The 115,343-nt window shown below is 64.3% G+C and carries 100 protein-coding genes and 2 pseudogenes (2 of these 102 cut by a window edge); 72 read left to right on the forward strand and 30 right to left on the reverse strand.

The genetic code is table 11. From position 1 onward, the window contains the following. Window positions 1-421 carry the 5' end (the start) of an acetyl-CoA C-acyltransferase gene (locus tag QX034_RS26530; protein WP_316168246.1) on the reverse strand. The gene continues 776 nt to the left of window position 1, outside the view, so only the first 421 of its 1,197 coding nucleotides appear in the window; the start codon lies at window positions 419-421; its stop codon lies off the left edge, out of view. Between the two features lie 161 nt (window positions 422-582). After that, a complete protein-coding gene (locus QX034_RS26535) occupies window positions 583-1,353 on the reverse strand; it encodes an enoyl-CoA hydratase (RefSeq protein ID WP_315768092.1) in 771 nt (256 codons plus the stop codon). Window positions 1,354-1,517: 164 nt separating this feature from the next. Between QX034_RS26535 and QX034_RS26540 the strand changes: the two genes are divergently transcribed. From QX034_RS26540 to QX034_RS26580, 9 genes are all read left to right on the forward strand, one after another. Beyond that, entirely contained in the window at window positions 1,518-2,171 is a 654-nt protein-coding gene (locus tag QX034_RS26540; RefSeq protein ID WP_315705292.1) for a TetR/AcrR family transcriptional regulator, read from the forward strand. A 156-nt stretch (window positions 2,172-2,327) separates the two neighbouring features. Further along, a complete protein-coding gene (locus QX034_RS26545; RefSeq protein WP_315705293.1) occupies window positions 2,328-3,824 on the forward strand; it encodes a CoA-acylating methylmalonate-semialdehyde dehydrogenase in 1,497 nt (498 codons plus the stop codon). A 188-nt stretch (window positions 3,825-4,012) separates the two neighbouring features. Continuing rightward, window positions 4,013-5,158: an isobutyryl-CoA dehydrogenase gene (locus tag QX034_RS26550; protein WP_315768091.1), complete on the forward strand. Its 1,146-nt coding sequence runs from the start codon at window positions 4,013-4,015 to the stop codon at window positions 5,156-5,158. Continuing rightward, window positions 5,155-6,231 (forward strand): enoyl-CoA hydratase/isomerase family protein, encoded by a 1,077-nt coding sequence (locus QX034_RS26555; RefSeq protein WP_316184841.1) that lies wholly within the window; start codon window positions 5,155-5,157, stop codon window positions 6,229-6,231. The genes QX034_RS26550 and QX034_RS26555 overlap by 4 nt, the downstream gene beginning before the upstream one ends. A 28-nt stretch (window positions 6,232-6,259) precedes the next feature. Continuing rightward, a complete protein-coding gene (gene mmsB, locus QX034_RS26560) occupies window positions 6,260-7,147 on the forward strand; it encodes a 3-hydroxyisobutyrate dehydrogenase (protein ID WP_315705296.1) in 888 nt (295 codons plus the stop codon). Further along, entirely contained in the window at window positions 7,144-8,877 is a 1,734-nt protein-coding gene (locus tag QX034_RS26565; RefSeq protein ID WP_316184842.1) for an AMP-binding protein, read from the forward strand. The genes mmsB and QX034_RS26565 overlap by 4 nt, the downstream gene beginning before the upstream one ends. A gap of 8 nt (window positions 8,878-8,885) precedes the next feature. After that, window positions 8,886-9,362 carry a MaoC family dehydratase gene (locus tag QX034_RS26570; RefSeq protein WP_315705298.1) on the forward strand — a complete coding sequence of 159 codons (477 nt, stop codon included), beginning with the start codon at window positions 8,886-8,888 and terminating at the stop codon, window positions 9,360-9,362. 178 nt (window positions 9,363-9,540) lie between these two features. Next, window positions 9,541-10,458: an SDR family NAD(P)-dependent oxidoreductase gene (locus tag QX034_RS26575; RefSeq protein WP_316196018.1), complete on the forward strand. Its 918-nt coding sequence runs from the start codon at window positions 9,541-9,543 to the stop codon at window positions 10,456-10,458. 150 nt (window positions 10,459-10,608) lie between these two features. Further along, entirely contained in the window at window positions 10,609-11,838 is a 1,230-nt protein-coding gene (locus QX034_RS26580; RefSeq protein WP_315705300.1) for a TIGR03862 family flavoprotein, read from the forward strand. Window positions 11,839-12,020: 182 nt separating this feature from the next. Here the strand turns inward: QX034_RS26580 and QX034_RS26585 are convergent, their stop codons facing one another. From QX034_RS26585 to QX034_RS26595, 3 genes are all read right to left on the reverse strand, one after another. Then, the gene (locus QX034_RS26585; RefSeq protein WP_315705301.1) at window positions 12,021-13,100 is read right to left on the reverse strand and encodes a D-TA family PLP-dependent enzyme; all 1,080 of its coding nucleotides are present in this window, start codon (window positions 13,098-13,100) and stop codon (window positions 12,021-12,023) included. Between the two features lie 163 nt (window positions 13,101-13,263). Further along, window positions 13,264-15,078: an ABC-F family ATP-binding cassette domain-containing protein gene (locus tag QX034_RS26590; RefSeq protein WP_316196020.1), complete on the reverse strand. Its 1,815-nt coding sequence runs from the start codon at window positions 15,076-15,078 to the stop codon at window positions 13,264-13,266. An 18-nt stretch (window positions 15,079-15,096) separates the two neighbouring features. Continuing rightward, window positions 15,097-15,582, reverse strand: a complete 486-nt coding sequence (locus tag QX034_RS26595; protein ID WP_316196022.1) for a YaiI/YqxD family protein — start codon at window positions 15,580-15,582, stop codon at window positions 15,097-15,099. Window positions 15,583-15,723: 141 nt separating this feature from the next. On the opposite strand from QX034_RS26595, the gene QX034_RS26600 reads away from it, so the two are divergent. Continuing rightward, window positions 15,724-16,524 (forward strand): hypothetical protein, encoded by an 801-nt coding sequence (locus QX034_RS26600; protein ID WP_315705304.1) that lies wholly within the window; start codon window positions 15,724-15,726, stop codon window positions 16,522-16,524. 184 nt (window positions 16,525-16,708) lie between these two features. On the opposite strand, the gene QX034_RS26605 is transcribed toward QX034_RS26600, so the two are convergent. After that, window positions 16,709-19,084 carry a xanthine dehydrogenase family protein molybdopterin-binding subunit gene (locus QX034_RS26605; RefSeq protein WP_316191099.1) on the reverse strand — a complete coding sequence of 792 codons (2,376 nt, stop codon included), beginning with the start codon at window positions 19,082-19,084 and terminating at the stop codon, window positions 16,709-16,711. Between the two features lie 210 nt (window positions 19,085-19,294). Between QX034_RS26605 and QX034_RS26610 the strand changes: the two genes are divergently transcribed. The 4 genes from QX034_RS26610 to QX034_RS26625 all read left to right on the forward strand — a co-directional run bounded on the left by QX034_RS26610 (window position 19,295) and on the right by QX034_RS26625 (window position 22,427). Further along, window positions 19,295-20,374, forward strand: coding sequence for a Ppx/GppA phosphatase family protein (locus QX034_RS26610; protein ID WP_315705306.1), 1,080 nt, complete (start codon window positions 19,295-19,297; stop codon window positions 20,372-20,374). Window positions 20,375-20,609: 235 nt separating this feature from the next. After that, on the forward strand, window positions 20,610-21,305 hold the full coding sequence (locus tag QX034_RS26615) for an RlmE family RNA methyltransferase (RefSeq protein WP_315705307.1): 696 nt from the start codon (window positions 20,610-20,612) through the stop codon (window positions 21,303-21,305). Window positions 21,306-21,632: 327 nt separating this feature from the next. Further along, window positions 21,633-21,905, forward strand: coding sequence for a DUF3551 domain-containing protein (locus QX034_RS26620; protein WP_315705308.1), 273 nt, complete (start codon window positions 21,633-21,635; stop codon window positions 21,903-21,905). Between the two features lie 165 nt (window positions 21,906-22,070). Further along, on the forward strand, window positions 22,071-22,427 hold the full coding sequence (locus QX034_RS26625) for a hypothetical protein (RefSeq protein ID WP_315705309.1): 357 nt from the start codon (window positions 22,071-22,073) through the stop codon (window positions 22,425-22,427). A gap of 69 nt (window positions 22,428-22,496) precedes the next feature. On the opposite strand, the gene QX034_RS26630 is transcribed toward QX034_RS26625, so the two are convergent. Genes QX034_RS26630 through QX034_RS26640 form a run of 3 tightly spaced genes read right to left on the reverse strand, consistent with a single transcriptional unit; the run spans window position 22,497 to window position 25,998 of the window. After that, on the reverse strand, window positions 22,497-24,716 hold the full coding sequence (locus tag QX034_RS26630; RefSeq protein WP_316196024.1) for a xanthine dehydrogenase family protein molybdopterin-binding subunit: 2,220 nt from the start codon (window positions 24,714-24,716) through the stop codon (window positions 22,497-22,499). Continuing rightward, window positions 24,713-25,204, reverse strand: coding sequence for a (2Fe-2S)-binding protein (locus QX034_RS26635; RefSeq protein ID WP_316175662.1), 492 nt, complete (start codon window positions 25,202-25,204; stop codon window positions 24,713-24,715). The genes QX034_RS26630 and QX034_RS26635 overlap by 4 nt, the downstream gene beginning before the upstream one ends. Beyond that, window positions 25,201-25,998, reverse strand: coding sequence for a cytochrome c (locus QX034_RS26640; RefSeq protein WP_316196026.1), 798 nt, complete (start codon window positions 25,996-25,998; stop codon window positions 25,201-25,203). Before QX034_RS26640 ends, QX034_RS26635 begins: the two co-directional genes overlap by 4 nt. Before the next feature lie 106 nt (window positions 25,999-26,104). On the opposite strand from QX034_RS26640, the gene QX034_RS26645 reads away from it, so the two are divergent. Continuing rightward, window positions 26,105-26,959, forward strand: a complete 855-nt coding sequence (locus QX034_RS26645) for a hypothetical protein (RefSeq protein ID WP_315705313.1) — start codon at window positions 26,105-26,107, stop codon at window positions 26,957-26,959. 221 nt (window positions 26,960-27,180) lie between these two features. Then, window positions 27,181-28,245 (forward strand): linear amide C-N hydrolase, encoded by a 1,065-nt coding sequence (locus QX034_RS26650; protein WP_315705314.1) that lies wholly within the window; start codon window positions 27,181-27,183, stop codon window positions 28,243-28,245. A 12-nt stretch (window positions 28,246-28,257) separates the two neighbouring features. Here QX034_RS26650 and QX034_RS26655 read toward each other — a convergent pair whose 3' ends face one another. Beyond that, window positions 28,258-29,466: an FAD-dependent oxidoreductase gene (locus tag QX034_RS26655; protein ID WP_315705315.1), complete on the reverse strand. Its 1,209-nt coding sequence runs from the start codon at window positions 29,464-29,466 to the stop codon at window positions 28,258-28,260. Between the two features lie 218 nt (window positions 29,467-29,684). Here QX034_RS26655 and QX034_RS26660 point away from each other — a divergent pair, with 218 nt between their 5' ends. Then, window positions 29,685-30,788 carry a serine hydrolase gene (locus tag QX034_RS26660; protein WP_315705316.1) on the forward strand — a complete coding sequence of 368 codons (1,104 nt, stop codon included), beginning with the start codon at window positions 29,685-29,687 and terminating at the stop codon, window positions 30,786-30,788. A gap of 23 nt (window positions 30,789-30,811) precedes the next feature. On the opposite strand, the gene QX034_RS26665 is transcribed toward QX034_RS26660, so the two are convergent. Then, window positions 30,812-32,194 carry an O-antigen ligase domain-containing protein gene (locus QX034_RS26665; RefSeq protein WP_316196028.1) on the reverse strand — a complete coding sequence of 461 codons (1,383 nt, stop codon included), beginning with the start codon at window positions 32,192-32,194 and terminating at the stop codon, window positions 30,812-30,814. A 264-nt stretch (window positions 32,195-32,458) separates the two neighbouring features. Beyond that, window positions 32,459-32,989, reverse strand: a complete 531-nt coding sequence (locus tag QX034_RS26670) for an Lrp/AsnC family transcriptional regulator (protein WP_315745534.1) — start codon at window positions 32,987-32,989, stop codon at window positions 32,459-32,461. Between the two features lie 130 nt (window positions 32,990-33,119). Here QX034_RS26670 and ald point away from each other — a divergent pair, with 130 nt between their 5' ends. Both ald and QX034_RS26680 read left to right on the forward strand, forming a co-directional pair. Next, complete coding sequence (gene ald / locus QX034_RS26675) at window positions 33,120-34,232, forward strand: alanine dehydrogenase (RefSeq protein ID WP_315705318.1); 1,113 nt, start codon at window positions 33,120-33,122, stop codon at window positions 34,230-34,232. A gap of 740 nt (window positions 34,233-34,972) precedes the next feature. Further along, entirely contained in the window at window positions 34,973-36,352 is a 1,380-nt protein-coding gene (locus QX034_RS26680) for an amino acid permease (RefSeq protein WP_315705319.1), read from the forward strand. Window positions 36,353-36,503: 151 nt separating this feature from the next. On the opposite strand, the gene QX034_RS26685 is transcribed toward QX034_RS26680, so the two are convergent. Next, window positions 36,504-37,991, reverse strand: coding sequence for a DHA2 family efflux MFS transporter permease subunit (locus QX034_RS26685; protein ID WP_315705320.1), 1,488 nt, complete (start codon window positions 37,989-37,991; stop codon window positions 36,504-36,506). Between the two features lie 445 nt (window positions 37,992-38,436). On the opposite strand from QX034_RS26685, the gene guaB reads away from it, so the two are divergent. The 6 genes from guaB to QX034_RS26715 all read left to right on the forward strand — a co-directional run bounded on the left by guaB (window position 38,437) and on the right by QX034_RS26715 (window position 45,225). Beyond that, the gene (guaB, locus tag QX034_RS26690; RefSeq protein ID WP_315705321.1) at window positions 38,437-39,924 is read left to right on the forward strand and encodes an IMP dehydrogenase; all 1,488 of its coding nucleotides are present in this window, start codon (window positions 38,437-38,439) and stop codon (window positions 39,922-39,924) included. A gap of 135 nt (window positions 39,925-40,059) precedes the next feature. Then, entirely contained in the window at window positions 40,060-41,082 is a 1,023-nt protein-coding gene (locus tag QX034_RS26695) for an NADP-dependent oxidoreductase (protein WP_316175594.1), read from the forward strand. A 45-nt stretch (window positions 41,083-41,127) separates the two neighbouring features. Then, complete coding sequence (locus QX034_RS26700; protein ID WP_316168256.1) at window positions 41,128-41,472, forward strand: MAPEG family protein; 345 nt, start codon at window positions 41,128-41,130, stop codon at window positions 41,470-41,472. A gap of 19 nt (window positions 41,473-41,491) precedes the next feature. Further along, complete coding sequence (locus QX034_RS26705) at window positions 41,492-42,790, forward strand: RsmB/NOP family class I SAM-dependent RNA methyltransferase (protein WP_316196030.1); 1,299 nt, start codon at window positions 41,492-41,494, stop codon at window positions 42,788-42,790. Window positions 42,791-43,099: 309 nt separating this feature from the next. Next, window positions 43,100-44,704, forward strand: coding sequence for a glutamine-hydrolyzing GMP synthase (gene guaA, locus QX034_RS26710; protein ID WP_316196032.1), 1,605 nt, complete (start codon window positions 43,100-43,102; stop codon window positions 44,702-44,704). Between the two features lie 11 nt (window positions 44,705-44,715). Further along, complete coding sequence (locus QX034_RS26715) at window positions 44,716-45,225, forward strand: hypothetical protein (RefSeq protein WP_315705340.1); 510 nt, start codon at window positions 44,716-44,718, stop codon at window positions 45,223-45,225. 260 nt (window positions 45,226-45,485) lie between these two features. On the opposite strand, the gene QX034_RS26720 is transcribed toward QX034_RS26715, so the two are convergent. Continuing rightward, window positions 45,486-47,228 (reverse strand): hypothetical protein, encoded by a 1,743-nt coding sequence (locus tag QX034_RS26720; protein ID WP_315705341.1) that lies wholly within the window; start codon window positions 47,226-47,228, stop codon window positions 45,486-45,488. 2 nt (window positions 47,229-47,230) lie between these two features. Continuing rightward, entirely contained in the window at window positions 47,231-47,764 is a 534-nt protein-coding gene (locus QX034_RS26725; RefSeq protein WP_315705342.1) for a hypothetical protein, read from the reverse strand. Window positions 47,765-48,173: 409 nt separating this feature from the next. On the opposite strand from QX034_RS26725, the gene QX034_RS26730 reads away from it, so the two are divergent. Then, a complete protein-coding gene (locus QX034_RS26730) occupies window positions 48,174-48,524 on the forward strand; it encodes a helix-turn-helix domain-containing protein (RefSeq protein ID WP_315705343.1) in 351 nt (116 codons plus the stop codon). On the opposite strand, the gene QX034_RS26735 is transcribed toward QX034_RS26730, so the two are convergent. Continuing rightward, window positions 48,500-48,994 carry an Rrf2 family transcriptional regulator gene (locus QX034_RS26735; protein ID WP_315705344.1) on the reverse strand — a complete coding sequence of 165 codons (495 nt, stop codon included), beginning with the start codon at window positions 48,992-48,994 and terminating at the stop codon, window positions 48,500-48,502. The genes QX034_RS26730 and QX034_RS26735 overlap by 25 nt on opposite strands. A gap of 93 nt (window positions 48,995-49,087) precedes the next feature. On the opposite strand from QX034_RS26735, the gene QX034_RS26740 reads away from it, so the two are divergent. Together QX034_RS26740 and QX034_RS34080 are read left to right on the forward strand one after the other, a co-directional pair. Next, complete coding sequence (locus tag QX034_RS26740) at window positions 49,088-49,555, forward strand: carboxymuconolactone decarboxylase family protein (protein ID WP_315705345.1); 468 nt, start codon at window positions 49,088-49,090, stop codon at window positions 49,553-49,555. 60 nt (window positions 49,556-49,615) lie between these two features. Next, on the forward strand, window positions 49,616-49,693 hold the full coding sequence (locus QX034_RS34080; protein ID WP_409977522.1) for a MerR family DNA-binding transcriptional regulator: 78 nt from the start codon (window positions 49,616-49,618) through the stop codon (window positions 49,691-49,693). Window positions 49,694-50,518: 825 nt separating this feature from the next. On the opposite strand, the gene QX034_RS26745 is transcribed toward QX034_RS34080, so the two are convergent. Both QX034_RS26745 and QX034_RS26750 read right to left on the reverse strand, forming a co-directional pair. Next, the gene (locus QX034_RS26745; RefSeq protein ID WP_315705346.1) at window positions 50,519-50,959 is read right to left on the reverse strand and encodes an SseB family protein; all 441 of its coding nucleotides are present in this window, start codon (window positions 50,957-50,959) and stop codon (window positions 50,519-50,521) included. Window positions 50,960-51,002: 43 nt separating this feature from the next. Beyond that, window positions 51,003-52,883: a sigma-54-dependent Fis family transcriptional regulator gene (locus QX034_RS26750; protein ID WP_315705347.1), complete on the reverse strand. Its 1,881-nt coding sequence runs from the start codon at window positions 52,881-52,883 to the stop codon at window positions 51,003-51,005. A gap of 330 nt (window positions 52,884-53,213) precedes the next feature. Here QX034_RS26750 and QX034_RS26755 point away from each other — a divergent pair, with 330 nt between their 5' ends. From QX034_RS26755 to QX034_RS26800, 10 genes are all read left to right on the forward strand, one after another. Beyond that, window positions 53,214-54,257, forward strand: coding sequence for an NAD(P)-dependent alcohol dehydrogenase (locus tag QX034_RS26755; RefSeq protein ID WP_315705348.1), 1,044 nt, complete (start codon window positions 53,214-53,216; stop codon window positions 54,255-54,257). Between the two features lie 57 nt (window positions 54,258-54,314). Further along, on the forward strand, window positions 54,315-54,683 hold the full coding sequence (locus QX034_RS26760; protein ID WP_315705349.1) for a hypothetical protein: 369 nt from the start codon (window positions 54,315-54,317) through the stop codon (window positions 54,681-54,683). Next, on the forward strand, window positions 54,683-54,955 hold the full coding sequence (locus QX034_RS26765; RefSeq protein WP_315705350.1) for a hypothetical protein: 273 nt from the start codon (window positions 54,683-54,685) through the stop codon (window positions 54,953-54,955). Before QX034_RS26760 ends, QX034_RS26765 begins: the two co-directional genes overlap by 1 nt. Window positions 54,956-55,123: 168 nt before the next feature. Beyond that, window positions 55,124-56,794 (forward strand): aromatic/alkene/methane monooxygenase hydroxylase/oxygenase subunit alpha, encoded by a 1,671-nt coding sequence (locus QX034_RS26770; protein ID WP_315705351.1) that lies wholly within the window; start codon window positions 55,124-55,126, stop codon window positions 56,792-56,794. A gap of 72 nt (window positions 56,795-56,866) precedes the next feature. After that, window positions 56,867-57,931: a 2Fe-2S iron-sulfur cluster-binding protein gene (locus tag QX034_RS26775; RefSeq protein WP_315705352.1), complete on the forward strand. Its 1,065-nt coding sequence runs from the start codon at window positions 56,867-56,869 to the stop codon at window positions 57,929-57,931. 48 nt (window positions 57,932-57,979) lie between these two features. Beyond that, on the forward strand, window positions 57,980-59,077 hold the full coding sequence (locus QX034_RS26780; protein ID WP_315705353.1) for an aromatic/alkene monooxygenase hydroxylase subunit beta: 1,098 nt from the start codon (window positions 57,980-57,982) through the stop codon (window positions 59,075-59,077). A gap of 42 nt (window positions 59,078-59,119) precedes the next feature. After that, window positions 59,120-59,476, forward strand: coding sequence for an MmoB/DmpM family protein (locus QX034_RS26785; protein ID WP_315705354.1), 357 nt, complete (start codon window positions 59,120-59,122; stop codon window positions 59,474-59,476). Between the two features lie 103 nt (window positions 59,477-59,579). Beyond that, entirely contained in the window at window positions 59,580-60,617 is a 1,038-nt protein-coding gene (locus QX034_RS26790) for an amidohydrolase family protein (protein ID WP_315705355.1), read from the forward strand. A gap of 5 nt (window positions 60,618-60,622) precedes the next feature. Beyond that, the gene (locus tag QX034_RS26795) at window positions 60,623-61,411 is read left to right on the forward strand and encodes a metal-sulfur cluster assembly factor (protein WP_315705356.1); all 789 of its coding nucleotides are present in this window, start codon (window positions 60,623-60,625) and stop codon (window positions 61,409-61,411) included. Window positions 61,412-61,487: 76 nt separating this feature from the next. After that, window positions 61,488-63,116: a molecular chaperone GroEL gene (locus QX034_RS26800; RefSeq protein ID WP_315705357.1), complete on the forward strand. Its 1,629-nt coding sequence runs from the start codon at window positions 61,488-61,490 to the stop codon at window positions 63,114-63,116. 87 nt (window positions 63,117-63,203) lie between these two features. Here QX034_RS26800 and QX034_RS26805 read toward each other — a convergent pair whose 3' ends face one another. The 5 genes from QX034_RS26805 to QX034_RS26825 all read right to left on the reverse strand — a co-directional run bounded on the left by QX034_RS26805 (window position 63,204) and on the right by QX034_RS26825 (window position 71,762). Continuing rightward, window positions 63,204-65,135 carry a sigma-54-dependent Fis family transcriptional regulator gene (locus tag QX034_RS26805; RefSeq protein WP_315705358.1) on the reverse strand — a complete coding sequence of 644 codons (1,932 nt, stop codon included), beginning with the start codon at window positions 65,133-65,135 and terminating at the stop codon, window positions 63,204-63,206. 958 nt (window positions 65,136-66,093) lie between these two features. Next, the gene (locus QX034_RS26810) at window positions 66,094-67,290 is read right to left on the reverse strand and encodes a 2Fe-2S iron-sulfur cluster-binding protein (RefSeq protein WP_315705359.1); all 1,197 of its coding nucleotides are present in this window, start codon (window positions 67,288-67,290) and stop codon (window positions 66,094-66,096) included. After that, on the reverse strand, window positions 67,287-68,114 hold the full coding sequence (locus QX034_RS26815) for an FAD binding domain-containing protein (RefSeq protein ID WP_315705360.1): 828 nt from the start codon (window positions 68,112-68,114) through the stop codon (window positions 67,287-67,289). The genes QX034_RS26810 and QX034_RS26815 overlap by 4 nt, the downstream gene beginning before the upstream one ends. After that, the gene (locus QX034_RS26820) at window positions 68,111-70,483 is read right to left on the reverse strand and encodes a xanthine dehydrogenase family protein molybdopterin-binding subunit (RefSeq protein WP_315705361.1); all 2,373 of its coding nucleotides are present in this window, start codon (window positions 70,481-70,483) and stop codon (window positions 68,111-68,113) included. Before QX034_RS26820 ends, QX034_RS26815 begins: the two co-directional genes overlap by 4 nt. A gap of 1 nt (window position 70,484) precedes the next feature. Continuing rightward, the gene (locus QX034_RS26825; protein WP_315705363.1) at window positions 70,485-71,762 is read right to left on the reverse strand and encodes an amidohydrolase/deacetylase family metallohydrolase; all 1,278 of its coding nucleotides are present in this window, start codon (window positions 71,760-71,762) and stop codon (window positions 70,485-70,487) included. A gap of 176 nt (window positions 71,763-71,938) precedes the next feature. On the opposite strand from QX034_RS26825, the gene QX034_RS26830 reads away from it, so the two are divergent. From QX034_RS26830 to QX034_RS26875, 10 genes are all read left to right on the forward strand, one after another. After that, window positions 71,939-72,424, forward strand: a complete 486-nt coding sequence (locus QX034_RS26830) for a MarR family winged helix-turn-helix transcriptional regulator (protein ID WP_315705364.1) — start codon at window positions 71,939-71,941, stop codon at window positions 72,422-72,424. Between the two features lie 429 nt (window positions 72,425-72,853). Continuing rightward, complete coding sequence (locus QX034_RS26835; protein ID WP_315705365.1) at window positions 72,854-73,687, forward strand: nitroreductase family protein; 834 nt, start codon at window positions 72,854-72,856, stop codon at window positions 73,685-73,687. Between the two features lie 24 nt (window positions 73,688-73,711). After that, the gene (locus tag QX034_RS26840; RefSeq protein ID WP_315705366.1) at window positions 73,712-74,566 is read left to right on the forward strand and encodes a transporter substrate-binding domain-containing protein; all 855 of its coding nucleotides are present in this window, start codon (window positions 73,712-73,714) and stop codon (window positions 74,564-74,566) included. Between the two features lie 117 nt (window positions 74,567-74,683). Further along, the gene (locus tag QX034_RS26845; protein WP_315705367.1) at window positions 74,684-75,328 is read left to right on the forward strand and encodes an amino acid ABC transporter permease; all 645 of its coding nucleotides are present in this window, start codon (window positions 74,684-74,686) and stop codon (window positions 75,326-75,328) included. Next, window positions 75,325-75,981 (forward strand): amino acid ABC transporter permease, encoded by a 657-nt coding sequence (locus QX034_RS26850; RefSeq protein ID WP_315705368.1) that lies wholly within the window; start codon window positions 75,325-75,327, stop codon window positions 75,979-75,981. Before QX034_RS26845 ends, QX034_RS26850 begins: the two co-directional genes overlap by 4 nt. Window positions 75,982-75,994: 13 nt before the next feature. Further along, window positions 75,995-76,762, forward strand: a complete 768-nt coding sequence (locus QX034_RS26855) for an amino acid ABC transporter ATP-binding protein (protein ID WP_315705369.1) — start codon at window positions 75,995-75,997, stop codon at window positions 76,760-76,762. 27 nt (window positions 76,763-76,789) lie between these two features. Continuing rightward, on the forward strand, window positions 76,790-77,182 hold the full coding sequence (locus QX034_RS26860) for a RidA family protein (protein ID WP_315705370.1): 393 nt from the start codon (window positions 76,790-76,792) through the stop codon (window positions 77,180-77,182). Between the two features lie 11 nt (window positions 77,183-77,193). Further along, entirely contained in the window at window positions 77,194-77,796 is a 603-nt protein-coding gene (locus QX034_RS26865; protein ID WP_315705371.1) for an urea carboxylase-associated family protein, read from the forward strand. Further along, window positions 77,793-78,602, forward strand: a complete 810-nt coding sequence (locus tag QX034_RS26870) for an urea amidolyase associated protein UAAP1 (RefSeq protein WP_315705372.1) — start codon at window positions 77,793-77,795, stop codon at window positions 78,600-78,602. Before QX034_RS26865 ends, QX034_RS26870 begins: the two co-directional genes overlap by 4 nt. A 12-nt stretch (window positions 78,603-78,614) precedes the next feature. Next, on the forward strand, window positions 78,615-79,244 hold the full coding sequence (locus tag QX034_RS26875) for an urea amidolyase associated protein UAAP2 (protein ID WP_315705373.1): 630 nt from the start codon (window positions 78,615-78,617) through the stop codon (window positions 79,242-79,244). Window positions 79,245-79,301: 57 nt separating this feature from the next. Here QX034_RS26875 and QX034_RS26880 read toward each other — a convergent pair whose 3' ends face one another. Together QX034_RS26880 and QX034_RS26885 are read right to left on the reverse strand one after the other, a co-directional pair. Further along, entirely contained in the window at window positions 79,302-80,690 is a 1,389-nt protein-coding gene (locus QX034_RS26880) for an FAD-binding oxidoreductase (protein ID WP_315705374.1), read from the reverse strand. Further along, entirely contained in the window at window positions 80,687-81,100 is a 414-nt protein-coding gene (locus QX034_RS26885; protein ID WP_315705375.1) for a nuclear transport factor 2 family protein, read from the reverse strand. Before QX034_RS26885 ends, QX034_RS26880 begins: the two co-directional genes overlap by 4 nt. Before the next feature lie 187 nt (window positions 81,101-81,287). Between QX034_RS26885 and QX034_RS26890 the strand changes: the two genes are divergently transcribed. Then, window positions 81,288-82,106, forward strand: coding sequence for a sulfite exporter TauE/SafE family protein (locus QX034_RS26890; protein WP_315705376.1), 819 nt, complete (start codon window positions 81,288-81,290; stop codon window positions 82,104-82,106). Here the strand turns inward: QX034_RS26890 and QX034_RS26895 are convergent. Then, window positions 82,081-83,652 (reverse strand): PLP-dependent aminotransferase family protein, encoded by a 1,572-nt coding sequence (locus QX034_RS26895; protein ID WP_315705377.1) that lies wholly within the window; start codon window positions 83,650-83,652, stop codon window positions 82,081-82,083. The two genes, QX034_RS26890 and QX034_RS26895, sit on opposite strands and share 26 nt — an antisense overlap. A gap of 187 nt (window positions 83,653-83,839) precedes the next feature. Between QX034_RS26895 and QX034_RS26900 the strand changes: the two genes are divergently transcribed. The 7 genes from QX034_RS26900 (at window position 83,840) to QX034_RS26930 (ending at window position 92,036) form a co-directional block, all read left to right on the forward strand. After that, window positions 83,840-85,486 carry an amidohydrolase gene (locus QX034_RS26900; RefSeq protein WP_315705378.1) on the forward strand — a complete coding sequence of 549 codons (1,647 nt, stop codon included), beginning with the start codon at window positions 83,840-83,842 and terminating at the stop codon, window positions 85,484-85,486. Next, on the forward strand, window positions 85,483-86,424 hold the full coding sequence (locus QX034_RS26905; protein WP_315728660.1) for a GTP-binding protein: 942 nt from the start codon (window positions 85,483-85,485) through the stop codon (window positions 86,422-86,424). The genes QX034_RS26900 and QX034_RS26905 overlap by 4 nt, the downstream gene beginning before the upstream one ends. A gap of 76 nt (window positions 86,425-86,500) precedes the next feature. Further along, window positions 86,501-88,096: an ABC transporter substrate-binding protein gene (locus QX034_RS26910; RefSeq protein WP_315705380.1), complete on the forward strand. Its 1,596-nt coding sequence runs from the start codon at window positions 86,501-86,503 to the stop codon at window positions 88,094-88,096. A gap of 55 nt (window positions 88,097-88,151) precedes the next feature. Beyond that, window positions 88,152-89,132 carry an ABC transporter permease gene (locus tag QX034_RS26915; protein ID WP_315705381.1) on the forward strand — a complete coding sequence of 327 codons (981 nt, stop codon included), beginning with the start codon at window positions 88,152-88,154 and terminating at the stop codon, window positions 89,130-89,132. Further along, window positions 89,129-90,034 (forward strand): ABC transporter permease, encoded by a 906-nt coding sequence (locus tag QX034_RS26920; protein ID WP_315705382.1) that lies wholly within the window; start codon window positions 89,129-89,131, stop codon window positions 90,032-90,034. The genes QX034_RS26915 and QX034_RS26920 overlap by 4 nt, the downstream gene beginning before the upstream one ends. Continuing rightward, the gene (locus QX034_RS26925) at window positions 90,034-91,029 is read left to right on the forward strand and encodes an ABC transporter ATP-binding protein (protein ID WP_315705383.1); all 996 of its coding nucleotides are present in this window, start codon (window positions 90,034-90,036) and stop codon (window positions 91,027-91,029) included. Before QX034_RS26920 ends, QX034_RS26925 begins: the two co-directional genes overlap by 1 nt. Continuing rightward, entirely contained in the window at window positions 91,026-92,036 is a 1,011-nt protein-coding gene (locus QX034_RS26930; RefSeq protein WP_315705384.1) for an ABC transporter ATP-binding protein, read from the forward strand. Before QX034_RS26925 ends, QX034_RS26930 begins: the two co-directional genes overlap by 4 nt. A gap of 220 nt (window positions 92,037-92,256) precedes the next feature. Here QX034_RS26930 and QX034_RS26935 read toward each other — a convergent pair whose 3' ends face one another. Further along, window positions 92,257-93,192: a LysR family transcriptional regulator gene (locus QX034_RS26935; protein ID WP_315705385.1), complete on the reverse strand. Its 936-nt coding sequence runs from the start codon at window positions 93,190-93,192 to the stop codon at window positions 92,257-92,259. A gap of 105 nt (window positions 93,193-93,297) precedes the next feature. On the opposite strand from QX034_RS26935, the gene QX034_RS26940 reads away from it, so the two are divergent. The 13 genes and pseudogenes from QX034_RS26940 to QX034_RS27000 form a co-directional block, all read left to right on the forward strand. Then, window positions 93,298-93,930 carry a glutathione S-transferase family protein gene (locus QX034_RS26940; RefSeq protein WP_315705386.1) on the forward strand — a complete coding sequence of 211 codons (633 nt, stop codon included), beginning with the start codon at window positions 93,298-93,300 and terminating at the stop codon, window positions 93,928-93,930. 45 nt (window positions 93,931-93,975) lie between these two features. Continuing rightward, window positions 93,976-94,746, forward strand: coding sequence for an enoyl-CoA hydratase/isomerase family protein (locus tag QX034_RS26945; protein WP_315705387.1), 771 nt, complete (start codon window positions 93,976-93,978; stop codon window positions 94,744-94,746). Between the two features lie 48 nt (window positions 94,747-94,794). Then, a complete protein-coding gene (locus tag QX034_RS26950) occupies window positions 94,795-95,469 on the forward strand; it encodes a peroxiredoxin-like family protein (RefSeq protein WP_315705388.1) in 675 nt (224 codons plus the stop codon). 53 nt (window positions 95,470-95,522) lie between these two features. Continuing rightward, on the forward strand, window positions 95,523-96,236 hold the full coding sequence (locus QX034_RS26955) for an SDR family oxidoreductase (protein ID WP_315705389.1): 714 nt from the start codon (window positions 95,523-95,525) through the stop codon (window positions 96,234-96,236). Between the two features lie 267 nt (window positions 96,237-96,503). Continuing rightward, entirely contained in the window at window positions 96,504-96,905 is a 402-nt protein-coding gene (locus QX034_RS26960; protein ID WP_315705390.1) for a helix-turn-helix domain-containing protein, read from the forward strand. After that, the gene (locus QX034_RS26965) at window positions 96,902-97,291 is read left to right on the forward strand and encodes an IS3 family transposase (protein WP_315705391.1); all 390 of its coding nucleotides are present in this window, start codon (window positions 96,902-96,904) and stop codon (window positions 97,289-97,291) included. Before QX034_RS26960 ends, QX034_RS26965 begins: the two co-directional genes overlap by 4 nt. Before the next feature lie 27 nt (window positions 97,292-97,318). After that, window positions 97,319-97,609 (forward strand): annotated as a pseudogene (locus tag QX034_RS26970) (DDE-type integrase/transposase/recombinase); the annotation flags it as partial. 112 nt (window positions 97,610-97,721) lie between these two features. Then, complete coding sequence (locus QX034_RS26975) at window positions 97,722-98,897, forward strand: IS30 family transposase (protein ID WP_315767476.1); 1,176 nt, start codon at window positions 97,722-97,724, stop codon at window positions 98,895-98,897. A gap of 13 nt (window positions 98,898-98,910) precedes the next feature. After that, window positions 98,911-99,222, forward strand: coding sequence for a transposase (locus QX034_RS26980; RefSeq protein WP_410050933.1), 312 nt, complete (start codon window positions 98,911-98,913; stop codon window positions 99,220-99,222). A 223-nt stretch (window positions 99,223-99,445) separates the two neighbouring features. Then, window positions 99,446-99,688 carry an AI-2E family transporter gene (locus QX034_RS26985; protein WP_315705392.1) on the forward strand — a complete coding sequence of 81 codons (243 nt, stop codon included), beginning with the start codon at window positions 99,446-99,448 and terminating at the stop codon, window positions 99,686-99,688. Between the two features lie 365 nt (window positions 99,689-100,053). Then, window positions 100,054-100,953, forward strand: coding sequence for an HNH endonuclease (locus QX034_RS26990; RefSeq protein WP_315705393.1), 900 nt, complete (start codon window positions 100,054-100,056; stop codon window positions 100,951-100,953). 136 nt (window positions 100,954-101,089) lie between these two features. Further along, the gene (locus tag QX034_RS26995) at window positions 101,090-101,425 is read left to right on the forward strand and encodes a hypothetical protein (RefSeq protein ID WP_315705480.1); all 336 of its coding nucleotides are present in this window, start codon (window positions 101,090-101,092) and stop codon (window positions 101,423-101,425) included. 91 nt (window positions 101,426-101,516) lie between these two features. Further along, window positions 101,517-101,693: pseudogene (locus QX034_RS27000) on the forward strand (GMP synthase (glutamine-hydrolyzing)); the annotation flags it as partial. Between the two features lie 154 nt (window positions 101,694-101,847). On the opposite strand, the gene QX034_RS27005 reads toward QX034_RS27000, so the two are convergent. The 3 genes from QX034_RS27005 to QX034_RS27015 all read right to left on the reverse strand — a co-directional run bounded on the left by QX034_RS27005 (window position 101,848) and on the right by QX034_RS27015 (window position 103,470). Then, window positions 101,848-102,258 (reverse strand): hypothetical protein, encoded by a 411-nt coding sequence (locus tag QX034_RS27005; RefSeq protein WP_315705394.1) that lies wholly within the window; start codon window positions 102,256-102,258, stop codon window positions 101,848-101,850. Window positions 102,259-102,641: 383 nt separating this feature from the next. Continuing rightward, window positions 102,642-102,956, reverse strand: a complete 315-nt coding sequence (locus QX034_RS27010) for a hypothetical protein (RefSeq protein ID WP_315705395.1) — start codon at window positions 102,954-102,956, stop codon at window positions 102,642-102,644. A 295-nt stretch (window positions 102,957-103,251) separates the two neighbouring features. Beyond that, window positions 103,252-103,470: an MbtH family protein gene (locus tag QX034_RS27015; protein ID WP_315705396.1), complete on the reverse strand. Its 219-nt coding sequence runs from the start codon at window positions 103,468-103,470 to the stop codon at window positions 103,252-103,254. A 2-nt stretch (window positions 103,471-103,472) separates the two neighbouring features. Here QX034_RS27015 and QX034_RS27020 point away from each other — a divergent pair, with 2 nt between their 5' ends. The 3 genes from QX034_RS27020 to QX034_RS27030 form a co-directional block, all read left to right on the forward strand. After that, window positions 103,473-105,971, forward strand: coding sequence for a penicillin acylase family protein (locus QX034_RS27020; RefSeq protein WP_315752403.1), 2,499 nt, complete (start codon window positions 103,473-103,475; stop codon window positions 105,969-105,971). Between the two features lie 330 nt (window positions 105,972-106,301). After that, window positions 106,302-108,440: an AMP-binding protein gene (locus QX034_RS27025; RefSeq protein WP_316196034.1), complete on the forward strand. Its 2,139-nt coding sequence runs from the start codon at window positions 106,302-106,304 to the stop codon at window positions 108,438-108,440. Beyond that, a protein-coding gene (locus QX034_RS27030) for a non-ribosomal peptide synthetase (RefSeq protein ID WP_315705399.1) crosses the window boundary here: on the forward strand, window positions 108,433-115,343 show its 5' portion. Its footprint extends 1,441 nt past the window's final position; 6,911 of the gene's 8,352 nt are visible here — the first part of the coding sequence; the start codon lies at window positions 108,433-108,435; the stop codon falls past the right edge of the window. Before QX034_RS27025 ends, QX034_RS27030 begins: the two co-directional genes overlap by 8 nt.

The following is a 115,343-nucleotide window of genomic DNA, read 5'->3' on the forward strand; positions in this document are numbered from 1 at the left end:
CATGGCCCGCGCGGTAGCCGCCGCGGGCCTTCGCCAGCAAATAGGGCGCGTTGGTCATGCTCTCCATGCCGCCGGAGACGACGATTTCGGCCGATCCCGCATGGATGATGTCGTGCGCGAGCATGGTCGCCTTCATGCCGGAGCCGCAGACCTTGTTGACGGTCGTCGCTCCGGTGGCATCCGGGAGACCTGCGCCGCGCGCGGCCTGCCGGGCCGGCGCCTGGCCTTGGCCGGCCGGCAGCACATTGCCCATGAAAACCTCGTCGACCTTTTCCGGTGCGAGCGTCGCGCGCTCCAAGGCCGCCTTGATCACATGCGCGCCGAGTTTGTTGGCGCTGAACGGCGACAATTCGCCCATGAAACGGCCGAGCGGCGTGCGTGCGGCTGAGACGATGACGATGGGATCGGACGAGGCGGCCATGGCGAAGCTCCTGGATAGATTAAATTATGATCATAATATAATTCGCCGCCAAAAAGGCAATGCGACGGAGAGGCTAAACTTGACGTGAGGCGCGGCCGGTCTGCCCAGCGCGTCCATAAGGGGAAGGTGATTTCGAGCAGATCCGGGCCAGCGGGGCCGGCCTATCGCTTCCTCTCGATGAACGCGCGCATCAGCCGCTTTGGCTCGTCGGTCAGGAACGATCGCCCGAAAGCGCCGATCGAAACCTCGATCGACTCTTTCAGGGGCAGTTCCTCCCATTGTCGCAGCAAGGCCTTCTGTGCGCGCAGCGCCTCTGTTCCGCAGGCGAGCAGGGACTGCACCGTACGCTCGACCTCGGCGTCGAGATCTTCTTCCGGCGCGACGGCGTCGACCAGGCCCCAGGCGAGTGCGGTCGGCGCATCGATCAGTTCGGCGGTCAACAGCAGCCGGCGGGCGCGGCCCCAGCCGATCAGCCGCGGCAGCAGCGCCGCATGAATCACCGAGGGAATGCCGACGCGCACCTCGGGCATGCCGAACTTCGCTGTATCCGCGGCGATGCGAAGATCGCAGGCGGCCGCGACCTCCAGCCCGCCGCCGAGGCACCAGCCCGGTATCCGCGCGATGACGGGAGCAGGAAACGCGCGGGCTGCCTCGCACAGACCGGCAAGTCGCGCGATGAATATTTCCGCGGATGTCTGATCGAGGCCAGCCATTTCCCGGATGTCGGCACCGCCGATCAGGCTTCTTTCGCTTGCGCCGCAAAGAACGAGCACGCGGATGCCTGAATCGGCCGCGAGCGTCTCGATTCCCGCGCGTACGCCTTCGATCACGGCAGAGTTCAGGATGTTCAGGGCGCCGGCGTTGCAGATCGTGAGCCGAACGACGCCGCGGTCATCGCGGCTCACGCCACAGTGGGAATTGAACATGTCCATCGCCGTTCCCGTAATCCTATGGTCATCAACGCGACAGAAATTCCGCACCTGATCGCACAAATGTCAATGATCTTGATCCAGATCAACGTCGGCCAAAGAAATAGCTGCAGCGCTTCAGCCTCGCGGCTGTTATTATATGATCTGGAACATTTCTTGGGACGACCATGCGCTATTCTCCGGAACACAAGGCTGAGACTCACGCCCGTATCGTACGCAAGGCGTCGATGCGGCTGCGCGAGAAGGGAGCACACGGCGTCGGCGTCGCCGACCTGATGAAGGAGGCCGGGCTGACCCATGGCGGGTTCTATGCGCATTTCACCTCGCGCGAGGCGCTGGTCGTCGAAGCCTTTACCTATGCCATGGACCGCTCGATGGAGGGATGGCACAAGATGCTGGCTGATCTCGCGCCGGAGAAGCGGGTCGCGGCGATCGTGGATGGCTATCTGAATGCGCAGCACCGCGATGACGCGAGCCACGGTTGTGCAGTGCCGGCACTCGGTGCGGAGATCGCCCGTGAGGGCCCCAAGGCACGCAAGGCATTTGCGGCCAAGCTCGAGCAGATGGTCGAGCTGTTTGCCGACCAGGTGCCGGGCGTCTCGCGCAAGGCCGCGCGCAAGCGGGCCTCTGCGATGCTGGCGACGTTGATCGGGGCCTTGGTGATGGCGCGCATCGCCGGCAATAGCGAATTCTCCGACGAAGTCCTGGCTGCCGGGCGCGAGGCGGCGCTGGCCAACGCGACAGCTGGCGGCGATACCGCCAAGGCGGCGCCTGCCAAGAAGCGCACGACTGGAAAGGCGACGACCGCGCGGAAGCGCTGAAGTCGGCCGACATGGCAGCTCAGCGGGCGAACTTTCTCGGCCCCCAGCCAAGGGGCGGCATTTTCGCAGCTCCGTCCAGCGCTTAGGCCCTTCCCAAACGCCTCAAAGACTGCAAGATGCCGGCCAACTGGCACTGCTCATTTTCGGAGGAAACGCATGCGTTCGATCGGTCATTTCATTGGCGGCCGCGAGGTCAAGGGCACGTCTGGTCGGACGGCCGATGTCTTCGAGCCCATGACCGGCGACGTGCAGGCCAAGGTGGCGCTGGCCTCTCGCGCCGAGTTGCGTGCGGCAGTGGAAAACGCCAAGGCCGCGCAGCCGGCCTGGGCCGCCACCAACCCGCAGCGCCGCGCCCGCGTGATGATGAAGTTCCTGGAGCTTGCCCAGCGCGACTACGACAAGCTCGCCGAACTCTTGGCGCGCGAGCACGGCAAGACGATTCCGGACGCCAAGGGCGACATCCAGCGCGGCCTCGAGGTGGTGGAATTCGCTTGCGGCATTCCGCACCTGATGAAGGGTGAATATACCGAGGGTGCCGGTCCTGGCATCGACATCTATTCGATGCGCCAGCCGCTCGGCGTCGTTGCCGGGATCACGCCGTTCAATTTCCCGGCGATGATTCCGCTGTGGAAGTTCGCGCCCGCGATCGCCTGCGGCAATGCCTTCATCCTGAAGCCGTCGGAGCGCGATCCGGGCGTGCCGATGAAGCTCGCGGAATTGATGATCGAGGCCGGCCTGCCGCCGGGAATCCTCAACGTCGTCAACGGCGACAAGGAGGCGGTCGACGCCATCCTGGAAGACCCGGATATCATGGCGATCGGCTTCGTTGGCTCCTCGCCGATCGCGCAATACATCTATGAGCGCGCCGCGGCGCACGGCAAGCGCTGCCAGTGCTTCGGCGGCGCCAAGAACCACGCCATCGTGATGCCCGACGCCGACATGGACCAGGCGGTGGATGCGCTGATCGGCGCCGGCTACGGCTCGGCCGGCGAGCGCTGCATGGCCGTTTCGGTGGCGGTGCCCGTCGGCAAGACCACCGCCGACCGGCTGATGGAAAAGCTGATCCCGCGGGTCGAAGCATTGAAGATCGGTACCTCGGTTGATCCGTCCGCGGATTTCGGACCGCTGGTGACGCGGGAGGCCGTCGAGCGCGTCAAGAACTATGTCGAGATCGGCATCAAGGAAGGCGCGACCTTGGCGGTCGACGGCCGCGGCTTCAAGATGCAGGGCTATGAGAACGGCTTCTACATGGGTGGCTGTCTGTTCGACAACGTCACCAAGGACATGCGCATCTACAAGGAAGAGATCTTCGGCCCCGTGCTGTCGGTGGTGCGTGCCAAGGATTATGCCGAGGCGCTGGCGCTGCCCTCCGAGCACGATTACGGCAACGGCGTTGCGATCTTCACGCGCGACGGCGACGCCGCGCGCGATTTCGCCGCCAAGGTGAATGTCGGTATGGTCGGCATCAACGTGCCGATCCCGGTGCCGATCGCCTACTACACCTTCGGTGGCTGGAAGCGGTCCGGCTTCGGTGACCTCAACCAGCATGGGCCGGATTCGATCCGCTTCTACACCAAGACCAAGACCGTGACCTCGCGCTGGCCGTCCGGCGTCAAGGAGGGCGCGGAGTTCTCGATCCCGACGATGCGTTGACGACGATGGGAGCCCGTGAGGGCTCCCATTTTCGTCAAGATGCTCTGTCCGTCATTGCGAGCGAAGCGAAGCAATCCAGAGGTTTCCGCAGAGACAGCCTGGATTGTTTCGTCGCTTCGCTCCTCGCAATGACGGTGTGCGCGTCATAGACTGAGGCAAGCAACAAAGCAGGGAAACGCGGAGAACGAATGCATTTCGCTCTCGACGAGGATCAAATCGCACTGCGCGATATGGCGCGCTCCTTTGCCGCAGAGAAGATCGCGCCGCATGCCTTGCGCTGGGATGAAGAGAAGCATTTCCCGGTCGATGTGATGCGAGAGGCCGCCAGCCTCGGCATGGGCGGCATCTACATCCGCGACGATGTGGGCGGCTCGGGCCTCGGCCGGCTGGACGCGGCACTGATCTTCGAGGCGCTCGCCACGGGCTGCCCGACCGTGTCGGCATTCATCTCGATCCACAACATGGCCTCGTGGATGATCGACACGTTCGGCACCGAGGCGCAGCGGCAGCGTTATCTGCCGAAGCTCTGCACCATGGAGTTGATCGCCAGCTACTGCCTGACCGAGCCGGGCGCCGGCTCGGACGCTGCGGCTTTGCGCACGCGCGCGGTCCGCGACGGCGAGGACTATGTGCTCAACGGCCAGAAGCAGTTCATCTCCGGGGCAGGGGCAACCGACATCCTGGTCGCGATGGTGCGGACCGGCGGCGATGGGCCGGGCGGCATTTCGACGCTGGTCATCGATTCGAAGACGCCAGGCGTTTCGTTCGGCGCCAACGAGCGCAAGATGGGCTGGAATGCGCAGCCGACCCGCGCGGTGATGTTCGAGAATGCGCGCGTGCCCGTGGCCAACCGGCTGGGTGAAGAGGGCGTCGGCTTCAAGATCGCGATGGCCGGTCTCGACGGCGGCCGCCTGAATATTGCGGCCTGTTCGCTCGGCGGCGCGCAGAGCGCGCTCGACAAGACGCTGGCTTATACGAAAGAACGCAAGGCCTTCGGCAAGCGGCTCGACGAATTCCAGGCCTTGCAGTTCCGCATCGCCGACATGGCCATCGAGCTCGAGGCCGCGCGGACGTTCGTGTGGCGCGCGGCGGCAGCGCTCGACCGAAAGGATCATGACGCCACCATGCTGTGCGCGATGGCCAAGCGCTTCGGCACCGACGTCGGCTTCGAGGTCGCCAACCAGGCGCTGCAACTACATGGCGGCTACGGCTATTTGAGCGAATACGGTATCGAGAAGATCGTCCGCGACCTGCGGGTGCATCAGATATTGGAAGGGACCAACGAGATCATGCGCCTGATCGTGTCGCGCAAGCTGATCGAGGGTGCGCGGTGAGCGAGGCGGCGGAAGGCGATCTGATCGTGCGCCGCGAGGGCTCGGCCGGTATCATCCGGCTCAACCGGCCCAAGGCGATCAACGCGATGACATTGGAGATGTCGCTCGGCATCGATGCCGCGCTCGACTTGTTCGAGGCCGATCCGGAAGTCGCGGCGGTGATCCTCGAAGGCGCCGGTGAGCGCGGGCTCTGCGCCGGTGGCGACATCCGTGGGCTCTATGAAAGCTCCAGGGCCGGCGGCGATCTCGGCAAGCGGTTCTGGCGCCAGGAATACGTCATGAACGCGCGCATTGCCGCGTTTCCGAAGCCCTATGTCGCCTACATGGATGGGCTGGTGATGGGCGGCGGCGTTGGACTGTCGGCCCATGGCCGGCACCGCATCGTGACCGAGAAGACCAAGCTCGCGATGCCGGAGGTGGGCCTGGGCTTCTTCCCCGACGTCGGCGGCACCTGGCTGTTGTCGCGCGCGCCCGGCGAGCTCGGCACCTATTTCGCCCTGACCGGTCAGACCATGAACGGACCGGATGCCATTCATGCCCGCTTTGCCGACGCGGTGGTGCCGTCGGAAAAATGGCCGGCGCTGCGCGAGGTGCTGACCAAGGTAAAGCCCGGTACCCAGTCCAGCGACATTGAACGGCTGATCGACGGGTTCGCCACAGGCGAGGCATCGGGGCCGGTCGCGGCGCTGCAGGACCGGATCGACCGCTGGTTTGCGTACGACAGCATGCATGACATCGTCGTCGCGCTGGAGCAGGACGGGTCGGAGCTCGCGCTGGCGACATTGAAGACGCTGCGCGAGAAGTCCCCGCGTGGCATGGTGGTGACCTTGAAGCTCCTGCGGCTGGCGCGCAAAGCAGGCTCGCTGCAGGACTGTCTGGTGCGGGAATATCGTGCCGCGCTGGAAGTGTTCCGCAGCGATGACTTCCGCGAGGGCGTGCGCGCCGCGATCATCGACAAGGACCGTAATCCGCGCTGGTCGCCGCCCGACATCAGTCAGGTGACGCCGGAGATGCTGGCGCCGTATCTGGCCGAGATCGGCGCCGACGAGCTGATATTCCCGCAAGGCAAATAAGACTGATATCCGAGGGGAGGAAACAACAATGACGACGATCGCATTCATCGGCCTCGGCAATATGGGCGGTCCGATGGCAGCCAATCTGGTCAAGGCCGGCCACAAGGTGCTCGCGTTTGATCTGGCTGAAGCCTCGCGGGCGCAGGCAAAGCGCGACGGCGCCGAGATTGCCGAGAGCGCGACAGCTGCGGTGAAGGGCGCCGAGGTCGTGGTGACGATGCTGCCGGCGGGCAAGCACGTTCTGGCCGTGTGGAACGATGTGGTGCCGGCGATGTCGAACGGCGCGCTGATCATCGATTCCTCCACCATCGACGTCGAAAGCGCGCGCGCTGCGCATGCGCTCGCGGCCAAGCACGGCATCGCCTCGGTCGATGCGCCGGTGTCCGGGGGCACCGGTGGCGCCAAGGCCGGGACGCTGACTTTCATGTGCGGCGGCGAGGAGGGTGCCTTCGCCAAGGCCAAGCCGATCCTCGAAAAGATGGGCAAGAAGATCGTCCATTGCGGCGGCGCTGGCGCGGGGCAGGCGGCCAAGATCTGCAACAACATGATCCTCGGCATTTCCATGATCGCCGTGAGCGAGGCCTTTGCGCTCGGCGAAAAGCTCGGGCTGTCGCATCAGGCACTGTTCGACGTCGCCTCGACCTCTTCGGGGCAGTGCTGGTCGCTGACCAGCTATTGCCCGGTGCCGGGGCCGGTGCCGGCCTCGCCCGCGAATAACGACTACAAGCCGGGTTTCGCCACCGCGTTGATGCTGAAGGATCTGACGCTGTCGCAGGATGCGGCGAAGGCGGCCGGCGCGGCGACGCCGCTCGGGCAGCACGCCCAGGAGATCTACAAGGCCTTCGATGCCGCCGGGAATGGTGGCGTCGACTTTTCGGGCGTCATCCAGCACGTTCGCAAATTGGCCGAACCATGACGACCTTCAAGGAAGCGCGCGCATTTCTGCTCCGGCATCGCACCGATTATGAGGGGGCGGTGAAAGGATTCCACTGGCCGGATCCGGTGCCGTTCAACTGGGCGCTGGATTGGTTCGATGCGGAGCTTGCGCATGATCCCGAAAGCCGCGACCGCACGGCGCTGTGGATCGTGGACGCCGCGCACGACCGCCAGACCAAGCTCTCCTTTGCCGCTCTGTCGCGCCGCTCCAATCAGGTCGCCAACTTCCTACGCGCGCAAGGCTTGAAGCGCGGCGATCACCTGCTGCTCCTGCTCGGCAATGTCGTGCCGCTGTGGGAGACCATGCTGGCTGCGATGAAACTTGGCGTCGTCGTGATCCCCGCCACCACGCTGTTGACCACCGATGAACTGCGTGACCGGCTCGAGCGCGGCCGCGCCAAGGCGGTGGTCGCGGCACAGGACCAGGTTGGGAAATTTGCGGCGCTTGGCGCCGACGATCTCGTCCGCATCGTGGTCGGCGACGGCGTCGCGCCCGAGGGCTGGCTGCCATTCACGCAGGCGGCCGATGCTGCAGAGGATTTCGCGCCCGATGCTCCGACGCAGCCCGATGACCCGATGCTGCTCTATTTCACCTCCGGCACGACCGCGAAGCCGAAGCTGGTGCGCCACAGCCATCGCAGCTATCCGGTCGGGCATCTCTCGACGATGTATTGGCTCGGCCTGCAGCCGGGCGACATCCACTTGAACATCTCCTCGCCGGGCTGGGCCAAGCATGCCTGGAGCTGCTTCTTCGCACCCTGGAATGCCGGTGCCACCATCTTCGTGGTCAACCAGCCGCGCTTCGACGCCAAGGCCTTGCTCGCCACCGTCGGCCGCTGTGGCGTGACCACCTTGTGCGCGCCGCCGACGGTGTGGCGTCTGTTCATCCAGGAGCATCTGTCCGACTTCAAGGTCTCGTTGCGCGAGGCCTGCGGCGCCGGCGAGCCGCTCAATCCGGAAGTCATCGACCAGGTGCGCGCGGCCTGGGGCCTCACCATCCGCGATGGCTACGGCCAGACCGAGACCGCGGCGATCGTCGGCAATTCGCCGGGACAGCAGGTGAAGATCGGCTCGATGGGCCGGCCGCTGCCGGGCTATCGTGTCGAGGTCACCGACATCGACGGCAACCTCGCGAAGGAGGGTGAGATCACGCTGGCCCTTGGTGCCGATCGGCCCGCGGGATTGATGCAGGGCTATCAAACCGAGGACGGCAAGCTCTCCGGCACCGAGGGAGTCCGGTACCGGACCGGCGACGTCGTGTTTCAGGACGACGACGGTTATCTGACCTTCGTCGGCCGCTCCGACGACGTGTTCAAATCGTCGGACTACCGCATCTCTCCCTTTGAACTCGAGAGCGTGCTGCTGGAGCATGACGCCGTGGCCGAAGCGGCCGTCGTGCCGAGCCCGGATCCGATCCGGCTGGCGATTCCGAAAGCCTATGTACTCCTGGTCGCCGGCGCCGAGCGCTCGCGTGCCACGGCACTGTCGATCTTCGAGCATCTGCAGGCGCGGCTGGCGCCGTTCAAGCGCATTCGCCGGCTCGAGCTCGTCACCGAGTTGCCGAAGACGATCTCCGGCAAGATTCGCCGCGTGCAACTGCGCCGGCTTGAGCATGATGACGACCGCACCGACCATCTGCGCGGCGTCGAATTTCGCGAAGAGGATTTCCCGGAACTGCAGCGTGCGCGGCCGGCCGGGCATGAGGGGTAGGAAGAAGAATGAATCAAATCTGGAAGAAGCCGCCGATTTCTCTCGAATCGTATCAAGCCCTGGTCGGGCGGGAGATCGGCGTGTCGTCCTGGCACCTGATCGATCAGAAGCGCATCGACGCTTATGCCGACGTGTGCGAGGACCATCAGTTCATCCATGTCGATCCCGAGAAGGCCAAGGCGACGCCGTTCGGCACCACCATCGCACACGGCTTTCTCACCATGTCGCTGCTCAGCGTGATGTCCTACGAGGTGATGCCGGCGGTCGAGGGCACGGCGATGGGCGTCAATTACGGCTTCGACAAGCTGCGCTTCATCTCGCCGGTCAAGTCGGGCAAGCGCGTGCGGGGTCGCTTCACGCTGGCGAAGGCCGAGCTGCGTCGGCCGAAGGAATTGCAGTCGCTGACCAATGTGTCGGTCGAGATCGAGGGCGAGGATAAGCCGGCGTTGGTCGCCGACTGGATCGGCCTGATCTATCTGACCTAAACCCCTCTGCCATTGCCGGGCTAAAGCGCGAAGCGCGTCTGCTAAACGCTTGACCTGGCAATTCATCACTGATGAAAGACTGATCAGTTTTCTGATGGACGCCCAGGGCATTTCGCACGAAGACGCGCTTCGCGCATTTGCCCAGGCGTGACCTGACAACAAGATGTAGGAAGCGAACATGGCAATCAGATTCGACGGACGCGTCGCCATCGTCACCGGCGCCGGCAATGGTCTCGGCCGCGCCCATGCGCTGGGGCTCGCCAGCCGCGGCGCCAAGGTCGTGGTCAACGATTTCGGCGGCGCGCGCGACGGGACCGGTGGCTCGCTGAGCCCGGCGGAGACCGTGGTCGAGGAGATCCGCAAAGCCGGCGGCGCGGCGATGGCCGACGGCGCCGACGTCTCCAACTTCGAGCAGGTCACCGCGATGGTCGAGCGCGCCACCAAGGAGTGGGGCAGCGTCGACCTGCTCTGCGCCAATGCCGGCATCCTGCGCGACAAGTCGTTCGGCAAGATGGAGGTTGCCGATTTTGCCAAGGTGCTCGATGTGCATCTGGTCGGCTCGTTCTACTGCTGTAAGGCGGTCTGGGCCGGCATGCGCGACCGCAACTACGGCCGCATCGTGCTGACGACATCGTCGTCCGGTCTGTTCGGCAATTTCGGCCAGGCCAATTACGGGGCCGCCAAGGCCGGCATGGTCGGGCTGATGAACGTGCTGGCGGAAGAGGGCCGCAAGAACAACATTCGCGTCAACACGATCTCGCCGACCGCGGCGACGCGCATGACCGAAGAGCTGCTGCCGCCGCAGGCGCTGGCGCTGATGAAGCCGGAGTCGATCACGCCGGCGGTAGAATATCTCCTCAGCGAGGACGCACCGACCAGGACCATCATGGGGGCGGGCGCCGGCTCCTTCGCAGTGATCAAGATCCTCGAAACTGAGGGCATCAACTTGCCGCAGTCGGAATGGACGCCGGACGCGATCGCGGCGCATTTTGCCGAAATCAGCGACATGTCGAAGGCGAGGGCGCTGCAGGGCGCATTCGAGCAGACGCAGAAATATGTGGCGCAGGCCGCGGCAAGGGCTGGGATCAAGCTCTAAGTTGAGCTGTCATTTCGGGGCGCGTCGAAGACGCGAGCCTGGAATCCATAACGACGATCGGGCGTATGGATTCCGGGCTCAGCCCTGCGGGCTGCCCCGGAATGACGACCTCTTTTGCGGATACGGCTTCGTCGGATCGCTGCTCGCGCGATGTCCTCGCTGACAAAACACATCGCCATCATCGGGGCCGGCCCGGCCGGGCTGATGGCCGCCGAGGTGCTGGCCGAGAGCGGTGCCGCCGTCACCGTCTACGACGCCATGCCGTCAGTCGCGCGCAAATTCCTGATGGCCGGCCGCGGTGGGCTCAATCTCACGCATAGCGAAGAGCTGACGACATTCTTGTCGCGTTACCGCGAGGCGGCGCCGTTTCTCGAAGCGGCGATCCGCGCCTTTCCGCCGGAGCGGCTGCGTCACTGGTGCGAGGCGCTCGGCGAGCCGACCTTCGTCGGCTCCTCGGGTCGGGTGTTTCCGCAGAGTTTCAAAGCCTCGCCGCTGCTGCGCGCCTGGCTGCGCCGGCTCGCCGCGCAGGGCGTGCGCTTTGAATTGCGGAACCGTTGGACCGGCTGGGACGGCGAGGGACGGCTCACGTTCCAAACGCCGGCCGGGACGCGCGCGATTGCGGCCGAGGCCACGGTGCTCGCGCTCGGCGGTGCGAGCTGGCCACGGCTCGGCTCGGATGGCGGCTGGGTGTCGATCCTCGCGGCAAAGGGCGTCGCCATCACGCCGTTGCGCCCGGCCAATTGCGGCTTCACCGTCGGCTGGTCGGATATCTTCCGCGACCGCTTCGAGGGCCAGCCGCTGAAGGGCATCGCCTTGAGCCTCGGCTCGCGCACGGTGCGCGGCGAGGCGGTCGTCACCCGCGACGGAATCGAGGGCGGCGCGGTCTATGCGCTCTCGGCCGAACTGCGCGAAGCCATCGCCTCTGAAGGCGAAGCAAGATTGCTGATCGCGCTGCGGCCAGATCTTGCGGCCGGGAACTTGATGGAACGGCTGAAGGCACCACGCGGCAAGCAATCCTTCTCCAACTTCCTGCGCAAGGCGCTGCAACTCTCGCCGCTCGCGATCAGTTTGGTGCAGGAGGTGGCGAAGACCTCTGGCCTCGCTCTGTCGTCCGCGTCGCCGGAGCAACTCGCGACCTTGATCAATGGCCTGCCGCTCAAGCTCACCGGCACGGCCGGGCTAGCCCGCGCAATCTCGACGGCTGGCGGCATCGCGCGCGACGAGTTCGACGCCGACTACATGATCAAGCGATTGCCCGGCGTGTTCGCTTGCGGCGAGATGCTGGATTGGGAGGCGCCGACCGGCGGCTATTTGTTGCAGGCCTCGTTTGCGACCGGCGTGGCCGCGGGGAAGGGCGTGATGAGGTGGCTGGGCCTGTAGCCACAAACTCAGTGTCATTCCGGGGCGACGCGCAAGCGTCGAGCCCGGAATCTATAACCCCGGACCTTGGTTATGGATTCCTGGTTCAGCCCTACGGGCTGCCCCGGAATGATAATTGAGATCGTAGGGGCGCGCAAAGCGCAGCGTGCGCACCCTTCAATGACGATGGCGAGAGTTTCGCCCTACCGCAACTTCCCGCGCGCCGCGACCGGCAGCGTGCCCAGGATCTCCTCGCCCCGCACCATCACCACCTCGTCCATCATGTTGACGACCACGCAAACATGGTTGGGCACGATGCGGACGACGTCGCCGACATTCGGCCTGGTGTTGCTGCGGGACAGATCGAGGAAGCCGTGCTCCTCGGCGAAGCGGGCGATCTTCGCTTCCGGATGCTCCAGGATCAGGCCGTGGCCGTCGAGCCCGCCGGTATCCGTGGTCAGCGTCTTGGAGCCGGCATCGAGGATGCCGCGCTCGGGAGCGGCGCGGCTGACCACGGTGGAATAGATGTGCAGCGCGCAGTCATCCCAGCTCGCGACGCCGGCTGCGACCTGCATGCGATCGTTGTAGATGTAGGTGCCGGGCCGGTGCTCGGTCGCGCCATTGAGCTTGCCGAGGTTCTTCAGGTTGGGCGAGCCGCCAGTCGAGACGATCGCAGCATCCAGGCCTTCGGCGCGCACGCCGGCGAGCGCCTCGTTGTAGAATTTTTGCGCCTCGTCCCAGCCGCTCTCGGTCGGATACAGCATGAAGCCGGCGAAGCGCAGGCCTTCCGAGGCGGCGATCTGCCTGGCAAGTGCAATCGCTTCTGCGGGCGTCTCGACGCCGGCGCGCTTGCGGCCGGTGTCGCATTCGACCACGACCGAGAGCGTGCGTCCCGATTGCTTCGCGGCCTGCGGCAGGCCTTCGATCACGGTCGCATTGTCGGCGGCGACGGTCATGTCGGCCTTGGCCTGCAACGCCGCCAGCCGCGCCATTTTCTCCTCGCCGATCAGGTTGTAGCTGATCAGGATGTTGTCGATACCGGCGCCTGCCATGATCTCGGCCTCGCCGATCTTCTGGCAGGTAATGCCTTGCGCGCCGGCCGCGATCTGCAGCTTCGCCAGCACAGGACTCTTGTGCGTCTTGATGTGCGGGCGATTGGCAACTCCGGCCGCCTCGCATTGCGCCTGCACGCGGGCGATGTTGCGCTCGACCCTGTCCATGTCGATGACGGCGCAGGGGGTGCCGTATTCACGTGCGATCTTGGCGGCGAGCGGCGTAGTCATGTGTTTACTCCGTTGTTATTTGTTCGTCATTGCGAGGAGCGATAGCGACGAAGCAGTCCAGAGTGTTGGGGGTAGCTCTGGATTGCTTCCGCCGTCGCCCTTTGGGCTATGGCGGACAAGGAGCTTCGCTCGCAAATGACGGCTAAGAGTGGCACTGTCGCCCTCACGCGCCCTCGATCTCCTCGCGCAGCATTTCCAGCTCAAGCCAGCGGTCTTCGGCGGCGGTGAGCTCGGCCTGGGCGGCGGCGGCGGCGACAGACGCTGCTTCGAATTTCTTGCGGTCCTTGGTGTAGAGTTCGGGGTCGGCAAGGATCGTCTGCTGCTTCGCGATCTCGGCTTGCAGCTTGGCGATCGTCTTCGGCAGTGTCTCCAGCGCGTGCTTCTCGTTGAAGGAGAGCTTGCGTTTCGGTGCGCTGGACGGCGCCGTGGAAGCTTTGGCTTCCTTCTTGTCGTCCTGCACTGCGGCCTTCGGCGTCTCCCGCTTCAGATCGGCGCCGCGCTGCGCCAGCATGTCGCTGTAGCCGCCGGCATATTCGATCCATTTGCCGTCGCCCTCCGGCACGATCACCGAGGTGACGACGCGATCGAGGAAATCGCGGTCATGGCTGATCAGGATCACCGTGCCTTCGTAATCGCCGAGCATGTCCTCGAGCACGTCGAGGGTTTCGAGATCGAGATCGTTGGTCGGCTCGTCCAGCACCAGCAGGTTCGAGGGTTTGGCCAGCGCGCGCGCCAGCATCAGCCGGCCGCGCTCGCCGCCCGAGAGCACCTCCAGCGGGGTGCGCATCTGCTCGCGCGCGAACAGGAAGTCTTCCATGTAGCCGACGACATGCTTGGGCTTGCCGCCCACCATGACATGGTCGCCGCGCCCGCCGGTCAACGCCTCCGCAAGGGTGGTTTTCGGATCGAGGCTTTCTCGATGCTGATCGAGCGTCGCCGTTTCGAGATTGACGCCGAGCCGCACGCTGCCGCTGTCCGGCGTGTCGCCGCCGGTCAGCAGATTGACCAGCGTGGTCTTGCCGGCGCCGTTCGGGCCGATGATGCCGACGCGATCGCCGCGCTGGATGCGGATGGAGAAATTGTCGACGATCTTGCGCTCGCCAAAGGCCTTGCTGACGCCTTTGGCTTCGATCACCAGCTTGCCGGACTTGTCGGCTTCCGCTGCCGCGAGGTTGGCGGCACCAGCGGTGCCGCGATAGTCGCGGCGCTGCTGGCGCAGCGCATGCAGATTGGCGAGCCGCTTGACGTTGCGCTTGCGCCGGCCGGAGACGCCATGGCGCAGCCAGTGCTCCTCGTTGACGATCTTGCGGTCGAGCTTGTGCTGTTCGCGCTCTTCTTCGGCCAGCACCTCGTCGCGCCAGGCTTCGAACGCGGCGAAGCCACGGTCGATCTGCTTGATCTGGCCGCGGTCGAGCCAGGCGGTCGCGCGCGACAGGTTGGTCAGGAACCGGCGGTCATGGCTGATCAGGACCAGCGCGCAGCGCCGGCCGTCGAGCTCGTTCTCCAGCCATTCGATGACCGGCAGATCGAGATGGTTGGTCGGCTCGTCCAGCAGCAGGATGTCGGGCGAGGGCGCCAGCACCCGTGCGATCGCCGCGCGCCGCGCCTCGCCGCCCGACAGATGCGCCGGATCTTCCTGCCCGGTCAGCCCGAGCTGTTCGACCAGATAGCGCGCCTGGTAGGAATCGTCGCCGGGCCCGAGGCCGGCTTCGACATAGGCGAGCGTGGTGGCATGGCCGGAAAAATCCGGCTCCTGGGGCAGGTAGCGCACCGTGGCTCCCGGTTGAACAAAACGCGTGCCGCTGTCCGCCTCGACCAGGCCGGCCGCAATCTTCAGCAAGGTCGACTTGCCGGAGCCGTTGCGGCCGATCAGGCAGACGCGCTCGCCAGGCGAGACCGAGAGCTCGACACCCGAGAGCAGCGACGTGCCGCCGAAGGTCAGCTTGATGTCCTTGAGTTGAATTAGTGGGGGCGCCATGAACGTCGCTCTAAAATTCTACTTCTGCTGCAGTGTGGACTGCTCTGCGCGCTGGCGCTGGAGACGGCGGATGGTCTGATCGAGCGCCGACAGGAACGCGGAGCGATCGCGCGGCGTGAACGATTTCGGGCCGCCGGTCACCTCGCCTGACGAGCGCAGATCGGTCATCAGGTTGCGCATGGCGAGTGCCATGCCGATCGAGTCCTCGCTGAACGGCTTGCCGTTCGGCGCAATCACCTCGGCTCCGGTTTTGACGCAGCGGCTTGCCAACGGAATGTCCCAGGTGACGACGATGTCGCCTCGGCCCGACCGTTCCGCAATCCAATCGTCGGCCGCATCCATCCCGGAACCCGCGGCGATGCGCTCGATCAGGGAGTCCTGCGGCACCCGGATGAAGACGCCGGCCACCACGCTGACGGGTACGCCATGCCTGATCGCGACGCGATAGATTTCGTCCTTCACAGGGCAGGCGTCAGCGTCGACATAGATGCGGGTCGGGTTCAATTTGGCCGTCTTCCGGTGGCGTGGGGCGCCACGGGTGGTACCCCATCGCATGGGGAATTGCGAGCCAAAGGAGCGGCTTGGCCGGCGCATTTCGAGCCGCTACGATCGCGCGCAGACAACGACAAAACAGGGGAAACGCGGATGGGGAGCCGGCTCGAGACCTATCGTATCGAGGCCTACAACACGGCCAAGCAGTCCGAGAACAAGATGCACGACGATACCGTGGCGCGACGCTTCGGCTTCACCGGCGGACTGGTCCCGGGCGTCGAGGTGATGGCCTATATGGTGCACATGCCGGTTGCGCGATGGGGGCGCGAGTTTCTGGAGCGGGGGCTGATCGAGGCGCGCTTCGTCAAGCCGGTCTATGACGGCGAAATCGCCGAGGTCCGGGCGAGCGAGAGCGATGGTGCGCTCGCGCTCGAGGTTCGCAGCCGTGGCGAGGTTTGCGCCACCGGCGCGGCTTCGCTGCCGTCCACGGCGCCCCTGGTGGCCCTGGCCGACTACAAAGATGTCGGTGCGGTGGCCAGGCGCAAGCCGGTCGGCGCTGATACTTTCGCGGAAGGAAGCTGGCTCGGCACGGCGGCGCGGGCGTGGCCTGGACCTGCGGCCGCGGCTTATCTTCGGGAGATCCGTGAGCGTGAGCCGATCTATGCCGAAAGCCGTCTCGGCCATCCCGGCATGCTGCAGCGGGTGATGAATCGCCTATTGGTCGATAATGTGATCCTCGGGCCCTGGATTCACGTCGGCAGCCGCATGCAGCTGCTGTCGGCCTTCTTCGAAGACGATGAGATCACGGCGCGCGCGAAAGTGACCGCGAATTACGAGAAGAAGGGCCACCGCTTCGTCGAGCTCGATGCGTTGGTGATCGCGAACGGCACGACGCCGCTCGCTCATTGCCACCATGTCGCGATCTACCGGCCGCGCGAGCAGGCCGCGGCGTAATTGAAGCGGCTACGCACGCCGGCTCTACACAAAAATTCGTCATGCCCGCGTAGGCGGGCGTCCAGTACGCCGTGGCTTCTCGGTGAATCACGATCGTCTCTGGAATACTGGATCGCCCGCCTTCGCGGGCGATGACACTTGATGATGGGCGGCCGCGGCGCGCCTTTCATCTCGCGCCGAACAGTCAAGCCGCCTTGCTCGCCTTGCCGTCCTGGATCGCGCGCCAGACCTTCTCGGCCGTCAAGGGCATGTCGAGATGCTTGACGCCATGCTCGGACAGCGCATCGATCACGGCATTGACCACGGTCGAGAGTGAGCCGGCGCAGCCGGCTTCGCCGCACCCCTTGGTGCCCAGCGGATTGGTCTTGGCCGGCACCGGATGATCGCCGACGGCCATCATCGGAATGTCGGAGGCGCGCGGCAGGGCGTAGTCCATCAGCGAGCCCGTGATCGGCTGGCCGCTCTCGTCATAGCGCACATGCTCCATCAGCGCCTGGCCGATGCCTTGCGCGACCCCGCCATGGAGCTGGCCGGCGACGATCATCGGATTCACGACCGTGCCGAAGTCGTTGACGCCGGTATAGGCGACCACCTGCACCACGCCGGTGTCAGGATCAACCTCAACCTCGGCGACATGACAGCCGTTCGGGAACGCCGATTCCGTGCTGTTGGTGGCGTGATCGACGTCGAGCGAGGCCGGCACGCCCTCCGGCAGCTTGCCTTCGCGCATCCGCTGCGCCAGCTCCATGATGTCGATGGTACGGTCGGTGCCGGCGATGGTGAAGCGGCCGTCGGCGAATTCGATGTCGGCCTCGGACGCCTCGAGCAGATGCGCGGCCGCCTGCTTGCCCTTGGCGATCACGAGCTGCGAAGCCTCGACGATCGCCTGTCCGGTGGCGGTGATCGAGCGTGAGCCGCCAGTGCCGTTGCCGAAGCGGACCAGATCGGAGTCGCTCTGCTCCAGCCGGATCTTCTCGAAGGGGACGCCGAGCTGGGCCGAGAGCACCTGGGCGAAGGGCGTCGCATGGCCCTGGCCGTAATCCAGCGTGCCGGTGGTGAGCGTCACGCCACCATCGGCATCGAAGGTGATCTTGCCGAGCTCGCCGGATGGCGGCGCGGTGACCTCGAGATAAGAGCCGACGGCGATGCCGCGCAGCTTGCCGTTCTTGCGGCTCTCGCGCTTGCGCTTGTTGAAGTTGTCGAAATCGGACAGCTGGATCGCCTTCTGGAACACCGCGGCGAAATCGCCGGAGTCGTAGGTCACGCCGGAAGCGGCCGGAAACGGCATCTGGTTCGGCTTGATGAAGTTGCGCTTGCGCAGGGCCAGCCGGTCGATGCCCATCTCGTCCGCGGCAGTATCGATCAGCCGCTCCATGAAATAGTTCGCCTCGGGCCGGCCGGCGCCGCGATAGGCGCCCATCAGGGTCATGTTGGTCAGCACGGTCTTGATGTCGACCGACAACAGCGGCGTGCGATAGACGCTGGCGAGGTTCTTGCCGGTGTTCAGCGACAGCGGGCTCGGGGCGACCCCCATGATATAGGCGCCGAGATTGCCGTAGCCGGACAGCCGCACCGCCAGGAAATGGCCCTCGGCGTCGAGCGCGAGCTCGCCATGGATGATCTGGTCGCGGCCGTGGCTGTCGGACAGGAAGCTGCCGGAGCGCTCGTCGCGCCATTTCACGGGACGGCCGAGTTCCTTGGCCGCATGCAGGATGCAGACATATTCGGGATAGCCGACGTTCTTCATCCCGAAGGAGCCGCCGACATTGCCGGTGAGAATGCGCACCTTCTCCGGGGCGACATTCAGGATCTTGGCCAGCATCAGTTTGTTGCCGGAGACGCCCTGCGTCGGGACCTGGAGCGTGTAACGCTCGTTTTCCTTGTCGAACGAGGCGAGTGCAACCCGCGGCTCCATCGGCACCACCGCGACGCGGGTGTTGACGATGTCGAGCTTGGTGACATGGGCGGCCTTGGCGAAGGCCTCCTCGATCTTGGCGGTGTCGCCATAATGATAATCCAACGCCACATTGTTCGGGATGTGGTCGTAGAGTTGGGGCGCGCCGGGTCGGGTTGCCTCCTCGGCATTGGTGACCGCGGGCAGGGGCTCGATGTCGACCTCGACCGCCTCGGCGGCATCGCGGGCCTGGTTCATGGTCTCGGCGACCACGAAAGCCACGGGATCGCCGACGAAGCGGACCTTGTCGGTCGGCAGCGCCGTGCGGTTGGTCTGCTTGAGCGGGGTGCCGTCCCGGTTTTTGAGCGGCAGGCCGCAGGTGAAGGGCCCGTAATTGGCGGCCGCGAGGTCAGCGCCGGTCCAGATCCCGAGCACGCCCGGCATGGCCCTGGCCGTCGTGCTGTCGATCCCCTTGATCAGGCCATGGGCGTGGCTCGAACGGACGATCCAGGCGTAGACTTGGCCGGGCAGGTTGACATCGTCGGTATATTTGCCCTGGCCGCGAACCAGTGTGTCGTCCTCTTTGCGGCGCACCGGCTGCCCGACGCCGAATTTCTGCAGCGCCATGGCGTTTTCGAGGGCGGCCGGGGAGGTGAAATCTTGCATGGAATTGAACCCAAAAGGCTGGACGATCGCGAAGACTGCGTGCTGTCCCAGATAGTCCGCCCCCTTTCCCCCGACAACGCCCGATTAGGAATGGTTCGTAACGTCCAGGCGATGGGCTCGTTCGGGACTGTTGCACAGGGGCTATGCACTGCTAATGTTTCAGGAAAGCGAAATTCCATGTCGGCCGTCTGGCCGGCGGAAAGACAATGAATGATCAATGACACGCGGCTGCAGGAAAGCCTCGCGCCGCGCGGGAACATCGAGCCTGAGTTTGCTCCGGGACTGGACCCGGCCGCGGTAGGTTGCGCCTCCACCCATGGTGCGGGAAGCGTCTACGCGGCCCTGGATCTCGGAACCAACAATTGCAGGCTCCTGATCGCCTGCCCGTCGGGCGATAGTTTTCGCGTGGTCGACTCGTTTTCACGCATTGTCCGGTTGGGCGAGGGAATCTCGACCACCGGCTGTATCAGCGAACCGGCGATGGAGCGCGCCATCGCTGCGCTCAGCATCTGTCGGGACAAGATCCAGTCGCGCAAGGCGAGGCGCCTGCGGCTGATCGCGACCGAAGCCTGCCGCGCGGCCGCCAACGCCGACCGGTTCCGCGACCGGGTTGCGGCCGAGACGGGTATCCAGCTCGAGGTGATCGACCGGCAGACCGAGGCGGCCCTGGCCGTGAAAGGCTGCGCACCGCTGCTGGACCCGACCGGGCGTGGCGCCATCCTGTTCGACATCGGCGGCGGTTCCAGCGAGCTGGTGCGGATCCAGCGTGATCCGGCGGACCGGGATGCGGAACCCGAGATCAAGGCCTGGATGTCGATCCCGCTCGGCGTTGTGACCCTGGCCGAGCGGTTCGGCGGCAAGGACGTGACACCCGAGATCTACGCGGCGATGGTGGAGGCGGTCGAGCAGCACATCGCGCCCTTTGCCGCCGAGCACGGTTCAGATCTCGCCGGCATGCATCTGCTCGGCACCTCCGGCACCGTGACCACGCTTGCCGGCATCCACCTCAATCTGCCGCGCTACGACCGCCGACGTGTCGATGGCATCTGGATCAACGACGCCGAGATCACGACGACGATCGCGCGGCTGCTATCCATGACCTACCAGCAGCGCGCCGACAACAACTGCATCAGCGTCGACCGCGCCGATCTCGTGCTCGCGGGCTGTGCGATCCTGGACGCGATCCGGCAGGCGTTCCCGCTGCCGCGGCTGCGGGTCGCCGATCGCGGTCTGCGCGAGGGCATGCTGGTCGAAATGATGCGCGAGGACGGCGCGTTGCGGACGGCGTAGGCGTCATTCCGGGGCGCATGCGCCTCGGCAAATTGCGAACCGATTTGCGCGTGAGCCAGCGGAAGCTCTGTTCGTTGTGCGAGCTCTCCGCTGCCGACCTATCTAGATGTATCGTTTCACGGTGCTTCTCAGGATAAGGGCTGAACGCGCGGCAGGATTTTTTGACCCTCATGGTGAGGGCGCGGCAAGGCCGCGCGTCTCGAACCATGAGGCCCATACATCGGACTTTTGGACCATGGCAAAAGACACCACCGGCCGCATGCATGTGCAGGTCAAGACCGGGGGCAAGCGCAAGCTGTCCTCAAAGCTCTGGCTGGAACGCCAGCTCAACGATCCCTATGTCGCACAGGCCAAGCGCGAGGGGTATCGCTCACGCGCGGCCTATAAGCTGATCGAGATTGACGACAAATATCATCTGCTCAAGTCCGGCATGACCGTGGTCGACCTCGGCGCGGCGCCCGGTGGCTGGAGCCAGATCGCAGCAAAGCGTGTCGGCGCCGACGCAGGCAAGGGCAGGGTGATCGCCATCGATCTGTTGGAGATGGGCGAAATCCCCGGCGTCACCTTCACCCAGCTCGACTTCCACGCCAACGATGCGCCGGAGAAGCTCGTCGCGATGCTCGGGGGCCGCGCCGATGTCGTGATGTCGGACATGGCCGCCAATACCACCGGCCATCGCAAGACCGATCAGCTCCGCATCGTTGGTCTCGTCGAACTCGCGGCGCATTTCGCCGGCGAGGTGCTGAAGCCCGGCGGTACCTTCCTCGCCAAGACTTTCCAGAGTGGCGCCGATGCCGACCTTCTCGCGCAGCTCAAGCGCGATTTTTCAAATGTGCGCCACATCAAGCCGGCGGCGAGCCGCCAGGATTCCTCCGAGCGCTACGTGCTGGCGATGGGCTTCAGGGGCGATCGGACCGCGGACGCCGAATAGCAGTGCGATTGCGACCACGTCGGCCATGCAATCGGACCGGCAAAGTCCGCAAGGGATGCTCCGGAGCATGCAGCGACAGCAGGAGAAGTCCCATCAGCACCATCATCAATACAATCTTCGGTTCGATCATGGCGACAATCCTGATTTGATCACGATTAATTAGATTCTGCCTTCCTGCTCTCGCCGTGTATTGATACAGCTCAACAATCGCTTCGGCGGTTCTCAGGCAAGAACACCGAGCGTTTCATGATATTTCTTGATTCAAAGCAAAGTGCCGAGCCGATCTTGCCGGCTTATCCGGCGACGACCGCTAATTCGGAGAATCCAATGCGTGTTCTGGTTTGGAGCCTTCTCGTGTGTGCCGCCGCCCTGTCCATTCCGGCCAAAGCCCAGACCTACGATCCTCGCGTGCCCGTGTGCATGAAGGTCTATGACGGGCCGTTCGGCGGCGGCGAATGGATCGATTGCAGCTACGCCTCGCTGCCGCAGTGCCAGGCTTCGGCGTCCGGACGGGCGGCGATGTGCGTGCTCAATCCCTATTTCACCCCGCCTCCGGTCAGGCCGCTGCGGGCTCACCGGCGCCACCGGCACGCCTACTGAACAATTCTCCTGCTTGCGTAGCTCTTGCTTGTCTGGGCGGACACATAGCGACAACTTGGCAACAACTTCCGTCGTCGCTGCCAATTTCATTTCGATTTGTTTCTCCGGTCGAAGCGCTTTTCGATTTGAATCGCTTTCGAGCCGCTGCCTGTCTATGATGCGCGCATGTCGCGCATCCTGTCGGTCTCCACTGGACTCCTCGTTCTCTTGCTGCCGGCGCTTGCCTTCGCCGCGCCTGCGCATAAGCGCGCGCAACGCTGGCACGGCTATGGCTTCCTGCCCGGCTACCATCAGCCGGTGAACAACAGCCTTCCGCTCTATGCGCAAAAGGAGGCGATGCGCCAGCCGCCTAATTCCAAACGCCGCCATTGGTACATCGACCCGACGCCGCGCTATTACCTCTATAATGGCGAGTGGCACTATTTCGGTCGCCCTGGCTTCTACCGCGGGCACTACAACGGCGGCAGTTTCGGCCCTTGCTGGACACGTACGCCAATCGGCGCCGTCTGGACCTGCGGCTGACGGCCGGACCGTCGCCGCAAACGGCAACGGCGTCTGCCGATAACTGTTCCGGCGCGGCGCTTTGCAAGCTCAGGCCTCGATGGCCGCCCGGATGCGCTGCCGGGTCAGCGGCAGATCGCGCGAACGCTTGCCGATGGCGTTGGCAATGCCATTCGCGATCGAGGCGGCCGCGGGACCTTGTGCGGTTTCGCCGGCGCCGAGGAACGGCAGACCCGGCCTGTCGATGAGATGAACCTCGATGCTCTCAGGCACCGCGTTGAAGCGCAGAATGGGATAGGTCTGCCAATCGATGCTGGTGATCCTGGTCTCGTCGAAGGTGACACTCTCATACAGGGTCCAGCTCGAGGATTGCACGATCGCGCCTTCGATCTGGTTGATCAGCCCGTTGGGATTGACGATCTGGCCGGCATCGACGGCGGCAACCGCGCGCACCAGGCGCGCGCGGCCCGTGTCCCGATTGACCTCGACCTCGGAGGCGATCGCGCAATAGGCGGCGACGTTCTTGTAGCGGGCGAAGGCAAAGCCATAGCCGCGGCCGGACGGTGGTTTTTGATCTTTGGCCCAGCCGAATCCCTCCGCGGCCTTCTGCACCACGTCGCGTGCCCGCTGATCCTGCAAATGCGCCAGCCGAAATTCGATCGGATCCTTGTCCGTAATGACAGCCAGCTCGTCCATGAAGCTCTCGATCGAGAAGACGTTGTGATAGGCCCCGAGCGAGCGCATCGCCGAGATCCGCAGCGGCATCTGGCTGATGAAGTGGTGCACCACCTTGGCATTCGGAAACGCATAGATCGGGATCGCGTTGCGATCGCCGCCGCCCTCCGGCAAGGGCAGGGGCTTTGGCGCGGGCTCTGCGAACGGGTGCTCCTTGTGGCGCGCGGCGAGGAGCGTGCCGGCGGTGCCCGGACGCGTCGAATGCGTGTTGCTCCACACCTCGAAATGCCAGTCCGCAACACGTCCGTCGGCATCGAGCGATGCCTTCACCTGTGTGAGCATGGCTGGTCCGAACGGCTCCCACGCATGCTCCTGTTCGCGCATCCATTGTACCCGGATCGGGCGTCCCGGCAGCAGGCTCGCGATCAGAGCGGCGTCAGCCGCAGCATCATCCGCGCCATTATGGCCGTAACAGCCGGAGCCCTCGACATGGATCACGCGAAGGCTGTCGGGTCCGAGGTTCAGCATCTCCGCGATGGCCCGGCGGTCGGGATAGACCCCTTGCGTATGGGTCCATATCGTCATCGCGCCGTCGCTGAATTGCGCCACCGCGCATGACGGGCCGATCGATCCATGGGATTGGTACGGCCGTGTGTAGCTCGCTTCGATCGAGCGCCGGCCGATGGCCTGGGGATCGCTGACATCGAGGATGGTCGAATCCTGCGACGGCAGGCTGGTCAGCAACTCCCGCACGCCGCGGTCGGTCGGCAGTTGCGCGTGCTCCTGCCATTTGGCCGCGGCGGCGAGCGCCAGCATCGCCTTGATCGCCTGGAATTCCTTCTCTGCGATCACGGCCAGGAAATTGCCGTTGCGGATCACCGTGACGACGCCGGCCAGTTTCTCGACCGACGCCGTGTCCACGTCCCTCAGCTCTGCGCCGTAGCTCGGCGGCCGCACGATGCGCGCATGCAGCATCCCGGGCAGTCGCATGTCCTGCACATAGGCCGCGCCACCGGTCACCTTGGCGGGGATGTCCACGCGCGGGACCGGCTGACCCATCACTTTGAAGCTTGCGGGGTCCTTGAGTTTCGAAGTCGTCTGCGCCTCGACGTGCAGCATCTCGGGCGCGACCAGTTCGCCATAGCCGAGCCGCGTGCCGTCGGTGGCGACCACGGCGCCGTTCTCGGCGCGCAGACCGTCGGCCGGCCGGTTCAGACGTTCTGCCGCCTGCGCGATCAGGAGTTCGCGGACTTGTGCTGCCGCATTGCGAATGGCGGTGCCGCTATCCTGCATCGAATGGCTGCCCGCGGTGTAACCCTCGTTGGCAGTCAGCTTGGTATCGGCGGTGACGAGATTGATGCTTTCGAACGGCACATCCAGCTCTTCGGCCGCGATCTGTTGCAGCGCGGTCTTGATGCCCTGGCCGAGTTCGGCCTTGCCGGTGAATACGGTGATGTGGCCGTCAGCATCGATCCTGATCCAGGAATCGAGATAGGGGGCGGTCGCGAGGCTGCCCGGGCGCTTCGGCGTCGCGGCTCCTTCCTGCGCTGCGGCGCCGCGCAGCGAGAAGCTGACGAGCAGCGCGCCGCCGCCCAGCAGCACTTGCCGGCGATCGACGGTGAAGGCGGCGGTCATAGCGTGCCTCCATGATCCGTGGTTTCGGCCCGGGTCATCATCTCCGCGGCGCGAAGCACTGCGCGCAGGATCCGCATGTGGGTGCCGCAGCGGCACAGAGGCGGGGCCAGCTCGGCGCGGATCTCCTGATCGCTCGGATTTGGATGACGCTGCAGCAGCGCCTGCGCCCGCATCATCATGCCGGCGATGCAGTAGCCGCATTGTGCCGCCTGCTCCTCCATGAAGGCGCGCTGGATCGGCGACGGCTTTTCGACCGTGCCCAATCCTTCCAGCGTGGTCACCTCTTTGTCTTTCAGGAGCAGGATCGGGGTGACGCAGGAGAACACCGCGTTGCCGTCGACCATCACGGTGCAGGCGCCGCATTGGCCGAGCCCGCAGCCATATTTGGCGGCGTTGAGCTCGAGGTCGTCGCGCAAGACGTAGAGCAGCGGCGTGTCCGGCTCGGCGTCGATCCGGTGATCCCGGCCGTTGATCTTCAATGTCATCATGGCTGGCCTCGCGGCGGCACGTGGATTGTGATGTTCGGCGGCTCTGCCGCAGTTTGCAGAAATGCGGCCTGCGCCTGCCGCGCCACGGCAATGGTTTGATCGACATTGCTCCAGGCGGGCTGCTGGCTGAAGCGTGCGCGCAGATAGGCGAGCAGTGAGCCGACCTGTGTATCGGTCATGCTCGCTGCGAAGCCGGGCATGATCGGACTGCGTTCGCCGTCCCGCGCCGGCAAGCCATAGAGGATGGTGTTGGCGACGTTGCGCGGATCGGGGGCGCTGATCCCGGTCGACAGGTGCAGGTCGACGCCGGCGTAGGGCAGGGCGCGGGCGGTCTCGTGGCAACTCGCGCAGGCCGCGGCGTAGATGGCAGCGCCATCCTTATCGTCCGGGGCGGTCGCATTCGGCGCGGAGGTCGAGCTTGACGTTTGCGGCTGGCCGGATCGCGGCTGCGCGGCATCCGCGCGCGCAACCTCGGCATTTTGGATGCGCGAGGGCGAAGGCGGTCCGAAGACCCCGGCCATGTAGATCGCAATGGCCCGGACATCGTCGGCGTCGACCGAGGACAGATTGTTGATGACCTGTGCCATCGGTCCGCGCGCAACGCCGTGATCTTTCTGCCAGCCGTTGCGCAAGTAGTCGAACAGCGCGTCCGCGGTCCAGGGCACCGGCGCAGGCGACTGCGCATTGAGGGCATAGGCGACCCAGTTCTCGGCTTCGCCCCCGGCAAACGTGGCGGCGGTGCGCTCGGCGCCGAGCGCATTGCGCGGGGTATGGCAGGCGCCACAATGGGCCAATCCTTCGACCAGGTAGGCGCCGCGGTTCCAGGTCGCGCTTCTGCGCTCGGGTCCACTGCTCGGGCACGGTTACAACTTCACCCAGCGCTGGCAATTCCTCCACGGCGTGCTCAACTGGTTCTGCAAGCCGTTCATGGTGCTGCTGCTGATCGCGCCGCCGATCTATTGGTTCGCCGGCCTGCCGGCGTTCGAGGCGGACTATCTGTCGTTCCTGCGCTACGGCGTGCCGGCGCTGCTGGCGCAGATCATCTATATGGGCTGGGTATCCCGGTCGCGGACACTGCCGCTGTTCATGGAGGCGACCCATGCCGTCACCTGCTTTGCGATCACCGCGACCTTGCTCAGCTCGATCGTCAAGCAGTTCGGCCGGCCGTTCAAGATCACTGACAAAGGCGGCGACCGCTCCAGGCCGCGCGTGCACGGCAGGCTCGCCGCGACCTTCGGGCTGATCGCGGCGAGCTCTGCGGCCAGCATCGTCTGGGCCTTCGTCTCGCCCTATGCGGCGAGCGAGATTTCGGCGATCGATTTCTTCAACCTGCCGTGGGCCGCCATCGCCATGCTCGTCGCCTTCGTCGCGTTTCTGGTCTGCTTCGAGCTGCCGCGTGGCGAGGAGATGTTTCCGGCCGGCGATGACGGCTGGCTCGCGGCCGATGACGAACTGCGCCCATGCCGCGTTGCGGCGCTGTCGCTGTCCTCGGCGCAACTCGTCTGTTCGCGCGGCTATCCGACCGACCGGCCGGGGTCGCGAGTCCACCTCCATCTGGAGTGGCTGGGGTGGACCAGCGTCACGATCGTCTCGCGTGCGGACGCGCTGCTGCTCGTGCGCCTGGAGCCGGATTTCGAACAGCGCCGCCGACTGGTGGTGCAGCTGTTCAGCTCCTCCTGCGGTGCCATCACGAGCGAGGCGAGCCTTCGCGGCGCCCTGGCCGGCCTGGCGCGACGCGGGCTTGTCGGGCGGTGAGTTGCCGCACCGTCACGCCCTTCGATCTGACTCAGCCGAGACCATCCCTTCAAGGGGGCCGGCCGTCCTGGCCCGGCGCACGTTTTTACGGGATCTTGACTGCTCCGCAATCGCTTCTGCGAAGCGCTTACCACCTTTGCTTGTACGAGGCGGTCTGGGTAGAATTGTTCCGGACAGCTTGAAGTGCCGTGATTGAAGCGGCGCGCGCAAGAGGGCAAGCCATGATCGCTTCTAGGCACCATGTCGTCGCAGCAGCTGCGGCCATCGTCCTCGCCGCCAACCTCCTTGCCGTTGCCGCAGATGCGTGCACGCGGCTGGTCTATCTCGGAGCTGACGATCAGGTGATTACCGCGCGCTCCATGGACTGGAAGCGCGATATCGGGACTAATCTGTGGATCTTTCCGCGCGGCATGAAGCGCTCGGGCGAAGCGGGACCCAATTCGCTGCAATGGACCTCGCGCTATGGAAGCGTCATCGCCTCGGCCTACGACATTTCGACCACTGACGGGATGAACGAGGCCGGCCTGGTCGCCAACGTACTCTGGCTGGTGGAGTCGTCCTATCCGAAATACGATGGCGCGAAGCCGGGGCTCTCGATCGCCGCGTGGACACAATATGTCCTCGACAATTTTGCGACGGTCGAAGAAGCGGTGGACGCGCTCGCAAAGGAGCCGTTCACCATCGTGACCGACATGGTCCCGGGTGAGGACCGGCTGGCGACGCTGCATCTGTCGATGTCGGACGCCCGCGGCGACAGCGCCATCGTCGAATATATCGGCGGCCGTCAGGTCATCCATCACGGCCGTCAATATCAGGTGATGACCAACTCGCCGACCTTCGACGAGCAGCTCGCGCTCAATGAATATTGGAAGCAGATCGGCGGCACCGTGATGCTGCCGGGCACGAACCGGGCTGCCGATCGCTTCGCGCGGGCCTCGTTCTATGTGAACGCCATTCCCAAGACGGAGAATCCCGTCGAGGCGATCGCCAGCGTCTTCAGCGTGATCCGAAACGCATCGGTGCCGTACGGCATCACCACCCCTAACGAGCCCAACATCTCGTCGACCCGCTGGCGCACGGTGGCCGATCACAAGCGCAAGCTCTATTTCTTCGAATCCGCCCTGACGCCGAATGTCTTCTGGGTCGATCTGAGCAGGATCGATTTCTCGGAAGCCTCCGGCAAGGTGAAGATGCTCGACCTCGGGCCCAATCAGACCAATACGTTTTCCGGCGTCGCGAACGATCAGTTCAAGGAGAGCAAGCCTTTCAAGTTTCTGGGGTTGTGATCCCCAGGCGCGTCAGCTCTCCTGGACCCGCTCCCTGCGATAGCCGAGGCCGATCAGGCGCGCCGGAATTCGGGCGAGCACCGGAAAATGCGCGACCAGGCGCAGCAGCAACGGCGGCTCGGGTTGCCGGGCGCTGCCAAGCACGCCGGAGATGACGCGCTTTTGGATCTGCACCTGCAGCGCCTGCACGAGCTGTGTCGGGCGCAGCCGCCGTGCCTGCACGGCGGCAAGATCGGCCTCGCTCACCTGCCTCTCCCGGAGCGGTCGCGCCAGCAGGTTGGCCGCCGCCACCGCGTCCTGGATCGCGAGATTGATGCCGACGCCGCCGACCGGCGACATCGTATGCGCGGAGTCGCCGATGCAGAGCACACCGGGACGATGCCATGTCGTCAAGCGGTCGACGCCGACCGTCAGCAGGCGGAAATCGTCGAAGCTCGTGATCTCATGGGTGCGATCGGCCAGGAACGGCACGAGGTTGGTGATGGCGCGGCGGATGGTGTCGAGCCCGCGCGTCTTGATCTGCTCGAGCGTGCCCTTGGCGATGACCAGGCCGCATTGCCAATATTCGGTGCGGTTGATGCCCACCAGGATATGGCCGGCGCCGAAGCTGCCGACCAGATCGTCCGGATCGCCGGGCTTGCGCGACAGCCGGAACCACAGCACGTCCATCGGCGCGCCGATATCCTTGACCGGCAATCGGGTTTCCCGCCGCACCATGGAATGACGCCCATCGCAGCCGAGCACGAGATCGCTCGTGACCTGCAGCGGTCCCGCTGCCGTCTTTGCCTCGACCCCGATCACCTTGCCGTCGGCGCTGCGCAGCGCGGTCGCGTCGGCCTGCATCAGCAGCTCGAAGCCTGGGTACTTGCGCGCATGCGCGGCGAGGAAATCGAGGAAATCCCATTGCGGCATCAGCGCGACGAATTTGGCGCGCGTCGGCAGATGGGTGAAGTCGGCGAAGGTTGCCTCGATATCGCCGAAGCGGCCGCGCAGCCGCGTCACCTCGGTATGCGGCCGCTGGCGGAATGCGTCGTAGAGGCCGAGCTGGTCGAGGATCTCCAAGGTCGACGGGTGCACCGTGTCGCCGCGAAAATCGCGCAGGAAATCGGCATGCTTCTCCAACACCAGCGTGGAGACGCCGGCGCGCGCGAGCAGCAGCCCGGCCATCATGCCGGCCGGACCTCCGCCGACGATGCAACATGCGACGCGGCGTTCAGTCATCAGGGCTCTCCTCGCAGGGGGCTGATTGATCGGTCCTGTAAGCGATTTGGAACGTTGCGGTTCCAAGTTGCGCGCAAGGAGTCCTGAAACGAGGGCGTCCCTCAGGTCTCCCGGAGGCGGGTTCCTAACAGGCTAATATCATCAATTTGTCGCCGCATTGCGCCAAAAGACGATATGGTTCGGGCCGGATGCAGCCGGCTCGCCGGAGGAAAATCGTCATGGTCAGTCTCAATCGCCGTCGTCTTCTGATCGCGCTTGGTGGCGGCCTCATCGCAGCGCGTTCCGTCCACGCACAACCAGTATCGGCGGATATCGCGCAACGCCTCGCCGAGGCCGAGCAGGGTGGCCGCGTGTTCGGCCTGCATGCGTTGCTGGTGAACCAGGGCGGCAAGCTCGTCTTCGCGCATTATGAAAAGGGCAATGACGAAGCCCGCGGCCGGCCGCTTGGTGAGGTCGCCTTTGCGCCCGACGTGCTGCACGACCTTCGCTCGGTGTCCAAGAGCATCGTCGGCCTCGCCTATGGGATCGCGCTCGCGGACGGCAAGGTGCCGCCGCCGGAGGCCAAGCTCTATGAGCAGTTCCCGGAATATGCCGATCTCGCCGGTCAGCCGGGCCGCGACCGGCTGACGATCCACAACGTGCTCAGCATGACGCTCGGGCTGCAATGGGACGAGCTCTCAATTCCCTATGGCACACCGGGCAACAGCGAGGATGCGATGGATGCGGCGCCCGATCGCTTCCGCTACATCCTCGAGCAGCCGATCGTCACCGAGCCCGGGACGAAATGGACCTATTGCGGCGGCGCAACTGCATTGCTGGGGCGACTGATCGCCAAGGGCACCGGCGATGATCTGCCAACCTATTGCCGGCGCGTCCTGTTCGATCCGCTGCAATTCGGCGCGTTCGAGTGGCATCGCGACCGGCATGGCGATCCCATCGCCGCCTCGGGATTGCGCTTGCTGCCACCGGATCTTTTGAAGATCGGGCAACTGATGCTCGCGAGCGGCGAATGGAACGGGCGCCGGGTCGTGCCGGCAGACTGGATCAAGCGCGTGACGACGCCTGTGGTGAAAATCGATGCCGGGCGTTCCTACGGCTATCAGTGGTACATGGGCGATATGAGCGTCGGCACACCGCCGCAACCGGATCATTGGTTCGGTGGGATTGGCTGGGGTGGCCAGCGCCTCTATGTGGTTCCGGCGCGTGACGTCGTCACCGTGATCCACTGCGGCAACTACAACCGCTCCGGTATGGAGCAGGCGCGCGTCATCAGGACGATCATGTCCGAGGCTGTGCTGCCGAATTTGGCTTCGCGCACATAGGCGCGGCGCGTCGTAGCGGCGGATTAGGCGCCGGTCGGTTGTTGTTCCGCAACGATGGTCGGCGGTGCGCCGGCGATCTGATCGATCGGGCAGGCCATGGCGACCAGCATCCAGAACAGTGCCGAGATCTCGCCCGATGCCACGCCGCTCAGCGGCATCTGGATCAGCAGCGCGCTGAGGGCGAGCGCGCCGAGAACAACGCCCTCGCGCGTCGGCATTCGCCAGGCCGCGCCAGTGCCCCAGAGCGCAACCCAGACATAGGCGGCGAGACAGATCAGGCCGACCGGGATGCCCATCGTGATCCAACTCGCGATGATCTGTCCATCGATCGGCATCGCGCCGGCGACCCCGACGTCGGTGATCGTGAAGCCCGCGCCCAGCACCATGCTGTAGGGCGCATTCCACAAGGTGATGAACTCGTCCAGCCGTTCGTTGCCGCTCGAATCCTGCGACACGCTCCCCAGCGTTTCCAGGCGCGTGGTGATGACCTCGCCGAACGGCGTCAGCACGACGGCCGCGACGACCGCGCCAACCAGCACCACCGTGATCGACAGCGCGCGGCTTCGCGTCGCCGGGAAAATCATGCAGAACAGCACGCTTACGGCCAGCGTGACCCAGCTCGTCCGATAGAGCGACAGCAGCAGGCCAAGGGCTGCGGGCGCCATCACGGCGATCGACTGCCAGCCCGGTCGCAGGAAGCCCACCAGCAAGAGGCCTGTTGCGGTGAAGGTGGCGTAACTCGCGGGCCCGTTCATGGTGCTGAACACGCGCACCATATAGGGCAGGGGATAGCCGGCCGAGGTGATGGTGGCATTTTCCATCCAGTACCGATCCCACGCTTGCGGATCGACATATTGCCAGACGCCGTAGAGGCCTGTGAGCGGCAGAACCAGCAGGAAGATCTGTGTCGTGGCCTCCAGCAGCGCGCCGTCGGAGCGCGCGCGCTGCTGGAGCGCCACCGCGTAGAGCACGGGGGCGCTCCATTTGATCGCGCCGTAGGCCGCGTTGAACCAGTCGTTCTGGAACATCGAGAGCGCCGCGCCATAGACGATGCAGCCGAGGATGATCATCGGCGGCACGAGCCATGGGTTGCTCGGCCGGTCCTTGTCCGACAGCGAGGAGATGAGGCTCGGCGCGGGGGCCAGGATGAACAGCAGCGGGCCGCTCAGCAGGATGCCCGAGGTGTCAAAGCCTGCAGCCAGATCGACGAGACGGCGCACCAACGGGGCGAAAGCGAACAGCAGGATCGCCGATTGGACGTGAGCCTCGGCGCTGCGCCGCCATGCGAACCAGCCGGCAGCTGCGCAGCCAAGTATGAAAACCGGTCTGACCAGGCCGCCCAGTGCCGCGGCCGCCAGCACCGTTGCCACCAGCAGCAGCGCCGTCGGCCAACAGTTCAATGCCATGGATGTCAAAGCCTTGGACGCCAAAGCCTTGGAGGTCAAAGCCGAGGCGGCGGGCGGCGGGGCTTCGATTCGGTCCTGTTCCATACGGCGCGACTATAACGGAAGTCGTCCGCTGCGAGCCGGCCTTGAGCGGAGAAGCGATCAGCCGAGCCGCTGGTCCCGCGCGTCCTGCGTCGTCTCGGACGCCGATTTGGTCGCGGCTTTCTCCGCGCCCTTTTCGAACCAGTTCGCAGGCGGCGGGCGCTTTCGCGTCCTCAATATATCTTATCGCTCTGCTTTCATGCGACCAGCGTGCTCTGCAGATTGTCTGCGCACGGAACGCCCCGCTACGCGAAAGATGGTCGGCGGGATTGCACGATTGACGATCTCCCGCAATGCGAAATTTGACTGGATTCGTGAAACACCTGGCAGGCGTGACAGTTCAGTCCGGTGGATTCGTTCAAAGTCTTCAATATCGCGAGCCAGGACGATGAGAAGATAGTCATCGGTCCCCGACATCAGAAAGCAGCGGATCACTGATGGGCATTTGACGACCCCAGTTTCAAATAGATTCAGCGCCTCGTCACTTTGACCGTCGAGCGTGACCCTGACCAGCACCGTGGTGCTGAGACCAAATCGAGTCAGGTCAAGTATCGCCTGATATCCAGTGATGTATCCTTCCTCCTCCAGCGCGCGCTGCCGACGCGCGATCGCAGTGCTGGACAATCCCATTCGGTTCGAGAGTTCAGTCTGACTGATCCGCGCATTGGTGCTTAGTTCGGCTAGGATTGTCATATCAATCTTATCGGTGTCCATCTGTTTGGAATCCTGCGCGTCGCTGTCGGAATCATTGAAATTCTGCACCAATTGACCTTCGGTGCGCAAGTTTGCAGGAAAACGAACCGCTCTTTCGACTACAAACGGTTTGCCAATTAGGGAGATGCAAATGAAGGTCGGTGTTCCCAAGGAAATCAAGACACACGAATATCGCGTGGGCCTTACGCCCGGAGCAGTCCGCGAATACGTGTCGGCCGGCCACGACGTGGCAGTCGAAACCAATGCCGGCGCCGGCATTGGCGCAACGGACGACAATTATCGGAAGGCCGGTGCAACGATTCTGGGGTCGGGTCGCGAGGTATTTGCATCGAGCGAAATGATCGTAAAGGTCAAGGAACCCCAGCCGTCCGAATGGGAGCAGTTGCGAGAGAGCCAGATCCTCTTCACTTATCTGCATCTGGCGCCGGACCCGGAGCAGGCTAAGGGGCTCTTAAGGTCGGGGTGCACCGCAATCGCTTACGAGACCGTAACTGATGCGCAGGGCGGACTTCCGTTGCTTGCGCCGATGAGCGAGGTCGCGGGCAGGCTTGCGATCGAGGCGGCAGGTGCGGCCCTGAAGCGGGATGCTGGCGGGCGGGGAATATTGATTGGCGGGGTGCCCGGTGTTCCGCCTGCCCAAATTGTTGTGATTGGAGGCGGCGTTGTCGGTACGCATGCGGCACGCATGGCGGTCGGTCTGGGGGCTTCGGTCACAATCGTTGATCGCTCGATACCGAGGCTGCGCGAGCTGGATGAACTGTTTGGCGGGCGCGTTCATACCAGGTTCTCGACGATCGACACAGTTGAGGAAGAGGTATTTGCCGCAGACGTCGTAGTCGGGGCGGTCCTTGTTCCCGGAGCAGGCGCGCCGAAACTCGTCAGCCGTGGCATGTTGAGCGGGATGCGCAAAGGCTCGGTAATTGTTGACGTCGCCATTGATCAAGGTGGCTGCTTTGAGACCTCGCACGCGACCACCCATGCTGATCCAACTTATGAAGTGGACGGCGTCATTCATTATTGTGTGGCCAATATGCCGGGAGCTGTCCCACTGACTTCAAGCCATGCACTCAATAACGCCACGCTGCCATTTGGTTTGGCTCTCGCCAAAAAGGGATTTTCAGCTGTGCTTGAAAATCCGCATCTGCGCGCCGGCCTCAATGTCTATCGGGGCCGGCTCACTCATAGGGCGGTGGCCGAGAGTCTCGGCCTGCCATTCTCAGCGATCGAACAGGCCGGGATCTGATCCCTGAGGTCGCCGGTGACCCGTCCCTCGACCGTCCTGATGGGCGAGGTTGCGGGGAGCACCGCAGCAATGTTTGGCAATCATCGACATGAGCCGGGATTGACCCCGACTCCTTTCATTCGCGCATTCGTAGATCGTCCAGCGACTGGCGTGCGGCAATCAGGATGGAAGGGCCGGCAGCTCGGATGAAAATTGCCGTTCTGCCGAACTCTCTCGTCTTAGAGCAGGCAGACGCAGGAATCCTGCGCCAGCAGACGATCCTCGATTGAGGTTTGCTGAGAAATAAACCGCAGGTCGATGGTAGATCCCTGAGGAAATCAAGAACCAGGATTATCCAATGAGCCCTTACGCCCGCCATTCGAGAATACGTCAAGGCAGGACCAAGCGTCATTGTCGGAACAGGGAGGGGAAGGCATTGGAGCCTCTGATGAAACATGTTGTCAGATCGGCACGACCGTCATCGACCCTGCGGGAGGGGTGTTTGCAGCTGCACAGATGATTGAGAAAGCGGTAGCTGCCCAGCCAAGCGAACGGCGGCGGCTGCGCAATAATCAAGCGGCTTCGTCACTGTTAAAGGGGCGCGGGAAGTAAGGCTGATTGGGCTGACGACCTCGCGCGGGATCACATCTACGTCAATGTTGCTGCGGTCAGAACTTTCGGGCGGTTCACGTGCTCAGCCGTCGCGCAACCAAACATCCAAACATAAAGGGAGGCGACAAATGTCTGGGAGGAAAGAGGGATTGCAACGCGACTTGGGTCAGCGTCAGATGCGACTCATGGCGCTTGGCGCAGCCATCGGCGTCGGCCTATTTCTTGGTTCGGCCAATGCGATCAAGATGGCAGGTCCGGGCATCATTCTGTCCTACATCATCGGCGGCGCCGTCATCTTCATCATCATGCGGGCACTGGGCGAGATGGCGGTGCATAATCCCGTCGCAGGGTCGTTTAGTCGTTATGCAAGAGACCTTCTGGGGCCGCTCGCAGGCTACTTGACCGGCTGGAACTACTGGTTCCTGTGGGTCGTGACGTGCATTGCGGAAATTACCGCGGTCGGCATCTATATGGAGATGTGGTTTCCGGAAGCGCCACGCTGGATCTGGGCACTAGCTGCACTGAGCGCGATGGGGGCAGTCAACCTCGTGACAGTCAAAGCCTACGGTGAATTCGAGTTCTGGTTTGCCTTGATCAAGGTCGTGACCATTGTACTCATGATCTGCGCCGGGTTGACCATGATGGTATTCGGGCTGGGAAACAACGGCGTTGCCACCGGCATTTCCAATTTATGGACGCAGGGTGGGTTTCTTCCGAATGGTGCACTCGGCCTGCTCATGTCACTGCAAATGGTGATGTTTGCTTATCTCGGCGTGGAAATGATCGGTCTGACTGCCGGTGAGGCAGTAGATCCAACGAACTCGATTCCGAAGGCCATCAACTCTGTCTTTTGGCGCATTGTGGTTTTCTACGGCGGCGCGCTGTTCGTGATCCTGTCGATCTACCCATGGAACGAAATCGGCACGCAGGGCAGCCCATTCGTCATGATCTTCGAACGGCTGGGCATCAAGACGGCGGCCGGTATCATCAACTTTGTGGTCCTCACTGCCGCACTTTCGTCATGCAACACCGGTCTCTTCAGTACAGGCCGCATGCTCTATGATCTGGCGCAACAGGGGCAGGCGCCGCGCACGTTTGCAACAACGACATCCAGAGGCGTGCCTGTCCCGGCCATCGTGGTCTCGGCGATAGCCCTGCTTCTTGGCGTACTGCTCAACTACTCTGTCCCGGAGAAGATATTCATCTGGGTAACCGCGATCTCGACCTTCGGAGCGATCTGGACGTGGGGAATAATTCTTCTGACGCAGTTGAAGTTCCGTTCGACGCTGTCTGCTATCGAGCGCCAGAACCTGACATTCCGTATGCCGCTTTGGCCGTACGGGTCGTGGTTCGCTCTGGCCTTTCTGGCGTTGGTGATCGGCGTGATGGCCTATTTCCCCGACACCCGCGTCGCGCTGGTTGTCGGTCCTGTCTGGCTGGGAATGCTGACGGTGCTCTACTACATGCGCCGCCCCGCGCTCGCTCAAGCCGGGCACGGAGAGGTCGCGATCGACCAGGAGCCCGGTTGAAAGGAGGCGTTGAGCTGGCGCGTTCCTAGCGGTGGCCCGGCCCGACAGCGAGGCTGTTTCGCGGGGCCACAGGGTAGGCTCGTGCCTTGATCGTCTCAGATCGTATCTTTTCGAGAGCGGGCGATACTTTCCTTAGTTGTGGTAGCGGAGCTTATCCCAGCCTTTGGTCCCGCGCGTCCTGTGTGGTCTCGGATGCTGATTTGGTCGCGGCTTTCTCCGCGCCCTTTTCGGCGCCCTTGCGGCTCGCGATCGCAGTGACCTTGCGGCCGGAGATTTCGCTGCCGGCGTCATCGGGCATCTGCCAGAACAGGATGGATGACAGCGCGGAGGTGATGGCGACCACGATGAAGGCCGGCGCAAAGGAGTCGGCGCTGAGCTCGGCGGCGTGATGCAGCCACATCGTGGTTTCCACCGAGAAGGCGCCGACGGCGACGCCGGCCGAAATCGCAAGCTGCTGGCCGACGCTGGTCAGCGTGGTGGCGCGGCTCATCTGCGCGGTCTCGACCTCGGCATAGGCCACAGTGTTGATGGCGGTGAACTGCAGCGAGCGGAAGAAGCCGCCGACCGCCAGGATGATCAGGATCAGAAGCAGCGGCGTATGCGGGGTGAACAGCGCGCACGCCGCCAGGAAGACCGAACTGACGAGCGCATTGATCGTCATCAGGTAGCGGAAGCCGAAGGTCCGGATGATGCGCGCTGCCAGCGTCTTCATCCCCATCGCGCCGGCCGAGGAGCCGAAGGTGACGAGGCCCGACTGGAACGGCGACAGGCCGAAGCCGATCTGCATCAGGAGCGGCAGCAGGAACGGCATCGCGCCGATGCCGAGCCGGAACAGGAAGCCGCCGATCAGGCTGGCGCGCAGCGTGTTCAGCCGCAGCATCGAGAAGTCGAGCACCGGCGAGTTGGTGCGGCGGGAGTGGATGACATAGAGCGTCATCGACACGGCGCCGATGCCGATCAGCGCGATCACGATCGACCACGGCAACAGGTTGAGACCCGCCACGGAGAGCCCGAACGCCATGCCGGCGAGCCCGATGCCCGCCAGCACCATGCCGGTGAGATCGAACGGCTCGGGATTGTCGCTCTTGATCGGAGCGATCACGCGCAGCGCCAGCACGATCCCGGCAAGGCCGATCGGGATGTTGATCAGGAAGATCCAATGCCAGGAAAAATAGGTGGTGATGAAACCGCCGAGCGGCGGTCCAATCACGGGGCCGACCAGCGCCGGGACCGTGACCCAGGCCATGGCGCCGACCAGCGCACTCTTGTCGACCGAGCGCAGCAGCACCAGCCGTCCGACCGGCGTCATCATCGCCCCGCCGATGCCCTGCAGGATGCGGGCGAACACGAAATGGGCCACCGATTGCGACAGCGCGCAGCCGATCGAGCCGAGGATGAATACGACGACCGCCAGGCTGAACACCTTGCGCGCCCCGAAGCGATCGGCCGTCCAGCCGCTCGCCGGAATGAAGACGGCAAGCGAGAGCAGATAGGAGGTGATGGCGAGTTTCAGCGTCAGCGGACTGGTGCCGATATCGGCCGCGATCGCCGGCAGCGACGTCGCGATCACGGTGGAGTCCATGTTCTCCATGAACAGGGCGGCGGCGACGATCAGCGGAATGACGCGTTGTTTGTTCATCGAAAGTCGGGCTTGACGGGAGGGGAGGCGGGCCGGGCGGCTTTATCATCCTGCCATCGCCGGAACCATTGTCCGGGCCGCATGGCCCCCTGGACCCAGCGGGACTCGGGTCAGATTTCGGGGATCGGACAGGCGCGATGACGAGCCTGTGAGGCGAGCGCCAGGCTGGATGGCGACCGGCGGGGCCGGGCGGGGAACTTTCCGTTCCGGAATCCCGCGCTGCGCGATCTTTTATTCCGTCGCATATCCCGCTGATGTCGACCACGTCGTTCGCATTTGCGGGATTTCCCGCCGCTGGCCCTTTGATTCGTCACAGGGCCATGCTATCGACCCGCGTCAACCCCACCGATGGGCATCGATTCGACTGCGGATCACGAGGTCTGCTGACGGCGCCGCTCATCCGTAACCGCATCGCGGCCGCACCGCCGCAGACAAGGAGTTGACGATGGCGACCGTGCAGGGACTTCGCGAAGCTTTTACGTTCGATGACGTGCTGCTGAAGCCGGGTCTATCGGACGTCCTTCCCTCCGATGTGGATATCCGCTCGCAGGTGACGCGGGCGATCCCACTCAATATCCCGATCATGGCCTCCGCCATGGACACCGTCACCGAGGCCAAGATGGCGATCGCCATGGCGCAGGCCGGCGGTATCGGCGTCATCCACCGCAATTTCGATCCCGAAGGCCAGGCCGCCCAGGTGCGGCAGGTGAAGAAGTTCGAATCCGGCATGGTGGTGAACCCGCTCACCATCGGTCCTGACGCGACGCTCGCCGATGCGCTGGCGCTGATGAACGATCACGGCTTCTCCGGCATTCCGGTCGTGGTCGGCGGCGGCAAGGGCATTCCGGGCAAGCTGGTCGGCATCCTCACCAACCGCGACGTGCGCTTCGCCACCGATCCGCGGCAGAAGATCTCCGAACTGATGACGCATCAGAACCTCGTCACGGTGCGCGAGGGCGTCGGCCAGGACGAAGCCAAGAAGATCCTGCACCAGCATCGCATTGAAAAGCTGCTCGTGGTCGACGATCAGTATCGCTGCGTCGGCCTGATCACCGTGAAGGACATGGAGAAGGCAGTCGCACATCCACTCGCTTGCAAGGATGCGCAGGGCCGCCTCCGCGTGGCCGCGGCGACGACGGTGGGCGAGGGCGGTTTCGAGCGCACCGAGCGGCTGATCGACGCCGGCGTGGATCTGATCGTGGTCGACACCGCTCACGGCCATTCCTCGCGCGTGCTCGATGCGGTCAACCGCATCAAGCGGCTGTCGAACGGGGTGCAGGTGATTGCCGGCAACATCGCGACCCGTGACGGCGCGCAGGCGCTGATCGACGCCGGCGCCGATGCGGTCAAGGTCGGCATCGGCCCGGGCTCGATCTGCACCACCCGCATCGTGGCCGGCGTCGGCGTGCCGCAGCTCACCGCGATCATGGACGCGGTGGAGGCGACCAAGAAGGCCGGCGTCTCCGTGATCGCCGACGGCGGCATCAAATATTCCGGCGACCTCGCCAAGGCGCTCGCCGCCGGCGCCGACGTCGCCATGGTCGGCTCGCTGCTCGCCGGCACCGACGAGACCCCCGGCGAAGTGTTCCTGTGGCAGGGCCGCTCCTACAAGGCCTATCGCGGCATGGGTTCGGTCGGCGCGATGGCGCGCGGCTCGGCCGACCGCTATTTCCAGCAGGACATCAAGGATACGCTCAAGCTGGTGCCGGAGGGCATCGAGGGCCAGGTGCCGTACAAGGGCCCGGTCGGCAACGTCATGCACCAGCTCGCTGGCGGCCTGCGCGCCGCGATGGGCTATGTCGGCGCCAAGGACCTCGCCGAGTTCCACGACAAGGCCCAGTTCGTCCGCATCACCGGCGCGGGCCTGCGCGAAAGCCACGTCCACGATGTGACCATCACCCGCGAGAGCCCGAACTATCCGGGCGGGGTGTGACCTTGCTGTCATTCCGGGGCACGCGAAGCGTGAACCCGGAATCTCGAAATTGTCTTGCCCCTCACCTCTGGATTCCGGGTCCATCGCTGCGCGATGTCCCGGAATGACGAAGCCAACAACAAAGAGGAAACACCGATGTCCCAAGGCCAACGCATCGTTCTCGCATCGCGCCCGGTCGGCGAGCCCAAGCCCAGCGATTTCCGGCTGGAGACCTTCGTCGTGCCCACGCCCGGACAGGGCGAGGTGCTGCTGCGCACGATCTGGCTGTCGCTCGATCCCTATATGCGCGGGCGCATGAGCGACGGTCCGTCCTATGCCCAGCCGGTGCCGGTCGGTGGCGTGATGGAAGCGGGCACGGTCAGCGAGGTCATCGCCTCCAACAATCCGAATTTCGCCAAGGGCGACATCGTGCTCGCGCGCGCCGGCTGGCAGACCCATGCGCTGTCCGACGGCGCAGGCTTGCGCAAGATCGATCCGGCGATTGCCCCGATCTCGACCGCCGTCGGCGTGCTCGGCATGCCCGGCATGACCGCCTATACCGGCCTGCTCGAGATCGGCCAGCCCAAGCCGGGCGAGACCGTGGTGGTCGCTGCGGCCTCGGGCGCGGTCGGCTCGGCCGTCGGCCAGATCGCCAAGATCAAGGGCGCCCGCGCCATCGGCATCGCCGGCGGCAAGGACAAATGCGACTACGTCCGATCCGAGTTCGGCTTCGACGACTGCATCGACCATCGCGATCCCGATCTCGCGGCGAAGCTGAAAGAGGCTTGCCCGAAGGGCATCGACGTCTATTTCGAGAATGTCGGCGGCCCGGTGTTCGAGGCGGTGTTCCCGCTGCTCAACAATTTCGCCCGCATGCCGGTGTGCGGCCTGATCGCGCATTACAACGACACCCAGTCGGTGGCGCCGAAATGGGCCGGCGCCTTGATGCGCAATGTGCTGACGAAGCGGCTGACGATCCGCGGCTTCATCGTCTCCGACTTCGCCGCGCGCCATGGCGATTTCCTGCGCGACATGTCAGGCTGGGTGCGCGAGGGCAAGGTCAAGTACAAGGAGTTCGTCACCGAGGGCCTGGAGAATGCGCCGGACGCCTTCATGGGCCTGTTGAAGGGTGCTAATTTCGGCAAGCAGCTGGTCCGCGTCGGGCCGGACAAGCTCTGAGATCAGGCCTGCGCGAGTTCCGGCAGCAAACGAAAGGACGTCACGATGTCGCTACAGATGGTCTTGCTGCCGGTGTTCGTGCAGGTCGGGTTGACCTTCGCACTGCTGTTGTGGCTATCGCGGTCGCGCACGAACGGTGACGGTCTGGTCGATCAATTCGACCTGCCCGTGCTGTTCTACGTGCTGATCGCACTGACGCTGCCGATCCGCCACGCCGATCTCGTCATCGTGATGCTGTCGTGGGTGTTCGTGGTGACGCGCTTCGTCCATGCCGGGGTGCTGGTGGGCGCCGCCGAGGCGCGGCAGCGTTCGATGGCGTGGCTCGCCGGCGCGCTGGTGCTGCTGGCGATGTGGCTGTATTTCGCGCTCAAGATCCTGATCCTGATTTAGTTTGTTCTGAAAGTTTGAAATGACCCCCGCCGCCCGGCTGTCCGCCGCCATTGAACTGATCGACACCATCGAGGCCCAGCGTGCGCCCGCCGCCAAGGCGTTGAAGGATTGGGGCACCAGCCATCGCTTCGCCGGGTCCGGCGACCGCGCCGCGATCGCGGGGCTGGTGTGGGATGTGCTGCGCCGGCGCGCCTCGAGCGCCTACGTGATGGACGACGACAGCCCGCGCGCCCGCGTGCTCGGCATGCTCAAGGTCGAGCGCGGGCTCGACGTGCCGACCATTGAGGCCTTGTGCGACGGTGGCCGCTTTGCGCCCGCGCCGTTGACCGACGCCGAGCGCAGCGCGCTGGCCTCGTGCACCGCCGACGGCGCGCCGCCGCATGTCGCGGGCGATTATCCGGAATGGCTCGATCCGTATCTCGCCGCCGTGTTCGGCGCGGACCGTGCGCTCGAGGCCGCCGCGATGGCGAGCCGGGCGCCGCTGGACCTGCGCGTCAACACGCTGAAGGCCGGCCGCGAGAAGGTGATGAAGTCGCTGAGCCATCTGAAGCCCACGCCGACGCCGTGGTCGCCGATCGGCCTCCGCATCGAGCTCGGCGCCGACGCCCGCAATCCCGGCATCCATGCCGAGGAGGACTTCATCAAGGGCCACATCGAGGTGCAGGACGAAGGCTCGCAGCTCGCGGCACTGTTCACCGCGGCCAAGCCCGGCGAGCAGGTGATCGATCTCTGCGCCGGCGCGGGCGGCAAGACGCTGGCGCTGGCAGCTCAGATGCAGGGCAAGGGCCGGCTGATCGCGACCGACCACGACAAGCGCCAGCTGGCGCCGATCCATGAGCGGCTGTCGCGGGCCGGCGTCCACAATGCCGAGGTGCGGACGCCGAAAGGCGAGGAGGATCCGCTCGCCGACATCAAGGCGTCGGCCGATCTGGTCGTGATCGACGCGCCCTGCACGGGCACCGGCACCTGGCGCCGCAACCCCGACGCCAAGTGGCGGATGCGCCCCGGCGCGCTCGAAATCCGCTTGAAGGACCAGGCCGAAGTGCTTGAGCGTGCAGCCGGAATGGTGAAGCCGGGCGGCCGCATCGCCTATATCACCTGCTCGGTGCTGAACCCGGAGAATGGCGAGCAGGTCCGCGGCTTCATCGCGCGGCACCCGGAGTTTTCGGTGCAGCCGCCGGAGCAGACCGCCTCTGTGCTCTGGGACAAGGCCGAGGCCTTCAGCGAGGCCGCACTCGTCTCGCCCGAAGGCTGGCTGATGACCCCGCGAAGGACGGGGACGGACGGGTTTTTCGTCTCCATTTTGAAAAAGAAGTAGGGTGGGCAAAGGCGCAACGCGCCGTGCCCACCGACCATCGACGGGCGCGATTGGTGGGCACGCTGCGCTTTGCCCACCCTACGGGACTGGCGATGACCCTGGCCGCGCGGGTTCTTCGTTTCGGTGTTGCGGAAGGCCTGACCCCACCCTCGGTGTCATTCCGGGACGCGCCGCTTGGCGCGGGCCCGGAATCCATACGCCCGGTCGTGGTCATGGATTCCGGGCTCGCCCTGCGGGCGCCCCGGAATGACGGGGAGGGCGATACCCTCAAGCCTTGCAGGACTCGCCCCGGCGGCGTAATTCCTTGCCATGACAGCCCCACAAAAATCCCCCGATGCCGCCGACCCGACGCTCCATGTCGCCTCGGCGCATGACAAGGTTCTGATCGTCGATTTCGGCAGCCAGGTCACCCAGCTGATCGCCCGGCGGGTGCGCGAAGACGGCGTCTATTGCGAGATCGTGCCGTTCCAGAAGGCGGAGGCCGCCTTCCGCGAGATGAAGCCGAAGGCCGTGATCCTGTCCGGCGGGCCGGAGTCCGTCCATGAGGAAGGCTCGCCGCGCGCGCCGCAGCTGATCTTCGAATCCGGCGTCCCGGTGCTCGGCATCTGCTACGGCCAGATGACCCTGGCGGCCCAGCTCGGCGGCGAGGTCGAAGGCGGTCACCATCGCGAGTTCGGCCGCGCCGACGTCGAGGTGAAGACCGATAGCCTCCTGTTCGACGGCGTCTGGAAAACGGGCGAGCAGCACGAGGTGTGGATGAGCCATGGCGACCGCATCACCAGGATGCCGCCGGGCTTCTCCGTCGCCGGCGTGTCGGCCAACGCGCCGTTCGCGGTGATCCAGGACGAGGCGCGGAAATATTACGGCCTGATGTTCCACCCGGAGGTGGTGCACACGCCCGATGGCGCCAAGCTGCTGCGCAATTTCGTGCGCAAGGTCGCCGGCCTTTCCGGCGACTGGACCATGCGCGCCTTCCGCGAGGAGGCGATCGAGAAGATCCGCGCGCAGGTCGGCAAGGGCAGGGTGATCTGCGGCCTCTCCGGCGGAGTCGACTCCGCCGTGGCCGCCCTGCTGATCCACGAGGCGATCGGCGATCAGCTCACCTGCGTGTTCGTCGATCACGGGCTGCTGCGGCTCAACGAGGCGCAGACCGTCGTCGACCTGTTCCGGCATCACTACAACATCCCCCTGGTGCATGTTGATGCGTCGAAGCTTTTCCTCGGCGAACTCGCCGGCGTCACCGATCCCGAACAGAAGCGCAAGACCATCGGCAAGCTCTTCATCGACGTGTTCGACGCGGAAGCGAAGAAGATCGGCGGCGCCGATTTCCTGGCGCAGGGCACGCTCTATCCCGATGTGATCGAGAGCGTCTCCTTCACCGGCGGTCCCTCCGTCACCATCAAGTCGCACCACAATGTCGGCGGCCTGCCCGAGCGCATGCACATGAAGCTCGTCGAGCCGCTGCGCGAATTGTTCAAGGACGAGGTCCGCGCGTTGGGGCGCGAGCTCGGCCTGCCCGAGATCTTCGTCGGCCGCCACCCGTTCCCGGGCCCGGGCCTTGCCATCCGCTGTCCCGGCGAGATCACCCGGGACAAGCTGGAGATCCTGCGCAAGGCGGATGCTGTCTATATCGACGAGATCAGGAAGGCCGGCCTCTACGACACCATCTGGCAGGCCTTCGCCGTGCTGCTGCCGGTCAAAACCGTCGGCGTCATGGGCGACGGCCGCACCTACGACTACGTCGTGGGCCTGCGCGCCGTCACCTCCACCGACGGCATGACCGCGGACTTCTATCCGTTCGATATGAAGTTTTTGGGCAACACGGCGACCCGCATCATCAACGAGGTCAAGGGCGTGAACCGGGTGGTGTATGACGTGACCAGCAAACCGCCCGGGACGATTGAGTGGGAGTAGGGTAGGCCGTCATGAGCGGGATATCGCGACGCCATCTGTTGGCCATCCTTAGTGGCGCCGTCATCCCGGCATCGGCCTTCGCTGGCCACGCGTTCGCTCCGGCCGAGCATTTCTTCTCGGTCGAGTTTCCGACCCCGCCGGAGGAAAAGTCGAGCGGCCTGCTTGGACTTTCGTCGACGACGTTTCTGGCCACGGACGGAAACAAGGCGTTCGCCGTTTTCCATGCGGCCTGGCCGATCCAAGGTAAGCCGGCCCTGATGATGCAGTCCATGCTCGATGGACTGGTGGAGCGCGTGTCGGGCGAATTTCTCTCGATCGACAAGACCGAGTTCAAGTCGTCCAGCGGCGCGATGCTCCCCGCCAAGCGCTTCACCTTCAGCAGTGACAAGGTATGGGGAGGCGGCCTGACGACGGTCTCCGGACCGCACAGCTTCCTCGTGCAGGTCATGAAGCGCAAGCCGCTGGAGGGCTGGGACGCGGCCGACCGGAAGTTCATGGCCTCGTTCAAGGTGCTGATCTGACGGCCCTGCGCGGCCTTTGTTGTTTTGTGCACTATTACCGTAGTGCCGGAAGCTCAAAGCTACAGCAAGCTATGACGACAAGCGGTCTGCGCTGACGCGCGCAAATGCTCGCATCGCCGAGTTTGAATAGCCTGACGCTCCAGGCGGCTTGTTGCCGATCGCGCCATAGGGACGTTCTTCATCGGTGGCATCTGGCGTGAATTCAATGTCCTTTGGACGTTGGCCTCCGTTCCGAGCGCACGAATCAGGCCTGGGCCGCCTCAAGACGATCGGCCGCCAAACCACGCCAAAATCGCCAATATTGTCAGCAGTAGCGCCGCAGCCCATCTTCCTCCATCCCACCATTTGTACTGCCGGGCTGCTCCGATGAAGAATAGCTCCCAGTAGCCGGACAGCCATGGCCATGCCAGCAACAGCGCCGCCATGCTGCCGAACTTCCAATAATTGCGTTCAAGGGAGTCCAACGATAGGCCTAAGAGCCATTTCACCCTCTCGGCACGTAGTCCATGGTCCGGTAGCGTCGCGAAGAAGCCCATGAGAAAGAGCATCAGGATCGCGATCAGGTACGAGGCTGGAAAGAGAATCTGTCGCAGTAGTCTTCTCATCCAGTCGTCGCGCCTAATCAACCATGCTCTCAGCCAGACCGGCGGATGGCTCAGAGTTCCCAGCATTCGGGATATCCGTCCACCGGCTCCCATCGCCTTGGTGCCGCATTCGACGTGCAGGACCTGCGCGCGGCTCCCGCCGTAGTCTGCGTTCAGCTCCAGGGCCCAGATAGCCACGAGCGGCTTTGTAATCGAAGCTATGATCAGGAAGAAGAGCGATGCGGTTGAGCATAACGCCATCAGTGCAGTCCGCCCAAAGAGCTGCGCCTGGTGCTCGATATGCAAACCGACCGATCTCACGGAAAGCGCCATGGAGGAGATCAGGGTCATCGCCATCACTAGGATGAAGATGACAGGCAGCCACTTGAGATACCCCGAGAAGAAGCTTCCATACCCCACGACAAGATGGTCCCCTTGGCGGACATGCTCCATTTCATGCAGCAATATGCCCCTCGCGGTCACGGGATCACGTTTCCAAAGCACATACATTCCGCCGAGCACTGCCAGGCGCGGGCGCCGATAGCTCCGTGGATAGACAAATGCATAGCCCGAACGCAGCAGGTTGACCCGCAGTTCGATGCGCGGAGCGCTCGTCGCTACAAATGCCTGTAGTTCGTCGATCTCCGGAAACCCTCCGAGATACTCCCGGAGCCCGAATGTCCTTTCCACGTGCCAAGCTCGCCAACGGGGAAACGCTACCGTCAACAAGCAGAAAATCGGGATCAAGGTGATTCCTAGATCTACAAGGAAGGCGGGTTTGCTCAAGATCAGGGAGATCCGTGACCGCCATACGTCATCCATGGATATATGGCCCTGATCTCCCGTGTCCAAGGTCGGGCGCGCCTGCGGGGCGAGCGTTCGCCAATTCGTGCTCATAGTTTGGCGCTGGTCTTCTTTCGGTTCCAGCAGATAATGGATTATCTCGGCTTTACTTGCCGTCGGCGGCGGTCGTTTGCCCTCGATCTGCACAAGTTCGGAGCGTTCGTCGTCGTCAAGCATCTCCAAGATGAGAGCCATCGCATCTCTCTTGAGTTTAACTTGCTGACGGTAAAGGCCCCGCAGGTCGTCTTCAAGAAAGTTCGCTTGTTCAATGGCGGCAAGGGCCCGGTCTAGTTCCGCTCGGAACCGGATGCATGCGCCATTTCTTAGCCAATTCAGCAAATGCGCACGATGCTGCATCACTTGCTGAGCGTCACTTTGGGCGACGATCGAGCTGACATCCTCGACATTTGCTACAGCGAGCTCCAGCCGGTTCATTTCGTCGATCTTCTGAAAATCGCCAAGATCTTCGCGTATCGTCTGATAACTCTGCGGAAGTCCGAAGATTAACAACGTCAGGAATAGCAAGAGCCACGGTGGCAGACCCGCGTCGGAGTTCTGTCGCTGTGGCTCGGTCATCCCTATGCGCTTTCACTCTGGAATGTCCTGACCAGTTGTGCTCCCTCGATAGGCTCGTCGAGCAGAACCATCATCACTCGGTAACTGATCAGCTCGCACTGATCTGTCGACAAGCCCTGTTCCCTAAGAGCGCGCTGCACCTCGTCCAGGGTATGGCGCAGACTGCGTCGTGCCTCCGTTTCCGTGGCTGCATGTGCTTCTTCACGTGCTTTCCGGGTCTTGATGAGATCGGAGGCGTTTTTCCAGATGCTCAGCAGGTTGGATATTCCGCTGAGCCCGCCTGATTGATACAGCTTGAGCAGCCCCTTTGCGATGTAGCTGAGTGCCATATAAGCAAAAGGCAAAAGCAAGGCTCCGCCATCTGGCAGAAAACCGCCGAGTTCCGCTCTATTCTCAAAGAGCTGCCGTCGGTCTCGACCGCCACGCAGATAGGCCTCCATCATCATTGGCGCGAGAGCTTCGCTCTCGGGTTCGATTTCTGCTGCAATCCGCGTCGCCCATTTGCTGATGGAGTCCGACGAGAATTCTTCGGTCATCGCAGTGAATCCCTTCATAAAAATGTGGTTCCCCCAAGTCGTGTGCGAACTGAAGAGAATTGGTCGATCATTTTCAGGATCTAATCGTCACAGGCGCGTCGGCCATGCTGCGGACTAAGTGGCCTTGTGTCGTGCACGTCGGTGTGTGGCTGGCTCGGATCGTCCGGCCGCTAATAAGTGACTTCTTCGGAGATATGCGCGTCGCAGTATGAGGTGAACTATAAAAAAATGCAATCAAAAGTAGAAAGAATGAAAATGAAGTTGTTCTGTCGACCATGGGGCTGGCGGATTTGCGACCGGCATTCACTGTGAGATGGCGGATAGGGTTCGATATTGCGGTGACAGTGTTGGACTGCCTCCCTCAAGTGAGACACGATAATTTCAGTGACAGGCATTCCGAGGATGACCTGTGGCAGTACGAGGAAAGACCCGTCAGTTCCCGACGGCTTACAAATTGAAGGCGATCAAGCGGGTCGAGCGAGGCGAAGGCGTTCTGCCCGTCGCTCGTGACCTCGGCGTAGCGCGCAAGCTTCTGCACGACTGGATCAAGGTGTGGAAGGCGCACGGGCCAGAGGGATTGAACCGCAAGCGCGGTCCCAGGCCCGGTCCGCGTAAGCTCAAGCGCGTGGCGACGTATGACGACAAGCGTTCGGCGCTCGCCCGGGCGAATGCGCGCGCATCGCCGAGCTGTGATCGGCGGGATTGGATATTCGCTATCAGGCCGGTCGATAGCGCTCAGCGCTGTGTCTTCTCAACGTAATTCGCCACCGCCTTCTTGTTGTGTGCGTCGATCAATTGGGCTCCATCGGCAACAAGATCGGCGAGGGTCTGCTGTTTCAGGACAGCCCGCCAAGCCTCTTCGGCGGCGATCATGCGGGTCTTGATGAAGCAGTCCGCCTTGTAGACGCACGGGTCCTTCGCCTTGCCGGGACCGCGCCGGCGGATTTCGCGGCAGACGAAGGCGGGCTCCCGCCCGTCGATCGCTTCTACGATGTCGAGCAATGTGATGCGCTCCGGGTCGCGCGCCAGCCGATAGCCACCGCGCGGCCCCGGCACGGCATCGATGACGGAAGCCGCAGCGAGCGCCCGCAGGTGCTTCAGAAGATAGGTTTCCGAGACGCCGTGCAATTCGGCGAGGCTCTTGCCAGGAAGTACTTTACCCTCCGGCAATCCGGCCAGCACCAGAGCGCAGTGCAGCGCTGCCTCCACCCCGTCGCTCATGCGCCGCATCGCCGTCTCCCACTCCGCTCTTGGATCGCGGCTAATCATGGATATATATTATCCACGATTTCACGCCAACTCCATTCGAGACAGGAGGCCTCCATGCATCCCAGATTGAACATCGCCGCCCTGGCGCCCGAGCTCTATCAGGCCGTTCGTACCCTCGACGGTGCCGTGACCAAGTCGGGCCTCGACAAGCGCACGCTTCACCTCGTCAAGCTGCGCGCCTCGCAGATCAACGGCTGCGCCTATTGCGTCGATCTGCATGTCAAGGGCGCTCTGGCCGACGGGATGGACGCCCAATTGCTGCACCTCGTCGCCGTTTGGCGCGAGTCCCCGTTTTTCGACGCGCGCGACCGGGCAATTCTCGAATGGACCGAAAGCGTGACGCTCGCCGCCGAGACGGGCATTCCCGACGCTGCGTTTGAAACCGTCCGCGCCATCGTCTCGGAGGCCGACATCGCCAAACTGACGATCGCTATCGGAACCATCAACATCTGGAACCGCATCGCGGTCAGTTCCCGCATGCAGCACCCGGTCGGCACGGAAAAGAACGCGGTTGCTCCTTGATCGACTTGCCCTTGACCCTGACATTGATGTCTGGGGTTACGAGATGCGGCAGGAGGGCGGATGAAGATCGGAGACGTTGCAAAAAGGACGGGGGCGAGCGTGCGCTCCATCCGTCATTACGAGAAGGCATTGCGGTGACAGTGCACAAAGCTCCTGCACCTCGCGCGCTGTCGAAACTCCTCGCTGCCGCATTCAATAGGGGGATCTGCCCGACGGGCAATCCTCGCATGCCCCGCATGCGCCAACTACCCGTCGTGCCAGTTTGTCGCGCACTTATCCCTTGCTACGTCGGGCAAATCACTTGCACATATCAGCGCATCCCGGCTCGCTGAAGAGGGACGTTTCGCGGTCGTCATGAAGCGTCGAGCCGGAGAGGCGACGGGCGCATTGCTCCGCAGCCGGGTGTCACAGCCCGTGCCGACGGACGGAGCGAGGCGACGGCGAAGTGGCGTGGTCCTGGTCTCCCGACGCTGAGACCAAGCCGGCGGGGATGATGATCCGCTGGCGACGGGGGCAAGACAGCCGGTCCCCGGGGAGAGCGCCTATAAGTCGCAAAACCGTCGCGCAGGGAAGGCCGGATATTGGGCTGAACCTGTGGTTCTGCCGCGTGCTTTTTGCTGCACGCGGACCGCGGGTATCAGCCGATACCCGGTCTTCCCTGCGCCTCTTCGTTGAGAGGCGGTTGAATGGAGACAACAACTCGGGCTCAGGCGGCCGCGAGATCGCGTCGTCACGCCTGCGGTTTGAAACGTGGAGAGAGGTGCCGTGACGATATCCTGCATCCCATCATGGCTGGCTGGAAAGAGATCGACGATCGTTCGCCCCTGGGCCTGCGTCGCCGACCGACCGCGAATGATGATCATCGTCCAGGCCCCGCTCGCCTCGACTTCGTTGAAGGACCAGACCGATCCTGAGTCCGCCACTCCGCGACTCGTTCCCCTCGGCTCGGTGGCGAGGGTGGGATCACCGGCCAGCGTGCCGGGCTGCGGCCGCCATCGGGAGCTTGTCGAAGATCGTTCCGTTCATCAGCAGCGCGATTTCGCTGGCCGGCATCGGCTTCTGGCATTCGGACAGCGGGTTGAACCAGAAGTTCGCGTTCGGCAGCATGGTGAACAGATCGCGGGCCGAAGCGCCGAGGCAGGCTTCCGGCGCCTTCACATAGTCCGAGATGCGCTGCCTGGAGGTGAACGCCGGCAACCAGGTCAGGCCCTGGAATTCGACGCTCGCGACGTTGATGCGCTCCTGGCGCGCGAGCGAGCGGTGCTGCCCGGGCTCGATCGGGGCCTCCGGTGTCAGGACATAGATCTCGGCCTCGAGCAGCGCGCGGTAGAACCGCGGGATGATCGCCGGATCGCGGCCGGCCGCCTGCATCAGCGCTTCGAGACTGTTCTCCGGTTCGAACATCGTGGCCTCCCTTGGGATTGATCAACTCATTGCGGCGCGCGCGTCAGCCCGGCTTGCCGCGCAGCGCGCGGTAGACGGTATTGCGCGAGATGCCGAGCCGCCGCGCAGTCCTGCTGATGTTGTTGCCGGCTTCCGCGAAAGCGGCGAGCACAACGGCGCGCTGGATTTCGTGCAGGTCGGCAGGGGCGCATTCGTCCACCGTAATGTTCGGCGCCATGCGCTCAGGCCCACCGGCGCCGATGACGGCCTCGACGGTGGCGGCGTCGATCACGGGGCTGGTCTCGCTGAGCGAGAGCCGCGCCAGCGCGTTGCGGAGCTCGCGGATGTTGCCGTCCCAGCTCCGTTGCGCCAGCCGCTGAATGGCAGCCTCGGACAGCGCGATCGACGGGTCGATCTTGTGCATCAGATGGCGCGCGATGTCGGCGAAGTCGGTGCGTTCGCGCAGCGGCAGCAGCGTCACTTCGAGCGTGTTGAGGCGAAACAGCAGGTCGGATCTGAACCGGCCCTTGGCGATGGCGTCGTCGAGATTGGCGTTGGTGGCCGAGACGAGGAGCACGTCGACCTCGCGTTTGCTGCCTCCGACCGGCCGCACCGTCCAGTCATCGAGGAAGCGCAACAGCACCGCCTGCAAGGTCACCGGCATGTCGCCGATCTCGTCGAGGAACAGCGTGCCGCCATCGGCTTCCTTGAACAGGCCCGCCGAGCCGCCTTTCCTGGCGCCCGTGAAGGCGCCCTCGGTGTAGCCGAACAGCTCGGCCTCGATCAGGCTGTCGGGAAGGGCCGCGCAGTTGACGGCGACGAAGGATCCCGTGCGGCGGCTCGCCGCGTGGGCGTGGCGTGCCATCTGCTCCTTGCCCGTGCCGGTCTCGCCGCGAATGAGGATCGGCATCTTGCGTGAAGCTGCGACGGCGACGCGCTGTACGATGGCCGCTATCCGCGGATCGGCGGAGACGAAGGCCGCTGCAGCGTGCTTCGGCGGCGCCGGCCGCGGGGCCGGCAGGCGATGCGTCATCGGGAATTGGCGGGTGTTCTCGATCGTCGCGACGAACTGGCTGCCGACGTCATCCTCGAGCCGCTGGCGCTCGTTGCGCCGGCCCTCGTCGAGAAAATCTGCGAACCTCGCGCGGAAGACATCGCCAAAGCGGCGGCCGGCGGAGGCCGGCAGCCCGTGTAGCAGAACCCGGGCGGCGCGGTTCGCGGCGAGGATCTGGCCGTCATTGTCCACCGCCAGCAACCCGGCGCTGAGCGTGTGCAGATATTCACCGCGGTTGTGGAAGGCGATCAGGATGTTGCCGCGATGCTGTTCGCGGAACAGCCCGTTCTCGATCTGGGTCGCGGCCATCGCGACGAGAGCCTGGGTGTGGGCCTGGCGCGACATGCAGTCGGAGGACGCGTCGAGGATGCCGGCGACTTCGCCATCCGGTGCGAAGATCGGCGCCGCCACGCAGGTCAGATTGTTGTAGCGGGCGAAGAAGTGCTCGCGCCCGTGCACGACGATCGGCCGCTTGAGATGGGCCGCGGTGCCGAGCCCGTTGGTGCCGCAGATCGTCTCGGTCCAGATCGCGCCGGCCCGGATGCAGGCCGCGTCCGATGCGCAGCTGAAGCTGGTGTCGGAAATGATGTCGAGCAGCAGTCCTTCCGCCGTCGCGAACGCGATCATGAAGTTGGAGCCGGCGATCTGCTGGTGCAGCGTGTGCATTTCGGCCAGCGCAAGGCCGCGCACCAGCGAGCAGCGCTGCTGCTCCTGCCGCAGCACTGCCGCGTCGACAAATTCGGGCGAGGGCGGGCGCAGCGCATCGAGGCCGAGGCTGATACAGCGCATCCAGCTGTCGTAGATGTCGGCCGACAGAACATCGGCCGGCAGATGGCCCTGATCGTCGAGCTTCATCCACGCGCCGTCGACGCGCCGGCTGGCTGGCAGCATCGTCCATCCTCCCGCTCCGAGGGCTTTGCAGTTCCCCGTCCGCTGCAGCCCGCTTGATTGTTAGTTCTGTGGTGCTGCTCGACTCATCATAGAGCAATCGAGCCGGAATCCAAATTTCGACCGTAACGTCCTTGCATCGCGAAAACTGCTCCGTCTCGGAACAGTTGTGCAATCAGCTTTGCTCCGCGGCGGACCGAAGGACGGCGCGAGCGCGCGGCAGAACGTCCGGATTATCAGCTTGTTAGCTCGCTGGCATAGCTCTTGCTCAGCCCTGATCAATGGCACGCTGATCAAGTTGCCGTGCAAAACAAAAATATCCGGGGGAGTTCGATGAAGGCCGCTGTTCTCCGTGCATTCGATGAAACGCTGACGGCCAAGGAATTCGTCAGATATGAGGAGGTCACCGATCCGAAGATCGCGCGTCCGATGGACGTGATCGTGCGGATCGGCGGCGCCGGTGTCTGCCGCACCGACCTGCACATCGTCGAAGGAATCTGGCGCAGCAAGGTCGATGTCAAGCTTCCCTACATCATGGGTCACGAGAACGCCGGCTGGGTCGAGGCCGTCGGTCCCGGCGTCGAAGGCGTCAAGGTCGGTGACAGCGTGATCTGCCATCCGCTGGTGACCAGCGGCCATTGCCTGGCGTGCCGGCGCGGCAACGACATGCATGCGCTCGATAGCTCCTTTCCCGGCATCAACGCCAATGGCGGCTACGCGCAATATCTGCTCACCGGCCAGCGCGCGCTGATCAAGCTGCCGAAGTCGCTGGCGCCGAAGGACGTCGCTCCGTACACGGATGCCGGCCTGACCGCCTATCGCGCCGCCAAGAAGGCGTCGCGTCATCTGCTGCCGGGCGAGTATGCGGTGGTGATCGGGGCCGGCGGCCTCGGCCATATCGGCATCCAGGTGCTCGCAGCACTTTGCGCGGCCGAGATCATCGTCGTCGACCGCTCCGCCGACTCGCTCGAGCTCGCCAGGACCTGCGGCGCGCATCATCTGGTGAAGGCCGGCGAGAGCGCGGTCGAGGCCGTGCTGGCCCTGACCGGCGGCCGCGGCGCCGAGGCCGTCATCGATTTCGTCGGCGAGGGCGACGCGATCGCCAAGGGCCTCGCGATGACGGCGAATGCCGGCTCCTATTACATCGTCGGCTACGGCGGCAAGATCGACATCCCGACCATCGACATGATCACGACGGAAAAGACCATCGTCGGCAATCTCGTCGGCACCTATGCCGAGCTGGTCGAGCTGATGGCGCTGGCCGACCGCGGCCTCGTGAACCTGCACACCAGGGAATACAGGCTCAGCGAGGCCAATGATGCGCTGCATGACCTGCATCATGGGCGCATCCACGGGCGCGCGGTGCTGATTCCCTGATGCGTGCGCGGCGAGATGCTCGGGCCCGGACCCCATCATCGAACGGGAGTGACGCGTGTGGACTCCGACGAGCGCAAGCCACAGATGACGGCCGAGGAAGCGGCCCGGCTGCAGTTGGCGCACGAGCGGATGATCGCCCGGCACAGACTGATCGAGGGCATCATCCGCAACAACGAGCTGCAGCTCCGCAACGAGAGCGCTCGCGGCGGTGCGGAGATCGAGCTGGCGTGCGCACAAGGCGACCTTGCGGGGGCGCAAGGCGGCAGCGCCGCGCGGGACGAGTTTGACAGGGTCGTCGAGCGTCTCGGCAAGCTTCGCGACGAGCATGCGCGGCTCGTCGCCGAGCGCGAATGGCTCAACCACGCTCTGTTGGAATTCGACAGCACGCCCACGGACGACGACCAAAAACGGACGGGACACGCATGATGAGCAAGGTCGACATGAGCAGGCTCAACCTCAGGACATCAGGCGCGCCGATCTCGGCCGTGCCGCCGCCTCAGCAAGCTGAGCAAGCAGAAGAAGACCGGTCGAAGGACGCGTTCTTCGCGCAGGTCGGCGAGCTCGCCGAGGCGATGATCGCGCGGCACGGTCGTGAGTTTGCCACCGGCACGCTGGTGCTGGCGGCGAAGTTCGTCGCGGAAGGCCGGCCATTGGCCAGTCGCGGCGCGGACACCGGCAGCGCTGCCAAGCCGGTCTGAAATGCCGATTCGTTGCGGGAGTGAAAGTCAATTTTCGAAACTCAAAGTTGATGGGCTGACGTGAATTTGCAGGAGACGTCGCGGAAGCAGCCGTTGGTCGCCGCTGCCGTGATCGGATGATCAAGGCCTGAATGCAGAAAACTGGTGCAACGTTCAAAGGAGAAGGAAATGTCTGCAAGTCTAACGCTGAATAAGATTACGGCCCAGAAGGGCATCACGATTGCCGAGGCCGCAAACCGGGTCGCGGATCTCGGCTGGACGCCGAGCTACGTCCAGGAAGCGATGACCTTCCCGACCGACTACAAGATTTCGAAGACTCCGCGCGATCCGATGAAGCAGGTGCTGCGATCGTATTTCCCGATGCAGGAGGAGAAGGACAACCGGGTCTACGGCGCGCTCGACGCTGCGTTGCGCGGCGACATGTTCCGCAACGTCGAGCCGCGCTGGGTCGAGTGGATGAAGCTGTTCCTGGCCATCATCCCGTTCCCGGAGATATCGGCCGCGCGGTCGATGGCGATGGTCGGTCGGCTGGCGCCCGGCGAGGAGCTGCGCACCGGCTTCACGATGCAGATGGTCGACGAGTTCCGGCACTCGACGATCCAGATGAACCTCAAGAAGTGGTACATGGAGAACTACATCGACCCGGCTGGGTTCGACATCACCGAGGCGGCGTTCGGCAAGTGCTACGCGACGACGATCGGCCGCCAGTTCGCCGAGGGCTTCCTGACCGGCGATGCGATCACCGCAGCCAACGTCTACCTGACAGTGGTCGCGGAGACCGCGTTCACCAACACCCTGTTCGTGGCGATGCCGTCGGAAGCGGCCCGCAACGGCGACTACGCGCTGCCGACCGTCTTTCTCTCGGTGCAGTCGGACGAATCGCGCCACATCGGCAACGGCCACTCGATGCTGATGGCGATGATCAACGATCCGTCGAACCACCAGCTGCTCGAGCGCGACCTAAAATACGCGTTCTGGCAGAACCATGCGATCGTCGATGCGGCGATCGGCACCTTCATCGAATACGGCACCACCAACCGCGACAAGAACAAGGAGTCCTATGCGGAGCTCTGGCACCGCTGGATCTATGAAGATTACTACCGCACCTACATGCTGCCGCTGGAGAAATACGGCATCAAGATCCACCACGACGACGTCGCCGCCGCGTGGGACCGGATCGTCAAGAAGAACTATGTCCACAAGACCGCGCAGTTCTTCGCAGTCGGCTGGTCGGCGAACTTCTGGCGGATCGAAGCCCAGACCGAAAAGGACTTCGAGTGGTTCGAGCACAAATATCCGGGCTGGTACGCCGAGTTCGGCGATTTCTGGAAGTGGTATGCGAAGCTGAGCGTGCCGGGCGAGACCAACATCCTGTTCAACAGCGACGTCGGCTACGTCTACCCGCATCGCTGCTGGAGCTGCATGGTGCCGTGCCTGATCCGCGAAGACTTCGTCTGCGACGAGGTCGACGGCAAGATGTACACCTATTGCTCGGAGGGCTGCCGCTGGACCCACAAGGTGGCGTTCGCCGCCGAGTATGAAGGCCGCGCCACGCCGGCGATGGGCCGCTTCAGCGGTCGCCGGGAATGGGAGGACTGCTATCACGGCTGGGACATTGCCGACGCGATCAAGGATCTCGGCTTCGTCCGTCCGGACGGCAAGACCCTGACGGCCCAGCCGCATCTGCGGTTCGACGCCGAGGACATGTGGACGCTTGACGACGTGCGCGGCCACCAGCTCGGCAGCCCGCTACGCGGCTTCCGTGCGCTGTCGCCGATCGAGCGCGAGGTCGCCGTCGCCGACTATCGCAAGGGCTTCACCATCAATCCTTGCCACTGAGGATGCGAGAGCAGGGGGCCGGTTCGCCGGCTCCCTGCTCTCATCAGCTTGCGTGTGTCGGGGAGGTTGTCGATGTCGGTTGGTAGAGGGGCTGTCATGACGGACGTGCAGGTTCACAAGGTTCGTTTCGAGCCCGTCGGAATCGAGATGGAGGTGGAGGAAGGCGAGACCGTGCTCGATGCGGCGTTCCGCCAGGGCATCTCGCTGATGCATGGCTGCAAGGAAGGCCAGTGCGGAAGCTGCAAGTCGAAGCTCGTCGACGGTGACATCGAGCTCATGAAATACTCGACCTTCGCTTTGCCGGACTATGAGAGCGAAAACGGGCACGTGCTGCTCTGCCGGACGCACGCCTATAGCGATGTCAGCTTCGAGCTGCTCAACTACGACGAAGACCTGCTCAGGCGATCGATCGCGGTCAAGACGGTTCACGGCCGCGTCGCGGCCATCACAGCGCTGACGTCGGACATCCGTCTGCTGGAGATCGACATCGACAAGCCGATGAAGTTCTGGGCCGGCCAGTATGTCGATTTGACGATCAACGACGGCCGTATCACCCGCGCATTCTCGATGGCGAACGCGCCGGGCGAAGACGTGAGGCTCCGCTTCATCATCAAGAAATATCCCAATGGCGCCTTTTCCGCGCAGCTCGATGGGGGGCTCGGCGTCGGTGACGTGGTTATCGCGAAGGGCCCTTATGGCACTTGCTTCCGGCGCGAGGAGCGAACCGGTCCGATGCTGCTGATCGGCGGCGGGTCGGGCATGTCGCCGCTGTGGTCAATTCTGGCCGACCACATCGCGAGCGGCGAACAGCGGCCGATCCGCTTCTTCTACGGCGCCAGGACGCGCGCCGATCTGTTCTACCTCGACGAGCTCATGGCGATCGGCAAGCAACTCGAGGATTTCAAGTTCGTGCCGGCGCTGTCGCATGCCGGTCCCGACGACCATTGGGACGGCGAGACGGGCTTCGTCCACGAGGTGGTCGCGCGGCATCTGCGCGAAGAACGGCTGGCGGGAACGATCGACGCCTATGCCTGCGGCCCGACGCCGATGATCGAGGCCGTGCTGCCGATCCTGCAGGGCAATGGTGTCGAGCCGGACCACATCTATTTCGACAAGTTTACGCCGGCAGTGCGATGACGGCGTTCGAAAATCGTCGCAACACAAGAGCAAAAGAGGGAGGCCATCATGAGCATGCAAGCAGGCAGAGTCGCGGCGGAGCCGTCAGCCGTCAAATCGGGAGCGGCGGGATCCGCAGTCTTTCCCGGCTCCGATAGCCGCAAATACAACTATTTCGAGCCGAAGGGCCGCAAGGCGACGCACTACGAGGACATGACGGTCGATGTCCAGCCCGATCCGGAGCGCTATCTGCTGCAGGATTGGATCATCTCCTTTCCTGACGGAACGCCGACCTACAGCAAGGACTGGACGGCGGCGAAGAGCTCCAACTGGCACAAATTCCGTGCTGTCGATCAGGAATGGGAGCGGACGCACTATCAGCGGCAGTCGACGATCTGCGGCATGGTGCAGAACACCATCGAGAACGGCCGCAAGTCCGGCGCGCCGTCGCGCTTCGACCCGGCCTGGGTCAAGATCCTGCAGAACCATCTCGGCGCCTACAAGCACGCCGAGTTCGGGCTGGGAACGTCGACCATGCAGGCGCAGCGCTATGGCTATACCCAGATGGTCAACAATGCGATTCTGACCAACTCGTCCTACAAGCTGCGCTTCGCGCAGGACATCACGCTCTATCTGAGTGAAATCGCGCTCGACCTTCCCGGCTTCGACGTCAACGCGGGCAAGCAGCATTGGCTGGAGGATCCGATCTGGCAGGGCGTGCGCAAGTCGATCGAGTCGGTGATGGGCTCGAACGACTATCTCGAGCAGTATTTCGCCACCAACGTCGTCTTCGAGCCCCTGGTCGGCGAGCTGTTCCGGTCCGGCTTCCTGATGCAGGCCGCCTCGGCACAGAACGACTTCATCACGCCGGCCGTGGTCTCGGCTGCGGAGGCCGACTACGAGCGCAATCTCGCCAACACGGTCGAGCTGTTCCACATCCTGGGTACCGATGCCACGCATTCGGCGCACAACATCGCGCTGTTCAATAAATGGCTGGCCAAGCATGCCGAGCTCGCGCTCGACGCGGCCAACCGCCTCCAGCCGATCTGGTCGCAGCCGCGCGTCAAGGTCGTGACCTTCAGTGATGCCCTTGCGCAGGCCAAGAACCGGATCAGAGGCATTGCCGCCGAGCTTGGCCTGACGGTTCCGGCCGGTCTCGCCTCGTAGCCGAACCCCACGACCATCAGTCAAACCGTCAGGAGAGCGACAATGATGCAGGAAGCCGACAACATCTTCAAATCGATGAAGGACATCACGTTCGAGGACACGGTGTCTCATCAATGCGGGGTCACGATGAACGACAGTGTCGAGGCGCGCGCCATCGCCGAGGTGATGAGCCGCCACGACCACATCACCGTGACCCACATGCCGGCGATGATCCGGATCGACGGCACCGGCAAGATGGAATTCAAGATGGACGAGATCTCGGAGGAGCTCGGCCGCGAGATGACGCCGCATTTGTTCGAAATCTCGACCTCGACCCACTACGGACGGATGGTCATGATCGACGACAACACCGTGATGCTGTTCGGCGACATGAACGAGATGATGAAATACATCGTCTGATCCGACCGCGCAGAACGCCCGGCCGACCTCAGGCCGGCCGGGCCAATCGGCGACGCCGTCACGGCGAGCCTCATAACATCAATTTGGGAGCGGGAGACGCACAATGTACAGGACGGCGAAGGGTGAAGAGATTTTCGTGATCGACGGCCATACCCATTTCTGGGACGGCAGTCCCGCGAACCAGAAGAACATTCACGGCAAGCAGTTCATCGACTGCTTCTATGCCTATCATTCCAATCTCAGTCCGCCATCGGAGAAGTGGGAAAAGGCGAAGTTCGAGAAGTACGACGCCAAGACGATGTTCGACGACCTGTTCGTGTCGGGCTATGACGACATGGCGATCCTGCAGCCGACCTATCTGACGGATTTCTACAAGAACGGTTTCAATACGACGGAACGCAACGCCGCGATGAAGAAGAGCCATCCGGACCGTTTCATCCTCAACGGCGCGTTCGATCCGCGGGACGGCAGCAAGGGCCTGGAGGATCTTCATGCCTTGGCAGAGAAGCACAGGCTCCAAGGCGTGAAGCTGTACACGGCGGAATGGCGCGGCGAGTCCAAGGGCTACAAGCTGTCCGACAAGGAGTCCTACCGCTACCTCGAGGCGGCGCAGAAGCTCGGCATCAAGAACGTTCACGTCCACAAGGGGCCGACAATCATCCCGTTGAATCGTGATGCGTTCGATGTCGCCGATATCGACGACGTCGCGACCTCGTTCCAGGATCTGAATTTCATCGTCGAGCATTGCGGGCTTCCGCGGCTGGACGATTTCTGCTGGATCGCGACCCAGGAGACCAATGTCTATGCGGGGATCGCGGTGGCGCTGCCGTTCATTCATTCGCGTCCCGGCTATTTCGCTCACGTGATGTCGGAGCTGCTGTTCTGGCTCGGGCCGGATAAGATCCTGTACGGCAGCGACTACGGCATCTGGACGCCGAAATGGCTGATCGACAAGTTCATGGCGTTCGAGATTCCGGATGATATCACCAGGGAAACCGGCTCGGTGCTGACGTTGGAGACCAAGACCAAGATTCTCGGCCTCAACGCGGCGCGGCTCTACGGAATTGATGTCGAAGCCCAGAAGCAGAAGATCCGGGCCGGCGGCGGCTACGCGCATCTGTCTGAACCCGTGCCGGCGTGAGCGTCATGAGCGGGCGCGTTGCAAGGAGTCTGCCGGAACGGGACCGGCAGGCTTATGCGAGGCACGTCGAGACCAGGCAGGCCGAGCTGTGGGCCTGCCTGCGCGGCGTGACGGACCCGGAGCTCGATGAATCGGTGGTCGATCTCAACTTCGTCATCAGGGCGGATGTCGACGCGGGCAATCATGTCGACATCGAATTCCGGCTGCCGACCTATTGGTGTGCCGCCAACTTCTCGTTCCTGATGGCGGACGACATGCGCCGTGCCGTCAGCGCGCTCGACTGGGTGGAAAGCGTCAGCGTGGTCCTCGGCGAGCACATGTTTGCCGACAAGATCAACGCCGGGCTGGCGCAGGGCCTGTCGTTTCAGGAGACGTTCGGCGTCGAGGCCGATGGCAACCTGGACGATCTGCGCCGGACGTTTCTCCTCAAGGCCTTCCAGCGCCGCCAGGTCGCCTTGCTCAATCATCTCACGGAGCTCGGACACGTGCCTGAAACGATCACCGCGCTCACCTTGGCGGAGCTTCGTTGCCTTCCCGTCGATGATGAAGGCGATCGTCTGCGGCGGCGTTATCTCGAGCGGCGCGATGTGGTGGCGGCCGCCCGCGACCAGATGCCGGCCTTCGTCGATGCTGCGGGATCGCCGCTGCGCGCCGGTGGATTTTCCGCCTACGTCTCAGGGCTGAGGCGTGTCGGCGTCAACGCCGAATTCAACAGTGCGCTGTGCCGCGGTTTGCTGTCGGTGCGGTTCGATCTCGAGACGCCCTTCGTTCCGAAAACGCGAGTCTCGGCCTGATCGGCCGGGGGACAACAACAACGGTCGCGCCGGCCATGATGGGGGCGAACGACCAGGCCAATGGGAGGTTGAGAACATGCCGAAGATCATGCTGCATGACGAAGCCGCGCGAGCGGCATTGGGACGCGGCGTTGCCAAGCTTGCCAAGGCGGTGCGGGGAACGCTGGGGCCGAGGGGCATGAACGCGATCATGGATCGACCGATCGGAACACCGATCGTGTCGCGCGATGGCGTCAGCATCGCGAGCGAGATCGAGCTCGAATGCCCGTTCGAGAACATGGGCGCCCAGGTGCTGCGCGAGGTCTCGAAGCAGACCAACGACACCGCCGGCGACGGCACCACGACGGCGACGGTGCTGGCCGACGTGCTGGTGCAGGATGGCCTCAAGAGCCTCGCCGCCGGCGCGAATCCGGTGGAATTGGTGGAAGGCCTCGAGCTGGCGGTGGCTGAAACGATCAAGAACCTGAAACGATCCGCGATGGCTCTGCAGGGATCGGCAGGCCTGCGGGCGGTCGCGAGCATCGCGGCCAATGATGCCGCGCTCGGCGACATGGTCGCGGAAGCGTTCGAGCGCGCGGGAACGCACGGCATCGTCGCGGTCGAATACGGCAGCACGGTCCAGACGACGCTCGAAGTCGTCGAAGGCATGGCCTTCGAGCGCGGCTATCTCTCGCATCACATGGTGACGGATGTCGAGCGCATGCAGGTCGTTCTCGACAATCCGTTCATCCTGATGACCGACCACAAGATCCAGAGCGGCGAGCAGCTCGCCGGCGTGATCTCGCTGGTGGAAAGGAGCGGCCGGCCGCTGCTGATCATCGCCGAGGAGGTCGCGCCGGTCGTGATCATGCAGCTGCTGGCGCGCCGCGAGAAGAGCAACTTCAAGGTCGCCGCGATCCATCCGCCGGAGTTCGGCCATTGGCGCAAGGCCATGCTCGAGGATATTGCCATCACCACCGGTGGCCGCGTGATCTCGGTCGATCTGGGCGGCCGGCTGGAGAAGGCCGAGCTGCAGGATCTCGGCGCAGCGCGTCAGGTGCGGATCTCCGCCTCCAAAACCTTAATCACGGCAGGAGCAGGCGATCCGGTGAAGATTGCCGCGCGCCGCGAGCAGGTGATGCGGCAATATGATGCGGCGCCGGAAAATATCGAGCGCGACAAATTCCAGGAGCGCATTGCCAAGCTGTCCGGCGGCACCGCGATGATCCTGGCGGGCGGAGCGACGCCCGTCGAACAGAAGCGCCGCACCCAGCTGATCGAGGATGCGATCAATGCGACGCGGGCCGCTATCGAGGAGGGCATCGTTCCAGGGGGCGGCTTTGCGCTGTTGAAGGCGGCGCCAAAGCTCGACGACCTGATCAACGGCCTTGATGGCAGCTTGAGGCAGGGCGCGGAACTGCTCCAGCGCGCGCTGAGCCGCCCGCTGTTTCACATCGCTGCCAACGCTGGCCTGGATGCCGAGGCGGAGGTCAAGAAGGTCGCCAAGGGTGCCAACGGCCACGGTCTCGACGCGCGCAACGGCGCGTCGGTCGATCTCGTCAAGGCCGGCATCGTCGATCCGGTCAAGGTCTGCTACAGCGCGGTTCGCAATGCAGCCTCCGTCGCCGGGCTGATCCTGACAACGCAGACGTTGATCGCGAAGAAGCCGGACGACTATGACCCCACGGCTGGTCCGGCCCTGGGTGGGGGCGCCGAGCGACTTTGAGCCGCTTGGCCTACGCTGCAGGTGAGCCGTGACGCCGGACGTCCACGTCCGGCTTCACGGGATGCGTGGGATGACGCGCACGCCGGACTATGGCCGCGGCTGTCCGAGCGCGCGGTAGATCGTATTTCTGGATACGCCGAGACGCCGTGCGGTCTCGCTGACATTGCCCGACGTTTCCGCGTAGACCATCAGGATGCGGGCGCGCTGGACGTCCTGGAGCGATTCTGCTGCCGGCGGTGCAGGGGCCGCACCGAGCATCGTGTCGACGCAGGCCTGGTCGATCAGCCCATTGGACACGCCGAGCGTGAGGCGGGCCAGCATGTTGCCGAGCTCGCGGATGTTGCCGTGCCAATGGTTTGGCGCAAGTCTCTGCAGCGCCTCCGGCGTGATGTCGCAGCCGGGATCGATCTTGCGCAGCAATTGGCGTGCTATGGCATCGAAATCGCAGCGATCGCGCAGGCGCGGCAGCCTGACCTCGAGCGTGTTGAGGCGATAGAGCAGGTCGGCGCGGAAGCGGCCATCGGCGATGGCCCGGTCGAGCGCGGCATTGGTCGCAGACACCAGGAAGACATCGACCTTGTAGGCGGTGCCGCCGACCGGCCGCACCGTCCAGTCATCGAGCAGACGCAGCAGCACGCCCTGGAGTGCGACCGGCATGTCGCCGATTTCGTCGAGAAACAGCGTGCCGCCATTCGCCTCCTTGACGAGCCCGGTGGCGCCGCCCTGGCGCGCGCCGGTGAACGCGCCGTCGGCATAGCCGAACAGCTCGGCCTCGATCAGGCTGTCGGGCAGGGCGGCGCAATTGATCGCAACGAACGCGCCGGTGCGTCCGCTGGCGGCATGCGCATGTCGCGCCAGCTGCTCCTTGCCGGTGCCGGTCTCACCGCGGATCAGGATCGGCATCTTGCGCACCGCCGCACCTTCGACGCGCCGCACGATCGCAATCACGTTCGGGTCCTGGGCGACGAAGCCGGGACTCTTGTTGCTTGTCGGCTTCGCTGGAGGAGGCGATGTCTGCGCGTTTCGCGACGGAGCCAACGGCGGGATGTCGCCGCGCTGACGCGTCTCTCTCGCGTTGAGGCTGCTGCGATCCGCCACTGCGCGCCGCCGGGCATGCATGACGACGATCGCGCCGACACCGGTGCTGCCGTTCTTGACGAGCTCGAAGCTCGCATGGGGCAGGATCTCCCTGAGCTTGGCCGGCCAGTCTTCGAACTGGACCGCTTTCAGGAAGCGCGTCGGCGCGTCGCCGTCGGTGTTGAGCCCGTTGTCCTTCATGGCGCGCAGCCCGCGCTCGGTCGCATGGAGGATGGCGCCGCGCCGGTCGAGCAGGATGCATTCCTCCGTCGCCCACGACGCCCGCTTGGCGATGAAATCGCACAGCAGCTGCTCCTTGTCCTGCCGCGCCTGCTGCGCAAGCACGCTCTCGACGTGATGGCCGACCGCAACCGCCAGCGCCAGGCTCTGCGGATTGAACGTGCTCGCCGGGCCCGAGATGTCGACAACGCCGAGCAGCTCGCCGTCGCTCGGGTCGTGAACCGGAACGGCGGCGCAGGTCCAGCGCTGGACCTCGGTGCAGAAATGCTCCGCGCCGTGAATTTGGACCGGGCGTGATTCAGCCAGCGCCGCGCCGATTGCATTGGTTCCGATATCGGCCTCGCTCCAGCGCCCGCCATGCTCCAGATGCACCGTGCGGCCGGCATCGATGACCCTGGCATCGCCCTGGGTATCGACGATCAGGCCGGTGGGATCGGCGAGGATCATGATCGAGCCGGCCTCGCTCAGGAACGTCTTCGAGTTCTGCAGCGCGCAGCGGGCGGCCTGGCGGAGCGAGGCATTCTTGGAGCGCTGGCGAAACAATTCCGCTTCCGCAACGAGCGGCGCCTTGGCGCGATCGACCGTGATGCGGTGCTGCCTGGACCGCTGCCACGACGCGGCCACCGTCGATCTCAGCTCGCCCGACAGCGTGCCGCGCTCGACGAATTTTTGCCATGCGGCCCGTACGTCTCGTTGGTCCATTCCGGTTCCTCCAACGTGTCGATGCCCGCTGCCCACTCGCCTCGCGATCAAACGTCTGCTGCGAATGTCGTGGCCAACCGGCCGCTCATCAGCCGCAATCGTCGAATCGCTCGAGCGTATCGAACCTGATACCTCCAAAATGTCGGAAGACAGCCGCGCGTACGACGACGAGGGCGACGAGCTCGGCCCGTCAACCACCTTGCTCGCGTTTCACATCCCCGACGTTCCAGCGCTTCGTGGACGCTGGTAACGTCTGACCTTATACGCGTTGGTCAACTGCGCAAAGCCGAACTCATCGCGTTGCCGATCAATCATGCGACAATTTGAACGCGCATGTTTTCTGTCCAGCGACATTGACATGCGCGCCATCCGAACGGTGGAAACCCACGACATACCGAAACATCAATGCGTCCAGCGTAGCAGCGTGCGATGCGGGATAGGATCAATCGTCCCGCAGGTCGGACGTGTTAACGGGATACTACATTTCATGTGGTTCTCGAGGGAAGGCCGCGCTGGGGGGGGGCGAGGCGACACAGCCGTGGCCGCGGACTTACGACGGCTTGCCGTGCTATCCGCCAGCAGCGCGAATTGCTTCTTCGGCCGCGGGACGGCGAGGTCGATAGAGGCGCGGACCTTGGAGACCGAAGACCGTCTCTGCGGATAAATCACTAGCATTGGTAGATCCGCGCCATGCTGCGGCCGGCCACGGCTGAATAGATGCTGTTAACGTCGATCCGTGGTGTGAACTGTATCAGCCGATACCCGGTCTTCCCTGTGCCTCTTCTTCGGAGGAAGAGGTCGACTGATGGCAAAGCTCGGCGCACTCGCCGCGAGAAAGCTCAGCTTGTCCGCTGTTTGAAACGTGGAGACAGGTGCCGGGACGATGTTCCGCGCTGGCGTTCGGCGCTCATTCAAAGCTGACCGTGGACGGGAACCAGTCCGCCGGTGAGAGGCGGCTTCATTGCCCGCGCAGGCGCTGCGCGAAGGCCATAAGACGTGTCCGTGCGATGTCCATCAGTAGGGCAAGTGCGTTGAGGCGCTGCGGCTCGGCAGTCGCCGCCGGATTCAACGTCCCGTTGAGATGCCGGTCGCAGTTTTGCGCGAACGTCGTCGTGAGACGCGCCGCCAGATCGCGCACCAAACCGTCGCGCGCGATCTGCGCTAGTGGACCGGAGAGGCTATAGCGTATGGCGAGCTCGACGCGGGTTGCCCGTCCTTCGTCGATCGGAAGCATGCGCCAGCTGATCTGCCCGGAGGTCGAGCTGCGGCTCTGCTGGTCACGTCCGGTGCCGATCAGCCGGCCGGACAGACTTGCGTCATCGCGCTCGATCCGTGCGGCGCCGCGGAACACGGCAGCAAGCGGGCCAAGCGCAACCCTGATCTCGCCCTCGATGCAATTCGGGGATGGCATGGCGTTGATGGTGGCTCCGGGAAAGCATGCGGCCAGGGTCTTAGGCCTGCCGAACAGCGCAAAGACTTGCTCGGGCGCGGCGTTCACCGTGAACGACGCATCGAAGCTCTTGGCGGGCGTGTCGGGAGGATCGAGCGAACCCAGGGCGATGCCGCGGGAGATCTTGATGTCCGTCACCGCTGTCAGCGCCGACGAGATGGTGGTCGCGACCGCGCCCGTCTGTGATCCCACAGGACCGAGCGATGTCCGTCCTGCGCCGATCGCGGCGGCGATGCCTCGTTTTCGTCGTGCCTCGATGACGGCGCGGACGGCGCGCACGATCCCGGCATAGCCGGTGCAACGGCAGAGATTGCCGCTCAACCCGACACGGATGGCCTGCTCGTCAGCATTGTCGAGACGTATCACGAGGTCTCGCGCCGACATGACCATGCCGGGCGTGCAGTAGCCGCATTGTAGTGCATGTTCGCGCGCAAAGGCCGTGCGTAGCTCGGCTGCGATCTCATCCTCGTCCAGGCCTTCGATGGTCGTGACGGCGGCACGATTGCAGGCTACCGCGAGCGTGATGCAGGAGCGGGCCGGAGCGCCGTCGAGCAGCAGCGTGCAGGCGCCGCAGACGCCGTGCTCGCAGCCGAGATGCGTCCCGGTCAGATCGAACTGATCACGCAGGACGTCGGCGAGATGGGTGCGCGGTTCGACGTCGGCCTCGGTCGCGCGCCCGTTGACGGTCAGCTGGATCGTCGTCATGCGTCGGCCTCCGCGATCGCCCGCGCGAGCACGCTCACGTGGATGTGGCGGGCGGCCGGATCGGTCACGCCGGCCTGCATCAGCAGGCGGTCGGCGAGGTCGCGATCGAATTGCTGCCTGAGATGGGTGAGCGTTCCGCCGAACAGGGATGAATCGTCGACGACGATCGGCGTCGTGTCGATGGCGCCGATCACGACCCGGCTGCGGGACTTGTCCGGCTCGATCAGGACGGCGGCCATCGCATGAGCGAATTCGCCGGGCTTGCGACAGGCCTTGACGTAGCCGAAGCGCGCCGTGGACGACAGGGAGGGAAGGCGGATTGCGGTGAGGAGCTCGCCGGGACGCCGCGCCGTCTGCAGCGCGCCCTGGATGAACTCCGTCACGGCGAGGTCACGTCGGCCGGTGGAGTTCGTCAGCCGCACGCCCGCGCCGAGGGCTGCAAGCGTCGTCACCCAGTCGGCAGCCGGGTCGGCGTGACCGAGCGAGCCCCCGATGGTGCCGCGGTTGCGCACGGCGCGATAGGCGATGCCGCGGGCGATCCGCTGCAGCACGCCATGGGTCACGTCGGGGATGCGACCGTCTTCGATGTCGGCATGGGTGACGCCGGCGCCGATCACGAGATCGTCGCCATCGCGATCAACAGTGCGAAGCTCGGCGAGGCCGGCGACGTCGACGATGAGCGGCGGCTGCACCAGACGCAGATTGAGCATCGGGCCGAGCGACTGCCCGCCCGCCACGATCCTTGCTCCGTCAGCCCTGGCGAGCAGGTCGAGTGCCGCACCGAAGTTGTGGGGACGCTCATAGGCGAACGATGCGGCCTTCACGACGAGCTCGCCCGCTTGGCGGCCAGCACCGCGGCGACAATTCGGCGGGGGGACAGCGGCGACTGCATGAGTTCTGCCCCGAGGGGCCGCAGCGCGTCGTTGACGGCGTTGGCGATCGCCGCCGGTGGCGCGATCGCACCGCCCTCACCGATGCCTTTGACGCCGAACATCGTGTAGGGCGACGGCGTCTCCATGTGGAACAGGCGCGGCTCGGGGACTTCTGTCGGACCCGGCAGCAGGTAGTCGGCCAGCGTCGTCGCCAGCGGCTGCGCGGCGGCGTCGAAGGGCATCTCCTCGTACAGCGCGGTGCCGATGCCCTGCGCCAGGCCGCCGAGAATCTGGCCGTCGACGATCATCGGATTGACGAGGACACCGCCATCCTCGACGATGACGTAGTCGAGCAGCTCGACCTCGCCGAGATCCGGATCGACCGCGACCGTGACGGCATGCGCCGCGTAGGAGAAGGTGCCGCTGTCGCGCACCGGCTTGTAGCCGCTGGTAACCTCGAGGCCGGCCGGGTCAACGTCGGCGGGAAGGTCCTGCGGCCTGCGGTACCAGGTGTGGGCGATCTCGGCGAGGCTGACGCTGCCGTTCGGTCCGCAGGCGCGGCCCTCGCGCCACACAACGGCCTCGGGCGCGAGCTGCAGCAGCTTGGCGCCAATGCGCGTGGCGCGCGCGACGAGTTGCGCGCAGGCGGTGCCCACGGCTCCGCCGGCCATCACCATCGACCGCGAGCCCCAGGTGCCGGTGGAGTACGGCGTCATTGCGGTGTCGCCGAGCACGACGCGAATGTTGCCGGGATCGACGCCGAGGATCTCGTGCGCGATCTGGGCGAGCGTCGTCTCGAGCCCTTGGCCGTGCGAATGAACGCCGACGCGCAGCTCGAGCCCGCCGTCGGGCGTCAAGCGCGCCGTGGCCTGCTCATGGCCAGGTACCATGGGGATACCCCAGCCGGCATAGACCGAGGTGCCATGCGCGGCCTGCTCGCAGTAGATCGAGACGCCGGTGCCGACCAGCCGGCCATCCGGCTCGCAGCGCTGTTGGCGCGCGCGCACCGCGGGGACATCGATCGCCGTCAGCGCCCGCTGCAGCGCACCGGGATAGTCGCCGCTGTCGAAATGCTTGTTGGTGATGTTGTCGAACGGCATGTCCTGCGGCTGCACCAAGTTGCGCAGCCGGACCTCGCCGGGCTCGAGTCCGGCCTCGGCCGCGACGGCATCGAGCAGCAGCTCGAGCGCGAAGCAGACGCCGGTACGGGCTACGCCGCGATAGGGCAGGATCGGGCATTTGTTGGTCGCGACAGAGTAGGTGCGGCAGCGATAGGCCGGCATCCGATACGGCCCCGGCAGGATGCTCGCGATCTGCGCCGCTTCGAGGCAGGCCGAGAACGGATAGGACGAATAGGCGCCGGAATCGACGGTGGCCACGCAGTCGATGCCGCGCAGGCGGCCGTCGCGATCGGAATAGACGGTGATGTGATAGGCGTGCTCGCGGCAATTCGCGCTCGCGCTCAAATGCTCGCGCCGGTCCTCGAGCCAGCGCACCGTCCAGCCCTTTTCCATGGCGAGCCAGCTCAGGCAGACCTCCTCGGGCAGCAGGATGCCCTTGTGGCCGAAGCCGCCGCCGATATCCGGCGCGATGATGCGGATGCGGCCCTGGTCGACGCCGAGGCAGTCGGACAGGCCGTTGCGCACGATGTGCGGCATCTGCGAGCCGGTATGCAGCGTGAGCTGATCCAGCCGGTGATCGAAGGTCGCGACGACACCACGGCCGTCCAGCGGCGCCATGCACTGGCGTGCGGTCGAGATCTCGCGCGTCACCTTGATCGGCGCGTCAAGCGCAGCTGATATGTCGACCTCGAAGTTCGTTTCCAGGAAGACGTTGTCGCCCCAGTGCTCATGCACCAGCGCGCTGCCGGCCTCGCGCGCCAGCCGCATGTCGTGCACCGCAGGCAGCGGCTCCAGATCGAGCTCGACGGACGCGGCAATGTCCTCGGCCTCGGCGCGGCTGCGCGCGACGCACATCGCCACGAGTTCGCCGACATGGCGCACCTTGCCCGTCGCCAGCACCGGCTGCTCAGAGATCTTGAAGCCGGGCAGGCCGGAGACGGCGCGAATCGGCTTGATGCCGGCGAGGTCGTTGGCCGTGAAGACGACGTCGCGGTACGCGTCAGGGATATGGATTGCCATGATCCTGGCATGCGCCACCGGGCTGCGCACGAAGGCGACGTCCTTCAGTCCCGGCAGCCTGATGTCGGCGACGTATTGACCGCGGCCGCGCAGAAAACGGTCGTCCTCCTTGCGCGGCAAGCGCGCGCCGACACCGCGCTGTGCGCGGGCATCCGAGGCGGTCGGGGCCGCGTCCGTCACGTCAGGCCGCGACCGCTGCGGGCAGGATCGGCGCCTTGGCGTCGTGGCGGATGCCGGCGCGCAGGCAGAACACCGGCTGCAGCAGCTTCTCGGCGATCACCTCGGTCTTCTCGTTGTCGCGCAGCACGAAGCGTCCCTGCTTCTCGCGGAGCACGCTCACGTCGGCCTCTATGCCTGGACGCAGCGCGCCGATCTGATCGGATAGTCCGAGCATGGCTGCGGGGTTCGACGTCACCATCGGCACGACCTGCTCCAGCGTCAGCCCGAGCGCGATCAGCGAGCTCATCGCCTGCACGAGGCTGAATTTGGCCTGGCCCGCGAACGGATGGTTCTCGTCGTCGGCATGCTCGTCCGGCGTGCCGGCCGGCGCTGGCACATGCGTGTTGTAGCCGTGGATGTCTGCGCCGAGCGTGTGCGGCACGATGCCGGCGTCGATCGCCTTGCGCGCCAGTCGATAGGAGAAATGGCTGCCGTGGCCGACGTCGACCTTGAGCCCGCGGGCCAGCGCGGCCTGGATCACCGGATGCACCTCGCCCCTGGTGTTGACGAAGCCGCCGGGATGCCGCGTGAACGGGTGGGCCAGCACGTCGCCCGGACGCAGCAGCGGGATGACGCGCTCCAGGATGGTGTCGACATCCTCGCCGTTGGTGCCGCTGGCGGGCAGGCCCCACAGCTGGCCGAAATGGACATAGACGGGGAGCTCGGCGCGGCGGCTGATCTCCGCTGCCATCTCGATGACCCGGATGCCCCAGCGCGCGAAGCCGCCGATCTCGGCATGCGCCTTGATGCCGCGGACGAGGTCGCGGTTGGCGATAGCTGACTTCACCGTCGCGTCGATGTCGACGCAGTCGGGCCGGTAGAGATCAGGGTAGTAGTGGCCCTCGAGGCCGCCGACCAGATAGGCCGACAGGAACGCGTAGACACGCGATTGCGCCGGCTCCGCGACGAAGTGCCGGAAGCCGGGCAGGGTCATGCAGGAGGGGCCGCCCTGGTCGATCAGGCTGGTGACGCCCGACTGCACGCCGACCATGTCCGCATTCATGCCGAAGCGGCCGGTGACGTACTGATAGACATGGGCGTGGGTGTCGATCAGTCCCGGCAGCACGAGCTGGCCGGTGACGTCGACGACGTCCTTGGCACTCGATGGCAGGATGTCGGACTGGACGGCCGCAATGCGGCCATCGCGGATGGCAACGTCCTTCAGTCCATCGATGCCGGAGGCGGGGTCAATGACGCGGCCGCCGCGCAGCAGCAGGTCAAACGAGGCGCTCACGGACATGCAAGCTCTCCTTATCCGGGTTGTTTGTTTGTCCCGGTCAAAGCTGTCCTCGACGAGCCGGCGCGGATGATGCGCCGACCGATTTACGAAGCATACTTCGCATTACATCAAGATCCGTGCCATAGACAGCTTCAAATTGATGCAGCGTGATGAGTGCTTATGCGGGGAGCCGTTCGATGGCCGGAAGGAACAAGACGAAAGCAGATGTGTCGTGGCCGCTCGAGGAACGTCCGGGCTATCTGATCCGCCGCCTGCACCAGATCCACGTCGCCCTGTTCCAGGAAAAATGTGCTGCCTATGAAGTCACGCCCTTGCAGTACAGCCTGTTGACGGCGCTGGCGAAACGGGGAACTGCGGACCAGACCGCACTCGCCCAGGACATCGCTCTCGACCGGACCACCACGACCGGTGCGTTGAAACGGCTGCAGGCGCGCGGCTTCGTCGATCGCAGCATCGGGCCGCACGACCGGCGGTCCCGGACCTGTCGTTTGACCCGGTCTGGCGCGGCATTGCTGCGCAAGATCGAGCGCCCCGCGCGGGCGGCGCATCTGGCGACGATCGCGGATCTCAGCAAGGCCGACCAGAAACGGTTCATCGCCATGATGCAGGCGATCGTCGCGGCGCAGGGGCAGAGGCTCGACGCGACACGATCGCCGGACTGACCGCATCGCGCTCCGATTAGATAATGGGCACCGTGCTGCCCGAAAAGCAGCGCATCGCCGAAGTGCGGTCTCGGGGCGAGGTGTGCGCTACCGCAACTACGAAGCATGCTCCGCATTCCCTGCTACTGCGTTTTCTTTAGCAAACGGCGCTCGTGGCTGCTCAATTTCATCGGAGATTGCCGCGACAGCGGGTGCGCGGATGCTGCGCTGCGCCGGGCTCCACGAGCTCTGGCATGTCCCTTGCTGACATCTCTCATAAGCGCTGCGCGAGAAACTGCGGCGACATGAATCCGGGGCGGCGACATCGATGTCGCAGTGCGTGGAGAGAGCGATGCGATGTCTGCCGCGGCGGGATCCGCCGATCATTGCCCTGGCCAACGGCGTCCGTTGGACGTGCTGCGCCGCGCGCGACGGAAAAAAGGCGCCGTGATGTCGGAGCATGCCGATCTCATCGCGACACGCTTCGGAGACGGCGGGCCCGATGGCGGCGACGTCGAAGCCAGTGCGTTTGTGCGCGGCGTGCTGTCACGCAAGACGGTGCGCCGCTACAGCGACCGGATGCCGGAGGAGGGGCTACTCGACCTGCTCGTCGCCTGCGCGCTGAGCGCCTCGGCCAAGTCGGATTTCCAGCAGGCCTCGGTCATGCGCGTGCGCGACGCCGACAAGCGGGCGGCGATCGGCCGGCTGTTTCCGAGCATGCCCTGGATCGGTGCGTCGCCGGTGTTCTTCGTTTTCCTGGGTGATGCGCGGCGGCTGCAGCGGATCGGCGAGCTGCGCGGCAAGCCAGTCAGGAACGGCACTCTGGAAGGCTTCTTCAACGCCTCGGTCGATGCGGCGCTGGCGCTGCAGACCATGATCCTGTGCGCGGAGTCCGCTGGCCTCGGCACCTGTCCGATCAGCGTCATCCGCAACGAGATCGACACGGTCGCCAATGTGCTGGAGCTGCCCGACATGGTGTTTCCCGTCGCTGGGCTGTGTCTCGGCTATCCCGCCGCAGAAGGCCATGTCAGCCTGCGGCTGTCGCGCAGCATCACCACCCATGTGGACTGCTACGGCGACGATGCACTGCCTGCGGCGCTCGACGATTACGACCGGCGGCGCCATGCGCGGCACGCGATTCCGAAGGAGCAGCAGCGCGGCAATGCCGAGTTCGGCGAGGCCGATTTCTACGGCTGGTCGGAGGACAAGGCGCGTCAGGCCGCCAAGGCCGAAGGGGCTGCCTTCCCACCTTATCTGCGCGCGCACGGCTTCAGCTTCGACTGATCAGTTCATGTAAGGAGATCCGAGATGACCAAGCCTTCGTTTCCCCGCCTGTCGGCACCGTCGCGGCGTTTCGCGCTTGCGCTGCTGGCCGCCGCGCTGACGCTGCCGGCCGCGTTCAGCGCCAAGGCCGGCAGCCTCGACGAGATCAAGAAGCGCGGGCTGATCGTGGCCACCGAGGACGATTTCCGTCCCTTCGAGTTCGTCAAGGACGGCAAGCCGACCGGCTTCGACAACGAACTGATCGAGGATCTGCGCAAATACGCGCCGTTCGAGATCAAGCAGCAGATCCTGCCGTGGACAGGCATCCTGGCCGGCGTCTCCACCGGCAAGTACGATGTCGCCATCACCGCGGCAATCATCACCAAGGAGCGCAAGAAGTCGCTCGACTTCACCAGCCCGATCGCCGACGCGACGCACTATTACGTGAAGCGCAAGGACGACAAGAGCATCTCCGCGATCAAGGATCTCAGCGGCAAGATCGTCGGCGTGCAGGCCGGCAGCGCGCTGCTCGGCCGTCTGCCCGAGCTCCAGGCCATGCTGGAGAAGGAGGGCGGCAAGCTCGGCAAGGTGGTCGAATACACCTCTTATCCCGAGGCCTATCAGGATCTCGCGCTCGGCCGCGTCGACTACGTGGTCAACACGATCATCAACATCAAGGCGCTGGTCGCCGAGAAGCCGAACGTGTTCGCGGTCGGCCAGCCCGTCTCCGGCAAATCCTATCCGGCCTGGGCGGTCGCCAAGGGCAACACTGAGTTGGTGGAGTTCCTGAACGGCTTCATCGCCAAGGAGAAGGAAAACGGCCGGTTCGCCGAATTGCAAAAGAAATGGTTCGGCGAGGCCTTCCCGGATCTGCCGGTCACGTTCGAGCCGGAATTCTGACGCCGCGGTTGGGGTGCAGCTGATGTGCGGGTGGCGATCGCTGCGCGCCGGTCCGCTCGACGGCGAGTTGACCCTCGACTGGACGCGGCTGCTCGGCGACGCCACGGATGGACGGCGATGAGCGCGGCCGACGTGCTGGCCATCCTGCAGGGCGCGGTGGTCACGGTGACGCTGTCCCTGATCGGCATCCTGATCGGGCTGCCGATCGGCCTTGGCCTGGCGCTGCTGCGCTGGGCCAACGTTCCAATCGTCGCCCGCGTGGTCGCCGTCTATGTCTCGGTGCTGCGCGCGACCCCGCTCGTGACGTTGCTGCTGCTGCTGTTCTTCGCGCTGCCCAATGTCGGGATCGCGATCGGTCCGGTGTCGGCGGCAATCCTGGCACTGGTGATGAACACCTCGGCGTTCAATTGCGAGGTCTGGCGCGCCGCGCTGATGAACTTCCCGAAGGAGCAGTACGAGGCCGCGCAGTCGGTCGGCATGCATGCCAGCCTGCGCTTCCGCCGCATCGTGCTGCCGCAGATCGTACGCGTCAGTCTGCCCGGCCTCGTCAACGAGATGTCGCTGCTGATCAAGGTGACTCCGGTGCTGGCGGTGGTTGGCGTCGTCGACATCACCCGCGCCGCGGTGCGTATCGGCGCCGAGACCTACGAGCCGCTGCCACCGTTCCTGGTGGCGATCGCGATGTATGCGCCGATCGTGTTCGCGCTGGTGTCGCTTCAGCGCTTCATCGAGCGGCGCCAGCTCGCAGCCGAGGCCGCATGATCCGGGATTTCGCCATCGTCTGGAGCGAGCGGGGTCTGCTGCTGAGCGGTCTCGGCAACACCACGATCCTCTCGGTGCTGTCGGCGATCGCCGGGCTCGTGATCGCCTTCGTGCTGACGCCGGCCCTGATGTCGAAGCGGCGCTGGCTGGCGCTCACCGTGCGCGTGTTCGTCGACGGCATGCGCTGCGTGCCGTTCCTGCTGTTCGCCTACATCGTCTACTACGGTTTGCCCTCGTTTGGCATTAGGCTCGACAATTGGAGCTCGGGGCTGGTGGCGCTGACCGTCTATCACGCCGCCTATCTCGCCGAGATTCTGCGCGGCGCCTGGGCGGCGCAGCCGCGCGAGCCGATCGAAGCCGGCGTCGCCTTCGGCTTCTCCGGGGCGCGATTGTTCCGCCGCATCATCCTGCCGCCGCTGCTGCTCGCCGCAGGTCCTGTCATCGGCAACCAGATGATCCAGATCGTCAAGGACAGCGCTTTTCTAACCATCATCGCACTGCCCGAGCTGACGCATGCCGCGAGCTCGATCCAGTCGCGCCACTACGTGCCGTTCGCCGCCTTCATCACCGCCGTGATCCTCTATTGGGGGCTCTGCCTCGTGATCGAGGCGGGTGTCAGCGGCATCGACCGGCTGGCCGCGGCGCGGCGCTGAGAGGGAGCCTGGGATGACCGATGACATGGCCGTGCTCGACGTCGCCGGCATTTCCAAGCGGTTCGGCGAGCTCGAGGTGCTCTCCGATATCAGCTTCACGGTGACGCGCGGCGAGACGGTCTGCGTGCTCGGCCCGTCCGGCTCCGGCAAGTCGACCCTGCTTCGCTGCATCAACTGGCTGGAGCGGCCGGATGCCGGCCAGATCTATCTCAACGGCGACCGCATCGGCATCAACAACGGTGGCGTCGTGATGTCCGACCGCGAGCTGTCGCGGGTCCGCACGCGGATCGGCATGGTGTTCCAGCATTTCGCGCTGTGGCCACATCTGACGGTCCTTCAGAATCTCATGGAGGCGCCGGTGCAAGTGCAGAAGCGTCCCGTGGCCGAGGTGCGCGAGGAGGCGATGACGCTGCTCGCCAAGGTCGGGCTCTCCGACAAATGCGATGTGTTCCCGGCGCGGCTGTCCGGTGGGCAGAAGCAGCGCGTCGGCATTGCGCGTGCGCTGGCGATGAAGCCGGACGTCCTCTTGTTCGACGAGCCGACTAGCGCGCTTGATCCGGAGCTGGTCGGCGAGGTGCTGGTGGTGATGCGCGAGCTTGCGCGCGAGGGCCGCACGATGGTGATCGTGACCCACGAGATGGGCTTTGCTCGCGACGCCGCCACCCGCATTCTGTTTCTCGATCGCGGCCGCGTGGTCGAGACCGGGCCTCCAGAGCGCTTCTTCGTCAACCCGGACACTGAACGCGCGCGCCAGTTCATCCAGCGCTACGCCGCCGGATGAGCCAGAAACAACGCGAGGAGACACGCCATGGATCCGATCTATCATCTGCTCCCGGATGCGCCGAAGCCGGTCACTCCCTATAGCCATGCGGTGCAGGCCGGTCCGTTCCTGTTCGTCACCGGCCAGCTCGCGACCGATCCCGATGACGACGCGCTGCCGCTTCCCGACGGCATCGAGGCGCAGACGCGCAAGGTGATGGACAACCTCGCGCGGGTGCTGAAGGGTTGCGGCATGACCTTTGCGAACATCGTGTTCGCCCGCATCTACCTGACCGATTTCAAGCGCGACTACGCGCCGATGAATGCGATCTTCTCGAGTCATTTCGACGATGCGCACCGGCCTGGCCGGACCACGATCGGCGTCTGCGATCTGGCGCGCGGCGGCATCGTCGAGATCGACATGGTCGCCTACAAGCCCTGAGGGAGAGAGCGATGGATCCGATCGAGATTCCCGCGCGGCGCGGCAAGGCGGCGCTCGTCGCGGCCGGCCAGGTCGTCACCGTGATCAATACCCATGGCGAGCAGGTGGTCGACACCTGGGCGTTCAATCGCGCCGACCTCTCCGAGTTCATGTCGAACGAGCACACGCGCGCGCATTCGCTGCATCTGGTGCCGCGGCCGGGCGACGTGCTCCGCACCAACAGGCGCCGGCCGATCCTGACCTTGATCGAGGACACCTCGGGCGGCATTCACGACACCCTGATCGCGGCCTGCGACCGCTATCGCTACGCGTTTCTCGGGCACGAGGGCCATCACGACAATTGCACTGATAACCTGTTCGCCGGCATGGCCGAACTCGGCCTGACGCCGCCGGAGGTGCCAAGCCCGCTCAACCTGTTCATGAACATTCCGTGGGATGCCGAGGGCACGCTGGGCTTTGCCGCGCCGCCGCGCCCCGTTCCCGGCGGCCATGTGCGCTTGCGCGCGGAGATGGATCTGGTGATCGCGTTCTCGGCCTGTCCGCAGGACATCCTGCCGATCAACGGCAAGGCTGGGAAGCCCGTCGAGGCACATTTCACGGTGACATCAGCATGAGCGGAGAAGGCAAGGCGGAGCAGGCTGCGGCCAACCGCCGCCGCTATGAGGAACTGCGCGCGGCGGGGCAGGAGCTGAAGCAGATGCCGCCGCCAACGGCGCTCGATGGCGCGCCGGTCGCGGAGGACGCGATCGTGCAGTCCGAGCAGGTGCCGCCGGGGTGGCACGCGACGGTTCGGCTGTCGCGCGGAGAAGCGCTGCGGCTCCGCGACGATCTTGGCCGCTCCAGCGTGTCGCTGCTGGCGTGGCGCAGCGAGGATCCGAGCGAGCGCATCAACTGCGCCGACACTGTGAAGGTGCAGTGGAGCGCAGCGCTGTCGAAGGGACGGATGATCCTGTCGGACATGGGACGGGTTCTGCTGTCGGTGATCGAGGATACCTCCGGCGCGCATGATCTGCTGGTCGGCGGCTCGACCGCGGACTCGACGTTGGCGGCCTATGGCGAGGTGACGCGCAACACGCAGGCGAACTTCATCTCGGCCGCGGCCAAGATCGGGCTGGGCCTGCGCGACATCCCGCCCTGCGTGACGTTCTTCGCGCCGGTCACGACAGATGCGGCCGGGCGGTTCGTCTGGCACGCGGAGCGCAAACGCTCCGGCGATTTCGTCGATCTGCGCGCCGAGACGAACCTGATTGTCGCGGTGTCGAATTGCGCTCATCCTCTCGATCCCGCGCGTCCCGCGGCGACGGCGCCGGTCACGCTGATCCGGCACCGCCTGCTGCCACCGGCGACCGACGATGTCTGCCGCACGGCATCGCCGGAAGCAGCGCGCGCCTATGCCTTCACCGATCAGCTGTTCGTTTGAAGGAGGGCGACGATGTCTGAGATCGATACGGGCCAACCGATCTATGCTTTCGACATTCCCGCCGAGCAGCCCTGGTCGCGAGTGCTCAAGAGGGGCCAGACGCTGCGCATCATCGACAGCGAGGGCGAGCAGGCGGTGGACGCGCTGATGTACGTCGCGGAGGACACCGCTGAGCGCTACAGCGCGCAGGATACGTTGCGTGTCCAGGGTTCCGCCTATCTCGAACTCGGCACGTGCTTGATCTCCAATCGCGGCCGGGTGATGGCGCGGATCACCGCCGACACCTGCGGCCGCCACGACACCTCTGCGGGCTGCTGCTCCTGCGAGAGCAATGCGGTCCGTTTCGGCGAGGCGACGCGCTACCTGCATGCCTGCCGGGAGAATTTCATCCTGGAGTTGTCGCGCTACGGCCTGACCAAGCGCGACATCGTCTCCAACCTGAACTTCTTCATGAACGTGCCGATCGAGCCCTCCGGCAATTTCACCGTGCTCGACGGCCCGTCCGCGCCGGGCAACTACGTCGACGTGACCGCGGAGATGGACGTGCTGTTCGTGATCTCGAACTGTCCGCAGGTGAACAATCCATGCAACGGTTTCGATCCGACTCCGATCCGTGTGGAGATCAGGGAAGCGACGGCATGAACCCCTGCTGCTGCAGGCGCACGCTCGTCGGACCGACATGCGGCGGCGAGAGGCGCCTCAACTCGCCTCGTCGCGCAGGTGATACCAGCGATAGAGCAGGCGCTGGCCGATGCGGCGGAACGGCGCGAAGGGATGCGTCGGCAGCGCCGAGGTGAAGATCGGCAGATCCTGCCCCTTGAAGGCTTGGCCCGCGAGCATCTGCGCCATGCGGCGGCCGGCCTGCGCCGAATAGGAGACGCCGTTGCCGCCATAGCCGAGCGCATAGACCAGCTTCGCCTGGGCATCGGGACGCACGATGCGCGGCATCATGTCGTGGCTGACATCGACCCAGCCCCACCACGAATAATCGATCTTGATGCCTGTGAGCGCGGGAAACTTGCGATGCAAGCCGTCGATCAGGAGCTGGAGGTGCCGGTCATGCGCAGCGTCGGCGCCGGTGATGGCGCTCCGGCTGCCGATCTGGACGCGGTCGTCGGGCAGCAGCCGGTAGTAGAAGCGCAAGGTGCGCGTGTCGGTGATCACCTGCCGGGTCTTGAAGCCGGTCGCCGCGAGCTCGGCCGCAGTGAGCGGGCGCGTCACCAGCGAGTTCGACAGGATCGGCATGCAGCGGCCGGACAATTCCGGCGTCAGCCCCAGCGAGGTATAGGCGCCGGTGGCGATGCCGACGCCGTTCGCGGTCACATTGCCGCCGGGGGTGCGCAGGATGAACCTGCCGCCGCGCTGTTCGATGCGCGTCACCGGGCTTGCGGTATGAACGCGCACGCCGAGTGCGCGCGCCATCTGCAGATAGCCGAAGGCGAGCTTGGCCGGATGCACGCCCGTTCCGAGCGGCTCGTGCACCGCGCCGACGGCTTCGTTCTCGTCCACGAAGTCGCGCGCCAACTCCTCACGCGACATCACCCGCGAGGCGTAGCCGAAGACATCGTTGAGCACCTTGGATTCCGCTGCGATCTTGTCGAGATTGCGCTGGCGGTGAGCGATGTAGAGGTGACCGCCGCGGTGCGGCTCGACATCGATCGGGCTCGATCGCACCAGCTCCTCGAACGTCTCGAAGCCCTCGGTGACCTCGGCGTGCATGCGCTTGGCGACGTCCAGGCCCCAGCGCTTGATCCATTGCGAGCGTGTCAGGCGGCCCGAGGCGTTCTGTGCCTGGCCGCCGTTGCGCGTGCTGCAACCCCAGGCCACGCGGTTGGCTTCGAGCACGACCGCCTTGATGCCGTGCTCGCGCGCCAGGAAGATCGCGCAGGCAAGGCCGGTATAGCCCGACCCGATGATGGCGACGTCGGCCGTCGTGTCGGAAGTGATCGGACCGTCGCTCTCCGGCGGCTTGCCGGCGGTCGCGATCCAGTAGGTCGGCGCGTAGTCGCGATTGCGGCCGGGTCCGTCGGAGACGAGCGGATCGTAGTGCGGATCATAGGCGGCCGCCGGCAGAGCGTGCATGTTCATCGTGCGGCACTCCCGGTTGCGGCCGGCTGCGGCGGCCGGTCCTTGCGGAAGGCGCTCTTCGCGCAGATCCGGTCACCGCGGAAGCTGAACAGGTCGCAGCCCTGGACCTCGATGCGCCGGCCATCCGGCGCGGTGCCGCGGAACGTCCATTCGGACAATGCCCGATCGCCGAACACCGCGTGGCGCGTACACTCCCAGCTCACGTCAGGCATGCCGCCCCAGGTCGCCTCGAACGCGGCGCGCACGTCGGCGGCGCCGCTGATGCGACGGCCGCAGATGTCGGGGCCGGCGGCCGCGTCGAACACAATGTCGTCGGTCATGCAGGCCATCACGCCTGCGCCGTCGTGGCGGTTGAAGGCGGCAAACAGCGTGTCGAGCAGTTTTCGCCGGACGGTTTCGATTTCGGCCATGTCGTGTCCTCGGGCATCACGCCGCGACGTCTGCGGGGTGTGGCTTCGCATGTGCCACGCGATCGGGCGCAGGCCCTAGAACCAGGGCGGGGGACCTCTGCGGCCAGAACTGGTCCGGTGATCGGGCACAGGCTGGCCCTTTCGTCGCTGTCACGGACTTGCTGACTGGCCCGATGACCCCGCCCTTGTGTTCTTACGCCCCACGCTGACGATGGCCCTGCAGGAACTGGCCGTTGCCGTCCACGACATCGCCGCCACATCGCTGCCGAGCCCGGCCCTGGTGCTGGCCGCAGCGCTGTCGATCTTTGCCGCGGCGCTGGTGCGCGGCTTCACCGGCTTCGGCTTCGCGCTGACCGCGGTGCCGCTGCTGGGCCTGTTCATGCCGCCGACGCAATCGGTGCCGGTCGCCGTCTGCCTGCAGCTTCTCATCGGGCTCAGCGATTTTCCGCGCGCATCGCGTGTCTGCGACTGGCCCTCCTTGCGCTGGCTGATCCTCGGCGGCCTGATCGGCTCGCCGATCGGCGCGCTGGTGCTGAGCCTGGTATCCGCATCGGCGGCGCGCATTCTCATCGCGCTGATCACCGTCGGCGCTGTCGTGCTGCTCAATACGGGATTTCGGCTGGCCGCGGCGCCCGCGGGCTGGATCACGGCGCTGGTCGGTCTCGCCGCCGGTCTGTTCAACGGCCTTGCGGGCATGCCCGGACCGCCGGTGATCGTCTACTACAACGCGGGGGCATTCGGCCGGGTTGCCGCGCGCGCCTCGATGATGGTGTTCTTCCTTGTTTCGTCGATCGTTGCGACCGCCAGCCTCGCATGGTTTGGACTATTGGACCTGCATATCGCGGTTCTCACCGCGCTCGGCATTCCCGTGATGCTGGTCGGCACCCGGCTCGGCGATCTCGGCTTTCATCGCGGCAGCGACACGCTGCACCGCCGGGTGTCGATGGCTAGCCTCGCAGTGGTGGCACTCGGCAGCGCCCTCAAGGGGCTGAGCGACCTGCTGTAGCCGCCGATGCGCTTCTTGAAGACATGTGCTGCGCGAAAACGTCGCCCAGCTTGGCGATTCCGGCGGCGATGCGATCGGTGCGAATCGACGAGAAGCCGAGACGGAAGCAATGCCGCGTGGCGTCCGCGTTCACCGAGAACACATCGCCGGGTTCGATGACGACGCCTTCGGCGCGCGCCGCATGCGAAAGTCTCGTCGCATCGGCGCCTTCAGGGCAGGCGATCCAGTAGCTGGTGCTGCCGGGGCCGCGCGACCAGGTGCAGTCCGGCAGGGCCTGCGGCAGCAGCTCGTCAAGCAGGGCGGCGCGTTCGAGCAGCACGCGGCCGACCTGCTGCAGATGCGACCGGTAGTGTCCGAGGCCGATGAACAATGCCGCGACGCGCTGGTTGTTCAGCGGCGGATGGCGCAGCATCAGCCGGCGCAGCGCGCGCAGCTCGCGGATGACGGGCGCCGGCGCCACGACATAGCCGAGCCGCAGGCCGGGCGCCAAGGCCTTCGACAGGCTGCCGACATAGAGCACGCTCTGGTCGCGGTCCAGGCTCATCAGCGGCGGCAGGCTGCTGCCCTCCGGAATCAGCTCGCTTTCATAGTCGTCCTCGATCAGGACGATGTCGCGCTCGCGAGCGACCTTGAGGATCTCCTCGCGGCGCGCCCGCGACATCGCGGCCGTCGTCGGGCATTGGTGGCTCGCGGTCACATAAGCCAGCGCGCAGCGCGCGAAAGCTTCGTCTGGCACAAGACCCTGACCGTCGAGCCGCAGCGGCACGACCTGCGACGTCATCATGCCAAAGATGTTTCGTGCATCCGGATAGCCGGGATCCTCCATGCCGATCGGCGTATCGGGCTGCAGGAAAAGCTTCGCAATCAGATAGAGGGCATGCTGCGCCCCGATCGTGAGCATGATCTCGTCGGCGCGGGCGCGGATGCCGCGGCGCGGCAGCACCTGCCGCTGCAATTGTTCGATCAGCGCCGGATCGTCGCCGTCGATCATGTCGCGCGCCCAATTGTTGATCTCGGGGACGCTGAGCGCCGCGCGCGCGCTTTCACGCCAGTCATTGGTGGGAAACAGGCTCGGATCGAACTGACCGAAGATGAAGGGGTAGGGATAGGTCTGCCAATCGAGCGGCTTGACGATGTTGCGAAGCGCCGACGGCTGCAGCGCGAACCGCTCGGTCCAGCGCCGGCTGTAGACTTCCGTCGCCGGCTGCTTCGCTTCGCCGATCTGCTTGGGCAAGCCGGCCACGAAGTAGCCGCTGCGTTCGCGCGACACCAGGAAGTTCTGATCGACGAGCTGCTCGTAGGCAATGACGATGGTGTTGCGCGAGACCTTGAGCAGCGCGGCGAGGTCGCGGCTGGATGGCATGCGGACGCCGAGCGGCAGACGACCGTCCTCGATCGCGGTCACGATCATCTGCCGAATCTGAAGCTGGAGGAAGGTGCCGCCGCGATCCAGCCCGTCGAACAGCGAGCCCCAGAACAGAACGTCGTGGAGCGGAACCGTCGGTCCAGCAGCTTCGGATCGCCGCAGGGGAGCGAATTTTGCCATCGAGATACTTGGTCCTGAGAGCTGGTAGATGCACGAAACTAAAGCAAAAACTGCGCCATAGCGGAATGCTTACGGCCGTGTTTCGCATGGGCTGGCTCCATTTGTGCATGGCATCTGGCGCTGGCCTGGACCCATTCGAGACCGCAGGCTTCCCAAAACGGCTCTTGGGAAGTTGTGGGAGTTCACGGTGAGCTCAGATACGGTCGTCTACTCGGCCCGCAGAATCGTGACGATGAATCCGTCGCGGCCCTTCGCGACGCATGTTGCCGTGCGGGAGGGGCGGATCGTTGCGGTCGGCAGCGAAGCGGAGATCGCGCAATTCGCGCCGGACGGCCGGATCGACGCGCGCTTTAGCGACAAGGTGCTGCTGCCCGGCTTCGTCGAAGGCCATAGCCACATCATGGAAGGCATCATGTGGTCGCTGCCCTATGTCGGAGCCTTCGAACGGCGCTCGCCGGAGGGCAGGGCCGTCGCCGGCGTTCCCGACATCGACGGCATCGTCGCGCGGCTCCGCGAGGCCGAAGCCGGGATGGCCGATCCGAACGCGACGCTGTTCGCCTGGGGCTTCGATCCGCTGCACATCGGCGGCCAAAAGCTGACGCGCGAAGCACTGGACCGGGTGTCGACCACGCGGCCGATCATGGTGATCCACGCCAGCTTCCACATCAGCGTGGTCAACACCCTAGTGCTGGAGCGCACCCAGCTCCTGCGCGCCACCGACATCTCCGGCGTCGTCGCCGGAGCCGACGGACTGGCCTCCGGCGAACTGCAAGGCATCGCGGCACGGCTGCGGGCGTTCCGCCTGGTGGGCAATCCGTTGTCCGAGCTGCTGACGTTGGCCGACGTGCAGCGCTATGCGTCGTCGGCCTGCGTGCAGGGCGTGACCACGATCACCGACCTGCACAATGATCTCACCGAAAATACGCTGGACCTCTACCGCTCGGCGACGCAGAGCGCGGATTTCGGCGTACGCCTCGTGCCCGCGCTGGCCTCGGCCACGCACGGACCGGAGCAGGCGATCGAAAAGATCGCGGCGCTGCGCCAGGCCGGCAACGACAAGCTGCATTACGGCATCGTCAAGCTGGTCGTCGACGGCTCGATCCAGGGCTTCACCGCGCGACTGCGCTGGCCCGGCTATCACAATGGCGCGCCGAACGGTCTCTGGTACATCGCACCGGAGGAGCTGCCGCGCCTGGTCGATCTCTACCACAAGGCCGGCATCCAGCTTCACATTCACACCAATGGCGACGAGGCCACCGAGCTTGCGCTCGACGCGGTGGAGAAGGCGCAGACCGCGCATCCGCGCCCCGATCATCGCCATACGCTGCAGCATTGCCAGATGGCCGATGCGACGCAATTCCGCCGCATGAAGGCGCTCGGCATGTGCGTCAACCTGTTTGCCAATCACGTCTTCTACTGGGGCGATTCCCACTACGAGCTGACGATGGGGCCGGAGCGCGCCGGGCGTCTCGACGCCACGGGCACCGCGCAGCGGATCGGCGTTCCATTCTCGATTCACTCCGATGCGCCGGTGACCCCGTTGTCGCCGCTGTTCACCGCCTGGTGCGCGGTCAACCGCGTATCGTCGTCGGGGCGCAAGCTCGGCGCCGAGACCGAGGCGCTGAGCGTGGAGCAGGCGCTGGGCGCCATCACGATCGGTGCGGCCTATACGCTCAAGCTCGATCATCTCGTCGGCAGCATCCAGACCGGCAAATATGCCGACTTCGCGGTGCTCGAGCAGGATCCGCTCTCAGTGGCGCCCGAGGCGCTGAAGGACGTTCCGGTCTGGGGAACGGTCGTCGGCGGCGTCGTCAAGGAGGCGCCGCGCGCATGACGGCGTCCGCGCCCATTCCGTTCACCGTGATCGGCGGCTTCCTCGGCGCCGGCAAGACGACGCTGCTCAATCGACTGTTGTCCGGCAGCACCGAGCGCTGTGCGGTGCTGGTGAACGATTTCGGCGAGATCAATGTCGACGCCGCTCTGATCCGGAGCCATGACGGCACGACGATGTCGCTGACCAATGGCTGCGTCTGCTGCAGCATCGGGGCGGGATTCCTCGACACGCTGGCGCGGCTGCTCGACGATGTCGGTCGCTTCGACCGCGTCGTGATCGAAGCCAGCGGTGTCGGTGATCCCTGGCGCATCGCGGAGATCGCGCTGGTCGAACCGTCGCTGCGGCTCGACGGCGTCGTCGTGCTGGCCGATGCGGCCCGCATCGCGGCGCAGAGCGAAGATCGGCATATCGGCGACACCATCCGCAATCAGTTCGCCAAATGCGACGTCGTATTGCTCAGCAAGTGCGATCTGGTGACCGAGATCCAGCGCGAGGCGGCGTGCGCGGTGATCCGTGCCATCCGGCCTGACGTGTCGATCGAGCCGCTGTCGGCCGCCACCCCGGCGGAGACGGTCGTGTTCGGCCGTGGGCGGACCGCACGCTTCCGCGCCGAGCCAGTCGCGGAGACGATAGATCACGAGAGCGACTTCCGCCGCTGGACCTATCGGCGCGACGGCCGTTTCGATCGTGACAGGCTGGCCATCGCGGTACGCGCCTTGCCGCAACAATTGCTGCGCCTGAAGGGCACCTGCATGATCGACGGGGACGCGCGGGCGCAAGTGTTCCAGCTGGTGTCGCGCGACTGGTCGCTGACGCCCGCGGAACAGGACACGACGGCGGCCGCGGAGAGAATCGCGCTTGCGGGGGTCGGCACCGTCGATCTTATATCGGATCACGAGCTCGACGCGATCCTCGACCGCGCATTGACCGCCGCGTGACGACATCGATGACATTCGACCACCAAGCCACTTTCTCATCATCCACCCGGTCGTGAACCAGGAAAGCGGGATAGTCATGTTGATCAGACGACATTTTGTGCTGGGAGCTCTCGGTCTCGTTGCGGCCGCGGCCGCGTCGCCGTCCGCCCAGGCGGAATCGCCCGGCGGCAATACGCTTGTGGTCGCCACCACGCAGGTGCCGCGCCATTTCAACGGCGCCGTTCAATCGGGCATGGCCACGGCGATGCCGACGGCCCAGATCTTCGCGAGCCCGCTGCGCTATGACGACAAGTGGAATCCGCAGCCCTATTTGGCTCAGTCGTGGGAGGTCGCGGCTGACGGTCTTTCCGTCACGCTGCACCTCGTCAAGGACGCGGTGTTTCACGACGGCCACCCCGTGACATCGGAGGACGTCGCCTTCTCGATCATGGCGATCAAGGCCAATCACCCATTCCAGACGATGCTGGCGGCGGTCGACAAGGTCGAGACGCCGGATCCATCGACCGCGATCATCCGACTGAAGAATCCGAGCCCGTCTTTGCTGCTGGCAATGTCGCCGGCGCTGATGCCGATCCTGCCCAAGCACATCTATGGCGACGGCCAGGACCTGAAGACGCACCCTGCAAACCTGAAGCCGATCGGGTCCGGCCCGTTCAAGCTGACCGAGTACAAGCAGGGCGAATATTATACGCTGGAGAAGTTCGACAAGTTCTTCATCCCCGGCCGGCCCAAGCTCGACAAGATCGTGGTGCGGCTGGTGTCGGACCAGAATGCGGCCGTGGTCTCGATGGAGCGCGGTGATTTCAACGCGCTTCCCTTCATCGCCGGAGCGCGTGACATCGACCGTCTGCAGAAGGCGTCCAACCTGGTCGTGACCGACAAGGGCATGGCCGGCGTCGGCCCGATCAACTGGCTCGCTTTCAACACCAAGAAGAAGCCGCTCGACGACGTCCGTGTGCGCCAGGCGATCGCCTACGCCGCGAACCGCGATTTCATCGTCTCCAAGCTGATGGGCGGCAAGGCGACGCCCGCGCTCGGTCCGATCGCACCGGATTCGCCGCTCGCCGAGGCCGGCGTCGAACCCTACAAGGTCGACTATGCGAAGTCGGCGGCGCTGCTGGATGCGGCGGGCTACGCCAAGGGCGCCGACGGCTCGCGCTTCTCGCTGACCATCGACTACATCCCGGGCGGGGATGAGCAGCAGCGCAACGTCGCGGAGTACATGCGCTCGCAGCTCAAGCGCGTCGGCATCAATCTCGAGGTACGCGCCGCGCCGGATTTCCCGACCTGGGCGCAGCGCGTCTCCAATTTCGATTTCGACCTGACCATGGATACCGTCTACAACTGGGGCGACCCGGTGATCGGCGTCAACCGGACCTACCTGACGTCGAACATCCGCAAGGGCATCATCTGGTCGAACACGCAGCAATACTCCAACCTCAAGGTCGACGAGCTGCTGCAGGCGGCGGCGGTCGAGACCTCGCCCGAGAAGCGCAAGGCCCTGTACTCGGAGTTCCAGAAGATCGTCGTCTCCGACGTTCCGATCTATTTCATCAACGTCACCCCGTACTACAATGCCTTCGCCAAGGGGCTCGGCAACCTTCCGACCTCGATCTGGGGCATGATGTCGCCGCTCGACGAGCTGTACTGGGAAACGCCGCCGAAGACCTGACGCTGGCCCGACCGGACATTCGCCTCACGAGAGCTGCAAGGAGAGCCGCTGCACCATGGCATTCGCCACCCATCTGGCCAGGCAGGTCATCAACGCGGCAGCCCTGCTGATCGCCGTGCTGGTGCTGAACTTCTGCCTGATCCACCTTGCTCCCGGCGATCCCGTCCAGGTGATCGCCGGCGAGATGGGCGGCGCATCCGCTGACGTCGTTGCGGAGCTGCGCGCCAAATATGGCCTCGACCAGAGCCTGATGCAGCAGCTCTCGATCTATCTCGGCAACGTCGCCGTCGGCGATTTTGGCTATTCGTACTATTTCAACCAGCCGGTGCTTGGACTGATCCTGCAGCGGCTGCCGGCGACGCTCTATCTGGCGCTGTGCGCGCTGGTCGGCGCGCTCGCCATCGGCACCTTGCTCGGGGTCGTCAGCGCGCGCAAGCCGAATGGCCTGTTCAGCCATGCGGTCACGGTGGTTTCGCTGGCGGGCTATGCGGCGCCGGTGTTCTGGACCGGCCTGCTGCTGCTGCTGTTGTTCGGCTCGGTCTGGCCGATCCTTCCCGTGGTCGGCATGGCCGACGTGGTGAATCCCAGGCATGGCCTTGCCTATGCGCTCGACGTCGCCCGCCATCTGGTGTTGCCGTCGCTGACGCTGGCACTGGTGTTCATCGCGCAATACAGTCGTCTGGCGCGCGTCAACATGATCGACGCGCTCTCGGCGGACTACGTCCGCACCGCTCGCGCCAAGGGCCTGCCGGAATGGCTCGTGGTCGGCAAGCACGCGCTGCGCAACACGCTGATCCCGATCGTGACCGTCGCCGGTCATCAGTTCGGCAATTTGCTCGCCGGAGCCGTGCTGGTCGAGACCGTATTCAGTTGGCCCGGCATGGGCCGGCTCGTGTTCGATTCCATCCTGCGCCGCGACTATCCGACCCTGATGGCCGTCCTGTTTTTCTCAGCCTTGATCGTGATGACTGCAAACATCCTGACCGATGTGATCTACCGCCTCGTCGACCCGCGCATCCGGACGGGGCGGCGATGACGACGATGGAGGCTTCCTCGCCGATTCCTGCGCCGCAGATCGACCTTCCCGCGCGGGCCGCCGTGTCGCCCGCGCGCGTGGCATTGCGGCAATTCATGAAGAGCCCGTCCGGTGTTGCCGGGGCCTGCATGCTGGTCCTGATCATCCTGGTCGCCGCGATCGGACCGTTGCTCTATCCGGTCGACCCGCTGGATCTCGTCGGCGCACCGCTCATGCCGCCCGATGCCGACGCCTGGTTCGGCACCGACTATCTCGGCCGCGACGTGCTGGCTGGATTGATCCATGGCGGGCGCGCGACGCTCGCGGTCGGCGCCGTGGCGGCACTGATCACGATCGCGATCGGGCTCGTCGTCGGCGCCATCGGCGGCTTCTTCGGCGGGGCGATCGATGCGGGGCTGGTCAAGATCACCGAGTTCTTCCAGGTCCTGCCGCCGCTGCTGTTCGCGATGGTGCTGGTCACGCTGTTCGGGCCGAAGCTGACCACCATCACGCTCGCGATCGGCGGGGTGAGCTGGACCTCGGTGGCGCGGCTGACGCGGGCGGAGTTCATGCGGCTGCGCGATCTCGATTTCGTCAAGGCATCGCGTGCGGCGGGCGCGTCCAGCGCCAACTTGATCCTGTGGGTGCTGCTGCCGAATGCGCTGCCCGCCGTGATCGTGTCGGCGACGCTGGCGATCGGTGTCGCCATCCTGTTCGAGGGCGGACTGAGCTTCCTCGGGCTCGGCGATCCCAACGTCATGAGCTGGGGGCTGATGCTGGGCCAGAATCGCAACTACATTCTCGATGCATGGTGGGCGGTGATGTTTCCGGGTGCTGCGATCTTCCTCGCGGTGCTCGCTACCAGCCTGGTCGGCGACGGTCTCAACGATGCGATCAACCCGCGTCTGCGACGGAGGTCGTGATGGGTGCGCTACTCGAAGTCGACAAGCTCAATGTGAGCATGCGCAACGGCTCCGGCCGCCTCGTGCCCGTCATCGAGAACCTGTCGTTCACGGTTGCGCCGGCGCAGACCCTGGCGCTGGTCGGCGAGTCCGGCTGCGGCAAGAGCATGACGGCGCTGGCCCTGATGCGACTGCTGCCGGAGGATTTCGTCATCACATCGGGCCGTATCGTGCTGGAGGGCAGGGACGTGCTGACCTTGCCGCCGCAGGAGATGCGGTCGTTGCGTGGCAGCGCCATGTCGATGATCTTCCAGGAGCCGATGACCGCGCTCAATCCGCTGTTCACGGTGGGCGACCAGATCGGCGAGGTGCTGCGCTGGCACCGCGGGCTCGATCGGGCCGCCGCGCGGTCGCATGCCGTCGAACTGCTCCGTGCGGTGCAGATCCCGGCCGCCGAGCAGAGGATCGACGCCTATCCGCATCAGCTCTCGGGCGGCATGCGCCAGCGCGTGATGATCGCGATGGCGCTGGCCGGACGGCCCAAGCTGCTGATCGCCGACGAGCCGACCACCGCGCTCGATGTGACGGTGCAGGCACAGATCTTCGACCTGCTGGCCGAACTGCAGCGCAGCACCGGGACGGCGATCCTGCTGATCACCCATGATCTCGGCGCGGTCGCCGAACTCGCCCACCAGATTCTCGTGCTCTACGCCGGACGCTGCATCGAGGCCGGCGCATCCGGTGAGATCGTGAAGGCGCCACGACATCCCTATACGCGCGGTCTGCTCGGCTGCGTGCCGCATCTGGAACTCGGGCAGGCGCCGCAGCCCTGGGTCGATCTCGGCGAGATTCCCGGCATGGTGCCGCCGCTCGGTGCGCGCGGCACCGATTGCGCCTTTCTGGCAAGATGTGCGCAGGCCCGCGACGTCTGCCGTACGAAGCCGCAGCCTGCGCTGGAGCCGATTGCAACGGGCCACGCCGTGTCCTGCTGGCGCAAGACGGAGATCGCCGCATGAGCGTGGCGGAGGCAATCGACGCGATGGCGGCGCGCGAGGTGCTGCTCGACGTCAACGATCTCGTCGTGCATTTTCCGGCCGGCCGCCGCGATGGCAAGCCGTCTTTCGTGCATGCGGTCGACGGCGTCAGCTTCCGCGTTCGCCGCGGCACCACCTTCGGCATCGTCGGCGAGAGCGGCTCCGGCAAGTCGACCACGGCGCAGGCGGTGATGCGGCTGGTGCCGGCGACGTCCGGCCAGATCGTGTTCGGCAACCGCGACATCGCGGGCCTCACCGGGCGGCCGTTGCGCGAGGTCCGGCGGCATCTGCAGATCGTATTCCAGGACCCGTTCTCGGCGCTCAACCCGCGCCGCCGCGCCGGCGACCAGATCCGCGAGCCGCTCGATCTGCTCGGAATTGGAACGCGTAGCGAGCGGGACGAGCGGGTGCGCAGGCTGCTCTCGGAGGTCGGTCTGCCGCCGCAGGCCGCCGATCTGTTTCCGCATCAGTTCTCGGGCGGCCAGCGGCAGCGGCTGTGCATCGCGCGGGCGATGGCGCCCGAGCCGGATCTGATCGTCTGCGACGAGGCGGTGTCCGCGCTCGACGTGGCGATCCAGGCGCAAATCCTGAACCTGTTGAAGCGGCTGCAGCGCGAGCGTGATCTCACCTACATCTTCATCTCGCACGATCTTGGCGTGATCCAGAAATTCTGCGACGAGGTCGCGGTGATGTATCTCGGCAAGATCGTCGAGCAGGCGCCGGCCGCCGAGATCTTCGCCGCGCCGCGCCATCCTTATACCTGGTCGCTGATTGCGGCCGCCGCGCCGCCCGGACCCATGCGCGACGAGCTGAAGCGCCGCCATCTCGTCAAGGGCGATCCGCCGAGTCCGGTCGACCCGCCGCCCGGCTGCCGTTTCGCGCAGCGCTGTCCGGCCGTGATCGATACATGCACGCAGCGTCTTCCGGTGTTGGATACGATCGGACCGCACCACTACGTCGCCTGTCATCGTGTCGCCGAGCTGCCTTGATCGGCTCTCCTTGCGGCGCGTTCCAGAATCGTCGCGACGTCGAGCGCGCAAAGTATCTCTGTGGAATCAGGACGAAAGAAAACCGTCGGGCTCGAAATCCGCGTCCCGAGGCGGTATCTCGGCAAAAGCCTTCAGGATCGATGTCTTAATTGCGCGCAAGATCATCGAATGGGGGTGACGGATACCGGCGGCGATATCGCAGTTTCGGCGATGGCTTTCGCTATCTGGTTCTAGTCGATGGTGGCACTGGCGTTCTTTCAGACGCTGCGTTGGGGATCTGGTCGCCTATTGCGGCTTCTACGAAATCGGCGAAGGCCCGTGCCTTGGCACTTGCCAGCCGTCCAGTCGGGAAGACCGCCCACAGATCGACGGGCGGAAGCTCCCAGTCCTTCAGCACGCGAACGACGGCGCCGCTTTCCAGCTCGGGTGCAAACATCCAGTCGGAGTTGACCGTCAGCCCCATGTCGGCGAGCACCGCGGCGCGGATCCCTTCGGCGGCACTGACCCGGACGCGGCCACGGATTGCGACCGATGCTTCGGTGCCATCCTTTCGGAACATCCAGTTGTTTTCGAGCTGGCTGTAGACGATCGCCTCATGCGTCGCGAGCTCGGCTGGCACAGCCGGAATCCCGGCCTGCTCGAGATAGGCGGGCGTTGCGATGACGGATCGGCGCCCACGCGCAAGCCGCCTTGCCACCGCCGAGGAATCCGACAGTTGGCCCATCCGCAATGACACATCGACTCCTTCGGAAACGAGGTCGATGACGCGGTCGTCGAGAACGATGTCGATCTCCAGATCGGGATGCCGGGCGAGGAATTCTGGCAGCCGCGGCACGACCAGAAGCCTGGCGAAGGTCGTCGCGGCCGAGACGCGAAGCTGACCGGTCAGGCCAGCTCCCGCGCCCCGCGCCTCCAACTCCGCCTCGTCGGCTTCGCGGATCGCCGTCTTGGCGCGCTCGTAGAAGCGGAGCCCTGCATCCGTCGGCGTCAGGCCATGGGTCGAACGCACCAGCAACCGCACCTGAAGCCGGTCCTCAAGCTGCGCGATTGTTTTCGAAATCGCCGGTTGCCCGACCCCGATCTGCCGGGCCGCTCCAGAGAAGGAGCCGGTCTCCACGACGCGCACGAAGGCGGCCATCGCCTGCAGTCTGTCCATATCGCTCATTCTCCATAGGAATAAGCAATATCGCTTCAAGGCTTCTGCCGCAATATAAGAGGAATGGTCACAACTCTCTCCAACGACAGTCCGATGGAGACAGAGATGATCGAAGTTCACGCCTTCGCCACGCCCAACAGCGTCAAGGTCCCGATTGCGCTGGAAGAGATGGGGCTGGCCTACGCGCTGAAACCGGTCAACCTCCGCAAGGGCGAGCAGAAGGAATCGGCCTTCATTGCTCTGAACCCCAACGGCAAGGTGCCGGTGCTCGTCGATGACGTGGACGGCGAGCGGTTCGTCCTGACGGAAAGCGCCGCCATCCTCGTTTATCTGGCAGAGAGGACCGGCAAATTCTTGCCGGAGAGCGCCACCGCCCGTGCTCGGGTCTTCGAGCAGCTCTTCTTTCATGCGTCGGCTTTGAGCCCCGCCTTCGGCAATGCCGGCTTCTTCAAGCGCTCTTCACCGGAGCCGCAGCCGATCGCCGAGGCCCGCTTCACCAGCGAGGCGGAACGCATTCTCGGTCTTCTCGAGGCGAAGCTGGCCGATCAGGCCTTCGCCGCCGGTGACGATTTTTCGATCGCCGACATCGCCCACTTCGGCTGGCTGTGGCGTCGCCAGTTTGCCGGCCTGACGCTGGCCGAAAGGCCGAACCTTTCCCGCTGGTACGACGACGTCGCGGCACGCGCGGCCGTCCAGCGAGCCATCGCCCGCGTCGAAGCCCTCGTGCCCGCCGCCTGATCCTTCCCGAACATCCATCCAATTCCAGACAGCAGGAGAATCATCATGTCCAATTTCAACACCTACAAGGATTCCTTCGCCAACGCCCGCCTGACCCGCTCGGAAAGCGGTGTCCTGGAGGTCGCGCTGCACACCGACGGTGGCAAGCTGATCTTCAATGGCCACACCCATGAGCAGTTCGTCGAGCTCTTCCACCAGATCGGCTCAGATCCGGACAACCGCGTCGTCATCCTGACCGGCTCCGGCGATGCCTTCATGGATGCGATCAGCCCCGAGGGTTTCGATTTCTTCTCGCCGCGCGGCTACGACAAGATCTATCGCGAGGGCAAGAAAGTCCTCATGAACATTCTCGACATCGAGGTGCCACTGATTGCCGCCTTGAACGGCCCCGTTCTCCTGCATTCGGAATATGCGCTGCTCGCCGATATCGTGCTGGCGACGCCTGAGACCGTCTTTCAGGACAAGCCACATTTCGACTTCGGCATCGTGCCCGGCGACGGCGTCAACCTGCTGTGGCCGGAAGTCATCGGCAGCGTTCGCGGCCGCTATTTCATTCTCACCCGGCAGATCCTCGACGCCCAGACCGCCAAGGAATGGGGTGCGGTGAACGAAGTGGTGCCGGCCGACAGGCTGCTTGCCCGCGCACACGAGATCGCTGAGAGCCTTGCCGCTCTGCCGCCACTGACGAGCCGGTACACCCGCATCGCGCTGACCCAGAAGTTGCGCCGCATCGTCGATGAAGGCGCCGGCTACGGGCTCGCGCTGGAAGGTATCAGCGCCGCCGAAGTTGCCCGCTCGATGGCGGCCAATGGCTGATCACCACCGCATCCTCACCGAGAAATTCAAACCCTCAGGAGAATAGCCATGCCCCTGCAATCCAAGCTCGACGCTTTCAAAGCCGATTTCGAAGCCGGCAAACCACCGTATAAGGTTCCCTACGCAGTCATCGAGACGATGCACCGTGCCACGGCCGAACTGATCGCCTCCGGTGCTGCCCAGCGCGCTCTGAAGGCGGGCGACGAGCTGCCGGCCTTCATGCTGTCCGACCCGGAGGGCAACAAGGTCTCGTCCGACGATCTTCTGTCCAAGGGACCGCTGGTCATCAGCTTCTACCGTGGCGTCTGGTGCCCCTATTGCAATATGGAGCTTCAGGCACTGCAGGAAGCGCTCCCGCAGTTCAAGGAACTCGGCGCGAGCCTGGTCGCGATCTCGCCCCAGAATCCGGTGAACAGCCGCAAGTCCGTCCGGCAGAATAACCTGTCCTTTCCGATCCTGTCGGACCCGCACAACGACGTCGCCGCTGCTTTCGGCCTGCGCTTCGAAATGCCGGACTATCTGATCGATCTCTACAAGTCGCTGAAGAACGACCTGCCGGCCTTCAACGGTGATCCCAGCTGGACCTTGCCGATGCCGGCCCGCTTCGTCGTCGGCCAGGACGGCGTCGTCCTCTATGCCGAGGTCAATCCGGACTACACCCGCCGTCCCGAACCGGAAGACATGCTGCCGGCGCTGCGCCGCGCCGCCAGCCTCGCCGCCTGATCGAACCCGTTCAACAGGCCCCGCCCACAAGCAGCGGAGCCGAAGGATATCCCATGAAGAGAACCTTCCTGATCACCGGCGCCAGCAAGGGCATCGGCCTCGCACTGTCACACCGCCTCGCAAAACAGGGACACACCATCGTCGGCATTGCGCGCAACGCGTCGGAACGGTTTCCCGGTGAGCTACATCTCCTCGACCTCGCCGATCCGGCCGCTGGCGACGGGCTCGCGGCGATCATCCGGGAGGCCGAAGTCGACGGCGTCGTCAACAATGTCGGCCTCGTGCGTGCGGCCCCCCTTGGTGACATCGCTGTCTCGACGCTCGAGGAAGTCATGCGTGTCAATCTGCATCCGGCGCTGGTCGCGACGCAGGCAGCCCTTCCGGGCATGCGCTCACGCGGATGGGGAAGGATCGTCAATATCTCCAGCCTTACTGTGCTCGGCAGCGTCGAGCGCACGAGCTATGCAGCGGCCAAGGCTGCCCTCGTGAGCTTTACACGGAGCTGGGCGCTGGAGCTGGCCGCGACAGGTATCACGATCAACGCCGTTTCGCCGGGACCGACCGAGACCGAGCTGTTCAGGGCAAACAACGCCCCTGGGAGCGAGGGGGAGGCGCGTTATCTCGCCGGAATTCCGATGCGCCGTTTCGGCAAGCGGGAGGAAGTCGCTGCGGCAGTCGCCTTCCTTTTATCCGATGACGCAGCATTCATGACCGGTCAGACACTGCACGTCGATGGCGGCGCGTCGATCGGTAAGCTGTCACTATGATGGAGTTAAGGTCCTGCATCGGCGGGGCGCGGCAAAAATGAGCTCACATCTGATGCTAGCGTTCGTGGCAGGTCGGGTGGCACGGTGCCCAGGCGGAATGCACCACCAGGTCTACATGGTCGTCATCTGGCGCGGGGACATGTGGACGCGTCCGCGAAAGCGCCTGGGCGGCTAGCTTCAGGGAAGGGGCATTACGGTGACAGTGCTGGACTGCACCCCTTAAGTGAGACACGATAATTTCTGTGACAGGCATTTCGAGGATGACCTGTGGCAGCAAGAGGGAAGAACCGTCAGTTTCCGACGGCTTACAAACTGAAGGCGATCAAGCGCGTCGAGCGAGGCGAAGGCGTTCTGCCTGTGGCTCGCGAGCTTGGGATATCTCGCAAGATCCTGCATGACTGGATCAAGGCCTGGAAGGCGCAAGGACCCGAGGGATTGAACCGCAAGCGAGGGCCGAAGCCCGGCCCCCGGAAGCTCAAAGCTACGGCAACCTATGACGACAAGCGGTCTGCGCTGACGCGCGCAAATGCTCGCATCGCCGAACTCGAACGGCTTGTCGGCCGTCAGCAGATGGATCTCGATTTTTTTCGGCAAGCCTTGCGCGCATTGGAGCGGCCGGCAGCGCAAGGCGGACCCGCACCCGCATCATCGAAGTCATCCAAGCCATGACATCGGAGGCAACGGAGTCCCACGCCGACGTGCAACGGCTCTGCGGTCTGGCCGGCCTGCCACGCGCGACCTATTACCGGCATCTCAACAAACGCAGTCGTGAGACTGCCGACTGCGAGCTGCGCGACCAGATCCAACGCATTTGCCTGAAGCATCCGTTCTACGGCTACCGGCGCGTGACGGCCACCATCCGACGTAAAGGCATGGTCGTTAATGCTAAGAAGGTGCTCAGGCTCATGCGCGAGGACAATCTTCTCGCACAGCGCAAGGCGCCATTCCTGAAGCCGCCTGCAGAGCGACCAAGGGACATTGTCGTGGTGCCCAATCTGGTGCGCGGCCTGGTGCCGTCCGCTCCCGATCAGATCTGGGTCGCAGACATCACCTAAGTCCATCTCGCCACGACCTTCGCCTACCTCGCGGTCATCCTCGATGCCTTCTCGCGCAAGGCGGTTGGCTGGGCCTTCGAGAACACGCTCAATGCCTCGCTCGCGATTGCAGCATTGAACAAGGCCATCGAGGTCCGCAAGCCGCAACGCAGCAGCCTGATCCACCATTCCGACCGCGGCGTGCAAGGCGGATTCAAACGGTCGTCGCAACACTCCGAGGTTGGAGGTTGCGGTGAACATTCGAAAGCGGCGATCGGCACGATCAGGACGAGCGCCATTGCCATCGCCAGGGCGGCCGTCTGCTGCAGGGCGCGATGAACAGAATAGATTCTGGCGGGCGATCGCCAGGGGAGTGAGCAGCGAAGAGGCTGCGCTCGAAGCCGGAGTGTCGCAACCTGTCGGAACCAGATGGTTCCGAAAGGCGGGCGGCATGCCACCAGCGATGTTCAGATCTTCGGCCAAGCCGCTCTCTGGGCGGTACCTCTCGTTGATCGAGCGCGAGGAGATCGCACTCCTCAAGGTGCAGGGCCATTCCATACAGGAGATTGGACGCCGCCTCGGGCGGGCTGCCTCGACAATCTCCCGTGAACTGCGGCGCAATGCGGCCACCCGTAGCGGCGGGTTGGAGTACCGGGCGACGACTGCCCAGTGGCATGCAGATCGATCGGCCCGTCGTCCGAAGCTGACCAAGCTTGCGCTCAACACCACCTTGCGCACTTATGTGGAAGAGCGACTTGCCGGTGTCGTCGTGGCTCCGAGCGGCACTCCCGTTCCTGGCCCCGCCGTTCCGTGGAAGGGTCGCCGGCATGGGCCGCGCAAGGATCGGCGATGGGCCAAAGCCTGGAGCCCTGAGCAGATTGCCCGACGCTTGCCGATCGACTTCCCGGACGACAAGACGATGCGCATCAGCCACGAAGCTATCTATCAAGCCCTCTTCGTTCAGGGCCGTGGGGCGCTACGCCGCGAGCTGACGGCCTGCTTGCGAACAGGGCGTGCGTTACGGATGCCCAGAGCGCGCGTACGCAGGCGAGGCAAGGGCTTTGTCTCGCCGGAGATCATGATCAGTGAGCGCCCTGCTGAAGCGGCCGATCGAGCGGTGCCGGGACATTGGGAGGGAGACCTCATCCTCGGTCTTGGTAGCTCGGCAATCGGCACGCTGGTCGAGCGCACGACGCGCTTCACGATGCTCTTGCACCTTCCACGGTTGGCGGGGCATGGCGAAGCTCCGCGCGCGAAGAACGGGCCTGCGCTTGCGGGACACGGGGCCGAAGCCGTGCGCGACGCGATCACGCGCACCATCGTCACCTTGCCCGAAGAACTCCGTCGTTCGCTGACCTGGGATCAGGGAGCCGAAATGGCTCAGCACGATCGTCTCAAGATCGATGCGGGTATCCAGGTTTACTTCTGCGACCCGCAGAGCCCTTGGCAGCGCGGTACTAACGAGAACACCAACGGATTGCTGCGGCAGTACTTCCCGAAAGGTACAGACCTGAGCATCCACAGCGCCGACGAGATATCCGCCGTGGCAGCGACCCTCAATGCCCGGCCGAGAAAGACACTGGGCTGGAAAACGCCGGCGGAGGCGCTTGACGAGTTGCTGTCATGAGTGAAAACATTTGGTGTTGCGACGACCGTTTGAATCCGCCCAATACGCGTCAATCGCCTATCGCCAAATATTAGCGGATCGCGACATCACGATCAGCATGAGCAGGCCGGGCAACCCCTTCGACAACGCCAAGGCTGAGAGCTTCATGAAGACGCTCAAGGCCGAGGAGGTCAACGGCAAGGCGTTCTCCGACATAAGAGACGCTCGCCGCCGGATCGATAGCTTCATTGCGGATGTCTACAACAAGGAGCGCCTGCACTCGGCGCTCGGCTATCGATCGCCTATTGAGTTCGAAGCCGCGTTCGCGCAAAACAAGGCACGATAGTCGTCGTGGCAACCCCACTGTCACAGAAATTATCGTGTCTCACTTAAGGGGTGCGGTCCAGTGCATAAAACTCCTGCACCTCGCCCGTTGTCGAAACTCCTCGCTGCCGAATTTGATAAGGGGGGATCTACCCGACAGGCAATCCCTTGTATGCCTGGCATGCGGCAACTGCCCGTCGTGCCAGTTTGTCGCGAAATCATCTCTTGCGCCGTCGGGTGGACCAGTGAGGGCGCTGTGGATCGCAGCCCTCTATATCGCGATCCAGCTCATCGAGAGCTACGTGATTACACCGCGAGTTCAGGAGAGAACGGTCTCTCTTCCACCGGCATTCACCATATCGATGCAACTGCTGTTCGTGGTCCTGTTCGGCACTTTGGGTCTTGCGTTGGCCACGCCTGTCGCGGCCGTGCTGCTTGCGTTGGGGAAACGCTTCTATGTCGCCGAGTTTCTCGCTCGCGAGCCGTGACAGGAAGGCATGAGTCGCGCGAGGCGTTGGTGCAAACGTGCCAAAGCCGAGGCACGATTTTCAATGATACTCAGAAATGACTCGTTGCTGTGCAGGCAATAGCAGCCGATAGTTGCCGAACGGAAGCTCGGCATGAGCGCGCAAAATATTCCTGTGGAATCAAGACGAAAGAAAATCGCCGGTCTCGCTATCGGTGCCCTGAGGCACCATCTCGGCAAAAGTCTTGAGGATCAGTGGTTTAGTCGCGCGCGAGATGATCGAGTGGGAGTAGTGAGCTTGCTCCCTCTAGACAAGTGGCGTCAAAGCTAGATCTCTGGAAAGTTGTCACGAGAAAATAAGGCCAGAGAGGCCGTGCTGAAAATCCAATGGCATTTGGAGTGTTCGTTCACCGGTTAGACTCGATTTACGACGACAGTCCAGCCGAGCAGTATCAATTTCCCGGCCAGTATCTCAGTCGCGCGGAGCCCTGCGTCGGCGATTGGGTAATCTATTATGAACCGAGCAAGGTCGCCGAGACGCGGGGCTATTTTGCAGTCGCGAAGGTCAGCCAAATCATTCCTGATCCGAGTATTTCCGGAATGTACGTGGCGTTGATTGAGCCCGGAAGCTATCTCGATTTCGCTAATCCAGTTCCATTCAGTGGGCCGGCTGGACCGATCGAGCGAGGCCTTCTCAACGACCAGGGACGGATTTCGGGGCGTGCTCAATCGGCAGTCCGTTCAATCTCGCCGAGTGATTTCCATAATATCGTCGAACTGGGATTTGCGGAGAAGACGCCTTTGTTGCCGAGGTTTGATGGTGATCTGCCATCATCCGGTCTAGACGAGGAGCAGCTGCCCTTTAGGTTTGGGCAAGAGCGGGAGCGAATTAGCGTCACCGTTTCAAGGGTCATGCGCGATCGAATCTTCCGGCGCGTGGTCCTACGCGCCTACGATGAGCGTTGCGCTATTACAGGATTGAAGCTTATCAATGGAAGCGGACGCGCCGAAGTTGCTGCGGCACATATCCGGCCAGTGGAAGCGAACGGGCCAGATATCGTTAGTAATGGAATCGCTCTTTCGGGTACGGCACACTGGATGTTCGATCGCGGTCTAATTGGTCTGGCTGACGACTTGGAGATATTAGTCTCTCGTCAGACGAATGATCCGGAAGGAGTTCGAACCATCATCAACAAAACGGGCCGGGCGCTTGCGCCGAGGCGTCAGTCGGATCGCCCACATCCGCATTTCTTAAAGTGGCACCGGGAGCACTGTTTTAAGCAATAGGCGGGCATTACGACGGCTGTGCAATATATCGGCTAAGTCGTGGTCTCAGCCGAGCGGCGGTCGAAGGCGCGGAACGCGTCGTAGGCTCGCGCGGACATGCGATTGGCGCGAGATATCGCGGAGGACAGCTCGTGTGATCGAGGATGACGACCGGAGTGAACAGATCTCCCGGATCGAGGCGCGGATCGAGGAGCTTGCCGAAGCGGCCGAGCGGTGTCGCAAGATCATCCTGGCTTCGAAGATCGTGATAGCAGGCGGCGCCGCCTTGCTGCTCGGCGCGGTGCTGGGCCTGCTCGGGTCCAATGCGCTCGCGCTCCTCGGGGCGATTGCCGCGGTGCTGGGCGGCATCGTCTCGCTCGGATCGAACGTCGGCACATTGCGACAGACCATGGCCGCGATGGCCGCCGCCGAGAGGTTTCGCTCGGACCTGATCGGCAGGATCGATCTTCGCCTGGTTGGTGATAGGCGATGAAGCGGATTGCAGCTCGCAGCTCCGCGATATCTTCGCAGATGGAGGAGCGCCTGAACGGGCGACGGCGATGCGGCAACGTCTGCCGTCCCGCTTCGTCGTTGGCCTGCGCGCAGCGACATCGGCCGACGGCATGATCGCGAATTTCTATCCCTTCGACATGATGTTTCTGGGCGCCGCCGCCACGTGCATCGTTAACGCGGTCACGGGCGTGAACCGGGCAGTGTATGACGTGACGAGCAAGCCGCCGGGGACGATCGCGTGGGAGTAGGGTGGTTCGCCTCGGCCGTACGCTGCAAGTAGTAGGTACCGATCAGCGTGCGGCTGCAGATGGTTTGGCGATCCGCAGGCCATCTTCCAGTGTCACGCCGTTTGCAGGTTGATCCGTCAGGATTGCCACAGGGAACAACAGCCTTGCGCCCTTGTCAGATCGCAACGGTGCCAATTGTTGTGTGCGCGATGCCGCAGCGGTGGCGCTCCCACATGGCGCCATAAAGACTTTCGAGAGCCGCTGTATAGGCGGCCACGTCGAAAAGCGGCGTCGTCATGCGGTTGCGTCGGAGCTTGGCTTTGCACGCATGCAGCAGGCCCGGCTGTGTCGCGAACGCCAAGGCGGCTGAAAAATACTCGTCCTCGTTTCGGGCTATCAGCTCCGGCATCCCGATCGCATGCAAGAGGCTTCCGGCCACTCGGGACGGAATTACGGTGACGCTGCACTCAACTATCGGCATGTCCGAGGACTGTGCCGGACGCGGAGCCCCCGTCGCACCAATGGTCAGCAGGCAATCATCGCCAGATAGTGTGGTCGGCAGCATCGATACGTTGCGGTACGCCATCTGGGCACGGCGAAATCGTGTGGTCCTGGCATCCCGTGCTGGTGTCCGCGCAACGCGCAAGCGTTGTCGCCAAAACGGGGGTAAGACAGCCGATCCCCGGGGAGAGCACGTATAACCCGTTCAAACCATTGCGCAGGGAAGGCCGGTTATTGGGCTGACCTGTGGTTCTGCCGCGTGCCTTTTTTGCTGCACGCGGACCGCGGGTATCAGCCGATACCCGACGAGGGCCGAACTGATCCAAAGCTCGGGCGCAACACGCCGCGAGATCGCGAATTCACGCCTACGCTATTTGACAAGTTGAGCACGGATGATTGCCGGAGTGCCGGCAAAATCGTAGGCTCGCGCGCCACGCGACCGGCGGTATGATCGCGGACCAGGGTTCTTTAGGGCGCACGACGGCGCGAAACATCCTCCACCAGCACTGCAAACCAATCGCCACATTGACGCAGGCGATAGAACAACGCCACGCTGCTGAGGTCGGCAAGGCCAACAGAAGCGGCCCACGCGGCTGTCGATCTCAACCCTCTTTCACCCAGACAATAGGCCAGCATCAGCCGCAGTAACGACACCGCATCTGGAATTTGGCGCCGCCGTACGAAAGCCTTCGTCTGGCGCGCACTTATCTCAAGCTGCGCAGCCCCGCCCAGCTGCGTAACCACTCTCGTCCAGTCCTCGTTCAGAAGCGATTCGTCTGCCATCCCCCCTTGGAATCACGTGTGATTCCAACACTCAAGAATAAACTTAACGCATATGCGGCATTCCCTGCGCCTCTTCGTTAAGAGGAGAAGTTCGCTTGAAAACACAACTCGGGCGGAGACCGTCGCGAGATAGCTTGGTCGTGCCCGCTGTTTGAATTGTAGAACGCGCGTTTGTGCGAAGTCCCGTGGCAGATCTGCAAGGGCAGGTGACCGACGATCGCTCAGGCGGAGTCGAGTCCGTCGTCGAACCGCATCAACACCCTGTCAGGGCAAGCGAGTGGATGGTGGTTGAGCCTCAATGCTTCGCGGCAGCCATCTGCTGACGCAGGCTGAGAGGGCGCATATCGGTCCAGACGCTGTTGATGTAGTCGAGGCATTGTGGCTTGGCGGCCTTTTCGCCAACGATCGACCAGCCTTTGGGAGGATCGCGATCGGCGCGCCAGATGGAGTACTGCTCCTCGGAGTTGACGACGACGTGGTACAGACGGTCTGAATGCTCGTCGTCATTGTCCATTTTTGGATGTCCTTGTTGGAAAGAGGTCGGTCGATCAACTCAATTTGAGGTTATGGTTGATTTCTAGCGTGCACAAGATCATTAGCATACCTCTGCGATGTTTTTTCGTGGCTGAGCTGACACCTCGCGCATGCCGGAAGTACCTGATGCCGGTTCGTAAGATAGGCTTCCGCAAAACGGTGCTGCGCAGGGTCCTCTTTGGCGTCGCGTTGGCTCTCTTTATATGTGTGGTTGTAATTGGAGGCGTCCTGTTTTGGTTGTACAGTGGCCTGCCGCAACCATCCGAGACATTGGTGAGGCCCGGTACGAAGGCTTCGATCCTTGTCACGCGCGATGACGCGGGATTGCCGACGATCGAGGCGCCGACCGCCGATGACGGCGCATTTGGACTTGGCTATGTTCATGCGCAGGACCGTCTGTTCCAGATGGACCTGACGAGAAGGTACGGGGCAGGACGCCTGTCCGAGTGGTTCGGTCGAGCCGGTCTGGGTAGCGATCGTTTCATGCGGACGCTCGGACTGAGCGGGTTGGTCGAAAAGCAATATCGCCAGCTATCGGCGCCAGTGCAGGCGATGCTGCGAAGCTACGCGGAGGGGGTGAACGCCTATGCCGCGTCAGGATTCCGAGCGCTCTCGCCGGATTATTACGCGCTCAACGTCGGCTTCGAACCCTGGCGTCCTGAGGATTGCCTGCTCTGGGCAAAGCTGATCGATATCGAGCTGACGGGAAATTTCAGGGACGAGCTGTTGCATGCTCAGCTGCTGCGCAAGCTTCCGCCGGCCGATCTCGATGTCCTGTTTCCCTCCTACCCGCGAACGGCGCCCGTCGTGCTCGAGCGTACGAGGGCCGAGCTTGACCACATTCCCATCGAGCAGATCTATGCAAGCCTGCCGGACGGTGTCGGTGCGTTCGAGGCGTCCAACAACTGGGTTCTGTCGGGTAAGCGAACCGCATCCGGAAAGCCGCTGCTCGCCAACGATCCCCACTTGAGATTCGGGATCCCAAGTGCCTGGTATCTGGCGCGCGTGAAGACCCCCACGGAGACCTTGACCGGCGCAAGCGCTCCCGGAACTCCGTTCATCCTGATCGGACACAATCGACACATCGCATGGGGAATCACCGCGACCCGGAGCGACGTCGCAGATCTCTTTATAGAGAAGCTCGATGCCGCCAACCGTGAGGCCTACCTGACGCCCGATGGGTCGGAGCCGTTCGAGAGCCGCCAGGAGATCATCGCGGTCAAGGGCGAAGCGCCGATCGCGATGACTGTCCGCAGCACCAGGCACGGTCCCGTGATCTCGGACTTGGCCGAGTTTGCAAAGCAGGTTCCGTCCGCAGATCACGTGCTGTCGCTGCAGGCGACCTGGCTCAGCAGCGAAGACACCTCTCCCGAAGCAGCGTGGGGCTTGAGCCGCGCGCAGAACTGGGACGAATTCCGTCAGGCTCTCCGTAAGCTGACCGCGCCGCAACAGAATTATGTCTACGCCGATACGTCGGGCAACATCGGCTTCATCGCGCCGGCGCGGATCCCGATCCGGTCCGCGGGCGACGGCTGGCTGCCGGTGCCGGGCTGGGACGGCAAGCACGATTGGAGCGCAATTGTCCCGTTCGACGATCTGCCGGCAAGCTTCAATCCGCTGACCGGCGTGATCGTGACCGCCAACAACAAGTTGCAGGAGGGCGACTATCCCTTTCTCGCGCGGGACTGGATTCCGCCCTTTCGTGCAGAGCGGATCAAGGAATTGCTTGGGCGGGACCGGCCATTCTCCGCGGACGACATGGATGATATCCAGCATGACACGGTGTCATTGGCCGCGCGGCAACTCGTGCCGTTTCTCCGTGACGTAAAATTGTCGACCCCGCTGTCGCAAGATCTCGCCGGCCTGTTGCAGCGATGGGACGCGCGGATGGCCGCCGACCGCATCGAGCCGCTGATTTTCTCGACCTGGCTCAAGGAGTTGAACAGGTCATTGCTGCAGCCTCGCCTCGGGTCCCTTTATCAGAGCTATGGAAGCTTCCATCCGGATGTCATTTATCTGATCCTGACGCAGCATCCGGACTGGTGTGACGATCCAGCGACGACCGAAACCGAAGCGTGTGACGCCAAGATTGCCAGAGCGTTCGACCTCGCTATCTCGCAGCTCGTCGAGCGCCTCGGTCAACCTTCGGACCGCTGGCGCTGGGGTGATGCCCACCATGCCATTTTTTCCCATCCGCTGTGGTCCCGCGTGCCCCTCATTGCGGGCGTGTCCAACTTCGAGCCGCCAGCCGAAGGAAGCACCGACACCGTCAGTAATGCCGCGATCTCCTTCTCCAACGATGTTGGAAGGTTGCCGAGCTATTTCGGCTCGACGATGCGAATGGTCGTTGATCTTGCCGATCTCGATGCCTCCCGCTTTATGATCGTGCCCGGCCAATCCGGGAACCTGATGTCGAGGCATTACGGCGACCTGCTGCCTTCCTGGCAGACGAGGCAGTGGCTGCGTTTCAAGAAGCCGTGACGCCATGGGCCACGTCGCGAGCCGGCCGGCTCCATTGGACTGATCTCGTCCGCTGCTGTGTCTCGCAAGCCGCGGACACCCAGAGCAGCTTGCGCGGTAGGCCCGTTTTTTCTCAGTTGCATCAAGCAATTAAGGGTTGTGTTGTTATTTTGTAGTAGAAAACGACTGCCGATCTCATCGCTTGGCGATCGATTGATCTGCAAAGCTATTAGTTGTGAAAAAATCCGATTGACTCTGTTGCAACCTTAGCGAAAATACCTCTCATAAGACGACCGTGAATGCCGCGGGATTTGCATTGTTCGTCATCCGGCGGGGGAAGTAGGTGGTGTTATGTTGCGTGGCGCCACATCTCGAACGATCAATGATCTCGTGCGTCATCGTTCGATCAGTCAACCGGACGACATTGCCTATCGCTTTCTGTCCGATGACGGCGCCGCGTACAGAGAGATCTCGTACCGCTCTCTTGAAGAGAGTTCGCGCCGGATCAGCGCATGGGTCGGATCGCGCGGGCTTTCCGGCCAACCAATTCCGCTGATCTTTGCGCCCGGCCTGGATTTCATTTTCGCGTTCTATGGCTGCCTTCGCGGCGGAGCCATTGCCGTCCCCCTCAGTCTTCCGAGCTTCTCCGGTGGAGCTGGACGCGTGAGCGCGGCGCTCGCGGACATCCGTCCGTCGGTCATTCTGGTGGGGGGCTCGGAGGCCGGGCGTGTTCGCCGAGAGCTCACGCGCGGCAAGGTAGGGCTCGCATTCGACATCGTGTCGTTTCCCGAGGCGCTCGAGAGTGAGCACCAGGGGCGCGAGCCGGACCTCGACCCGGATGTCCTCGCCTTTCTTCAGTACACGTCGGGTTCGACGGCCTCCCCGAAGGGCGTCGAGATCTCGCACCGCAACCTGCTACACAACGTTGGCCTGATAGCAGCAGCATCTCAGGTCGACGAACGAAGCGTGGGGGTGAGCTGGCTGCCGCACTTCCATGACATGGGTTTGATCGGCGGAATTTTGATGCCGCTGTATGCAGGCTTTCCTGTCACCTTGATGTCACCCGCCTCGTTCCTGCGCCGTCCGGTCCGGTGGTTGGAAGCAATTTCGAGATTTGCTGCGACCATCAGCGGTGCGCCGAACTTCGGATATGAGCATTGCCAGCGTGAGCTCGCTGGTGACGCGTTGCGATCGATCGACCTGTCGTCGTGGCGAACGGCTTATACGGGTGCGGAGCCGATCCGTGTGGAGACGGTCGAAAGCTTCTGCGCCGCCTTCGGTCGGGTCGGCTTCCGCAAAGAGGCGATGTTTCCCTGCTACGGGCTGGCTGAGGCGACGCTGATGGTCAGCGGACAGAGCTGGAGCGATCGCAGCGCGCAGCGCTTCGATCGATCCTCGCTGGAGATCGGTCGCGTGGCAGAGCCTTCTCGCGACCAAGAGGGTGTCGACTTGATCGGCGCGGGCCCGGTGCTCGATGGTCACCGGGTGGTGATCGTCGATCCCGCGTCGAGGATGATCTGTCCTGATGGTGCGGTGGGCGAGATTTGGCTGCACAGCGAGAGCGTCGGCCGGGGATATTGGAATCGTCCTGACGAGAGCCTGACGGTGTTTCGCGCGCGTCCGCTCGGCATGGATAAGGAGTTCCTGCGCACGGGTGACCTCGGATTTGTGTGGCATGAGCAATTGTTCGTCACCGGCCGGCACAAGGATCTCCTGATCATTCGCGGTGCAAACTTTCATCCTTATGACATCGAACATGTACTCGAAGCGGCGGTCCCGTGGCTTCGTGCCGGCTTTGGAGCGGTGTTCTCGGTCGAGGAGGAGCGAGAGGAAAGGCTGGTTGTCGCGTACGAACTGGACGATGCGGGACGCAGGCCGTCGGAGGCTGATTTCGAGGCTGTCGTAGGTATCCTGTCCCGAGAGTTCGGGCTGCAGCCGCACGCCATCGTCCTGGTCAGGCGCAACAGGATTCCGAGAACCACAAGCGGGAAGATCCGGCGTCAGCAATGCCGCGCAGAATTCCTGGCCGGGCAGCTCGCGATGGTCGCGGAGTGGCGATTTCGGACCAGTCCGGTACGGAGCGAGGCTGATAGCTTGGAGATCCGCCTGACCGACGCTGCCGATGTGGAGCAGGCCGTTCGGCATGTCTTCAAGGCACATCTTGCCGAGCTGCTCGGAATGCCGGCGGATCATATCGATGAGGATCGATCAATCTACGACCTCGGCATCGATTCGCTGATGGCCTCGCGCCTCCAGAACAGGATCGAGGACAGCCTCGGCATCAGGCTCGAGCTGGCCAGAGTGTTGGAGGCCGGAACTGTCGGCTGCATGGTGCAGCAGGTGGCGGCTCAGGTGGAGAGCGGCGCGCGGCGCCGGTCTGCAGCCATCATCGACGAGATGTTCGAGCGGGTCGCCAGCCTTTCGGACGACGAAGTGTCCCGCCTGCTGGCCTTGGACGAGCATCAGGAAGCTGGGGAACGTCGTGAATAAGCAGCATGACTTTGGTGCTCTGTCCGACGACAGACGGCGGCTTCTCGATCGGTTGTTGAAACAGGAAGGCATCGGTCGAACGAGCCAGCCAGTCGTCCGGCATCGCGTCGGCGAACGTCTGCCGTTGTCCTCTGCGCAGAAGCCGCTCTTGTTCGGCGGGCAGCTGTTCGGAGACGATGCGGTCTACAACATCTGTGCTGCAGCAGAGCTCAGCGGGACGCTGGACGCAACGGTGTTGCGGCAATGTTTTGAGGAGATCGTGCGTCGGCACGAGACGTTGCGAACGCGATTCGAGGCTCTGGACGGGGAAGGCGCGCAAGTGGTCGATGCGCCCAGACCGTTTTACATCGACATGGCTGATCTGTCCGGCCTCGGGGCGGATATGCGGGAGGCGGCAAGTCGCCGCCTGATGGAGGAAGAGGCGCGCCGTCCCTTCGTTCTGACGCAGGCCCCGCTGCTGCGGGCCAAGGTCATCCGGCTCGGCGACCGCGAGCATCTGCTGATCGTCACGATGCACCACATCGTGTCCGACGGCTTGTCGATGGGACTTCTGATCAGCGAGCTGGCGACGCTATATGACGCGTTCATCCAGCGGCAGCCATCGCCATTGCCGGAGCCGGTGATCCAGTTCGCCGACTTCGTGCAGTGGCAGCGGACCGCGCTGGATGAGGAGACGCTGAAGAAGCATGTCGACTATTGGAAGATGTGGCTGCGGGATGCGCCTGCGGCCCTCGAGCTTCCGATCGATCGGCCGAGGCCGAAAACGACGAGCTCCGCTGGCGCAGCGCTGAATTTTACGCTGTCGCCCGACTTGGCGGAGAAGTTGCGCGCCTTCGTGCGGCGCGAGCAGGTGACTTTATATATGGTGCTGCTGGCTGCGTTTCAGCTCCTGCTGAAGCGCTACAGCGGGCAGCTGGACATCATGATCGGCACACCGATCGCGGGGCGGCCGCGCCGGGAGTTCGAAGGACTGATCGGGCTGTTCGTCAACACGGTGGTGATGCGGACAGACCTGTCGGGCGACCCGACGGTTCGTGAGCTGCTGAAGCGGGTCAAGGATGTTGCCCTCGGTGCCTATGAGCACCAGGGGTTGCCGTTCGCAACGCTCGTGGAAGAGCTGATGCCGTCCCGCGACCCGGGCCGGCATCCGCTCGTTCAAGTCTTTTTTGCGCTTCAGCCGCCGGCTTTGCCGGTCAAGGCCTTCGGGGGACTGACGCTGACGCGCTACGAGGAGGTCAAGACCGCCGCAAAGTTCGATCTCTCGCTGTACATGACGCCGGAGGATCATGCGCTCGAAGGGCAGATCGAGTATGCGAGCGATCTTTTCGATCGCACCACGATCGAGCGGCTGGCCGGACATTACCAGGCACTGCTCGAGGCGATGGTCGTCTCGCCCGAGAGGCGGTTATCCGAGCTGGCCATGCTGCCCGCGACCGAGCGGCATCGGCTGGTGGAGGAATGGAACGCGACGACGGTCGCAGTGCCGCGTGATGTGTGCATTCACGACCTTGTTGCGCGGCAGGCGGAGCTGACGCCCAACGCGGTCGCGATTATCCATGAGGACCAGCGTCTGAGTTATCGCGACCTGGATGGCCGCGCCAACCGGCTGGCGCATCACCTCCGGGAGATCGGCGTCGGGCCGGAGGTCGTGGTCGGACTATGCGTCGAGCGGGGTCCGGACATGGTGGTCGGACTGCTCGGCATTCTAAAGGCGGGTGGGGCCTATCTGCCGCTGGATCCGAGCTATCCGCGGGAACGGCTGGCCTTCATGATGTCCGATGTCGGGGCGTCCGTACTGGTGACGCAGGCGGACCTCGTCGGCGCATGGCCCGATCATGACGGTGACGTCGTGCTGATCGATGCCGATTGGAAGAATATCGAGTCGAGGCCGGCCACGGCTCCCGTCGGCCATGGTCCATCTCCCGACAATCTGGCCTATGTCATCTATACGTCGGGATCCACCGGGACGCCGAAAGGCGTGCTGGTGACACATGCAGCGGTGATCAATTTCCTCCACGAGATGGCGAAGGCGCCGGGGATCGATTCGAGCGATGTGCTGGCTGCGGTCACGCCGATCTCGTTCGACATCGCGGCCCTCGAGATCTATCTGCCGCTGACGACAGGCGCGCGCGTGGTGATCGTTCCACGGCGCGTCGCCGTCGATGGCTTCGAACTGACGCGCGTTCTCGACGAGTCCGGGGCGACCATCGTCCAGGCGACGCCGTCCACCTGGCGTCTGCTGGCCGAGGCGAAATTTCGTCCGGCTCAGCCGCTGAAATGCCTGTGTGGCGGCGAGGCGATGCCGGTCGATCTTCCCGCGCAGCTCGCGCAGATGGCCTCGTCGGTCTGGAACATGTATGGCCCGACCGAGACGACGATCTGGTCTACGGTCTGCAGGCTGGATCCGGCGCGGGACGTCGTCATCGGTCATCCGATCGCAAACACGGCCCTCTATGTGCTGGACGAGGATTACAATGTCGTCCCGATCGGTGTCGTTGGAGAGCTCTATATCGGCGGCGCCGGACTCGCCCGCGGCTATTGGCATAGGCCCGACCTGACGGCCGAGCGATTCGTGCCGGATCCGTTCGGCGACGGCACGCGGCTGTACAGCACGGGCGATCTGGTGCGTTATCGCGCCGATGGTCATCTCGAGTATCTCGGGCGGATCGATCATCAGATCAAGATCCGCGGCTACAGGGTCGAGCTCGGTGAGATCGAGGCCGCGCTCGCGGACCATGAGGACGTGGCGCAGGCGGTTGTGGTGGCGGGCGGTGAGGACGCAGGCCGGCATCTCATCGCCTATGTCGTTCCTCATCAGCGGCCCGCGACGGCCGAGCCGACCCTGCCGTTCGGGCTGTTCTACTTCGCCGAGGGCGGCGGCAACGACAATCCATCGGACATCTATCGTCTCTATATCGACAGTGCGCGGCGCGCCGATCAGCTCGGGCTGGCAGCAATCTGGACGCCGGAGCGGCACTTCACCGACGTGGCCGCCGCCTATCCGAACCCATCGCTCCTTGCGGCTGCGATTGCCACGTCGACCACGCGCGTGAAGCTGAGGGCAGGCAGCGTCGTGCTGCCGCTGCACGAACCGCTCAGGGTGGCCGAGGAATGGGCGGTCGTGGACAATCTGTCCGGCGGCAGGGCAGGGGTGGCCTTTGCGCCAGGATGGCTGGCCGACGATTTCGTCTTCGCGCCCGGACGCTATGCCGATCGGGCCGCGCAGACGTTGACGATGATCGACGAGGTGTGCCGGCTCTGGCGGGGCGAGGCCGTCGAGCGCTGCAACGGTGCAGGACAGACGGTTGTCGTGCGGACGCTTCCGCGTCCCATCCAGCGCGAGCTGCCGGCATGGCTGACGACATCAGGCTCGATGCGGAGCTTCGAATCCGCTGCGGAAAACGGCCTCAACGTCCTGACCGGACTGTTGAACCAGTCGATCGAAGAGCTGGCGGACAATATCGCGCGTTATCGCAGCACGCTGCGGTCGAAAGGTTTCGATCCGGCCAGGTTCGTTGTCACCGTGATGCTCCATACGCTGGTGGCCGACACTGATGAGACTGCTCTTGCGCTCGCGCAAGAGCCTATGCGCAGGTATCTGGCCTCGCACGCGGAGCTGAGGAGGCGGCTACTCGGAACCAGCAATCTGGCTGCGGAAGCCAGCGATGTGAGCACCGAGCTGATGCTCGATGAGCTGTTGAAGCGCTATGTCGGGCAGATTTCGCTGCTCGGCTCGCCAAGCAGCTGCGCCGATCTCGCCGAGCGTCTGCATGCGATCGGGGTCGACGAGATCGCCTGTCTCATCGACTTCGGCGTGTCCGAGGATGACATCCTCGGAAATCTCCACCACATCAAGCGGCTGCAGGATGTCTGCGATCTTCGCTTGAAGCGTGGCGAGCTGCAGGATCGGCTCGCGCTTCGCCTGCTGCCGCACATGATGCCGCGGGAGATCGTGGTCCTGGACCGGCTGCCGCTCACGGCAAATGGCAAGGTCGACAGGCGAAGGCTGTCGAGCCATGTCGCTGCCGTCACTGAGAGCTCCGCCGCGCCGGTGGTCGCGCGCACCGCGACTGAACGAACGCTGGCGAAGATCTGGGCTCATGTGCTGCACCGGAGCGCGCCCGGCATCCGCGACAACTTCTTTCAGCTCGGCGGCCATTCGCTGCAGGCCCTTCGCCTCGTCGAACGGATTCGATCGGAGATGGGAGTAGACCTGTCGCTCCGCCAGCTGTTCGAAGCGCCCACCATCGAAAGGCTGGCGCAGCATATCGACCAACTGGCGGGACAGGCGGCCGTCGCAGATCCGACGACGCTCCTGGTTCCGGATGAGGACGCCCGGTTTCGACCTTTCCAGCTGACGGATATCCAGCAGGCCTATTGGGCCGGCCGCGGCAGCGCATTCCCGCTCGGCAATATCGGCGCTCACAGCTACTACGAGTTCGATGCTGCCGAGCTCGACCTTCGGCGGTTCGAGCAGGCAGTCAGATCGGTCATCGAACGACATGACATGCTGCGCGCGGTCATCCTCTCCTCAGGAGAGCAGCAGGTTATGCCGGAGGTCCCGCCCTTTCAGGTGCGGATCGACGATCTGCGTAACCTGTCGCCCGATGAGGCGGCGGGGCGCATGTCCGCCTTGCGTGGGCGAATGTCCCACCAGGTGTTCGACGTCTCTCAATGGCCGCTGTTCGAAATCCGGGCAGCCGTGTTGCCGGGAGGCAGGACCCGTGTCTTCGTCAGCTTCGACATCCTGATCGGAGATGCGTGGAGCTTCTCGATCTTCAATCGAGACCTCAAGGAGTTCTACCAGGATCCGGCGAGGCAAATTGTGCGGCCGGCCTGCGCTTTCCGCGACTATGTCCTGGCGCGCCAAGGCGCCGGAGCTGCTGCCGTGGAGCGCGCGCGACATTATTGGGAACAGCGGCTGGCGGATTTTCCGCCGGCTCCGGCGCTGCCACTCACGCAGGACATCCGGCGCATCGATCGGCCGGAGTTCAAACGGATGTCCAGGACGGTGACGGCGAGCGCATGGCAGGAGCTGCAGCGCCAAGCCAAGCAGTCGGGCGTGACGCCGGCGGTCGTCCTGCTGACCAGATTCGCCGATGTGCTGGCGCAGTTCAGCGGCCTGTCGCGGTTCGCCCTCAATCTGATCCTGTTCGATCGCAAGCCGCTGCATCCAGCTATCGCTGACGTGATCGGCGACTTCACGTCGATGACGCTGCTGGACGTCGATCTCGCGTCCGCCACGTCGTTCGCGTCGCGGGCGCGGCGTGTGCAGGACCGGCTCTGGCAAGATCTCGATCATAGCGCCATCAGCGGCGTTCAGGTTCTGCGTTTGTTGTCGCAGCAGGCCGGGAAACCCGTCCTGATGCCGATCGTGTTCACGAGCCTGCTGGGCGCCGGCGAGCCGGACGGCGAGGTGAAGGAGTTGCTCGGCGCGTCGGAAGTGAGCTTCAATCTGACGCAGACCCCCCAAGTCATTCTCGACTGCCAGGTCTCGGAAAGCAGGGATGGGCTGCACGTCGCCTGGGATGCGGTGTTCGCGCTATTGCCGGATGGCCTCCTGGAGGCGATGTTCGAGAGCTATCTGAGATCGCTGAACAACCTCGCCGCAGATGCTCGCCGTTGGCAGGATGCCTGTCGTCCGGAGCTGCCCGGCGAGCAGGCGGCGGTCCGGCTGCGGGTCAACGCCACCTCGAGGGCGGTTCTGCCGCGCGCCTTGCATCACGAGTTTCTCGCGCGCGCCAAGTCGACGCCGCAGGCGCCGGCGCTGTTGGCGGATGATTGCGAGATGAGCTACGCCGAGCTCGAGCGCCAGTCTCGCCTTTTAGCCAGCCGGCTCGTGGCGATGGGAGCGGGCCCGAACCGGCTCGTCGCCGTCGTGATGGACAAGGGGTGGGAGCAGGTCGTCGCGGTCCTCGCCGTGCTGCGGGCGGGAGGCGCCTACCTTCCGATTGACGCGCGGCTCCCGGATGCGCGCCTCCAATTCATGCTCAGCAACGGGGAGGTCAGGATCGCCCTCACGCAGCCGTGGCTGGCCGAGGCGACCGGCTGGCCGGCGGGCGTAACGTGCGTCGTCGTGATGAAGGAAAGTGACGACGTTGTCGCGTTGAACCAACGGCTGCCGGAGATCGATCCATCCGACATCGCCTATGTGATCTACACCTCCGGTTCGACGGGCCATCCGAAGGGAGTGGTCATCGCCCATGAGGCAGTCGTCAACACCGTCCTCGACGTCAATGAACGGTGCCGGCTTGGCGCCAGCGACCGGGTGTATGCGCTCTCCTCGCTGAGCTTCGATCTCTCAGTCTACGACATTTTCGGGCCGCTGTCGGCGGGCGCTGCGATCGTCGTTCCGGGCCGGGCAGAAACCGCGGATCAGGGGAAATGGACATCGGCGGTCAGGCGCTGGAACGTGACTGTCTGGAATTCGGTTCCGGCGCTGTTCGATCTTCTGGTTGAAGAGGCGATCGAGGCGCAGGTGCCGCTTCCGAGCCTGCGGATCGCGATGCTGAGCGGCGACTGGATTCCGCTTGGCCTGCCCGCCAAGGCACGGCGTGTTGCGCAAGGGCTCGGTGTGCTGGCGATGGGCGGTGCGACCGAGGCGGCGATCTGGTCGAACTACAAATGGGTGGACGCGATCGAGTCGGATTGGAGCAGCATTCCCTACGGCTATCCGCTGACCAACCAGTTCTACGAGATCCTCAATGACGATCTCGCGCCGTGTCCCGACTGGGTCGAAGGCGACCTCTATATCGGCGGCCTCGGGCTTGCGCGGGAATATTGGCGGGACGCCGAGCGAACCGCTCGGAGCTTCTTCGTTCATCCTCAAACCGGACGGCGCTTGTACCGCACGGGCGATCGCGCCCGCTACCGGCCGGATGGCGAGATCGAATTCCTCGGCCG

It is taken from the genome of Bradyrhizobium sp. SZCCHNR3119, assembly GCF_032487775.1.
GTDB lineage: Bacteria > Pseudomonadota > Alphaproteobacteria > Rhizobiales > Xanthobacteraceae > Bradyrhizobium.

What these genes read in the sequence shown, in the direction of transcription:
- QX034_RS26910 (WP_315705380.1), top strand. Translation starts at nt 86,501, where the DNA reads ATGTTGATCAGACGACATTTTGTGCTGGGAGCTCTCGGTCTCGTTGCG.
- QX034_RS26705 (WP_316196030.1), top strand. Translation starts at nt 41,492, where the DNA reads ATGACCCCCGCCGCCCGGCTGTCCGCCGCCATTGAACTGATCGACACC.
- QX034_RS26740 (WP_315705345.1), top strand. Translation starts at nt 49,088, where the DNA reads ATGCATCCCAGATTGAACATCGCCGCCCTGGCGCCCGAGCTCTATCAG.
- QX034_RS26950 (WP_315705388.1), top strand. Translation starts at nt 94,795, where the DNA reads ATGCCCCTGCAATCCAAGCTCGACGCTTTCAAAGCCGATTTCGAAGCC.
- QX034_RS26845 (WP_315705367.1), top strand. Translation starts at nt 74,684, where the DNA reads ATGAGCGCGGCCGACGTGCTGGCCATCCTGCAGGGCGCGGTGGTCACG.
- QX034_RS26830 (WP_315705364.1), top strand. Translation starts at nt 71,939, where the DNA reads ATGGCCGGAAGGAACAAGACGAAAGCAGATGTGTCGTGGCCGCTCGAG.
- QX034_RS26570 (WP_315705298.1), top strand. Translation starts at nt 8,886, where the DNA reads ATGAATCAAATCTGGAAGAAGCCGCCGATTTCTCTCGAATCGTATCAA.
- QX034_RS26965 (WP_315705391.1), top strand. Translation starts at nt 96,902, where the DNA reads ATGACATCGGAGGCAACGGAGTCCCACGCCGACGTGCAACGGCTCTGC.
- QX034_RS26935 (WP_315705385.1), bottom strand. Translation starts at nt 93,192, where the DNA reads ATGGACAGACTGCAGGCGATGGCCGCCTTCGTGCGCGTCGTGGAGACC.
- QX034_RS26865 (WP_315705371.1), top strand. Translation starts at nt 77,194, where the DNA reads ATGGATCCGATCGAGATTCCCGCGCGGCGCGGCAAGGCGGCGCTCGTC.
- guaA (WP_316196032.1), top strand. Translation starts at nt 43,100, where the DNA reads ATGACAGCCCCACAAAAATCCCCCGATGCCGCCGACCCGACGCTCCAT.
- QX034_RS27010 (WP_315705395.1), bottom strand. Translation starts at nt 102,956, where the DNA reads ATGGCAGACGAATCGCTTCTGAACGAGGACTGGACGAGAGTGGTTACG.
- QX034_RS26800 (WP_315705357.1), top strand. Translation starts at nt 61,488, where the DNA reads ATGCCGAAGATCATGCTGCATGACGAAGCCGCGCGAGCGGCATTGGGA.
- QX034_RS26610 (WP_315705306.1), top strand. Translation starts at nt 19,295, where the DNA reads ATGATCAATGACACGCGGCTGCAGGAAAGCCTCGCGCCGCGCGGGAAC.
- QX034_RS26715 (WP_315705340.1), top strand. Translation starts at nt 44,716, where the DNA reads ATGAGCGGGATATCGCGACGCCATCTGTTGGCCATCCTTAGTGGCGCC.
- QX034_RS26775 (WP_315705352.1), top strand. Translation starts at nt 56,867, where the DNA reads ATGTCGGTTGGTAGAGGGGCTGTCATGACGGACGTGCAGGTTCACAAG.
- QX034_RS26940 (WP_315705386.1), top strand. Translation starts at nt 93,298, where the DNA reads ATGATCGAAGTTCACGCCTTCGCCACGCCCAACAGCGTCAAGGTCCCG.
- QX034_RS26975 (WP_315767476.1), top strand. Translation starts at nt 97,722, where the DNA reads ATGCCACCAGCGATGTTCAGATCTTCGGCCAAGCCGCTCTCTGGGCGG.
- QX034_RS26790 (WP_315705355.1), top strand. Translation starts at nt 59,580, where the DNA reads ATGTACAGGACGGCGAAGGGTGAAGAGATTTTCGTGATCGACGGCCAT.
- QX034_RS26685 (WP_315705320.1), bottom strand. Translation starts at nt 37,991, where the DNA reads ATGAACAAACAACGCGTCATTCCGCTGATCGTCGCCGCCGCCCTGTTC.
- QX034_RS26565 (WP_316184842.1), top strand. Translation starts at nt 7,144, where the DNA reads ATGACGACCTTCAAGGAAGCGCGCGCATTTCTGCTCCGGCATCGCACC.
- QX034_RS26580 (WP_315705300.1), top strand. Translation starts at nt 10,609, where the DNA reads ATGTCCTCGCTGACAAAACACATCGCCATCATCGGGGCCGGCCCGGCC.
- QX034_RS26650 (WP_315705314.1), top strand. Translation starts at nt 27,181, where the DNA reads ATGATCGCTTCTAGGCACCATGTCGTCGCAGCAGCTGCGGCCATCGTC.
- QX034_RS26835 (WP_315705365.1), top strand. Translation starts at nt 72,854, where the DNA reads ATGTCGGAGCATGCCGATCTCATCGCGACACGCTTCGGAGACGGCGGG.
- QX034_RS26545 (WP_315705293.1), top strand. Translation starts at nt 2,328, where the DNA reads ATGCGTTCGATCGGTCATTTCATTGGCGGCCGCGAGGTCAAGGGCACG.
- ald (WP_315705318.1), top strand. Translation starts at nt 33,120, where the DNA reads ATGAAGGTCGGTGTTCCCAAGGAAATCAAGACACACGAATATCGCGTG.
- QX034_RS26550 (WP_315768091.1), top strand. Translation starts at nt 4,013, where the DNA reads ATGCATTTCGCTCTCGACGAGGATCAAATCGCACTGCGCGATATGGCG.
- QX034_RS26605 (WP_316191099.1), bottom strand. Translation starts at nt 19,084, where the DNA reads ATGCAAGATTTCACCTCCCCGGCCGCCCTCGAAAACGCCATGGCGCTG.
- QX034_RS26905 (WP_315728660.1), top strand. Translation starts at nt 85,483, where the DNA reads ATGACGGCGTCCGCGCCCATTCCGTTCACCGTGATCGGCGGCTTCCTC.
- QX034_RS27025 (WP_316196034.1), top strand. Translation starts at nt 106,302, where the DNA reads ATGTTGCGTGGCGCCACATCTCGAACGATCAATGATCTCGTGCGTCAT.
- QX034_RS26795 (WP_315705356.1), top strand. Translation starts at nt 60,623, where the DNA reads ATGAGCGGGCGCGTTGCAAGGAGTCTGCCGGAACGGGACCGGCAGGCT.
- QX034_RS26670 (WP_315745534.1), bottom strand. Translation starts at nt 32,989, where the DNA reads ATGGACACCGATAAGATTGATATGACAATCCTAGCCGAACTAAGCACC.
- QX034_RS26875 (WP_315705373.1), top strand. Translation starts at nt 78,615, where the DNA reads ATGTCTGAGATCGATACGGGCCAACCGATCTATGCTTTCGACATTCCC.
- QX034_RS26615 (WP_315705307.1), top strand. Translation starts at nt 20,610, where the DNA reads ATGGCAAAAGACACCACCGGCCGCATGCATGTGCAGGTCAAGACCGGG.
- QX034_RS26700 (WP_316168256.1), top strand. Translation starts at nt 41,128, where the DNA reads ATGTCGCTACAGATGGTCTTGCTGCCGGTGTTCGTGCAGGTCGGGTTG.
- QX034_RS26840 (WP_315705366.1), top strand. Translation starts at nt 73,712, where the DNA reads ATGACCAAGCCTTCGTTTCCCCGCCTGTCGGCACCGTCGCGGCGTTTC.
- QX034_RS27005 (WP_315705394.1), bottom strand. Translation starts at nt 102,258, where the DNA reads ATGGCGTACCGCAACGTATCGATGCTGCCGACCACACTATCTGGCGAT.
- QX034_RS26925 (WP_315705383.1), top strand. Translation starts at nt 90,034, where the DNA reads ATGGGTGCGCTACTCGAAGTCGACAAGCTCAATGTGAGCATGCGCAAC.
- QX034_RS26765 (WP_315705350.1), top strand. Translation starts at nt 54,683, where the DNA reads ATGAGCAAGGTCGACATGAGCAGGCTCAACCTCAGGACATCAGGCGCG.
- QX034_RS26655 (WP_315705315.1), bottom strand. Translation starts at nt 29,466, where the DNA reads ATGACTGAACGCCGCGTCGCATGTTGCATCGTCGGCGGAGGTCCGGCC.
- QX034_RS26770 (WP_315705351.1), top strand. Translation starts at nt 55,124, where the DNA reads ATGTCTGCAAGTCTAACGCTGAATAAGATTACGGCCCAGAAGGGCATC.
- QX034_RS26600 (WP_315705304.1), top strand. Translation starts at nt 15,724, where the DNA reads ATGGGGAGCCGGCTCGAGACCTATCGTATCGAGGCCTACAACACGGCC.
- QX034_RS26895 (WP_315705377.1), bottom strand. Translation starts at nt 83,652, where the DNA reads ATGGCAAAATTCGCTCCCCTGCGGCGATCCGAAGCTGCTGGACCGACG.
- QX034_RS26755 (WP_315705348.1), top strand. Translation starts at nt 53,214, where the DNA reads ATGAAGGCCGCTGTTCTCCGTGCATTCGATGAAACGCTGACGGCCAAG.
- QX034_RS26590 (WP_316196020.1), bottom strand. Translation starts at nt 15,078, where the DNA reads ATGGCGCCCCCACTAATTCAACTCAAGGACATCAAGCTGACCTTCGGC.
- QX034_RS26540 (WP_315705292.1), top strand. Translation starts at nt 1,518, where the DNA reads ATGCGCTATTCTCCGGAACACAAGGCTGAGACTCACGCCCGTATCGTA.
- QX034_RS26920 (WP_315705382.1), top strand. Translation starts at nt 89,129, where the DNA reads ATGACGACGATGGAGGCTTCCTCGCCGATTCCTGCGCCGCAGATCGAC.
- QX034_RS34080 (WP_409977522.1), top strand. Translation starts at nt 49,616, where the DNA reads ATGAAGATCGGAGACGTTGCAAAAAGGACGGGGGCGAGCGTGCGCTCC.
- QX034_RS26885 (WP_315705375.1), bottom strand. Translation starts at nt 81,100, where the DNA reads ATGGCCGAAATCGAAACCGTCCGGCGAAAACTGCTCGACACGCTGTTT.
- QX034_RS26585 (WP_315705301.1), bottom strand. Translation starts at nt 13,100, where the DNA reads ATGACTACGCCGCTCGCCGCCAAGATCGCACGTGAATACGGCACCCCC.
- QX034_RS26750 (WP_315705347.1), bottom strand. Translation starts at nt 52,883, where the DNA reads ATGCTGCCAGCCAGCCGGCGCGTCGACGGCGCGTGGATGAAGCTCGAC.
- QX034_RS26855 (WP_315705369.1), top strand. Translation starts at nt 75,995, where the DNA reads ATGACCGATGACATGGCCGTGCTCGACGTCGCCGGCATTTCCAAGCGG.
- QX034_RS26825 (WP_315705363.1), bottom strand. Translation starts at nt 71,762, where the DNA reads ATGTCCGTGAGCGCCTCGTTTGACCTGCTGCTGCGCGGCGGCCGCGTC.
- QX034_RS26930 (WP_315705384.1), top strand. Translation starts at nt 91,026, where the DNA reads ATGAGCGTGGCGGAGGCAATCGACGCGATGGCGGCGCGCGAGGTGCTG.
- QX034_RS26850 (WP_315705368.1), top strand. Translation starts at nt 75,325, where the DNA reads ATGATCCGGGATTTCGCCATCGTCTGGAGCGAGCGGGGTCTGCTGCTG.
- QX034_RS26635 (WP_316175662.1), bottom strand. Translation starts at nt 25,204, where the DNA reads ATGATGACATTGAAGATCAACGGCCGGGATCACCGGATCGACGCCGAG.
- QX034_RS26665 (WP_316196028.1), bottom strand. Translation starts at nt 32,194, where the DNA reads ATGGCATTGAACTGTTGGCCGACGGCGCTGCTGCTGGTGGCAACGGTG.
- mmsB (WP_315705296.1), top strand. Translation starts at nt 6,260, where the DNA reads ATGACGACGATCGCATTCATCGGCCTCGGCAATATGGGCGGTCCGATG.
- QX034_RS26805 (WP_315705358.1), bottom strand. Translation starts at nt 65,135, where the DNA reads ATGGACCAACGAGACGTACGGGCCGCATGGCAAAAATTCGTCGAGCGC.
- QX034_RS27015 (WP_315705396.1), bottom strand. Translation starts at nt 103,470, where the DNA reads ATGGACAATGACGACGAGCATTCAGACCGTCTGTACCACGTCGTCGTC.
- QX034_RS26785 (WP_315705354.1), top strand. Translation starts at nt 59,120, where the DNA reads ATGATGCAGGAAGCCGACAACATCTTCAAATCGATGAAGGACATCACG.
- QX034_RS26625 (WP_315705309.1), top strand. Translation starts at nt 22,071, where the DNA reads ATGTCGCGCATCCTGTCGGTCTCCACTGGACTCCTCGTTCTCTTGCTG.
- QX034_RS26695 (WP_316175594.1), top strand. Translation starts at nt 40,060, where the DNA reads ATGTCCCAAGGCCAACGCATCGTTCTCGCATCGCGCCCGGTCGGCGAG.
- QX034_RS26735 (WP_315705344.1), bottom strand. Translation starts at nt 48,994, where the DNA reads ATGCGGCGCATGAGCGACGGGGTGGAGGCAGCGCTGCACTGCGCTCTG.
- QX034_RS26915 (WP_315705381.1), top strand. Translation starts at nt 88,152, where the DNA reads ATGGCATTCGCCACCCATCTGGCCAGGCAGGTCATCAACGCGGCAGCC.
- QX034_RS26660 (WP_315705316.1), top strand. Translation starts at nt 29,685, where the DNA reads ATGGTCAGTCTCAATCGCCGTCGTCTTCTGATCGCGCTTGGTGGCGGC.
- QX034_RS26745 (WP_315705346.1), bottom strand. Translation starts at nt 50,959, where the DNA reads ATGTTCGAACCGGAGAACAGTCTCGAAGCGCTGATGCAGGCGGCCGGC.
- QX034_RS26725 (WP_315705342.1), bottom strand. Translation starts at nt 47,764, where the DNA reads ATGACCGAAGAATTCTCGTCGGACTCCATCAGCAAATGGGCGACGCGG.
- QX034_RS26810 (WP_315705359.1), bottom strand. Translation starts at nt 67,290, where the DNA reads ATGACGACGATCCAGCTGACCGTCAACGGGCGCGCGACCGAGGCCGAC.
- QX034_RS26870 (WP_315705372.1), top strand. Translation starts at nt 77,793, where the DNA reads ATGAGCGGAGAAGGCAAGGCGGAGCAGGCTGCGGCCAACCGCCGCCGC.
- QX034_RS26780 (WP_315705353.1), top strand. Translation starts at nt 57,980, where the DNA reads ATGAGCATGCAAGCAGGCAGAGTCGCGGCGGAGCCGTCAGCCGTCAAA.
- QX034_RS26630 (WP_316196024.1), bottom strand. Translation starts at nt 24,716, where the DNA reads ATGACCGCCGCCTTCACCGTCGATCGCCGGCAAGTGCTGCTGGGCGGC.
- QX034_RS26860 (WP_315705370.1), top strand. Translation starts at nt 76,790, where the DNA reads ATGGATCCGATCTATCATCTGCTCCCGGATGCGCCGAAGCCGGTCACT.
- QX034_RS26720 (WP_315705341.1), bottom strand. Translation starts at nt 47,228, where the DNA reads ATGACCGAGCCACAGCGACAGAACTCCGACGCGGGTCTGCCACCGTGG.
- QX034_RS26955 (WP_315705389.1), top strand. Translation starts at nt 95,523, where the DNA reads ATGAAGAGAACCTTCCTGATCACCGGCGCCAGCAAGGGCATCGGCCTC.
- QX034_RS26990 (WP_315705393.1), top strand. Translation starts at nt 100,054, where the DNA reads ATGGCATTTGGAGTGTTCGTTCACCGGTTAGACTCGATTTACGACGAC.
- QX034_RS26575 (WP_316196018.1), top strand. Translation starts at nt 9,541, where the DNA reads ATGGCAATCAGATTCGACGGACGCGTCGCCATCGTCACCGGCGCCGGC.
- QX034_RS26880 (WP_315705374.1), bottom strand. Translation starts at nt 80,690, where the DNA reads ATGAACATGCACGCTCTGCCGGCGGCCGCCTATGATCCGCACTACGAT.
- QX034_RS26535 (WP_315768092.1), bottom strand. Translation starts at nt 1,353, where the DNA reads ATGGACATGTTCAATTCCCACTGTGGCGTGAGCCGCGATGACCGCGGC.
- guaB (WP_315705321.1), top strand. Translation starts at nt 38,437, where the DNA reads ATGGCGACCGTGCAGGGACTTCGCGAAGCTTTTACGTTCGATGACGTG.
- QX034_RS26620 (WP_315705308.1), top strand. Translation starts at nt 21,633, where the DNA reads ATGCGTGTTCTGGTTTGGAGCCTTCTCGTGTGTGCCGCCGCCCTGTCC.
- QX034_RS26945 (WP_315705387.1), top strand. Translation starts at nt 93,976, where the DNA reads ATGTCCAATTTCAACACCTACAAGGATTCCTTCGCCAACGCCCGCCTG.